Below are 115025 nucleotides of genomic sequence, written 5' to 3' on the forward strand. Positions count from 1 at the left end.
GAGTGATAGTCATCTTTATTGATTAAAATGGAAATAGTTTTTGATTTAGAAAAATAAATGCTTATGCTCTGATCCTGTAGCTCAGGAAATAGACAACTTGTGGATCCGCTGCATTCGATCCTTTGAATACAGGAGAGCGCCAGCATGACAGATTCAGTGATCAGCCATACCCTGACTTTCAGCCAGCCCTTTAGCCAGGCGGAGCAGCAGCTGCTGACTCCCGAGGCGATTGCATTCCTGGAGGCGCTGGTTACACGGTTCGCCCCGCAGCGCGAGGCGTTGCTGTCGGCTCGTCAACAGCGCCAGCAGCTTTATGACCAGGGCCAGTTGCCAGACTTCGATATGGAAACGGCTTCCATAAGAGCAAGCGAGTGGCAGATCCGGCCGATTCCGGCTGATTTAAGGGATCGCCGCGTCGAAATTACCGGGCCGCCCGATCGCAAAATGGTGATCAACGCGCTGAACGCGAACGTGAAGGTGTTTATGGCGGACTTTGAAGATTCACTGTCGCCGGAATGGTCGAAGCTGATTGAGGGCCAGTTAACGCTGCGGGAAGCGGTACAGGGCACGCTGAGTTACACCAGCGACACCGGCAAAATTTATCAGCTGCGTGCCGATCCCGCGGTGCTGATGTGCCGGGTGCGCGGGCTTCACCTGGCAGAAAAGCATGTCAGCTGGCAGGGCAACGCGATTCCCGGCGGCCTGTTTGATTTTGCGCTCTATTTCTTCCACAACGTCCGGCCGTTACTGGCCAAAGGCAGCGGGCCATACTTCTACCTGCCGAAAACCGAAAGCTGGCAGGAGATCGCCTGGTGGCGGCAGATCTTCAGTTTCAGCGAGGATCATTTCGATCTGCCGCGTGGCACCATCAAAGCCACGGTTTTGATTGAAACCTTACCCGCCGTATTTCAGATGGATGAGATCCTGTGGAATCTGCGCGATCACATTGTCGGTCTCAACTGTGGCCGCTGGGATTATATCTTCAGCTATATCAAAACGCTGAAGCAGCATGCGGATCGGGTACTGCCGGATCGCCAGGCTGTCACCATGTCTCAGCCGTTCCTGGATGCCTACTCCCGGCTGCTGATCAAAACCTGTCATCGCCGGGGAGCATTCGCGATGGGTGGGATGTCAGCACTCATCCCCGCTAAGGATCCGACGCGCAACGCCTGGGTGCTGCAACGGGTAACAGAAGACAAGCAGCGTGAAGCAGGTAATGGACATGATGGTACCTGGATTGCGCATCCCGGCCTGGCGGATACCGCGATGGCGGTCTTTGATGCCGTATTAGGCGACCGGCCTAATCAGCTGGCGGTGACACGCGAGGAGGATGCGCCGATCACGGCGGAGCAGCTGCTGGCGCCGTGCCAGGGTGAACGTACTGAAGCGGGTATGCGCGCCAACATCCGTGTCGCGCTGCAATACCTTGAGGCCTGGATCAGCGGCAATGGCTGTGTCCCGATTGATGGCCTGATGGAGGATGCCGCCACCGCTGAGATTGCCCGCACCTCCATCTGGCAGTGGATCCATCATCAGCAGACGCTGAGCAGCGGCCAGCTGGTCACGGCGGAACTCTTTCTGCGCTGGCTCAACGAAGAGCTGCATCTGCTGCAAAACAGCCTGGGTGATGCCCGATTCAGCGCCGGTCGTTACGACGAAGCGGCGCGGCTGATGGCGCAGATCACCACCGAGCGCGAGCTGGTCTCATTTCTCACCCTGCCGGGCTATCGCCTGATCCCCTGACTCACGGAGACATTGCCATGACACGTACTCAACAAATCGAGCAACTGGAACAACTCTGGCAGACACCACGCTGGCAGGGCATTACTCGCCCCTATAGCGCAGCAGAGGTGGTGAACCTGCGTGGCTCAGTGGTGCCCGCCTGCACGCTGGCCCAGCGCGGCGCGGAGAAATTATGGCGGCTGCTTAACGGCGAGGCGAAGAAGGGTTATATCAACAGCCTCGGCGCGCTGAGCGGCGGACAGGCGTTGCAGCAGGCCAAAGCGGGCATCGAGGCGATCTATCTCTCTGGTTGGCAGGTAGCCGCTGACGCCAACGTTGCCGGCCAGATGTATCCCGATCAGTCGCTCTATCCGGTTAACTCGGTGCCGGAGGTGGTGACGCGCATTAATCAGACCTTCCAGCGTGCCGATCAGATCCAGTGGTCGGGCGGGATCGAAGCGGGTGACAGTCGCTACACCGATTTCTTCCTGCCGATTGTCGCCGATGCGGAAGCGGGTTTTGGCGGCGTGCTCAATGCGTTTGAGCTGATGAAAGCGATGATCGAAGCCGGTGCCGCGGCGGTGCACTTTGAAGATCAGCTGGCTGCGGTAAAAAAATGCGGTCATATGGGTGGCAAAGTGCTGGTGCCGACGCAGGAGGCGATTCAGAAACTGGTGGCGGCGCGGCTGGCGGCGGACGTGATGGGAGTCCCCACCGTACTGCTGGCGCGCACCGATGCCGATGCCGCTGACCTGATCACCTCAGACTGCGATGAGTACGATCGCCCCTTTATCCGGGATGAGCGGACCGCAGAAGGCTTCTTCCGCACCCATGCGGGCATTGAGCAGGCGATCAGCCGCGGGCTGGCCTATGCGCCTTATGCTGACATCCTGTGGTGTGAAACGTCGACGCCGGATCTGGCGATGGCGCAGCGCTTTGCCGATGCCATTCATGAACGCTTCCCTGGCAAGCTGCTGGCCTACAACTGTTCGCCGTCGTTCAACTGGAAAAAGAACCTCGACGACAGCACTATCGCGACCTTTCAGCAGGCGCTCAGCGACATGGGCTATCGCTTCCAGTTCATCACGCTGGCGGGCATTCACAGCATGTGGTTCAACATGTTCGATCTGGCCCACGCCTATGCGCAGGGGGAAGGGATGCGTCACTATGTGGAAAAGGTTCAGCAGCCTGAATTTGCCGCCCGCGATCGCGGTTACAGTTTTTCATCACACCAGCAGGAGGTCGGCACCGGTTATTTCGATCAGGTGACGAATATCATCCAGGGCGGTAAGTCGTCGGTGACGGCGCTGACCGGTTCAACCGAAGAGCATCAGTTCTGAGTCGTGACTGATTCCCCGCCCGCCCCCGCGCGGCGGGGATTTACCGGAGCCGATTATGCCGCCACGCGAATCCCTGATTGCCCAGACTATTTTGCAGGGCTCGGATGCCCAGTATGGCCGCTTTCTCGACATCACCGCCGGCGCACAGCAGCGTTTTGAACAGGCGGAGTGGCAGGCGGTACAGCACGCCATGAAGGCACGGATTCATCTTTATGATCACCATGTCACGCTGGTCGCCGATCAGCTGCGGGTGCTGAACGGTGCCGCGAGCTGGGATCAGGCGTTCTGGCTGCGGGTAAAGGGCCACTATGCAAGCCTGCTGCCCGGCTATCCACGCCCGGAAATTGCGGAGAGCTTTTTTAACTCGGTCTACTGCCGGTTACATGGCCATGCCGATCTGCAACCGGAACGGCTGTTTATCTTCAGTTCACAGCCAGCCTCGGCGCCACTTACCCCTTTGCGTCCGCTGTCGCGTCGGTATCACCCCCGGCACGGCTGGCTGGCGCTGGTCGAGCAGCTGCTGAGCGATCTGCCCTTGACCCTGCCGTGGCAGGATCGCGCCCGCGACGCGGGCTGGATTGTCCGTCACCTGCGGTCGCATTTTCCCCGGCTGGAGCAGGGCTGGCTCGACGTCAGCAGTGAACTCTTTTATCGCAATAAAACCGCCTGGCTGGTGGCGCGGCTGCATCTGCCGGAGGGTATCTCGCCCTGTTTACTGCCGATTCAGCGCAGCGAAAGCGGGGAACTGTGGATCGATACCTGTCTGACCGATGTCAATGACGCCAGCATTGTGTTTGGCTTCGCTCGCGCCTGCTTTATGGTGTTTGCGCCCGTTCCTGCGGCGCTGGTGGCGTGGCTGCAACCGATTCTGCCCGGCAAAACCCTGGCGGAACGCTATATGGCGATTGGCTGCCAGAAGCATGGAAAAACCGAAAGCTATCGCGAATATCTTCAGGCGCTGGCAGAGAGTGAGGCAACCTTTGAGATCGCACCCGGCGTGCGCGGCATGGTGATGCTGGTCTTTACGCTGCCGGGTTTCGATCGGGTGTTTAAGGTGATCAAAGATCGCTTCGCGCCGCAAAAAGAGGTGACAGAAGCGCAGGTTCGCGCCTGCTACCTACAGGTCAAAGAGCACGATCGCGTGGGGCGGATGGCGGACACCCAGGAGTTTGAACAATTCGCGCTGCCGCTGGCGCGCATCTCCCCGGCGCTGCTGGCGGAACTTCACGCCTGCGCGGCAGAGAAGTTGCGGATCGAGGGCGACCGGCTGATCATCCGGCATCTGTGGCTGGAGCGCCGTATGCAGCCGCTCAACCTCTATCTGGCGCAGGCCAGCGCCACTGAGCGCCGTCACGCGATTGAGGAGTATGGCAACGCCATCAGACAGCTGGCGGCGGCCAATATCTTTCCGGGTGACATGCTGTTTAAAAACTTCGGTATTACCCGTCATGGCCGGGTAATTTTTTACGATTACGATGAGATCCGCCCGATGCAGGAGCTGAACTTCCGTGAGGTGCCGGTTGCGCGTTATGAGGAGGATGAGCTGAGCGCCGAACCCTGGTACAGCGTCGGGCCGGATGATGTCTTCCCGGAAACCTTCCGCCATGCGTTATGCAGTGAAGCGGCGACCGGCGCGTTACTGCTGCAACTGCACCCGGAGATATTTGATCCGCGCTGGTGGCGCGCGCAGCAGCAGCGCATTGCCCAGGGGCATGTGGAAGAGGTGATCGCCTGGCGGCAGACGCAACGCTTCTGCGTCCGCTACGCGCCAGACGCCGTTAACGACCGCTGTACGCCAGCGTAACCTGACGCGCTTCCCGGATCACCAGCGCGCCTAATTCGGTAATGCGGTTGTCGGTCATGCGGGCGATCGGACCGGAGATGGAGAGCGCGGCAAAGGCTTCGCCATGTTCGTCATAGATGGGCGCGGCGACACAGCGCAAGCCGAGCGCATGCTCCTCATCATCGAAGGAAAAGCCCGCTTTGCGCACCTGAGCCAGATTCTCTTTCAGACTCTGCGGCGACATCAGGGTTTTCGGGGTGTAGTAATGCAATCCTTTCTGATGCAGCAGGGCGGTCACCTGCTCATCGCCCAGATGAGCCAGAAACGCTTTGCCCGCGCCAGAGGCGTGCATCGGCAGTTTGCCGCCGATGGGGGCGGACATCCGCATCAGCTGCGTACACTGCACCTGATCGATAATCACCGCCTGATGGTCGCTGAGATCCAGCACCGCCAGATTGACCGTCTCGCCCGACTGCTCCATCAGGCTGCGCAGCACCGGATGCACCAGCGCCAGCAGGTTGCGGCTTTGCAGGAAGCTGCTGCCGACCACAAAGGCGTGCGCCCCCATCGTCCAGAGCCCGAGATCGCCTACCTGACGAACAAAACCCTGCTGCTGCATGGTGGTGAGCAGACGGTGTGTGGTGGAGTTGGGTAAACCCGCCTGCTGCGCCAGTTCGGTCAGCGCCACGCTGCCGTGTGAATCCGCAATCAGCTCCAGCAGCGTCAGACCGCGGGTGAGAGATTGAACCTGACCCCCCGCGGGCGCGGCAGCAGGTGTACCACGGGGTTTCTTGCCGCGCTTAACCGGGACCGGCGTCGCCATCATCGTTTCTCCCTATTCATTGTGGAAATCATTTTCGTTTTTATTGGCCCATTTGCAAAGGCGGATTTTCTGGTCAGACCTCTCCATCGCTAAGCTGAAAATGTCTCAGCTCAGGGTGCTTTGTCGCTTAACAGGCTTGTGCCAGAATGGCTGACAGGGTTTTCCGCCGGCAGACTGACGTGAATGGGGCAACAGTGAGCAATAAAATCGACGTGTTACATCAGCAGCTCGCACAACGCATTATGGTGCTGGATGGCGGTATGGGCACCATGATCCAGAGTTATAAGCTGGATGAAGCGGATTTTCGCGGCAGCCGTTTTGCGGATTGGCCCTGCGATCTTAAGGGCAATAACGATCTGCTGGTGCTGAGCAAACCGGCGGTGATCCGCGAGATCCACCACGCTTATCTGGCTGCCGGCGCGGATATTCTCGAAACCAACACCTTTAATGCCACCGCTATCGCCATGGCGGATTACCAGATGGAAGGGCTATCGGCGGAGATCAACTATGAGGCGGCCCGACTGGCGCGCGCCTGCGCCGATGAGTGGACGGCAAAAACGCCGGATCGTCCCCGTTTCGTGGCGGGCGTGCTCGGCCCGACCAACCGCACCTGTTCAATCTCACCCGATGTTAACGATCCCGCTTACCGTAACATCACCTTTAATCAGCTGGTGGAGGCGTATCGCGAATCGACCCGCGCGCTGGTGGAGGGCGGGTCCGACATCATCATGATCGAAACGGTGTTCGATACGCTGAATGCCAAAGCCGCCATCTACGCGGTGCAGACCGAGATGGAAGCGCTGGGCGTGACGCTGCCGCTGATGATCTCCGGCACTATCACCGACGCCTCCGGTCGCACGCTCTCCGGCCAGACCACCGAAGCTTTTTACAACTCCCTGCGGCACGCCAGGCCGCTCTCTTTTGGGCTTAACTGCGCGCTGGGCCCGGATGAGCTGCGTCAGTATGTGGCGGAGCTGTCGCGCATCGCGGAAGGCTATGTGAGTGCCCACCCCAACGCCGGTCTGCCCAATGCCTTTGGTGAGTACGATCTGGATGCCGGTCTGATGGCGCAGCAGATTGGCGAATGGGCGACCGCGGGTTTCCTGAATATTGTTGGCGGCTGCTGTGGCACCACGCCGCAGCATATTGCCGCGATGGTCGCGGCGGTGGAAGGCGTTGCGCCCCGTAAGCCACCGGTGCTGCCGGTCGCCTGTCGGTTGTCCGGCCTGGAGCCGCTCAATATCAGCGCGGAGTCGCTGTTTGTTAACGTCGGTGAGCGTACCAACGTCACCGGCTCGGCAAAATTCAAGCGGCTGATTAAAGAAGAGAAATATAACGAAGCGCTGGAAGTGGCGTTGCAGCAGGTTGAGAGCGGCGCGCAGATTATCGATATTAACATGGATGAGGGGATGCTCGACGCCGAAGCGGCGATGGTGCGTTTCCTGAACCTGATCGCTGGCGAACCCGATATTGCCCGCGTGCCGATCATGATCGACTCCTCAAAGTGGGAGGTGATTGAAAAAGGGCTGCAATGCATTCAGGGCAAAGGGATCGTCAACTCGATTTCGATGAAAGAGGGGGAGGCCGCCTTTATCGACCATGCGCGCCAGGTGCGTCGCTACGGCGCGGCGATGGTGGTGATGGCGTTTGACGAGGTGGGTCAGGCGGATACCCGCGCCCGTAAAATTGAGATCTGCCGCCGCGCTTACCAGATCCTCACCGAACAGGTCGGTTTCCCGCCGGAAGATATTATTTTCGACCCCAATATTTTTGCGGTCGCCACCGGTATCGACGAACACAACAACTACGCGATGGATTTCATTGGTGCCTGCGAAGATATTAAGCGGGAACTGCCGCACGCGATGATCTCCGGTGGCGTCTCCAATGTGTCGTTTTCGTTTCGCGGCAACGACCCGGTGCGGGAAGCGATCCACGCGGTTTTCCTCTATTACGCTATCCGCAACGGCATGGATATGGGCATCGTCAACGCGGGCCAGCTGGCGATTTATGACGATCTGCCCGCTGAACTGCGCCACGCGGTAGAAGATGTCATTCTGAATCGCCGCGATGACGCGACTGAGCGGCTGCTGGATCTGGCGGAGAAATACCGTGGCGGCAAAAGCGACGGCGCGCAGGAGAAACAGTTAGCGGAGTGGCGCAGCTGGGAGGTGGCAAAGCGGCTGGAATATTCGCTGGTGAAGGGCATCACGGAGTTTATTGAGCAGGATACCGAAGAGGCGCGTCAGCAGGCACCACGGCCGATTGAGGTGATTGAAGGCCCGCTGATGTCCGGCATGAACGTGGTTGGCGATCTGTTCGGCGAAGGTAAGATGTTCCTGCCGCAGGTGGTGAAATCAGCGCGCGTGATGAAGCAGGCGGTGGCGTATCTGGAGCCGTTTATTGAAGCCAGCAAAGAGGCGGGGCGCAGTAACGGGAAAATCGTGCTGGCCACGGTGAAAGGCGACGTACACGATATCGGCAAGAATATCGTCGGTGTGGTGTTGCAGTGCAATAACTATGAAATTATCGACCTCGGCGTGATGGTGCCGGGCGAGAAGATCCTGAAAACGGCGCGTGAAGTGAATGCGGATATTATCGGCCTGTCGGGTCTGATTACGCCGTCGCTGGATGAGATGGTCAATATGGCGAAAGAGATGGAGCGTCAGGGCTTCACGCTACCGCTGCTGATTGGCGGCGCGACCACCTCGAAAGCGCACACCGCCGTGAAGATTGAGCAGAACTACAGCGGACCGACGGTTTACGTGCAGAACGCGTCCCGCACCGTGGGCGTGGTGTCGTCGCTGCTCTCCGCCACCCTGAAAGAGGATTTTGTGGCGCGCACCCGTAAAGAGTATGAAACCGTGCGCATCCAGCATGCGCGTAAAAAGCCGCGTACGCCGCCGGTCTCGTTGCAGGCGGCGCGCGATAACGCCACCCTGATCGACTGGGAAAGCTACACCCCGCCGGTGCCGCATCGTCCCGGCGTCAGTCAGGTGGAAGCCAGCATCGAAACGCTGCGCAATTACATCGACTGGACGCCGTTCTTTATGACCTGGTCACTGGCGGGCAAATATCCGCGCATCCTGGAAGATGAGGTGGTAGGTGAAGAGGCGCAGCGGCTGTTCGCCGATGCCAATGCGATGCTGGACCGGCTGAGCCAGCAGGCGCTGCTGAAACCGCGCGGCGTGGTCGGGATTTTCCCGGCCAACCGGGTCGGTGATGACATTCATATCTATCGCGATGAGCGCCGCACGGAACTCTTGTGTGTGAGTCATCACTTACGTCAGCAGACGGAGAAAACCGACTTCGCCAACTACTGCCTGGCCGATTTCGTGGCCCCGAAATCAACCGGAAAACCCGATTATCTGGGGGCTTTCGCGGTGACCGGTGGCCTGGAGGAGGATGCGCTGGCGGAGGCGTATGACCGTCAGCATGATGACTACAACAAGATCATGGTGAAAGCGCTGGCGGACCGTCTGGCGGAAGCCTTCGCTGAATATCTGCATGAGCGGGTGCGTAAAGTGATCTGGGGCTTCGCGCCTAACGAGAACCTCAGCAATGAGGAGCTGATTCGGGAGAATTATCAGGGGATCCGGCCAGCGCCCGGTTATCCGGCCTGCCCGGAGCATACTGAGAAAGCCACCATCTGGACCCTGCTGGATGTGGAAAAGCAGACCGGCATGAAACTCACCGAATCTTTTGCCATGTGGCCGGGCGCGTCAGTCTCGGGCTGGTACTTCAGCCATCCTGACAGTCGTTACTTCGCCGTGGCGCAGATCCAGCGTGACCAGGTGGAAGATTATGCGGCACGCAAAGGGATGTCGGTCAGTGAAGTGGAGCGCTGGCTGGCCCCGAATCTTGGTTACGATGCGGACTAAATAAAAAGGCGGCCCGAAGGCCGCCTGACTGCTTAGTTAAAGCGTGCGTCGCGATCGGACGTCAGATCATACAGCTGGTACTTACGACCCAGCATCTGACCGCCATCCCGCGTCAGCGGCACCCAGTTCACCTGCGCGCGACCGCGCGTTGGTGTCACGGTGAAGAGATCCATCGGGACAGAGATATAGAAGCCTTTGGTGAAGTCGCCTTCGCCATACTCCTGAGACGACACGTTGGTTTTGGTGGCGTAAACACCCACCATTACGCCGCTGTCGAAGCGCTTCGACACATCCACCGTTACGCCTTTATCTTTCGCCAGGTACTGACCGACGCTGGCTTTCACCAGCACATCCTGCATAAACCAGGGTCGCCAGTAGCCGGTCAGATTACCGGTTGCGGCTTTATAGCGGTTAAACTGCATCATGTTGTCCCAGTCACGCTGCCGGACGTAGTTGGCATCCACACCCACCGCCCAGTTGGCGTCAACCGGACGATAGAGCAGCTCGCCGCCCGCGCCGCCATACATCGTCTCCAGATAGCCGCCATAAACCTGCCCATAGAAGCCATTACCGAGATGGCCCATATAGTTCGCCTGCAAATCGTTGACGTAGACATTGTTCTCAACGTAGTCGCGGATATGGGTGCGCACGCGCGGCAGCGAGGAGTCAGCCGGTGCGCCGTTGTAGTTGAACTTGTCGTAGTTATTGGCGAGGTTGCCAAACAAACTGCCGCCCACCAGCAGATGATCGGTCAGCCAGTAGTCGACATTGCCCATCACCCCGACCTGGTACATATAGAAACTTTCCGGGCCACCCACTGACTGGTTCAGCACCGGTGACAGGCTGTAGTTCAGGCGATCTTTACGGATAAACATGCCCTGCTCAGTATTCCCCGGATCGACGGGTTCTTTGCGGGTCTGTTGCAGCGGCTGTTCATGGCCGAGCGGGTAGCCTGTCAGGTCGTTACGCAGGCTGGCCACCTGGGTCTCAGTGGTGACCTGCGGCATGTTAAAGCGTGTCTCGGTGACATTGATGGTGTCGATGTCCGCCGGCAGGTGATTCATGATGATGCGGTTAGCGCGATCGACTCCTTCCTGGGTGTCACGATATTTGGTCTGCTCGCCGGTGACATAGAGCGTCCGGCCTTTGGTCTGAATACGCGGGCCGTCGAGACCGGCATTGTACTTCAGATCGGTAAGCTGGTTGCCCACCACGGTCGGCTCCAGCAACTTAGGCTGCGGCTGTGGATTATAGGCGGGCTTCTCGCTATCAATGTGTGACTGGCGCAGATCGTTAAAGTTGGTGCGCAGGGTAACGCCAAACATAAAGGTGTTGCCGCGTTCGTAGCTGGCATTAATATCTGCCCAGTCGGTCACACGATAGATCGCTCCGACGTTGAGCTTGCTGCGCTGCTCAAGGCGGCCCGCGAAATCGTTCTGATAGTCGTTGCCCTCATACTCCATTTTAAGGCGCAGCGGCTGCCACGGCGTCTGATACTCCACGCCGCCAAACAGCGCGGTCGGACCGTGGAACATCTGTGAACCGTTGATTGACCCCGCTTCGCCCACCCGCGGACGCTGGCAATAGCTGTCGCTGTAAGAGCAGAAGGGGTTTTTCAGCGTGCCGCTGTTGCCGAGATAGCCCCAGCCGAGCCCCAGCGTAAAGTCAAACGGCCCCCAGGCTTTGGTCGCCACCAGATATTCACTGTCGAACAGGCCGGTGCCGCCGAGATCGCGGGTGCCCAGCGCCACTTCCGGCAGCCAGAAGCCCTCCTGCCACAGACGCAGTTTCAGGTCGAAGGCTTTATCTTTGTAGCTCTGGGTTCCGCTGAACTCCGAGACTGCACTGTACTGGCGGGTGCGGACGTCGGTATAACGCACGGTGGTCTCCAGCCAGGGGAAAAGCTGAAGCGACGCGGAATAGTAGCGGTACTGATCGTTGTCACGCGCGTTGAGGCTGAACTCGCCCTCTCTGGCCATGCGCGCCGTTGGCACCTGCATCAGGCCCACGCCACCAAAATCGGATTGTGAAGGTCCCACCGGCGCGGGAAAGGTTTCAGCCTGCGCCTGACAGGCTGCCGCCACAGAAACAGCCAACAGGCTGAAGAGATAACGTTTTTTCATCAGTCTGGTACCCGGTGAGTCAGAACGGAGAGGATGCGATCATTCAGGTCTTCATCGTTGCCTGGCAGGCTCCATGACGAAAAACCGAGCCAGATAATGCTGCCAGGCTCCACTTCCGCGTGGCGATGATTCCAGTAGGCGATCGGGACCTGCCGGGTGGTGCCGGTGGGAGAAATCACCGTGACGAAGTTGCGTTCCGCGCCAGAGAGTGAAGGGTGATCCGCCAGATAGTCACGCACCGATTGACCCGGCTGCCAGCTCACCTTGCCGGCGCCGCTCAGCGCGCCAAGCAGCAGCACTGAGTCAGACGGCGCTTGCAGATAGAGGTCATAGCTGCCCTCCAGGCGGCGGTTATCAGCCGGATGCAGCCGGATCCAGTCCGGGTCGAGCGGAGTAAACTGGCGGCCGGTAACCTTCATCGCGCTCAGCTGCTGGATCACCGCGTCAATGGTGGCGGCCAGCTCACCGCTGCTGTCACCACGCCAGGCGCGCAGCGCACCCAGCGTCTGCTGGTACTGCTGCTGTGCCACCGCGCTGGCACCACGCTCGGCAATAAAAGAACGACGCCAGTCGGTGTGCGCCTGCAAAACGGGCAGCGTCACCAGTTGCGACAGATCCGCCACCTGACTCAGTTCCGCCTGGCCGCTGTTATGCGGTGCATGGACGATAACCTGCGCAGCCGCCTGCGCCCCTGCGGTGCTGAACAGGCTCAGCCCGGCCAGCAAAAAAGTGATTTTTTTCATGATTTCGCCGGCTTCAGAATAGTGGTTTCAACAGGGAAGGCATCCGCCGCCAGCATCTGATGGGCCTGCACCACATCGCCGCTGCTGTTATCGATCCAGAAGGTGTTTTCCCACTCGCGATGACCGCTATCGAGACTCACCTGCTCATGCCAGACGCGGCAGGGGATGCGGTTGCCCGCCACGGTCAGCACTTCATCGGTGCCGCGCTGGAAGGTGGAGCGCAGGGTCGCGCCGCGCACCTGATCCTGTTCGGTCCACTGCACGATACGGGTCCAGCTGGCACCATCGCGCAGATGCAGGCTGTCAGCCAGCGGGTCCTGTGTCAGGTTGCTGACGCTCAGCAGGTTGTCCGGTAAACCCAGGGTTTTAACCAGGCGGCCATGCTGAGTCACCAGCATCGCCTGATCCTGAGTCACCCATTTCTGCTGACCGTTTTCGTTGTAGCCCAGCACCACAAAGATGCGCGGGCCACTATTAATCCGGGCGTAGAGACTGGCGTAGGGGAGAGCCCTGACCTGTTGATCGGTGACGGTCACGTCGTCAGGACCGTTAACGGCGAGCAGCAGCGTCTGTTCAAGGCCTTTTTGCGTTTGTGTACAGGCCTGTAGCAGCAGGCAAGCGAGCAGCAGAGGAAGTTGGCGCACTGTGTGTCCCTGAATAAGTCAAACCAAAGTAAAAATAACCACACAGGCGTGTGGTTATGTTTAAAGGTGCTCTGCCCGCTGGATCTGGCGACAGAGAGAGGCTACGTGGCTCAGCGGCCCCACTCACCGTAGTGAGGGGGGCCGCCTCTGCCCGTTGGCCGCCGCTCCGCAATCAGACCCGTTACGGGCAGCCATCAACGAGTGGTGCTCGTCGTGGTTGTGGTTGTTGTTCCGGTATTTGCACCGTCACCACCGCCAGAAGCGGCAATGCCGAGCCCTACCAACGCGCCCAGCGCGCCGATACCGACAGCGGTCGACGTGCCGGCTGAGATTGCTCCCGCCTGCGCGCCTGCTGCGGTACCCGCTTCTTCCGGCGCAGCAAATGCACTGGAAGAGAAGGCCGCGAAGATCAGGGCTGCACCGGCAATCCTGGTTTTTTTCATAACAACGTTTCCTGCATTGAGTGAATGAAGGATCTCTGACCGGCGATAATGGCAGTGCAGAAGCGCGCTGCCAGCACGACGGACAGGCCCATTGCGGGCGCGTTCATTATAGGGCAACAAAATACCAGAGTTCAGCCGCGGAAAAACCAGGGGTTCTGACGGGCTGATGGCGTGATTTAATCATTCGGATTGGCGGTAACTACTTTTTATATGGGAATATTTCGCGCTGATACCAGATATTTCGCTGCTGGCAGGCCAGATGCAAAGCGTAAAGCTCTTATTTATTTATATCTGGTACGGAATAAGAATATTCAGAATTTACTCAGGATTGATAAATTTAAATAGAGTTATGAATCAATCACTAACCATGAGAGTTATCCCCTTTCAGGGCCATTTTATACTGGATGAATCGGGGCCGGAGGACGTGATGTTCAGAATTATCTTAGCTTATTTTAAGAATTATCCCGTCTGAGGCAGATGGCGGCAGGGAATAAAGGGCCGTTTCAGGGGGAAAAAGCGACAAAAAAGGGCGGCAAAATAGCCGCCCGATATTTTAATGCCGATTAACGCCAGGATTTATAGCGGTTAATTAAGGCATTGGTGGAACTGTCATGCGAGGTAATTTCCTCTTCGTTTTCCAGTTCCGGCAGAATACGGTTTGCCAGCTGCTTGCCTAATTCCACGCCCCACTGATCGAAGGTGAAAATATTCAGGATGGCGCCCTGAGTGAAGATTTTGTGCTCATAGAGGGCAATCAGCGCGCCCAGGCTGTAAGGCGTAATCTCACGCAGCAGAATGGAGTTGGTCGGACGGTTACCTTCAAACACCTTGAACGGCACGATATGCGCCACCGATTCTGCTGATTTACCGGCGTCGGTAAACTCTTTCTCTACCACGTCGCGTGACTTACCAAACGCCAGCGCTTCGGTCTGTGCAAAGAAGTTTGAGAGCAGTTTCGGGTGGTGATCCGCCAGCGCGTTATGGGTAATCGCCGGGGCGATAAAGTCACACGGAACCAGCTTGGTGCCCTGATGGATCAGCTGATAAAAGGCATGCTGACCGTTGGTGCCAGGCTCACCCCAGATGATGGGACCGGTCTGGTAATCCACCGGATGGCCGTCACGATCAACATACTTACCGTTGGACTCCATATTGCCCTGCTGGAAATAGGCGGCGAAACGGTGCATGTACTGGTCATACGGCAGAATCGCTTCGGTTTCGGCACCAAAGAAGTTGTTGTACCAGATGCCAATCAGCGCCAGCAGCACCGGCAGGTTCTGTTCAGCCGGCGTGGAGGCGAAATGCTGATCCATCGCATGGGCGCCGCTCAGCAGCTGCTCGAAGTTATCGAAACCGATGGAGAGGATGATCGACAGGCCAATCGCTGACCAGAGTGAGTAACGACCGCCGACCCAGTCCCAGAATTCAAACATGTTGTTGGTGTCGATACCGAATTCGCCCACCGCTTTCGCGTTGGTGGAGAGCGCCGCAAAGTGCTTCGCCACATGCTGCTGATCGCCTGCGGTTTTCAGGAACCAGTCGCGCGCGCTGTGGGCGTTGGTCATGGTCTCCTGGGTGGTGAAGGTCTTGGAGGCCACCAGGAACAGGGTGGTTTCCGGGCTGAGATCTTTCAGCGTTTCGGCGATGTGGGTGCCGTCAACGTTGGAGACAAAATGCATGTTCAGATGGTTTTTGTACGGGCGCAGCGCTTCCGTCACCATGAACGGGCCGAGGTCGGAACCACCGATACCGATATTCACCACGTCGGTGATCGCTTTACCGGTATAGCCTTTCCACTCACCGCTGATAATGCGCTCGGAAAAGCCTTTCATCTTATCCAGCACCGCGTTGACGTCTGGCATCACATCTTTGCCATCCACCAGAATCGGCGTGTTGCTGCGATTACGCAGCGCGACGTGCAGCACCGCACGATCTTCGGTGCGGTTAATCTTCTCACCCGAGAACATAGACTTAATGGCACCGCTGAGATCGGTCTCTTTGGCCAGCGCCTGTAACTTATCGAGGGTTTCCTGGGTGATGCGGTTTTTGGAGAAATCCACCAGCATCTGATCATCAAAGGTGGCAGAGAATTTGGCAAAACGATCGGCATCCTGAGCGAACAGATCGGCAATCTCCACTGATTTCATCTGCTCAAAATGCTGTTGCAGCGCTTTCCAGGCTGCGGTTTGTGTCGGATTGATATTTTTCATGGCAACACTCTTGTTGATATTAAGAACCGTCATTCCATCGGGGGCACAGGGTACCCGTTTAGCATTTCAGTATGACCACAGTTGCTACTGAAAGGAAAAATTTTGTCAGCGCGCTCAACCACTGGCGGCCGGCGCGATGATCTCTGCGGGTCAGCAATGGCTGGCGCGAAGCCTTAACCGCGCGGCTGAGACGCAGGCAGCACAGTGTGACCGGAAAGGGCGCACGAAACCTTGTGCCGAATCAGGGATGGCGGCACAGGCTGAACCCATTAAGCACTTTAGCCGCTGCCAGGTGGATCAATTTGTTTTCTGATGCGCCGGTGTGGCCTCGCTGAGATTGACAGCAGGGCCAGAAACCGCTAAATGTATGCGCCTACTTGCGCACCTGTGCGCAAGCCAGAAGAGGCGCGTCGCCCAGGCAGTGTGTTGGAGGAACCGTATCCGGTGAAAACACATGATGGGGAGCGACGCCGAGGTGGGTCAGCACGCGGTGTGTTGCCTGTCGGCTACAGGGGCTGAATCCCCTGGGTTGTCACCAGAAACGTCCGCAGTCGACGTTTCGCAAGGTGGGGCGCTTCTGGGTGACTCGTCTACCCGATCTTGTCTGCCCGTTTCTGCTCTTTCCTTGTGCCTGGCTGAAAGAATGTTTCTCGACCCCTTTCTTACCGGCGAGAACAAGATAACCTGACACGAGGTTCTACATGTCTAAAACTCTGATAGTGGCAAAATTCGGCGGCACCAGCGTAGCCGATTTTGAAGCGATGAACCGCAGCGCCGATGTGGTGTTGCAGGATGCCAGCACGCGCCTGGTGGTGCTTTCCGCCTCGGCGGGCATTACCAATCTGCTGGTTGCGCTGGCGGAAGGTCAGCAGCCGACGCAGCGCGCCGCACTGCTGGATGATATTCGCCGTATCCAGTATGCCATTGTCGATCGCCTGCAACATCCTGAGGTCATCCGCGAAGAGATCGACCGGATGCTCGACAACATCAGCATGCTCTCTGAAGCCGCCTCGCTGGCCACCTCCAACGCGCTGACCGATGAACTGGTCAGTCACGGCGAACTGATGTCGTCGCTGCTGTTCGTTGAAATTCTGCGTGAACGTCAGGTGCCGGCGGAATGGTTTGATGTGCGCAAGGTGATGCGCACCGATGACCGCTTTGGCCGGGCGACACCTGACGTGCAGGTGCTGGCGGAGCAGGCGGCGGCGCAGTTACAGCCGCGGGTTGAACAGGCGCTGGTGATTACCCAGGGCTTTATCGGCAGCGAGAGTGAAGGCCGCACCACAACCTTAGGTCGCGGTGGCAGTGATTACACCGCGGCGCTGCTGGGCGAAGCGCTCAACGCGGCGCGGGTCGATATCTGGACCGATGTGCCAGGCATCTACACCACCGATCCGCGCGTGGTGCCTGCGGCGAAGCGTATTGATGAGATCACCTTTGAAGAAGCCGCTGAAATGGCGACCTTCGGCGCGAAAGTGCTGCATCCGGCGACGCTGCTGCCCGCGGTGCGCCGCGGTATTCCGGTGTTCGTCGGCTCCAGTAAAGATCCGGCGGCAGGCGGCACCCGCGTCTGCAACGAAACCCGTAACCCGCCGTTGTTCCGTGCGCTCGCCTTACGCCGCAAGCAGACGCTGTTAACACTGCACAGCCTCAACATGCTGCATACCTTTGGTTTCCTCGCTGAGCTGTTCAATATTCTGGCGCGTCACAGCGTCTCGGTGGATCTGATCACCACTTCCGAGGTGAGCGTGGCGCTGACTCTCGACACCACCGGCTCCACCTCAACCGGTGCCAGCCTGCTGACCCAGGCGCTGCTGACCGAACTCTCCTCGCTGTGCCGGGTGGAAGTTGAGGAGGATCTGGCGCTGGTGGCGATTATCGGCAACCAGCTGTCGAAAGCCTGCGGCGTCGGGAAAGAGGTGTTCGGCGTGCTCGACCCCTTTAACCTGCGCATGATCTGCTACGGTGCCAGCAGCTACAACCTCTGCTTCCTGGTGCCAGGCAACGACGCGGAGAGCGTGGTACAGACCCTGCATCGCAACCTGTTTGAGTAAGCGCTGATGAGGGTCAGGCCGCCTCTGCGCGGCCTGACCCTGGCTAAAAGCGCATCATTTCTCCGCCTCGCCCGCCAGGTTAATTCTGCTGTAACCCACTGTAAAACAAAGCATCAGCCTGATGCATTGCCAAATGACCACCCCTTTGTTTGCGCATTTCGTGCACTTCCGTTGCGCTCCCCTTGCGCAGATTTATAATCCCGCCGCTGAATCAATTCACCCTAATACAGGAAATATCATGAAAAGGTTAGTCGCAGAGGCGCTGGGCACTTTTGTGCTGGTCGCTGGCGGTTGCGGTAGCGCCGTGCTTTCCGCCGCATTCCCCGGACTGGGCATTGGCTTTATGGGCGTCGCCCTGGCTTTCGGACTGAGCGTCCTGGTGATGGCATATGCGGTCGGTCATATCTCAGGCGGCCACTTTAACCCGGCGGTCACCCTGGGATTGGTGGCAGGCGGACGTTTCTCCGCCTCGCAGGCCATTCCTTACATCATCGCGCAACTGGTGGGTGGCATTGCCGCCGGTGCGGTGCTTTATCTGATCGCCAGCGGTAAAGGCGACTTCAACGCCGCCGCCAGCGGTTTCGCGGCGAATGGCTACGGCGCACACTCGCCGGGCGGCTTCAGCCTCCAGGCCGGAATGATCACCGAAGTGGTGATGAGCGCCATCTTCCTGATTGTCATCATGGGCGCAACCAGCGAACGCGCGCCAAAAGGCTTTGCGCCAATCGCGATTGGTCTGGCCTTAACCCTGATCCACCTGATCAGCATTCCGGTCACTAACACCTCGGTTAACCCGGCGCGCAGTACCGCCGCGGCGCTGTTCCAGGGCGACTGGGCGATTTCTCAGCTGTGGATGTTCTGGTTAATGCCGATCATCGGCGCGGTGATTGGTGGTGTGATCTACCGCGGATTAGAGGAAAAAGCAGCGTAATTTCGTCAATAAAGGGTGGATCGGCAGCAGTCGATCCGCTTTTCCCGCCTGGTGCCATCTTCCCCGTACGTCGTGATAACGAAATGTTATGATCCCGCCTTCGCCTGCGCAGTCGTTCCTGCGTGGCGTATTGTCAGGGCAAATCTGCATTAAACATCACATTCTTATAAGGAAGTCTGGCCATGCTCGCCACCCTCACTCGCCTGTTCCCGCTCTGGGCCGTGCTGTTATCTGTCGCCGCTTACTATTCTCCCGCTACGTTTCTCGGCATCGGGCCGTGGGTAAGTTACCTGCTGATGCTGATTATGTTTGGCATGGGCGTGACCCTGAATATCGGTGATTTTAAGCGGGTACTGACCCGGCCAGCGCCGGTAATTGCCGGAACCTTTCTGCACTATCTGGTGATGCCGTTAGCCGCCTGGGGGCTGGCAAAACTGTTCCATATGCCGCCCGATCTGGCGGCAGGTATGATCCTGGTGGGCAGCGTCGCCAGCGGCACCGCCAGTAACGTGATGATCTATCTGGCGAAAGGGGATGTGGCGCTGTCGGTGACCATCTCTTCAGTCTCCGCGCTGGTGGGGGTGTTCGCCACGCCGCTGTTAACCCGTCTCTACGTCGACACCCATATCCAGGTGGATGTGGTGGGCATGCTGCTGAGCATTGTAAAGATCGTAGTGATCCCGATTACCCTCGGCCTGATTATTCATCACAGCATGAACAGCGTGGTGCGCCGGGTCGAACCCTGGCTGCCCGCGTTTTCGATGGTCTGCATTCTGCTGATCATCAGCGCGGTGGTGGCGGGCAGTCAGAGCTTTATCGGATCGGTCGGCCTGATGGTGATCGCGGCGGTGATGCTGCATAACGCGATTGGCCTGCTCGGTGGCTACTGGGGCGGTAAGCTGTTTGGTTTCGATGAGTCCACCTGCCGCACCCTGGCGCTGGAGGTCGGGATGCAAAACTCCGGTCTGGCGGCGACGCTGGGCAAGCTCTACTTCTCGCCGCTGGCGGCCCTGCCTGGCGCGCTGTTCTCAGTGTGGCACAACCTCTCCGGCTCGCTGCTGGCCGGTTACTGGTCGGGTAAACCGATTAACAAAAAATAATAGCGCGGGCGCGCCCGCGCTCGCCTGCCGCACCGGAGAATCATCCTCCGGTGCGGCACGGCGTTACTCATAATCACGCTCATCATCAGGCTGTTCCAGCACGGTATAGGCCACGCCGCAGAACAGCGAATTCAGACGCTTCATGTCACCCAGCAGACCCAGATGCAGTGAACTAGTCTCAATGCTCTGCACGTTCTGCTGGTGCAGGCGGTCTACATGGGCGTGGGAGTAGCGGCGAATCATCAGGCGGAAGCGATGTTTAGCGCGGCGCAGACGTTTGGCGCTGGTGACATCGTGTGACAGAAACACCGACAGGCTCATGCGAAGGTTGGCGATCAACAGCTCCTGCAAGGTTTCCAGCTCCTTTAAGCCCTCGGCGGAGAAGGCGCGGCCCGCCGCCAGCGACTTAGCGGCGATCTCGCCACTCATCCGCTCGATAATGTCACCGGCCTGTTCCAGATTAAGCGACATCTCAATGATCTCCCCCCAGCGGCGAGAATCCTCTTCGGGCAGATCCTCTTTAGGCATCCGCGCCAGATAGAGTTTGATGGCGGTATAGAGCACATCCACATCATCATCCAGCCGCCGCACCGTGCGCTCCTCGCGCGGTTCGCCGCGCACCACTTTATTAAACGCCTCCAGCATCTGCTCCACCACGTCGCCCATACGCAGCGCTTCACGGGCGGCGTTGACCAGCGCCAGCGCCGGGGTGTCCAGCGCGCTGCGATCGAGATGTTTCGGCTTCAGGTGCAGTGCGTTATCAACGTCGTCGGCGATCAGACGGCGGCAGAGACGCGCCATCGGGTCGGCAAAGGGCACCATCGCCACGCAGCGCACCAGGTTGTAAAACACGTGAAAGAAAATCACCAGCTCTTCATCGTTAACCGGCAGCTTATCCAACCCCAGTGCCACCCAATCGACAAACGGCAGGATCAGCACGCAGCCGATCACCTTGAACAGCAGGCTGCCGAGGGCGACACGTTTGCCCGCCGCATTGGAGCCGCTGGCGTTGATCATCGCCAGCAGGCCGCTACCGAGATTGGCACCAATCACCAGGCAGAGCGCCACCTTAAACGAAATCACTCCGGTGGCGGTGAGCGTGGCGGTGATGAGCACCGCCGCCAGGCTAGAGTAGCTGATAATGGCGAACACCGCGCCGATCAGCGCATCAAGCATCACGTCACCGGTCAGGCTGGAGAAGAGCACCTGTACCCCCGCCGCCTGGGTAATCGGGCGGGCGGCTTCAACAATCAGTTGCAGCGCCAGCAGGATCAGCCCCAGGCCGATACTGGCGCGGCCTAACTGTCCGGCGCGCGTCTGTTTGCGGCTAAGAAAGAACACCACGCCAAAGAAGATAAACAGCGGTGAGAGCCAGGAGAGATCAAAGGTCAGGATACGCGCCATAATCGCGGTGCCGACATCCGCGCCGAGAATCACCACCAGGGCGGGCGTCAGGCTGACCAGATTCTGCGCCACGAATGAAGTCACCAGCAGGGTGGTGGCGTTGCTGCTCTGCACCAGCGTCGTGACGCCGATACCCGCCAGAAAGGCCATCGGTTTTTTTTCAATGCTGCGGCTCAGCACGCGGCGCAGATCGGCACCGTAGACCCGCATGATGCCGGTACGCACGATATGGGTCCCCCAGACCAGCAGGGCCACGGCGGAGAGTAGATTAAGCAGGGTTAACACGGAATGGCGCTCCTCGACCATCAGGCTTTAAGCAGCACAGAGTGCCAGCCTGATGGAGAGAGCAATCTGCGAAGGGGGGATTGCCGGACAATGCGCGATTTTTTCCTGTGTTTTAAGCAACCTGGCGCAACGTCGACATCTCCAATTGTAGACCAATCTGCCTGCCAGCGGGATGTAAAGCTGCCGCCGAACGGTTAAGCACATCCACAGAGAGTTCGACGCCCTGCGCCCGGACGCGATAGCGGATCACGTTACCCAGCAGGCTGTGGCTGAGGATCTCCGCCGGAATCCCCTGGCCCGGTTCAGTGAACTGCATCGACTCAGGCCGGATCGCCACCTGGCTGTGAAAAGGCTGGCCGGTTAACTGTGTCGCCTGTTCCGCGCTCAGCAGGTTGTAGTTGCCGATAAAGCCCGCCGCGAAGAGATCGACCGGCTGGGTATAGAGCGCTTCCGCGTCGCCGTTCTGCACAATTTTGCCCCGGTTCATCAGCACGATGCGATCTGACAGGGTCAGCGCCTCCTCCTGGTCGTGGGTGACAAACAGGGTGGTAAGATTCAGCTCGCGTTGAATATGGCGGATCTGATCGCGCAGATGGCGACGAATGCGCGCGTCCAGCGCCGACAGCGGCTCATCCAGCAGCAGCAGGCGCGGACGTGTCACCAGCGATCGCGCCAGCGCCACGCGCTGACACTGGCCGCCTGAAAGCTGATGCGGATAACGGCGTGCATAGTCATTCAGTTCCACCAGCTCCAGCGCCTCCTGCACCCGCTGACGGATCTGCGCCTCTGGCAGCTTCTGCATCTTCAGGCCAAACGCGACGTTCTTCTCCACCGTCATGTTGGGAAACAGCGCATAGCTCTGAAACACCATGCCGATGGCGCGCTTCTGCGGGGCCAGCGGCACAATATCTCTGCCTTCGATTCTGATCTCACCGCTGTCGACATCGGTTAACCCGGCCAGACAGCGCAGTAGCGTTGATTTGCCGCAGCCGCTGGGGCCGAGCAGGGTGACAAATTCCCCCTGTTCGGCGCTGAAGTCGATCTGCTCAAAAATCGGGGTGGGTCCATAGCGCTTATTCAGCTGTCTGACCTCAAGGTAACTCATACTTAACCTCGTTCGGGATTCAGGGCGTTGGCCAGCCAGGTGACCAGCAGCACCACAAAGAAATAGGAGATCACCAGCGCGCTGGTGAAGTGGCCGCTGCCGTTGCGCATGTTGAAGAGATAAACCTGAAGCGTCTCATAGCGGTTGCCGACCAGCAGGTTAGCGAAGACAAACTCACCGATCAGAAAAGAGAACGAGAGCAGCACCGCAATCAGCATCCCTTTGCGCAGGTTGGGCAGTACCACCCATAGCGCCGCCTGCCAGGTGCTGGCACCCAGCAGCTGCGCGGCATCGATCAGCTCTTTCAGGTTGATCGACTGCATATTGTTAGCCAGCGCGCGATAGATAAACGGCAGCGCGATGGTAAAGTAACAGCCAATCAGGATCCACGGTGTGCCGGTCAGCATCAGCGGTGAGGACGAGTAAAGTTGCAGTAATCCCACCGAGGAGACCACCGGCGGCACGGCGAACGGCATCAGGATCAGGATGTTCATCACCGCATCGAGCCGGGGATAGTAGTAAGCGATTACAAACATGGCGGGCAGCACCAGCAGCAGCGAGAACAGCAGCGCGCCGAAGCAAATCAGCAGCGAATGGCCCAGCGCCGTCAGGAAACGGCCATCGCTCCAGAGCTGGATGAACCACTTCAGGCTATAGCCCTGCGGCAGAATGGTATTGCTCCAGTCGGATGACAGCGCATAGAGCAGGGTCGCCACCAGCGGCAGCGCCAGCAGGCTGAACAGTAACCCGACCATCACCCGGTGATAGAGACGCTCGGCGCGTGACATGTTGGCTCCTTTCATGGCTGTTTCGCATTGAGATAGCTGCGGCGCACCAGATACTGCTGTACCAGGGTGATCAGCGCCATAATCGCCACCAGCAGCATCGCCAGCGCGCTGCCGGTGTTGGGGTCGAGCGAAATATCGCCGGAGACCAGCGCGGCGATGCGCACCGGCACCACGTTAAAATTGCCGGTGGTCAGGGCATAAATGGTGGCGTAGGCACCCAGCGCGTTCGCCAGCAGGATCACAAAGGTGCCGAGCAGCGCCGGAAAGAGGATCGGCAGAGCAACATGCCAGCCGTAGCGCCAGCGGCTGGCACCGAGCAGCGCCGCCGACTCCTGCCACTCTTTTTTCAGCCCGTCGAATGCCGGATAGAGCAGCAGTACCCCCAGCGGGATCTGGAACCAGGTGTAGACCATCACCATGCCGTTACGCGAGAAGAGCCGGAAGCTCTCTATCACCCCATAATGGCGCAGCAGCAGCGTCAGACAGCCGTTCAGCCCCAGCAGGATGACAAAGGCAAAGGCCAGCGGCACCCCGGCAAAGTTGCTGGTCATATTGGTGAATGAGATCAGAAAGCGTTGCAGTCGCCCGCCGCCGAGCTGATGCAGCGAATAGCCGGTGATCAGCGCAATCAGTAAGCCGTAAACGCTTGACCAGAAAGAGATGTCCAGCGAAAAGCGAAACGCCTGCTGATAAAAGGGCGAGCTGAGAATATCCAGATAGTTATCCCAGCCCCACTGGCTGTTCAGTTCGCTCCAGAAGCTGTTGATGGCGATCCACAGCAGCGGTGCCAGCTGAAAGGCGACCCAGAACAGGGTAAAAGGCAGCAACAGCAGCAGCGCCAGCGCTTTTCCCTTCATCTCTGCGACTCCGCCAGCAGTCCGCGACAGACCGGTTTGTCGTGTGCCACCTCCAGCAGCTCGCATAAAGTACCGCACAGGTCGGTCTGCTGCGGCGCCAGGTCGGGTTGCAGCGAGAAGGCGCGGCCAAAAACAAACAGCGGCACCGTGGTCTCCTCCGGCAGGACTCCGCCATGTGAGCGATCGTCATTCATGCCGTGATCGGCGGTCACCACCACCTGATAGCCCTCCGCCAGCCACAGCGGCATCCACTGCGACAGCAGGCCGTCGGCGATGCGCGCCCGGTTACGATACTGCGGCGAAGAGAGTCCCGATTTATGACCGGCGTCGTCGATATTCATCGGGTGGATCAGCAGGAAATCGGGATCGTAACGCAGCCGCAGACTCTCTGCGTCTTCAAACAGATGGGAGTCGGGATAGCTGTCGTCAGAGTAAAAATGGCCATACTGAATCGGCAGCGCCGGCGCGTCAGTGTGACGATCGCGCGCCGGAAGGAACGGGGTCCGGTTATAGAGTTCACTGACCCAGTGGTAGGCGGCTGCGGCGGTCTTCAGTCCGCCCGCGCGCGCATAGTGAAAAACGCTGCGCTCGCGGCTTAAGCGGCTGACGCCATTGTGAATAATCCCGCTTCTGACCGGCGTGACGCCGGTCAGAATGCACTCATAGAGCGGACGCGACAGCGAGGGCAGTTCACAGGTCAGCCGGTAATAGTAGCCGTTGCCCTGTGAACATTCGGCATGCAGATACCCCATTGCATGTTGCGCCACCTGATTGCTCAGCCCATCCAGCACCACCAGAATCGTTTTCATTCCGTTCCCCTGCCGCGTACTACTGCTGCATATTGATAATGACGTTTTCCTGCCACAGGCGCGGCAGCATTTTCGACGACTTATCCCAGGCGGCCTGATCCTTCACCGGACGGGCATTTTTGTATTCAGACTGCGGCAACAGGCGGGCCTGAACGTCGGCGGGCAGAGTCAGATGCTCGGCACGAATCGGACGGGCGTAACCCTTCGCCAGATTGATCTGGCCCTGGTCTGAGAAGATATATTCGCGCGTCAGTTTTGCGGCGTTAGGGTGTTTCGCATATTTGTTGATGATGGTGGTGTAGCCGGAGGTGACGGAGCCGTCAGACGGGATCACCACTTCGTAGCGATTGCGGTCAATCTGGTCACGATAGTTCAGGGCGTTAAAGTCCCACACCACCGCCATCTGCACTTCGCCTTTTTCGATATTGGCAATCACCGGATCGGTGACGCCAAGACGCCCCTGTTTTGCCAGGTCGGCAAAGAAGGCCAGCGCCGGTTTCAGGTTCTTCTCATCACCGCCTAACGCGTAGTTTGCCGCCAGGACACCGTTAGCAGCCTGAGCTGCCACGCCGACATCGCCGATAGTAACCACATACTTACCTTTTTTCAGATCGGCCCAGCTGTGGGGGATCTCTTTGACCTGCTGCTTGTCGATCAGAAAGGCGATAGTGCCGGTATAGGCCAGTGCCCAGTGACCCTCTTTATCTTTGGCCCAGGCGGGGATCTGATCCCAGTGGGTCGGTTTGTAGGGCTGAGTTACCCCTTTCGCCACCGCGATCGGTCCAAAAGCGGCACCCACATCGCCAATATCCGCGCTGGCGTTCTCTTTCTCCGCATCAAATTTCGCCAGCTCCTGCGCCGATGACATATCGGTGTCGCTGTGCTTAAGACCATATTTGCTGCTGATGTCGTTCCAGGTGTCTTTCCAGTTGGCCCAGCTGTCCGGCATCCCGACGCTGTTAACCTGGCCTTCACTGCGCGCCGCTTTTTCCAGTGCGGCGAGGTCATTATCGGCGGCCTGCGCAACGGGCAGGGTAAGCACTACAGCACTGGCTACTACAGAGGCGATAAACGCTTTCATCTCAGTTGCTCCGGGTGTAAGTTGATGGGCCTGGCTGGTCTAGTCCAGCAAGAACCGAGCCAATGTAGCCCCTGACTATGAACGATTTATGACAGAGCGGCGCTGTACAGGGGATGGGCGATGAAAGATGCGGCCCGTTCGCCCGTCACAGACGCATTTACCTGAACAGTGATAGTGCGGAACCGCACCAAAATGAGGCTACTGTGGTGGAGTCGATAGCACTCAAAACGGCGGAGGCGATCGCCAGCGCTTTACTGAGCCGTATTCAGGCGGGTGAGTTCAGCGGCGGGCGACTGCCGGCGGAACGCGCGTTAAGCGAAGCGTTCAGCACCACCCGGATAACCCTGCGTGAAGCGCTGGGCAAGCTGGAAGCACAGGGGGTGATCTACCGTGAACTGCGTCGCGGCTGGTTTATCGCGCCGCCGCGACTGATCTACAACCCACTGCACCATAGCCACTTTCATGCGATGGCCAGCGAGCAGGGGCGGCAGGCGACGACCGAGGTGCTGGCGGCAGAACAGGTGGCGGCGCAGGAGAGGGTGGCGACGGCGCTGCGGCTGGCACCCGGTTCGGCGGTTTACTGTATCCGCCGCCTGCGGCGCATCGACGGGCGCGCGGTGCTTTATGTGGAGCACTATCTCAACCCACGTTTTTTCCCTGGCCTGCTTGATGAAGACCTGACCCGTTCCCTGACCGATCTCTATGATCAGCGCTACGGGATTCGCTACGGCGGCGCGCGCTTTACTATTCTGCCTGGCCCGTTGCCGGAGGTCGCCGCTCCGCCGCTGAATGTGGCAACCGGCAGTCCGGGTTTGCTGATCACCCGCATCAACCGCAATCAGCAGAAAGAGGTGATTGACTGCGACTGCGAATACTGGCGCTACGATGCGCTCTGTGTCGATGTGGAAGCCTGAGTGGATATTGTGATTTGCGTCACACTCGCGCATGATAGCGCGCGCGAATAACTGCTTTTAAGGCGCGACATGAGTGACAAAAATCCCTGGGCCCGCAACCTTGCCACGCTACTGCAATGGGTGCTCAATCTGGGCCTGCTGAGTCTGGCGATTATCCTGATCGTCTTTCTGGGCAAAGAAACCATCCATCTGGCCAACGTGCTGTTTAATACCGGCGAGCAGGCTTCCTCCTATCTGCTGATTGAGGGAATTGTCATCTATTTCCTCTATTTCGAATTTATCGCCCTGATTGTGAAGTACTTTCAGTCCGGCTATCACTTCCCGCTGCGCTATTTTGTCTATATCGGTATCACCGCGATTATCCGTCTGATTATCGTCGACCATAAAAACCCCTTCGATACGCTCTGCTATTCTGCCGCGATTCTGATGCTGGTGATCACGCTCTGGCTGGCAAACAGCAACCGCCTGAAACGTGAGTAATCTCCCTGCCGTCTGCTATGACGGCAGGTGTTCCCATCGCGTCTCTGCGCTAAACTACCCACCTGAAAATGATTGGGAGTAGTGCTATGTCGCAAGACGCGCTCAGCTTATTACGTGCGCTTAACTGGCTGTCTCCGTCGCAGGCGACGCTGGCGCCGCCGTTGCTCGACTGGCTGATGGAAGAGGATTCGATGACGCGCCGTTTTGAACAGCACTGTCAGCGGGTCACGGTTCAGCCGCTGCGGGAAGGCTTTATTGAGGCCAGTGAGTTGGGTGAGGAAAGCGCGTTGTTGCCAGACGATGAACGCTTCTGGCTGCGCGAAATTCTGCTCTACGGTGACGGAGAGCCGTGGCTGGCGGGCCGCACTCTGGTGCCGGAAAGCACCCTCAACGGGCCAGAGGCGATGCTGCAACAGCTGGGCACGCGCCCGCTGGGGCGTTATCTCTTCTCCTCTTCGACGCTGACCCGCGACTTTATTGAGCCGGGGCAGGTTGAGGCGCTGTGGGGACGCCGCTCGCGTCTGCGTCTCTCCGGCAAGCCGCTGCTGCTGACTGAACTTTTTTTACCGGCGTCGCCGCTCTATCGCGATTTAGCCTGAGGATGTGTGGTGCAGAGTTTAACTATGAATAAATGGCGCGCTTACGCTCGCCTGATGCGTATCGATAAGCCGATTGGCACGCTGCTGCTGATGTGGCCGACGCTCTGGGCCTTATGGCTGGCTAAAATGGCGATCCCGCCATTGCCGGTGCTGGCGGTGTTTGTCGCCGGGGTGTTTGTGATGCGCGCGGCCGGCTGTGTGATTAACGACTACGCCGATCGCAAAGTGGATGGACATGTGGAACGCACGAAGCATCGTCCGCTGGCCAGCGGCGCGGTCAGTGCCGGAGAGGCGAAGCTGCTGTTCGTGATCCTGGCGCTGGTGGCTTTTGTGCTGGTGCTGACCATGAACCTGATGACGATCATGCTCTCGGTGGTGGGACTGGCGCTCGCCTGGGTTTATCCCTTTATGAAGCGCTACACCCATCTGCCGCAGGTGGTGCTGGGGGCGGCGTTTGGCTGGGCGATCCCGATGGCCTGGTCCGCAGTTAGTGAGTCCTTACCTCTGGTCTGCTGGCTGGTATTCTTTGCGAACATCTGCTGGACAGTGGCCTACGACACCCAGTATGCGATGGTGGATCGTGACGATGACCTGAAGATTGGCGTGAAGTCGACGGCGATTCTGTTTGGCCGTTTCGACAAGCTGATTATCGGCCTGCTGCAACTGGCGACCCTGCTGCTGATGGCGCTGGTAGGGATGATGCTGCATCTGAATGGCGCGTTCTACTGGACGCTGTTGCTGGCCGCCGCGCTGTTTGTTTATCAGCAGAAGCTGATCGCGCAGCGCGAACGTCAGCCCTGCTTCCAGGCGTTCCTGAACAACAATTATGTCGGGATGGTGCTGTTTCTCGGCGTACTGATGAACACGCCGCCGTTCAGCCAGATTTTCTGATAGCGCGTTTCAGGCATAAAAAAGGCGACCGCATGAGGTCGCCTTTTTACTGTGTACTATTGTCAGTCGTGTGCCACAGCCGTTTCAATCGTCATGCGGACATCGCTGGTCACCAGGTCAGCCAGGATGTGCCAGGTCGCCAGGGTCTGCGACACGTCAGCATCACCTTTATCGCTGATATAACCCTCATCGCGCAGCGTCAGGACCAGTGAGGTAAAGACCGCTTTGTCGAAGAACTCCGGGGCGTTGATACCGTGCAGCACCGACAGGCGCTGTGCCAGCGTACGGCTCTCTTTCTCCAGCGTGCCGCGGTTGATCGTCGGCTTGGCGCTGAGAATCGAGAAGGTGATGGCATAACGCTGGAGCGTTTCCCGCACCCCGGCCGCCAGCAGTTGCAGCGTACGGTAGCGGGCGGCGGTAAAGCGCAGTTCACCCGCTTCGCGCGTAATCAGGCCCTGACGCGCCAGCTCCTGACAGAGTTCTGCCAGCAGTTGCGGCAATTCGTCACTCTGCCAGCGCAGGAACAGCTCGCTCTTCAGCATCGGGTAGATCAGGCTCACCTGGCGCAGCAGCTCAGCTTCGCTCAGCGCCTGATGCTGCTGAACAATGGCGGCAATCAGCGACGGCATCACCAGCATGTGATGAATATTGTTGCGGTAGTAAGTCATCAGCACTGCCTGCTCACGCGGCAGAATGATGATGTCGCCGATGCTGTCCTTTTCGCTCTCAAACTTATTCATGCCCAGCGCGTGATCGAGCAGCGCTTCTGCGGAGAGATCGGGAACGGTGGCATTCGGCGAATAAGGCACGTTGCGCAGCAGCTGGGTATAGCACTCCAGCTGCTCGATCAACTGCTCGCGGGTAAGTGAGCGCTGACGTGAGGCGAGCAGGGCGGTCACACAGAGGTTCATGGCGTTGGCCGCGCCCGCTTCATTGATACGCACCATCAGCCTGGCGGCAATATCGTTGACGGTCGGCGTTAACCAGCCCGGACGCTGCGGTTCGATCGGGTCCACGGCGTCACGCCACTCCGGCACGCGCTTGTTGAGATAGTTGACCAGCGGCAGCGGTTCGCCAAAGTTCACGTAACCCTGACCGAGATTGCGCAGCTTGCGTAAGCCACGCACCATCTGCATAAAGCCCTCTTTCTCTTTGGCCGCGCCGCGCAGCTCTTTGGCGTAAGTGCCCACTTCCATCACATGCTCATAGCCGATGTAGATCGGCACCAGGGTGATAGGACGGTTGCCACCGCGCAGCATCGCCTGGAGCGTCATCGCTAAAGTGCCGGTTTTAGGATCGAGCAGGCGACCGGTGCGTGAACGGCCCCCTTCGACAAAGTACTCGACCGAATAACCGCGGGTGAACAGCTCGCCAAGATATTCGCGGAACACCGTGGCGTAGAGCTTGTTGCCTTTAAAGGTGCGGCGAATAAAGAAGGCGCCCAGCCGACGGAAAATCGGGCCGGCTGGCCAGAAGTTGAGGTTGATGCCCGCCGCAATGTGGGGTGGCACCAGGCCCTGATGGTAGAGCACATAGGAGAGCAGCAGATAATCCATATGGCTGCGATGGCAGGGCACATAGACAATCTCATGACCATCCTGCGCCAGCTGGCGCACCTTCTCGCCGCCGTTAACGTTGATGCCCTGATAGAGACGACTCCAGAGCCAGCCCATTACGCGGTCGGTGACGCGAATCGCTTCATAGGAGAAATTGGCGGCGATCTCTTCCATCATATCCACCGCGTTCTGCTGCGCTTTCTCATGGGAGATTTTTTTGCTGCGGGCCTCATCTTCCACCGCCTTTTCAATCGCTTTGGATTGCAGCAGGCGATTAAAGAGATCCTGACGCGCCGGTAAGCGCGGACCCACCGCCGCCAGCCGCTGGCGGGCAAAGTGAATACGCGCCACACGCGCCAGTTTCTGGGCGATCGACTGATCGGTGCCATGTTCGGTCGCCATCCGGCGCAGTGACACCGTTGGCGAGAAGCGGACAAAGCTGTCGCGTCCGTGCCAGATCACCGCAAAGAACTTCTGTACGCCGTTCAGCACGCGCAGGTGAGGCGTTGGCTCGCCCTGAACCTCACGGCCTGGCGCGCGGCCAAACATCACCGTGACCGGCAGCATCTGAATATCCAGCTCGGGATTATTGCGGTGCAGGTCGAGGTAATCGTGAAAGATCTTCACCGACTCCACGCTGGGCACAAAATAGGGGAAGACACGCGGGCCATCGTGGATAAAAACGTGGCGCGGCAGCAGTGAGCCATCAATCTCCAGTGGAGAGAGCGGGTCGGGCAGATGGTGCCGCAGACACTGCGCGCGTAAAGTCAGTAAGTCAGCCTTCGAATCATAAGGCAGAACGTACATAATAGGTCGGGTCGGATCCAGACCATGTTCAGAAACGGGATCGGCCGGAATGGCCTTACTTTTTACCAAAAACGACAGTGGTAAATTAAGCAGTTTGTAATAGAGTTTACGCCAACCTGACATAGACAACATGAAGCCTCTTGTTAGCAAAGCGCCGCAAGCATACCAGAAAGCGCAGCGAAGATCTGTGGTGGTGCCAATTGCACGCAGCCCAGACATTGACGTCAATCCGAAGAAAGGGTTCCCACATCATGGCAAATAATGCCACCGGTCTTATAAGAATCGTGAAAGCCGCAGGTTACTCATGGCAGGGGCTGCGTGCCGCCTGGCAACATGAAGCGGCGTTTCGCCAGGAGGCGCTGGCCGCGCTGGTCGCCATTGTCGTGGCCTGCTGGCTGGATGTGGATGTGGTCTCCCGCATTCTGATGATAGGGGCGGTGGTGCTGGTGGTCATTGTTGAAATCCTCAATAGCGCCATTGAAGCCGTGGTTGACCGCATCGGCCAGGAGCATCATCCGCTGGCGGGCCGGGCAAAAGATATGGGCTCGGCGGCGGTGCTGATCAGCATCATACTGGCACTGTTTGTCTGGATCGCGCTGCTCTGGACACATTTGCGATAAGCCTTCCAAAACCGCGCTGGGAGCGCGTTTTACCTGACAATCGGTTTCCATTTCGCCAATACCTGTATATACTCACAGCGACTGTATAAACAACCAGGGGGCGGGATGAAAGCATTAACCAGCAGGCAGCAGCAGGTCTATGACCTGATTCGCGACCATATTTCTTCGACGGGCATGCCGCCTACACGTGCGGAAATCGCCGCGCAGCTGGGCTTCCGCTCGCCGAACGCGGCAGAAGAGCACCTTAAAGCGCTGGCGCGTAAAGGGGTGATTGAGATTGTTTCTGGCGCTTCACGCGGCATCCGTCTGCTTATGGAAGAAGAGCCCTCTGAAGGCTTACCGCTGATTGGCCGGGTGGCTGCCGGTGAACCGATCATGGCGCAGGAGCATATCGAGACCCACTACAAGGTGGATCCGGGTCTGTTCAAGCCCTCAGCCGACTTCCTGCTGCGCGTCAGTGGAATGTCGATGAAAGATATTGGCATTATGGATGGCGACCTGCTCGCGGTGCATAAAACCCAGGATGTGCGCAACGGTCAGGTTGTGGTTGCCCGCATCGACGATGAAGTAACAGTGAAACGCTGGAAAAAGCAGGGTGCTATCGTGCATCTGCTGCCGGAAAACAGTGACTTCGACCCGATTGTGGTCGACACGCGCGCGCAGTCGCTGACGGTAGAAGGTCTGGCGGTGGGTGTGGTGCGCAACGGCGAGTGGCTCTGATTCTGATGCCCGCGTGCATTCGCCTGCTCTGATGCTATTCTGTCTGCCCTAATTTTGTCGCTGCCTCTTCGCAGCGACACTGAGCACGGAACGGCGAATGCGCTTTATTACGGCAACCGATAAAAACCTCTGGCGGCTCGCGCTGCCGATGATCCTTTCAAATATCACCGTTCCCCTGCTGGGTGTGGTCGATACCGCCGTTATTGGTCATCTCGACAGCCCGGTCTATCTTGGCGGGGTTGCAGTCGGGACCACTGTCACCAGTTTTCTCTTCATGCTGCTGCTGTTCCTGCGGATGAGCACCACTGGCCTCACGGCACAGGCGTTTGGCGCTGGAAATAAGCCCGCGCTGGCCCGTGCCCTGACGCAGCCGCTGCTGATTGCGCTGCTGGCTGGGCTGCTGTTTATCGCGCTGCGCTATCCCATTATTCAGCTGGCCACCCATCTGGTGGGCGGCGATCCTGAGGTGCTGAAACAGGCGGCGCTGTTTATTCAGATCCGCTGGCTGAGTGCGCCGGCTACGCTGGCTAACCTGGTGATCCTCGGCTGGCTGCTGGGCGTGCAATACGCCCGCGCGCCGGTCATCCTGCTGGTGGTGGGTAACCTGGTCAACATCCTTCTCGACCTCTGGCTGGTGATGGGTCTGCACTGGGGTGTGGCGGGCGCGGCTACCGCCACGGCGCTGGCGGAGTACATCACGCTGGGCGTCGGTGCGGTGATGGTCTGGCGGGTGTTAAAACTGCGCGGCATCACCATGGCAATGCTGAAGCAGAGCTGGCGCGGCGACGTTCAGCGCCTGCTGCGGCTGAACCGCGATATTATGCTGCGTTCTTTGCTGCTCCAGCTCTGTTTCGCCTCGCTGACCGTGCTGGGCGCGCGCCTCGGGCCGGACGTGGTGGCGGTTAACGCGGTGCTGCTGATGTTTATCACCTTTACCGCCTATGCGCTGGATGGCTTTGCCTATGCGGTGGAAGCCTTTGCGGGAGAAGCGCATGGCGCAAAAGATGGCAGCCAGCTGCGGCTCGTCTGGCGCTCTGCCTGCCGTCAGGCGGTGGTGGTGGCGCTCTTTTTCTCGCTGGTGTATGCGTTTTTTGGCCCGCAGATTGTCACGCTGCTGACCTCGCTTGAGACGTTGCAGCAAACTGCGGACCGCTACCTGTTCTGGCAGGTGGTGATGCCGCTGATCGGCGTCTGGTGTTATCTGCTGGATGGGATGTTTATCGGCGCGACCCGCGGGCGCGAGATGCGAAACAGCATGGTGCTGGCCGCGGCTGGCTACTTTCTGACGCTGCTGAGTCTGCCGCTGCTGGGCAACCACGGGTTATGGCTGGCGGTTACGGTGTTCCTCGCGCTGCGTGGCCTCTCCCTGTGGCTGATCTGGCGCAGGCACTGGGTTCAGAACAGCTGGTTTGACGCCTGAGCGGGCGGGCGCTGAGCGCAGCGGCTACGGATTATTCTGTATTATTCCGTCATCCTCGTTTTCATGACTACAATTAACTCTATACGGCGCAGTTAACCAGCGCTTTATAGCGTTATTTTGCTGTGTCGCGAAATAAACATTAAACCCGAGGATGGGAGGTCTGCTATGAATAAAGACGAAGCCAGCGGCAACTGGAAACAGTTCAAAGGCAAAATGAAAGAGAAGTGGGGCAAGCTGACCGATGATGATATGCAGGTCATCGAAGGGAAACGCGATCAGCTGGTCGGTAAAATCCAGGAGCGTTACGGCTATGCGAAGGAAGATGCAGAGCGTGAGGTAACGGACTGGGAAGGTCAGAACAAAGACCACCGCTGGTAAACCTCAGCAGAGGATTCCTGCCCGCCGGCATTACCCGGCCGGCAAAGCACAGGGATGTGTGCTACCCTTTTTTTCCGCGCTTTTTCCCTTCGCTCTGATGATCGTGCTGGCAGCTTTCATGCTGAGTACAGGCTTCCACTTCCGCACAGTTGACACACAGGCCATGCGCCTCAATCACGCTATGCCGTAAGGCAAACTGCGCTTCTCCCGCCAGCGTCGCAATAATGTTTTCTACGCCCTGCGCCTGTTTCTCGGTAACCGCTGCACAGCGGTCACATACCAGCATCACCGAGGTATGCGCCGGGGCCTCGAAATGGTGACACATCACGTAGCTGTTGTTCGACTCCACCCGATGAATGAAACCCTGCTCCAGCAGAAACTCCAGCGCCCGATAGACGGTCGGCGGTTTCGCCTGCGGTTCACTGACCCGCAGCTGATCCAGCAGATCATAAGCGCTGATAGAGCCTGGCTGCTCGGCCATCAGGCGTAACACCTCAGCACGCTGCGAAGTCAGACGCACACCGCGTTGCAGGCACAGCTTTTCCGCCTGGGTCATAATTTGCTGTGAGGTCATGTTTGACATGAAAATTCTCCGCTGGATAAGTGATGTTATTTTATCACACAAAGGTTGCCGCTGCTGAGGTTGGTTTTTGTCTGATAAAACAGCACTATTTGCCTGAAAAAACAGCGATCAGGGCGTTTGCCTGCTCTTTTATACGGAATCTGACGACAAATCAGATCCATCGGCTGATGGCTTTAAGAGGAATTAACCGCCATTTTGCTTTGCATCTCACGGAGTTAAGCAGTAATGTTCAGAAAGACTTAAGCGAGGTCTGGTCTTATTCTTATTTCCTTCGCCTGGTCTGAACAATTACAACGTTTTTTTGATTGGAAAACATCCAATCCTTTGAATTAAGACACTGTTTCCTTTGAGTTCACAGCAATAAAGCGTTAGCTGACGTTCACAATATGGCTAACAAACTATTCAGTCGTTGAATGTTTCAACGGCTTATCTCAGTGAATTTCTCAGGTGATGGCAGGCAAATGGTGAAAAAATTCGCTCAACGTTCAGCGCTGATCTATCCCGCTGTATCGACCGCGCTTTTCCTCTCTTCTTCCGCCATGGCGGCAGGGACCTGGTATGATGCACGCAATGACGCCATGGGCGGCACCGGCGTCGCATCTTCTCTCTATGGCTCCGCGGTGCTGGCTAACCCGGCACTGATGACGCGGGCTAAACCTGACGACAGCGTCAGTATTATTTTTCCTTCAGCCGGTGTTCAGGTCACCGACAAAGATCATCTGATCGATAAAGTGGATGACATCACGGATACCGTGGATCGCTATCGCAACGTGCTTGGCAACCTGACGTTTGCCGATTATCTGCGTGGCTATCCCGAAGTACGTGCCGCTTCAGGCGATGTGGCCAATCAGCTCAGCGACTTACGCGGAAATAAAGCGGACGGCAGCGCCGGTGCGGCAGTGGCTGTCACCATCCCTAACGAAACGCTGCCATTCGCCTTTATCACCAAAGCCTACGGCACGGCGCATGTGCGTGCCAATGTGGTGCAGAGCGATATTGACTATCTGCGCGGCGTCGCTAACGGCACCGTGCTTCCCCGTCCAGGCGATCAAAATAACCTGCGCTCCAGTGCGAATGGCCTGGCTGCACTGAACACCGATTATGGTGTGGCGGTGGCGCATGAGTTCACCATCGCTGGTCAGCCGGTGTCGGTGGGTGTGACCCCGAAAGTGCAGAAAACCTGGCTCTATAACTACACCGCCAGCATTTACAACTACGACAAGAGCGACATCAACAATAGCCAGTATCGCAGCACCCATACCGGCTTTAACGTTGATGCCGGTCTGGCGACCACCTTTGCGGAAAACTGGACGCTGGGTGTCACCGGGCAGAACCTGATCTCCCGCGATCTGCAAACGAAAAAGGTTAACGGCTTCCGCGACACCTACCAGATCCGTCCACTGGTCACCACCGGTCTCGCCTGGGATAAAGGTCCGTTTACCGTCACCGGCGATGTCGATCTGACGGAAACCAGACGCTTCAAAACCCAGGAGAGCAGCCAGTACGCGGCGGTCGGTGCCGAATACCGTGTGCTTGACTGGTTGCAGCTGCGCGCGGGGTATCGGGCTGACATGCGTTCGAATGATGAAAATGTCGCGACCGCCGGTTTCGGCCTGTCACCGTTTAACAAGGCGGTGCATCTGGATCTGGCCGGTTCGGTCGGGGCAAACAACACCTGGGGCGCGATGGTGCAGCTGGGCTTTAATTTCTAATTTCTCCACCGGCTGTTCAGGGGCGGGCGATGCACTATCGCCCGCCCTTGTGTTATCCTTGCACAGAATTCCATCACTCTTACTTACCGGATTACCTGCGCTTCATGGCTAACTTCTCTTCGCAACGTTTCTCCATCGCCCCTATGCTCGACTGGACCGATCGTCACTGTCGTTATTTCCACCGTCAGCTGACCGGCGACACCCTGCTCTATACCGAAATGGTAACCACCGGCGCGATTATTCATGGCAAAGGGGATTACCTGGCGTACAGCGAGGCAGAGCATCCGGTGGCGTTGCAGCTCGGCGGCAGCGATCCGGCTGCGCTGGCGCAGTGCGCAAAGCTGGCTGAGCAGCGCGGCTACGATGAAATTAACCTGAATGTCGGCTGCCCCTCTGACCGGGTGCAGAATGGCCGCTTCGGGGCCTGCCTGATGGCTGAAGCGGATCTGGTCGCGGATGCGATCAAAGCGATGCGCGATGTGGTGTCGATTCCGGTGACGGTAAAAACCCGCATTGGCATTGATGAGCTGGACAGTTATCAGTTCCTGACCGATTTTATCGGCACGGTCGCCGGGCGCGGTGAATGCGAGACCTTTATTATCCATGCCCGCAAAGCCTGGCTCTCGGGTCTTAGCCCGAAAGAGAACCGCGAGATTCCCCCGCTGGATTATCCCCGGGTCTATCAGCTGAAACGTGACTTCCCGCATCTGACGCTCGCGCTCAATGGCGGTGTCAAAACGCTGGAAGAGGCAAAGACCCATCTGCAACATCTTGACGGCGTGATGATGGGGCGTGAGGCCTATCAGAACCCTGGCATTCTGGCGCAGGTCGATCAGCAGCTGTTTGGTCGCCAGCATCCGGTTGCCGATCCGGTCGCGGTGGTGCGCGCCATGTATCCCTATATCGAAGCGGAGCTGGCGAAGGGCACCTATCTGGGACACGTTACGCGCCATATGCTGGGGCTGTTCCAGGGGATCCCGGGCGCGCGTCAGTGGCGACGCCACCTGAGTGAAAATGCCCATAAGCCCGGGGCCGATGTCCGGGTGCTGGAAGCGGCGCTGGCGCTGGTGGCCGATAAAATCCCCCAGGAAGCCTGAACCCCTCACAACCAGCCTTAAGGGCTGGTTTTTTTTACGCCACTTCCTGGTGTTTTTCACCAGTGCTTAGCTGCGGTCTGTCAGAAAATTCCTTTAAAATCATCTATATAAAAGCTGGCGCGCATTTTGTAATGATCGTGGCAGTCGATGTTAATCAGGAGCGCTGAAGTGGAAATTTTATTCGTATTAGGCTTTTTTATGATGCTGTTGCTGACCGGCGTCTCGCTGCTGGGCGTGCTGGCAGCTCTGGTGGTGGCGACCCTGGTGATGTTTGTCGGGGGACTCTTTGCACTTGTTATCAAAGTGTTGCCGTGGCTGGTGCTGGCGGTGATCGCCGTCTGGCTCTATCGCGCTTTTTTTGGCGATCGTGAGGATCGGAATGCGCGCGAATGGCGCAAGCTCAAGCGCAGGATCAACAGCTTAGAGAAGAAAGGCTGGCGATAATTGCGGAGAAGATCACAGTGTGTGTGATTGTTCACCCTTCAGCCGCAATTAAACATATTTTTTACTTATCTTTTCTGGCAGGATGTCCCACGTCAAATCGATGTGCCATCGACTCGACACGAATTCATCGCCGCTGTCCCTACACCAGCGCGAACAAAAAATAAAAAAAGAAAAGGGCTTCCCGCGGGAAGCCCTTTTTGTTGCCTTTGAATCAGGGGATAAGCAGGCACGAACCCTGGGTGGCGCGGCTCTCCAGTTGCTGGTGCGCCTGGCGGGCCTCTTTCAGCGCAAACTTCTGCTGTTCCGGCACATCAACCTTGATCGCACCGCTGGCCAGCAGTGAAAAGAGTTCGGCGCTGGCGCTTTCCAGCTCCTGAAGGTTGGTGATGTAGCCAAACAGCGAAGGGCGGGTGACAAACAGCGAGCCTTTCTTATTCAGAATGCCCAGATCGATGCCGGTAACCGGGCCGGAGGCGTTGCCAAAGCTGACCATCAGGCCGTGACGGCGCAGCGAGTCGAGCGACGCTTCCCAGGTGTCTTTGCCCACGGAGTCATAGACCACGGCCACTTTTTTGCCGTCGGTGAGTTCGCTGACGCGCTGCGCAATGTCCTCTTCACGGTAGTTGATCGTCGCCCAGGCACCGGCACTCTTCGCCAGCGCCGCTTTTTCCGCTGAGCCGACGGTGCCAATCAGATGCGCACCCAGCGCTTTCGCCCACTGGCAGGCGATCAGGCCGACGCCGCCTGCGGCAGCGTGAAACAGGAAAGTCTCACCGGCGCTGACTTTATAGGTCTGGCGCAGCAGATACTGGGTGGTCAGCCCTTTCAGATAGCTGGCCGCCGCCTGCTCAAAGCCGATCGCGTCCGGCAGCGGCATCAGGCGATCTTCCGCCACATTATGCGCTTCGCTGTAAGCGCCGATCGACGCCAGACAATAGACCACCCGATCGCCCGGCTTAAAGCGCGTCACCTCACGGCCAACCCGCGCCACCACGCCCGCCGCTTCTGTCCCCAGCCCGGAGGGAAAGGCGCTGACCGGATAGAGCCCGCTGCGCACATAGGTGTCGATGTAGTTAATGCCGATGGCGCGATGCTCGACCTGCACCTCGTGGGCGGCAGGATCAGCCAGTTCAAAATCCCGCCACTCTAACACCTCTGGTCCGCCATGCGCGCTGAACTGAATACGCTTTGTCATTCTGACTCCTGTGATTGTTTCATCATGGGGGTGAGGCGCGCACCCCAACTAAGGTATACTTGCGCGTCCCCACAGAAGATCGGTAATGCATTCACTATGGCAGGAAATAAACCCACCAACAAATCGAACGAAACGCAGGATCGTCAGCTGGCCGGCGTAAAAATGCCGCCGCATTCGCTGGAAGCGGAGCAGTCGGTGCTCGGTGGGTTGATGCTGGATAACGAGCGCTGGGATAACGTCTCTGAGCGTGTCGTCGCGAATGATTTTTTCAACCGCTCGCACCGGCTGATTTTTTCAGAGATGCAGCGGCTGCTGGAAAACAGCCAGCCCATTGACCTGATTACCCTGTCGGAATCGCTGGAAACCCGCGGTGAGCTGGAGATGGCGGGCGGCTTCGCTTATCTGGCTGAGCTGGCGAAAAATACTCCCAGCGCGGCCAACATCGGCGCGTATGCGGATATTGTGCGTGAGCGCGCGGTGGTGCGCGAGATGATCTCCGTCGCTAACCAGATTGCCGATGCCGGTTATGATCCGCAGGGCCGCAACAGCGAGGAGCTGCTCGATTTCGCGGAGTCGAACGTCTTCAAAATCGCGGAAGAGCGCGCCAATAAAGATGCCGGCCCGAAAAACATTGAGCAGATCCTCGAAGCGACCGTCTCGCGCATTGAATCGCTCTACCAGACGCCACACGACGGCGTTACCGGCGTCGATACCGGCTATCAGGATCTGAATAAAAAGACTGCCGGCCTGCAACGCTCTGACCTGATTATTGTCGCGGCCCGTCCGTCGATGGGTAAAACCACCTTTGCGATGAATCTGTGCGAAAACGCCGCCATGTTGCAGGATAAGCCGGTGCTGATTTTCAGTCTGGAGATGCCCAGCGAACAGATCATGATGCGTATGCTGGCGTCGCTCTCCCGCGTCGATCAGACCCGCATTCGTACCGGCCAGCTGGATGATGAGGACTGGGCGCGCATCTCCGGCACCATGGGCATCCTGCTGGAAAAGAAGAACATGTACATCGATGACTCTTCTGGCCTGACACCGACCGAGGTGCGTTCGCGCGCCCGGCGTATCTACCGTGAAAACGGTGGCTTAAGCATGATTATGATCGACTACCTGCAACTGATGCGCGTGCCGTCGCTATCGGACAACCGTACGCTGGAGATCGCCGAGATATCCCGTTCGCTGAAAGCGCTGGCGAAAGAGCTGAATGTGCCGGTAGTGGCGCTGTCGCAGCTCAACCGCTCGCTGGAGCAGCGCGCCGATAAACGCCCGGTCAACTCGGATCTGCGTGAGTCGGGCTCGATCGAGCAGGATGCGGATTTGATCATGTTTATCTATCGCGATGAGGTCTACCACGAAAACAGCGATCTCAAAGGGATCGCCGAGATCATCCTGGGTAAACAGCGTAACGGACCGATCGGCACGGTGCGCCTGACCTTTAACGGCCAGTGGTCGCGCTTCGACAACTACGCCGGTCCGCAATACGACGACGAATAATCCCCTGTAAACCTCGTCATGCACGATCTGTGCATGACGGCTCGCATCATCAGAAAATAGTGTTGGACAACCTCTCCGCTTATCGGGTTATCTGTAACAAAGCGACGCCTGACCCCGATGTGGAAACGGAATGACTCACGTAGACGATTACGACCTTAAAATCCTCACCTTATTACAATCTAATGGCCGTCTGACCAACCAGGAACTCAGCGATCTGGTGGGTCTCTCCGCCTCACAATGTTCCCGCCGCCGCATTAACCTGGAGCAGGCCAGACTGATCCTCGGCTACCACGCCCGCCTTTCGCCCGATGCGATTGGGCTGGGGATGGTCGGCCTGATTGAGGTGCGCCTGATTAATCACACCGCCGAATATGTCGCCAGCTTTCACCGGATGGTCGAGCAGGAAGAGGCGATTGTCGATGCCTATAAAACCACTGGCGACGCGGACTATCTGCTGAAAGTGGCGGTGGCCGATCTCAACTCGCTTAGCGCGTTAATCAGTCAGTTAGTCGCGGGTCACCAGAGCGTCGCCCATGTGAAAACCTCGGTGGTGCTGGGAAGACTGAAAGAGAACGGGCTGATGATGAGCTCCGAACCTGCGGCGCGCTAAAAAGGTGCGCGCTGTGCAATTCTGGTGCACACTGGCGGCAGTTAATGCAAAGAGTACGCATCAGAACAGGGTTTAATGCATAGGTTGACGGTTCTGACCCGACTGAAAGCAGAAAAACCTGAGATAAATCATCTTGCAGATCAACGGGATGATCGCGGGCAGCCGGTTGAGGCTGTGACGATGGTGCGTTTCTTGCAGAAGAACCGCACCATTTTCACTGAGAAAAGCCCCATGGATAACATCGCAGAACCTACCCGCGTCCCGCATTCGCGCATTGAAGATGCGCTGGCGATGGTGCTCGGCACCCTGATGGTCTCGTTCGGCGTCATCATGCTGAAGCAGGCGGGGGCGCTGACCGGCAGCACCGCCGGTATCGCCTTTCTGATCAGCTACCTCTCGCCGCTCTCGTTTGGCAGCGCCTTTTTCCTGATCAATATTCCCTTTTACTGGCTGGCGGTAAAACGCATGGGCTGGGAATTTACCCTGAAAACCTTCTGCGCCGTCGGGCTGGTGTCACTGTTTACCCAGCTCCACCCGCTGTTTGTTCACTTTTCTGACCTTAACCCCTTCTATGCGACATTGTTCGGTAACGTCATCATGGGGATCGGGTTTATAGTGTTGTTTCGCCATAAGGCGAGCCTGGGCGGCATCAATATTCTGGCGCTGTGGCTACAGGATCGTTCTGGCATCCGCGCGGGAAAACTGCAAATGGCGGTTGATACCTGCGTGGTGCTGGCCTCTCTGTTTGTGGTCAGCGCGCCAATCCTGCTCGCCTCCATCGCAGGCGCCGTGATCCTCAATCTGATTATTGCAATGAACCACCGTCCGGGACGCTATCGGGTTTAATCCGCTTCACCCCTCTGGACCAATCATGGAGACCTACACCGTGTTTCAAAACGTTGATGCCTATGCTGGCGATCCGATTCTGTCGTTGATGGAAGCCTTTAAACAGGACCCGCGCGAGCACAAAGTTAACCTCAGTATCGGGCTCTATTACGACGAGCAGGGCATCATCCCGCAGCTCAAGGCCGTGGCAGCTGCCGAAGAGCAGATCTATGCTGAGCCGCATCAGGCGTCGCTCTATCTGCCAATGGAAGGGCTGAACAGCTACCGTAGCGCGATTGCGCCGCTGCTGTTTGGTGCCGATCATCCGGTGTTAAAAGCGGGCCGTATCGCCTCGATTCAGACGCTGGGCGGTTCTGGCGCGCTGAAAGTGGGCGCGGATTTCCTGAAGCGCTACTTCCCGCAGTCGGCGGTCTGGGTCAGCGATCCCACTTGGGAAAACCACGTCGCGATTTTCAATGGCGCCGGTTTTGAGGTGAACAGCTATCCCTGGTATGACGCTGAGACCCACGGCGTGCGGTTTGATGCCTTTATCAGCACCCTGAAAACCCTGCCCGCGCAGAGCATCGTCCTGCTGCATCCCTGCTGTCATAACCCGACCGGTGCAGATCTGACCGATGCGCAGTGGGATCAGACCGTTGAGGTGCTGAAAGCGCAGCAGCTGATCCCATTCCTGGACATCGCCTATCAGGGCTTTGGTGCCGGTATGGAGCAGGATGCTTACGCGCTGCGTGCGGTCGCCGCCGCGGGCCTGCCCGCGCTGGTCAGCAACTCCTTCTCGAAAATCTTCTCGCTGTATGGCGAGCGCGTCGGCGGTCTGTCGGTTATCTGTGACAGCGCGGAAGAGTCGGCGCGGGTACTGGGTCAGCTGAAAGCGACCGTTCGCCGCAACTACTCCAGCCCGCCGAATTTCGGTGCGCAGGTGGTGGCGCGTGTCCTCAACGATGAGGCGCTGAAAGCGAGCTGGCTGGCGGAAGTGGAGGCGATGCGTCTGCGTATTCTGGCGATGCGCCAGTCGCTGGTGGAGGTGCTGAACACCGCTCTGCCGGGCAAAAACTTCGACTATCTGCTGAAGCAGCGTGGCATGTTCAGCTACACCGGCCTGAGCGCGCAGCAGGTCGATCGCCTGCGCAACGAGTTCGGCATCTATCTGGTGGGCAGTGGCCGCATGTGTGTCGCCGGTCTGAACAGCAAAAATGTGCATCAGGTGGCGGAAGCCTTTGCGGCGGTGATGTAACCGCGCCGCCTGCTGTGAAAAAACCGCCAGCCCTGTCTGGCGGTTTTTTTATGGGTCAGGGTTTACCTTTCAGCGACATGCTGCACACTTAAACGGGATAACCGTTTCAGGGAACAGACTATGTGGCATCAACAAACGATTACGCTGAAGGCGAAATCACGCGGGTTTCATCTGGTCACCGATGAGATTGTCGGGGGGATCAGCGGGCTGCGCGAGGTGAAAACCGGCCTGCTGCATCTGCTGTTGCAGCACACCTCGGCGTCGCTAACCTTAAATGAGAATTGCGACCCGACGGTGCGCAGCGATATGGAGCAGCATTTCATGCGCAACGTGCCGGAAAACGCCGCCTATCAGCATGACTATGAGGGGCGCGATGATATGCCCGCCCACATCAAATCTTCCATCTTAGGGGTTTCGCTGTTGTTGCCGGTTCAGCGCGGCAGCCTGGTGCTGGGCACCTGGCAGGGTATCTGGCTGGGCGAACATCGTATTGATGGCGGCGCAAGGCGGATTGTCGCCACGTTACAGGGGGAAACCGGATGAATAACTCAGACTTACTGACCTACTGCATGAACAAGCCTGGCGCGGAGCAGAGCGTCCACAGTGACTGGAAGGCGACGCAGATTAAAAGCCACGGCGTGCTGTTTGCGATGGTGCATGAGGTAAAAGGGCGGCCAGCGGTCTCGCTGAAATCGACGCCCGCGCTGGCGGAGTTACTGCGTGAGGAGCATAGCGACATCATTCCCAGCGAGCATCTCAACCGCTCACACTGGAGCACGCTGTTTCTCGACGGTTCGCTGAAGGATTCGCAGATTTACTATCTGATCGACGCCTCCTATGAACAGGCTGCCAGCGTCAGATAGGCGGCAATAAAAAACCCTTTTCCGTGCGGAAGAGGGTTAACAGCGTACCATTACGCGGCTGAAGATTCGCGTAAGGTGTTGATGTCGATAACAAAGCGGTATTTCACATCGCTTTTCAGCATCCGCTCGTAGGCTTCGTTGATCTGATCCATCGCAATCAGTTCAATGTCTGAGGTGATGCCATGCTCGCCACAGAAGTCGAGCATCTCCTGAGTTTCGGCGATGCCACCAATCAGGGAACCGGCGATGCTGCGGCGTTTGAAGATCAGGTTAAACACCTGCGGTGCCGGGTGATCGTGCTCCGGTGCGCCGACCAGCGTCATATTGCCATCCAGCTTCAGCAGGGTGATGAACGGGTTGAGGTCGTGCTGCGCCGCCACGGTGTTGAGAATAAAGTCGAAGCTGTTAGCGTGCTGCGCCATCTGCTCAGGATCTTTGGAGATCACCACTTCATCGGCACCCAGGCGTTTGCCATCTTCAATTTTTGACGGCGAGGTGGTGAACAGCACCACATGCGCACCCATCGCATGGGCAATTTTCACGCCCATATGGCCAAGACCGCCGAGGCCGACGATACCCACTTTCTTGCCCGGACCGACATTCCAGTGACGCAGCGGAGAGTAGGTGGTGATACCGGCACACAGCAGCGGCGCGACGCCCGCCAGTTCCAGATTCTCAGGAATGCGCAGCACAAAGCTCTCATCGACGACCATGGATGTTGAGTAGCCGCCGTAGGTGATGGCGCCGGTTTCGCGATCTTCACCGTTATAGGTGCCGACAAAACCGTTTTCGCAATACTGCTCCAGACCCTGCTGACAGCTCGGACAGCTGCGGCAGGAGTCAACCATGCAGCCTACGCCGACCAGATCGCCAACTTTATATTTCTGAGTCTGTGGGCCAACAGCGGTGACGCGGCCGACAATTTCATGTCCCGGCACCACAGGAAAAATGGTGTTCTTCCACTCATTACGGGCCTGATGCAGGTCTGAGTGGCAAACGCCACAGAACAGCACTTCAAGCTGAACGTCATGGGCGCGCAGCTCACGCGGCTTAAAATCGAACGGTGCCAGTTTGGATTTTGCATCCTGAGCAGCATACGCATGCGTAATATTCATGGTGTCTCCAGTTTCGATGTGTCGTGAGTGTTTTTCGATGATGTGCGGCAGCCAGGGCTGCGGCAAAAACAGGGCGACGCGACGTGCGTGCCAAAGAGGAACCGCTTAAGGATAGTCAGCGCAGGGAAAAGCGTATATGCCTATACATGTCTGAATCTTGCCTGATTCTGCATTTCTCTGGCTGAACTGACAGTGGGCAAAAAAAAGGCCCGCACGCGGCGGGCCTGGAGGAATTACTTCGCTAACAGCGGTTTCAGGAAGCGCGCGGTATGTGATTTCTCACACTCCGCCACGGTTTCTGGCGTCCCGGCGATCAGAATCTCACCGCCGCCGCTGCCGCCTTCCGGGCCGAGATCGACAATCCAGTCGGCGGTTTTGACCACGTCGAGATTGTGCTCAATCACCACAATGGTGTTGCCCTGGTCGCGCAGCTGATGCAGCACTTCCAGCAGTTGCTGAATATCGGCAAAGTGCAGACCGGTGGTTGGCTCATCCAGAATATAGAGCGTCTGACCGGTGCCACGCTTCGACAGCTCACGCGCCAGCTTGACGCGCTGCGCTTCACCGCCGGAGAGGGTGGTGGCGGACTGACCGAGGCGGATGTAGGAGAGACCGACATCGATCAGCGTCTGTAGCTTCCGCGCCAGCGCCGGCACCGCATCAAAGAACTCACGCGCCTCTTCGATGGTCATCTCCAGCACTTCGTGAATGCTCTTGCCCTTGTACTTCACTTCCAGCGTTTCGCGGTTATAGCGTTTGCCTTTGCACTGATCGCACGGCACATAGATGTCCGGTAAAAAGTGCATTTCGACCTTCAGCACGCCATCGCCCTGACAGGCTTCACAGCGTCCGCCGCGCACGTTAAAGCTGAAGCGGCCAGGGTTGTAACCGCGTGAACGCGCTTCCGGCACGCCCGCAAACAGCTCACGCACCGGGGTGAAGATGCCGGTGTAGGTGGCCGGGTTAGAGCGCGGGGTACGACCGATCGGGCTCTGGTCGATGTCGATCACCTTGTCGAAGTGCTCCAGACCCGCTACTTCGCGATAAGGTGCCGGTTCGGCGATGGTGGCACCGTTCAGCGCCCGCTGCGCAATCGGGAACAGCGTGTCGTTGATCAGGGTCGATTTACCTGAACCGGACACGCCGGTGATGCAGGTGAAGAGTCCGACCGGCAGCGTCAGCGTCACATCCTTGAGGTTGTTACCACGCGCGCCGGTAATCTTCAGCACTTTAGAGGGATCGCCTTTGACACGCGCCTGCGGCACGGCAATTTCACGTTTGCCACTCAGGAACTGGCCGGTGAGTGACGCTTCCTGCGCCATAATCTCATCAACGGTGCCTTCCGCCACCACCTGACCGCCATGCACCCCGGCACCCGGACCGATGTCGATAACATGGTCTGCGGCGCGGATTGCATCTTCATCGTGCTCAACCACAATCACGGTATTACCGAGATCGCGCAGGTGGATCAGGGTGCCGAGCAGACGCTCGTTATCGCGCTGATGCAGGCCGATAGAGGGCTCATCCAGCACATACATCACACCGACCAGACCGGCACCGATCTGGCTGGCCAGACGAATACGCTGCGCTTCACCGCCGGAGAGGGTTTCCGCCGAGCGTGACATCGACAGGTAGTTCAGGCCGACGTTCACCAGGAAGCTCAGGCGATCGCCAATCTCTTTCAGCACTTTCTCAGCGATCTGCGCCCGCTGACCGCTGAGTTTCAGATTTTCAAAGAAGGACATCGCATGGCCGATGCTCATCTCAGAGATGGTTGGCAGCGTGGTGTTCTCCACGTAGACGTGGCGGGCTTCGCGACGCAGACGGGTGCCTTCACAGCTGGCACAGGCGCGGTTGCTGATAAACTTCGCCAGCTCCTCACGCACCGCCGAAGATTCGGTCTCTTTGTAGCGGCGCTCCATGTTATTGAGCACCCCTTCAAACGGATGGCGGCGTACCGAGGTGTCACCGCGATCGTTGATGTACTTAAATTCGATGCTCTCTTTGCCTGACCCATACAGGATCACTTTCTGCACGTTGTCTGGCAGGCTGCCGAATGACGCCTCGATGTCAAAATCGAGGTGTTCCGCCAGCGAACGCAGCATCTGGAAATAGTAGAAATTGCGGCGATCCCAGCCACGGATCGCGCCACCCGCCAGCGAAAGCTCCGGGTTCTGCACCACGCGCTCAGGATCGAAATATTGCTGCACGCCGAGGCCGTCACAGGTGGGACAGGCGCCCGCCGGGTTGTTAAACGAGAACAGGCGCGGCTCCAGCTCGCTCATGCTGTAACCACAGATTGGGCAGGCGAAGTTCGCGGAGAAGAGCAGCTCTTCCGCCTCGCTGTCATCCATATCCGCCACGATAGCGGTGCCGCCCGACAGCTCCAGCGTGGTTTCAAACGACTCCGCCAGACGTGTCGCCAGGTCGTCACGTACTTTGAAGCGGTCAATCACCACTTCAATGGTGTGCTTCTTCTGGAGTTCGAGTTTCGGCGGGTCCGACAGGTCACACACTTCGCCGTCGATACGCGCGCGGATATAGCCCTGGGTCGCCAGGTTCTCCAGGGTTTTGGTGTGTTCACCTTTGCGATCTTTCACCACCGGCGCCAGCAGCATCAGACGGCGGCCTTCCGGCTGGGAGAGCACCTGATCGACCATCTGGCTGACGGTCTGCGCCGCCAGCGGTACGTTATGATCCGGGCAGCGCGGCTCGCCTACGCGGGCAAACAGCAGGCGCAGGTAGTCATGGATCTCGGTGATGGTTCCCACCGTCGAGCGCGGGTTATGCGAGGTCGATTTCTGCTCAATGGAGATCGCGGGCGACAACCCTTCGATATGATCGACGTCCGGTTTCTCCATTAAAGAGAGAAACTGGCGCGCATAGGCAGAGAGCGACTCCACATAGCGGCGCTGACCTTCCGCGTACAGCGTATCAAACGCCAGTGAGGATTTACCGGAGCCCGAAAGGCCGGTTACCACAATGAGTTTGTCGCGTGGGATGGTCAGGTTGATGTTTTTCAAATTATGGGTGCGGGCACCACGAACTTCGATCTTATCCATTCACCTTTCCCGGATTAGCAGCACTCACCGTATCCTGCGACACGGCCAGAAGAAACGCATCAGTATGGCACAAAAAATAGACTGAATAAATATCCAGTACTCTCTGGCTGCCCAGCACTGAGGATTAAATCTGGAACCCCGCTCTAAAGTGGGAAACAGTCAGCAGGACGTGTTAGAATTGATCGATTAGACTGTACGAATTAACTCATCGGGAGACAGCAACATGGCCAGTCGTGGCGTTAACAAAGTGATTCTTGTCGGGAATCTGGGTCAGGATCCGGAAGTACGTTACATGCCCAATGGTGGCGCTGTTGCCAACATTACGCTGGCGACTTCTGAGAGCTGGCGCGACAAGCAGACCGGTGAAAACAAAGAGATCACCGAGTGGCACCGTGTGGTGCTGTTTGGCAAACTGGCTGAAGTGGCAGGCGAATACCTGAAAAAAGGGTCGCAGGTCTACATCGAAGGCCAGCTGCGCACCCGTAAATGGCAGGATCAGGGCGGCCAGGAACGTTACACCACGGAAGTGGTGGTCAACGTGGGCGGCACCATGCAGATGCTGGGTGGCCGTCAGCAGGGCGGTAACGCCGGTGCTCCAGCAGGTGGCGGCGCGCAGGGCGGTGGCAACAACAATGGCTGGGGTCAGCCGCAGCAGCCGCAGGGCAACAACAACCAGTTCAGTGGCGGCGCGCAGTCTCGTCCGCAGCAGCAGCCACAGAGCGCACCGGCCAGCAACAACAACGAACCACCAATGGATTTTGACGACGATATTCCGTTCTGATCCGGTGGCCGTAAGGTGTCCGATAAAAAGCCCGCTGTGCGGGCTTTTTTTATGGGCGGCGTTTTGCGGCGCGTGTGCGGGCGATTACTGCCATTCAGCCAGAATAGCCTGCGTGCTCATCACGCGCGGTTCGTTGCCGGGGATCAGCAGCGAGGCCCACACCTCATTATGCTGGCCAATCAGCTGTTCGGCGCTGGCCCAGCGGCGGTCCGCGGTGGTGTGGGCGTCGGCGGCGACGGTGATGCGATAGCCTGCACTGGCACCCACTTTGAGGGTGGTATCCACGCAGTAGTCGGTGGCGCAGCCGCACACGACAAACTCCGTAATCTCCAGCCGCTCCAGCAGCGCGGCCAGCCCGGTCTGCCAGAAACTGTCGCAGGCGGTTTTACTGATAAAATGTGCCCCGGCAGGCTGAATCAGCTCCGGCAGCAGATCAAAGGAGGCATGACCAGGGCTCATGGTATTTTCACGGTGCTGAATGAACAGCGTGCTATCGGCGCAGGCGGTCAGACGATTAATCTGCGCCACCCGTCCTGCTCTGTCGAAACGTGGGGTGCTGAACACCCCGTTTTGCATATCGATAACCATAACCGCGCGTTGTGCCATACGCCCTCCTGATGCATAGTGAAAAAAGCAGTGTTGCCTCAGCGCAGAGGAAGCGCAATCGCTTTTGGTTGCGGCCCGCGGTCAGGCGTGCTGAACCGCCCGGATCAGATAAGGAGAGCGAAGTGGAAGGCGTACCGGCTATTTTCCCCTGCGAGAAAGATCGCGCCCGGTTTCAGCAACTCTCCGGGCTGCCCGGCGTCGAGCTCTATCAGGCCCACATCTCCCGCTACGCTTTTGAACCCCATACCCATGAAGCCTTTGGCATCGGCACCATTGAAGCCGGGGCCCAGCGCTTTCGCTATCGCGGCACCGAATATACCGCACCGGCAAACTCACTGGTGATGATGAACCCGGATGAGCTGCACACCGGCGAGTCCGCCTGCGCCGACGGCTGGCGCTACCAGATGATCTACATACAGCCGCAGCTGATGGATGAGCTGACCGGCGATCGCGGCTGGTGGTTTAACGAGGCGCTGCTGACCGATCCCCGGCTGGCGCAGCCGCTCTCCCGTACTCTGGCCGCCCTGTGGCAGGCGGAGTCGGAGCTGGCGCGTCAGGGGCTGCTGTCTGAACTGCTGTTACAGATCCGGCCGCTGGCGCGGATGTCGTCGCCGGCCGCCCCGCAGGCGCGCCACCGTTTTGATCAGGTGCGCGACTTTCTGCGGGCGAACCTGGCGGAACCGGTACGGCTGGAGCAGTTAGCCGCGCTGGTGTCACTCTCGCCGTGGCATTTCTTGCGCGCCTTCCGCCAGCACTACCACGTGACGCCACATCAGATGCTGATGGCTTTCCGGCTCTACGAGGCCAAACAGCGACTGGCGCGCGGTGAAGCCGCCGCCAGCGTCGCGGCGGCGGTGGGATTAACCGATCAGGCGCATCTGACCCGCGCGTTCGCCAACCGCTACGGCATCACGCCGGGACGCTATCAGAAGCAGGTTTTCCAGCCCTGAAATACCGCAATCTGCTACAAGCATTCCCCGCCAGCGTTCGCCACACTGCGGCAAAACCGTATACAGGAATCGATTATGTTTGCTGGCGTCATGTTTGCTGTCACCGCCGGAGTGCTGTGGGGACTGATCTTTGTCGGGCCGTTGCTGGTGCCCGATTATCCGGGCACGCTGCAATCGGCAGGGCGCTATGTGGCGTTTGGTCTGATTGCGCTGCCGCTCGCCTGGCATGAGCGGCACCGGCTGCAACAGCTGGCGCGGGCTGACTGGCGTGAGGCGATAAAACTCTCGCTGGTGGGAAATCTGCTCTATTACGCTTTTCTCGCCAATGCCATTCAGCGCACCGGCGCACCGGTCTCCACCATGATTATCGGCACGTTGCCGGTGGTGATCGCCGTTACCGCCAATCTCTGTTATGGCCATCTTGAAGGTCGCCTTCCCTGGCGACGGCTGCTGCCGGCGCTGCTGCTCATGACAGCCGGGCTGCTATGCGTGAACGCGGCGGAATTACAGCATCAGGGCGCGAGGCTCGATCTGAGCCGCTACCTCACCGGTATCGTGCTGGCACTGCTGGCGGTGGTCTGCTGGACCTGGTATCCGCTGCGCAATGCCCGCTGGCTGCGCACCCATCCCGGTCTGCGGCCAGGCACCTGGGCGACAGCCCAGGGGATAGTGACGCTGCCAATGGCGCTGATCATGTACGCGCTGGTCAGCGCGCAGATCGCCTGGCAACAGCCCGATTTTTCGCTGCCGTTTGGCCCGCGTCCGGCGGTATTTATCTCGCTGATGCTGGCGATTGGTCTGCTCTGCTCCTGGCTGGGTGCCCTGTGCTGGAACGCGGCCAGCCAGCGGCTGCCCACCGTATTAATGGGACCGCTGATTGTTTTCGAGATCCTGTTTGGCCTGTTGTGGACTTTTGTCTGGCATCAAAACTGGCCGCCGGCGCTCACCGTTGCTGGCATAATTTGTCTGATGGCTGGGGTGCTGTGGGCGATGCGAATCAAGCCGCAGCCGCTGGTAGTGGCGATAAGCGACTAAAGCGCCAGGATCGACAAAACCTCACGCCCGCGCGGAGCACCCGCCGCGCGGCTTTTTAAGATTAAACCGCATTCCGATTTGCCTGCGATCAGACAGATTTCTGCCGCGAAATCGATTTCATGCAGCGCACCTTGCGTTGCGGTCCGTCACCTCTCCCCTGATTTCCCGCTTCAGCACGGGTAAACCGCCCACTTTTATGGTCGCTCTTTGCGCCTGAGCCACGGATTACTGGTCAGATTTCGCTCATTACCCAGGCTCAATTCAGCGATATTATGGAGATTATGCTTTTATCCGCCGCTTTTCATTGCGGTATGGCCCTGAGAAAAGCGGACGAAAAACCACTATTAACTTCACTCATTGATAAATGAGTAAGAAAAAGCCGCCGCTGCGTTTTTAATTAAATATTAATCTCTGGCATCAATGATGCGCAATGAAGAGGGTAGGCAGGGGGGTAATTTACATTAGTGATAAGGAGCAATAAACTATTTTTCCCGGATTAATCCTGGAGCGAATTTTACCGTTAACCTATAGCAGGGAATTAAAAGCGGAGCCGCAAAGAGAGAGGTTAGATCCATCATTAACTTAAAGCGCGTATCGTTATTTCTGAAGAGATGTTTAAATCAGCTTAATGAAAGTCAGCCGATTTCGTTCCGATGATTAGCAGGGCTTACCTGAAAAACAGGAGGTCCCAACCCCGCCGGAACGGGATTGGGAAAGGGGAAAGTGGCGTAGAATGCGAGACTTTTGCTGTTGTGAATCAATTTTACCGCAAAAAAAGAAGCTTAGCCGTGAAGCCATTCATTAGTTATAAATGGAGCGGAAAAGGGTGCCGCAATTGTCCTGTTAAATGATCTTCATCTCTTCTGGTAAGAACAAATCTCAGCGTTAAGTCTAAAAAGCGCGGTAGCATTGGGCTTAGCGATTCTCGGTACCAGAGGGATAATGGTAAACGCTGCGGCTGATGTCGAGCAGACGGCAGCTTCGGCGGGTACCGATGTCAAAAGTGCTTTGCAGAAAATCGACCGCCTGACGCTTTTCATTAGTGGTAAAGAAGTGCTTCAGAACGCTTTGCAGCATCTCTTTATCCGCGTTCAGGGTTTGCAGTTCACGGGTGAGGCTCTGTAATTTCTCCTCCATCTCTTTGATTTTTCTGCCTTCTTCCGAAGACAGCCCAGAAAACTTCTTTTTCCAGCTATAGAACGTTGCTTCAGAGATACCCAGTTCTTCACAAATCTCTCTGACTTTAACGCCCGATTCAGAAGCTTTAATGGCATTTGTGATTTGATCTTCGCTGTATCGTGACTTTCTCATAAATGCTCTTACCTTTCTTATCGATTAATGGATGAGAATGACTTTAATAATTCCTGGCACTGTTAGTTTCTATTAATGCAGTATTAAAGTGTGCGAATTGAATTGCGAAGCCTAAATTAAGATATTTAGAATAAATATCATCATGGGATAAATCTTATTTTATTCTTATCGGGTGGGCGTACCTTCCTGGAGGCGGGTTTTTGTTATAAATTCATCGCATCCTGAATACGAAAAAATTCTACGTACACTGGATATTTAGCATAACTGACTTGATTAATATGGCGGTTATGACTCTTGCGGGTTGGTTTATTTTCAGCCTGAAATCGTTTCCATTTGAAGTGATTCGCACCAGATATAATAAGAATAATCCTGAATTCACTCTTCGGATCACGCTTTACATCTCAATTTTCGGACCAGTTTGGTCTGAAGTCTTACATTTTCGCCAGGCCCACTGCGCGCTTATTAATTCGTTACAGGGATGTTGTACCGAAGCGGTTGTAGTTGAGTAATACTAAGGACGAGTCGATGAAATTGAGCGTAATGTCTAATGCCGCCTGGATGATGTCTGAGAAGATCATCTCCGTTTTTGGCGTCATTTTTGTGACGTCTTACGTGGCTAAATCCTTTGGCCCGACAGTGTTTGGCCAGATGGCGTTTTCTACCTCACTTTTTGCCATGGTGCAGACCGTGGCTATCTTTGGCACCGAAACCATTCTGTTTAAGCGCGTCAGTAAAAATGCGTCGAAAGGCTTACGCCTGATGACCATCGCCCGCACGCTGCGGATGGTGTTATTACTGGTCACTTCGATACCAGTATTAATCTGGGTCTGGTACAACATGCAGGAAAATTTCCTGGCATTTGCACTGGCCTCATTTGTTGCCTCGGTGTTTGTCACCCAGGACACCTTCAGCGTTTATAACAACGCGCGCCTGGCGTCGCGGCTCAACACCATCGCCAACGCCGTGGGTATGCTGCTGAGTTTCGCCATTAGCTTCACCATCGCCTGGCTGCGGCTTAATCCGCTCTGGCTGACGCTGTCGATTGTGGCGGTGACGTTGGTGCCTTATCTGATCAAGCGTCACAACTTCTATCAGGAGCATCAGGATCAGATGCCGCCACGCGAAAAGCGTACCGCCTATCTGCGCTACCTGATGTATGCCGGTCTGCCGCTGGCGATCTCCAGCATCTTTATCTCGGTGCAGGTGAAAGCCGCGCAGATGTTCCTGGCCGGCACCGCTCCGGCGCGCGATCTCGGCCTGTTCGCCGCCGCCAATACCATTTCTGCCTCCTGGATTTTTATTCCGGTGGCGCTGATCACCTCCTGCTTCACTGAGATTTTCAGGGAGCGCGGTGAGGTCGCCATTAAGCTGGCTGCGCGGCTGAATGGCTATGTGATGGGTGTTTCACTGCTGATGCTGCTTGTTATCTCCCTCTATGGCGAGCGGATCATCATCGCGTTGTATGGACCGGAATACACACAGTCAGGAAGTCTCATTACGTTGCTGTCGATAGCGACCAGCTTTTCGGCAATGGGGACGGTAGCGTATCGCTACATGGTCAAAGAGGGAGGATTTAACTACCTGCTGAGGAAAATCATCTGCCTGATGGTGATCAGTCTGCCGCTCTCGTGGTGGCTGATCCAGAGCCACGGCATCATGGGGGCCGCGTGGAGCGTTTTCCTTTCAGAACTTTTGTCCCTGACCGTAATGAATTACTTCTTTAAAAACGGCGTCATTCAAAAGATTCAGGTTTCCTCACTCAACTACAAAACCTACAAATGAGGTCAGATATGCTCAAGTTGAAAGAAGAACTCAGAAGAAGTGTGCAGTACTTTATTAAGAAGATGCCCTGGGCTTATCAGGACCGCATCTACTACTTCCATAAGTTCAGAAAGCTGCCCAATCTGCGTCAGCCGAAAGTGTTCAACGAAAAGGTGCTGTACCGTAAGTTTATCTTTGGCGATTACCAGAACTACGGTCGCCTCTCTGATAAATACTCGGTGCGCGAATTCATTGCTGAGAAAATCGGTAATGAATACCTGATCCCGCTGGTACACGAAACCACGGACCCGACCACGCTGAACAGCTTACCCTGCTGGAAAGGAACGGTGATCAAGCCGAACCACGCCTCCAACATGGTGGAGATTCTGCTGGAGGAGCCAGACGCCCTGCGTAAGCAGCAGATTATTCACGACTGCTACCGCTGGCTGAAGACCGACTTCGCCAACGAAGCGCGTGAGATTCACTATCGCTACATCAAGCCACGCATTCTGGTGGAGAAGTACATCGGGGATGGCAAAAGCGCGCCGATCGATTACAAGTTTCATATGTTCAACAAGCGTGATGGCCGGTTTGAATATGTGTTGCAGGTGATCTACAACCGCTGTCAGCCGCTGCTGTCGATGAATTTCTACGTGAATAACCTCAATGAGGCTTATCACAAAATTCGTGACACCGGGCTGGATGTCTCACCGATACTGCCGTCACTGGAGCAGGCGCTCGAACTGAGTAAAAAGCTGGCCAGTGATTTCGACTATGTGCGTGTGGACTGGTATATCCATGACGAACAGATTTACTTCGGCGAGCTGACCTTCACCCCAGGTGCAGGGCTGGTAACCGGCTTAGATCGCGGTTTAAATCAGATGATGGGAGATATGTGGATTCAGGACCGCCGCGGAACGCAGAGCCCGGGCGTGACAGTGCAGGATGTGAATATCCCTGCCATGTTGAAGAAAATTTAAGCACACACAGCAATATAAAAAACCCCGCTTCGCGGGGTTTTTTATGCGCAAAATCAGGGCATCGGCCAGTCAGCGGGCGCCTGGCTCATCGCGTCAATAAAGGCGTGCCTGGAGATAGCCAGGAAGTTATGCAGGTCAGCCATGCTCAGGGTAATCCCCATCAGGCCGGTGACAAACCAGCAGGTCATGCCTAAACCGATTCCACCACACATAAAGGCCATCACGTGACGGCTCTCCTGGCGAAGTTTCGTTTTCAGGGTGCTGGCGAAAAACATCATCACTGCGCTCAGCAACTCCCAACGCATAACAAACAGACTGGCGGTTAACGTAGCCATCGGCCGGACCTCAATATCAGTAAGTATTCCTGACAAGCTGCGGACATCACCGGCGGCGCAAAAGTGTGTCAGGGAGTCCTTTTCCGCCGTCAACCCAGGTTCAAAGTGTGACTTGGGTCACATTATATCAGCGGTTTCTTAAATATTGAACAAAATTTGACTCTGGTATGGCAGATCGGGGCGGGGGAAGAGCTGAGCAGAAAGAAAAGCGGAGCATTCAGCCCGCTGCGCCCGCGAAGGGGCGCAGCTGACGTTTAACGGACCGGACAGCACTCGCCAGTGGTGCGCTGGGTGAAGCTGGCCATGCCGTCGCTGCGGCCATAGTTCAGCAGGCGAGGGCGCTGAATCGCCTGACGGCGCATGGCGTGACGGTAGGCGGTAGGCGTCTGGGAAAACTGACGACGGAACACGCGGGAGAAGGTCTGCTGCGAGTCATAGCCATACTGCATCGCAATATCAAACACCGGACGCTGCGTCTGGCAGAGCGCCTCCGCGGCCAGCGTCAGACGGCGCTCACGAATATATCCACCCAGCGTCTGTTTCGTCACGGTACGGAACATACGTTGCAGATGCCATTTCGAGTAGCCCGATTTGGCGGCCACCTCATCTATCGACAGGCTTTTATCGAGGTTCTCGTCAATCCAGTGCGTCAGGGAATGAATGATCTCTTCTTGCATCATGGCCTCATCCTTCTGGTGCTTAATCAGTGATAAAGGGAGTTTAGTCGTTTTGATGGAGAGCGAGTATAATTCCTCAAGTTAACTTGAGGTAAAGAGCCTGATGAAAAAAGAACGCAACTATCCCAAACCGGTGTTAACGCCGGGTGAAGTGGCGCGCCGCAGCGGTGTGGCGGTCTCGGCGCTGCACTTCTATGAAACCAAAGGGCTGATTTTCAGCAGCCGCAACAGCGGCAATCAGCGGCGTTACAGCCGTGACGTGCTGCGGCGCGTCGCCATTATCAAGATTGCCCAGCGTATTGGCATCCCGCTGGCAACGGTCAGCGAGAGCCTGGACCATATCCCGCCCAATAAGCGGATGTCGACGCTGGAGTGGGACGCGCTGACGCAGCACTGGCGCGAGGAGCTGGACAAGCGCATTGAAACCCTGACCCGCCTGCGCAATGACCTGGATGGCTGTATTGGCTGCGGCTGTTTGTCGATGCGCGACTGCCCGCTGCGCAATCCCGGCGACCGGCTGGGTCAGCAGGGTTCCGGCGCGGTGCTGCTCGACCCGGAACAGGACGATAAACATCCTGACGCGGAGTGACGTCTATACTGGAGGGAGGTTAAAACACAGGGAATCATGATGATCACCGTTCACCATCTTGAACAATCGCGCTCGCAGCGGGTGCTGTGGCTGCTGGAAGAGCTGGAAGTGCCGTACCAGATTAAGCGCTATCAGCGCGAACCGACCATGCTGGCACCGGAGGCGCTTAAAAAGGTCCATCCGCTGGGCAAATCCCCGGTGATCACCGACGGAAACCGGGTGGTGGCGGAGTCGGGTGCCATCCTCGAATACCTGGCAGAGAAATATGACCATGAATCGCGGCTGACCGTCACCGATGAAGAGGCGCGTTTGCAGTGTCGTTACTGGCTGCACTACGCCGAAGGGTCGCTGATGCCGCTGCTGGTGATGAAGCTGATCTTTGGTCAGATGGGCAAAGCGCCGGTGCCGTGGCTGCTGCGTCCGGTGGGGGCGGCATTTGGTAAAGGGGTGCAGAAAGCCTTTATCGATAAACAGCTGAAGCCCCATATGCAGATGATCGAACAGCATCTGGCGGCGAATCCGTGGTTTGCCGGTCAGCGCCTCACCATCGCCGATGTTCAGATGAGCTTCCCCCTGCTGGCGCTGGCGCGACGAGCCGGTTTAGCCCAGATGCCCGCCACGGAGCAGTGGCTGCAAACCGTGCAGCAGCGCGCCGCCTGGCAGCGGGCCATCGCCCAGGGCGGTGAAATTTCTCTGCCGGGTTAACGCTCTCTTCGTCCGGCGCACCCGGTTTTATCCCGGCTGCGCCGCTGTCCACTGCCGCAAAAATATCTGTGATTTCAGGACGCCAGCCCGGTTCCGCCGCCTCTGCCGTGGCCCGCGCCTGATCTTTATGCTGAATAATCTCCCTCTGACAGTTGAAAATGTGCCGGTAAAGGCCGGATAATCGTTTGCCTTTTTATCTGGCGGTCGATTGACGGCCAACTATCTGCGGCAAGGTAAACGTTTGCCTGGCGGCTTAGCCCGGCCAGTCCGTCACGTTTACCCGCTAATTCCAGGGAGCGCGAGGGCCGCAGCGCATTTCACACAACAAAAATTTTTGAGGCTCAACTATGTCAACTGAATCACGCCCGGCCAGTGGAAAACTGGACGCCTGGTTCTCCATATCCCTGCGTGGCAGCAGCGTGCGTCAGGAAATTCTGGCCGGACTCACCACCTTTCTGGCGATGGTCTACTCGGTGATCGTGGTGCCGGGGATGCTCGGCAAAGCGGGCTTTTCCCCCTCCGCGGTATTTGTCGCCACCTGTCTGGTCGCCAGCTTTGGCTCAATCATTATGGGGCTGTGGGCCAACCTGCCGATGGCGATTGGCTGCGCCATCTCGCTGACCGCCTTTACCGCGTTCAGCCTGGTGCTGGGTCAGCACATCAGCGTGCCAGTGGCGCTGGGGGCGGTGTTCCTGATGGGCCTGCTGTTTACCCTGATCTCGGTAACCGGCATACGCGCCTGGATCCTGCGTAACCTGCCGATGGGCGTGGCGCACGGCACCGGCGTCGGGATTGGCCTGTTTCTGCTGCTGATCGCGGCGGATGGCGTCGGCCTGGTGATAAAAAACCCGGCACCGGGTCTGCCGGTGGCGCTGGGTCACTTCACCACCTTCCCGGTGATGATGACGCTGCTGGGGCTGGCGGCGATTTTTGGCCTGGAGAAGCGGCGGGTGCCGGGCGGCATTCTGCTGACGATTATCGCGATTTCGCTGCTCGGGCTGATCTTCGATCCGGCGGTGACTTATCAGGGGCTGTTCGCGCTGCCGAGCCTGCGGGATGCTGGCGGTCAGTCGCTGCTGTTCAGCCTGGATATTGTGGGGGCGATGCAGCCGGTGGTGCTGCCAAGCGTGCTGGCGCTGGTGATGACGGCGGTGTTTGACGCCACCGGCACCATTCGCGCCGTGGCGGGTCAGGCGAACCTGCTGGATAAGCAGGGCCAGATTATCAACGGTGGCCGGGCGCTGACCACCGACTCCCTCAGCAGCCTGTTTGCCGGTCTGGTTGGCGCGTCGCCGGCGGCGGTCTATATCGAATCGGCGGCGGGAACCGCGGCGGGCGGTAAAACCGGTCTGACCGCGATTGTGGTCGGCCTGCTGTTTCTGCTGATCCTGTTTATGTCGCCGCTGGCTTATCTGGTGCCCGCCTACGCCACCGCACCAGCCCTGATGTATGTGGGGCTGCTGATGCTCAGCAACGTGGCGAAAATCGACTTTAATGATTTTGTCGATGCGATGTCGGGCCTGTTAACCGCGGTGATTATCGTGCTGACCTGTAACATTGTGACCGGCATTATGATCGGCTTCGCCAGCCTGGTGGTGGGGCGACTGTTTGCCGGTGAATGGCGTAAGCTCAATGTCGGCACCGTGGTGATTGCCGCTGCGCTGGTGGCGTTTTACGCCGGTGGCTGGGCGATCTGACTGTCTGACCGGGCGTGCCGCGGCGCGTCCGGTATTTTCCACTTTTTTCCCCGCGTCGCACGCGAAGCTGACCATCTTCCTGCCGGTTTGTTTTACACTTTAGCGCTCAGACAATGAGTGAAAGAAACGACGCCTAAGGAAAGCATGGAAATCTTTTTTACTATTCTCATCATGACGCTGGTCGTGTCGCTGTCAGGCGTCGCGGCTCGTATTCTGCCTTTTCAGATCCCCTTGCCGCTGGTCCAGATCGCCGCGGGTGCGATGATGGCCTGGCCAACTTTCGGTCTGCATGTTGATTTTGACCCGGAACTCTTTCTGGTGCTGTTTATTCCGCCGCTGCTGTTCGCCGATGGCTGGAAAACCCCCATCAGTGAGTTTCTGCATCATGGCCGGGAAATTATTGGCTTAGCGCTGGTGCTGGTGCTGATTACCGTGGTCGGCATCGGTTATCTGATCTACTGGATGGTGCCGGGCATTCCGCTGATCCCCGCCTTTGCGCTGGCGGCGGTGCTGTCGCCGACCGATGCGGTGGCGCTCTCCGGCATTGTGGGTGAAGGGCGCATTCCCAAGAAAATCATGTCGATTGTGCAGGGCGAAGCCCTGATGAACGACGCATCGGGCCTGGTGTCGCTGAAATTCGCCGTGGCCGTCGCGATGGGCACCATGGTGTTTACCTGGGGTGGCGCCACGGTTGAGTTCCTGAAAGTGGCGATTGGCGGCCTGATTGCCGGTGTGGCGGTCTGCTGGCTCTACGGTAAATCGCTGCGTCTGCTGAGCCGCTGGAGTGGTGACGATCCGGCCACCCAGACAGTGCTGTTGCTGCTGCTGCCGTTCGCCTCCTATCTGATTGCCGAACACCTGGGGGTGTCGGGCATCCTGGCGGCGGTGGCCGCGGGGATGACCATTACCCGCTCCGGGATTATCCGTCAGGCTCCGCTGGCGATGCGCCTGCGTGCCAACAGCGTCTGGCAGATGCTGGAGTTTGTGTTTAACGGCATGGTGTTCCTGATGCTGGGGCTGCAATTGCCCGACATCCTGCAAACCTCAGTCGATCAGGCGACGGCCGATCCTAATGTCGAGCTGTGGATGCTGTTCGCCGACATCGGGCTGGTCTATGCCGCACTGATGATCGTGCGTTTCGGCTGGCTGTGGATTATGCAGCGCTTCAGCAAACGTCTGCTGAAGAAGAAGCCGCTGGAGTTCTCAAACTACTCGCTGCGCGAACTGCTGATCGCCTCTTTTGCTGGCGTGCGCGGGGCAATTACGCTGGCCGGTGTGCTGTCGATTCCGCTGTTCCTGAGTAATGGCAATCCTTTCCCGGCACGCTATGAGCTGGTGTTTATCGCCACCGGGGTGATCCTCTTCTCGCTGCTGGTCGGGGTGGTGATCCTGCCGGTTCTGCTGCGCGGTATTGATACCATTGATAAAGGTGCGCACCGTCGCGAGTTGCAGAGCGCCCGGGCCGTGATGGCCGGTGCGGCCATCGAGAGCCTGCATAAGATGGAGGAGCGGCTGGAGAATGAAGCGGAAGAGAACATCGACCCAGAGCTGCTGAAAGAGGTAAGCCTGCGGGTGATTGGCAACTTACGTCGGCGCGCCGAGGGGAAAAACGACCTTGAACATGCGCTGTTTGCCGAGAATCTGGAGCGCCGCTTCCGCCTGACCGGCCTGCGCGCCGAACGGGCCGAGGTCTATCACCTGCGCGCCACCCAGCAAATCTCCAATGAGACGATGCAGAAGTTACTGCACGATCTCGATCTGCTGGAAGCGCTGCTGATCGAAAAAGAGGAGTAACGCTTCACCGGCGCGCGGCACTAAGCGTGCGGCGCGCCGGTTTTTATACCGACAGACGCGGTGGCTGATCCGGCCAGTGCTCGCGACAGCAGTTTATCCACGCCTGGGCACTGCGCGACAGATAGCTTCCTTCCCGCCAGATCAAACCCAGACTCCACTTCAGTTCCGACTCCAGCGGCAGCCAGAGCAGTGACTGTTTATCCAGCCGCTGACAGATTGGCTCCGGCAGAATCGCCACGCCCATCTCCGCCTGTACCATCGCCGCCAGAAAATCCCACTGACCGCTGCGCACCGCCACCGCTGGCGTCAGGTTAAGCCGCTGGAACGCCTGCATCAGCTGTCGATTCAGCGAGAACTCCTCATTGAAGATCAGCAGCGGATGCTGGGCCAGTTCTGCCAGTCCAATCTGCTGGCGGCTCAGCCATTCGGGGCGACGCGGCAGCAGCACGCAGAGCGGATGATGCATCAGCGGCAGGGTGTTCAGCGGCAGATCGGCGTCCACTGGCAGGGCGGTCAGGGCGATGTCCAGACTGCCCGCCAGCACCGCCTGCTGCACGGTCAGCCCGCCAAATTCAGAGATTTTCAGCTTCACGCCGGGATAGCGGCGGCGAAACGCCGAAATCGATCCCGCTATCTGCATCCCCACCATCGGCGGAATGCCGAGCCGCAGCTCACCGGTTTTCAGCTGATTGATGTCGCCGATCTCCGCCTCCAGCTGATGAAACTCCTGCAAAATGGCCAGACCGCGCTGATAGACCGCCTGGCCGCTGTCGGTGAGATGCAGGCGGCGACCGTCGCGCAGGATCAGGGTGCAGCCCAGCTCCTCCTCCAGCTGCCGCAGCATTTTGCTGATGGTTGGCTGGGTGACAAACAGCTTCTGCGCCGCACGGGTAAAGCTCTGCTGGCGGACCACTTCAGTAAAGTAACGCAGGGCGCGGACATCCATAACTATTCCTTTCAGGCATGATTTGAATAATTTTAATTCATTTTTTTCACCTTATGCCGACGATTTATACTGTTGCGGTGAATTTAATCGGGGGAGAAAAGGTGATGGCGTTAGCGCTTACTTCGCGCAGTAACCGCGCGATGCAGTGGCTCAGCCTGCCGCTACAGCTGGGGTTCTATATCAGCCTGTTTATCGGCTGCGACCGGCTGGTGAGGTGGCTGCACCTGCCGCTGCCCGCCAATATTGTCGGGATGCTGCTGTTGCTGCTGTTAATCGTGACGCGGGTTGTGCCGCTGAACTGGGTGAAGGCCGGGTCGCGCTGGCTGCTGGCCGAAATGCTGCTGTTCTTTATTCCGGCGGTGGTGGCGGTGGTGAACTATGGCGATCTGCTGCGGGTCGATGGCTGGCGCATCTGTTTGGTAATTGGTGTCAGTACGTTGCTGGTGCTGGCTTCGACCGCCTGGGTGGTGGATCGGCTCTATCAATATGAAGTGGCGCGCGCGGCGCGTAAGCAGGCTCCCGATGCGTGATTTTGTGCTCAGCCTGCTGTGCGTGGCGGTCACGCTGCTGGTTTATGCCCTGAATAAACGACTCTATCGCCGCTGGCGCACGCTGCTGTTGATGCCACTGGTGATGACGCCGCTGGTGCTGGTGGCGCTGCTGCTGCTGACCCATATCAGCTGGCAGGATTACATTGCGGAAAATCACTGGCTGCTGTGGCTGCTGGGCCCGGCGACGCTGGCCTTTGCGGTGCCGGTCTATGAGAACGTGGCGATTATTAAACGCCACTGGCTCTCCCTGAGCGCGGGCGTGCTGACCGCCACGCTGGTCGCCGTTTGCAGCTCGGTCTGGCTGGCGCGGCTGTTAACGCTGCCGGAGTCGATCCAGCGCAGCCTGGCGGTCCGCTCGATTACCACGCCATTTGCGCTGGCGGCGGCGGGGCCGATTGGCGGTCAGCCCGATCTGGTCGCGCTGTTTGTGGTGATCACCGGGGTGTTTGGCATGGCGGTGGGCGACGTACTGTTTTTGCGTATCGCGATTAAGCAGGGCGTGGCGAAAGGTGCCGGTCTGGGTGCCGCCTCGCACGGGGCGGGCACGGCGCGCGCTTATCAGCTTGGTGAGCAGGAGGGCGTGGTCGCCAGTCTGGTGATGATGCTCTCCGGCGTGGTGACAGTGGTGCTGGCTCCACTGATTGGACAACTGATGTGGACAATCTAGTCTACACTGCGTTGCGCAGGGACAGCTGCAATTCTGAACGCGACACGTATTTTTACGTAAAGTTTCCCGGATTTTGTTGTCTCCCCGTTTCAGGCTGTTAACCTTGCGGCCGAATTAATTGTCCTTTCATGGAGTGGAATCATGTTTAAGCAACTTGTTACCGGGAGCGCCCTCGGGCTGGTTTTACTGAGCGGTGCTGCGCAGGCGATCGAAGGCAGCGTTGATGTCAGCGAACACAACACCAACCTGAATCTGGGTCTGGGCACCACATCACCCGGTCTGTTTCTGAAAGGTAACTGGCTGCGTAGCGACCATGACGGCAGCACATACGGTGCCGGTCTGGGTTACAACGTCGATTTCGGACCGCTGCGTCTGGCGCCGACCGCAAAAGCGATCTTCACCCATCCCGAAGATGGAAAAGATGGATTTGCCGTGGCGCTGGGTGGTGCAGCAAACTACAGCTTCAACAGCATGTGGGGTCTGTATGGCGAATATTACTACGCGCCAGAAGCGTTTACCGATCGCCTCGACAGCTATCAGGAAGTCGCTGGTGGCCTGAGCTTCACGCCGGTTTCCCTGCTTAACCTGCGCGTGGGTTATCAGTACATCGAACTGAACAACAAAGATGGACGCAAAGATAACGTGCTGGTCGATGGCCCGTACGTGGGTGCATCGCTGCGTTTCTGATTCTGTTGCGCGAAAGAAAGGGCGACTACTCCGGTAGTCGCCCTTTTTTATCGCCTGCCCGTTATGAACGAAAAACGATGATCAGTGCGCCTTGCCCTGTTGAATACCGGTGCCGGTCTGCGAGCGGATAAACTGGGCGCGGAAGCGGGAACGCTCCTCGGCACCCTGCGGCGAATGGTCGGTCACTGAGAAGAGCCAGATGCCGATAAAGGCCACCGCCATGGAGAACAGCGCCGGATACTCATACGGGAAAATCGGTGAGGCATTGCCCAGCACCTGGACCCATACCGTCGGGCCGAGGATCATCAGCACCACGGCGGTGAGCAGACCCAGCCAGCCGCCGACCATCGCGCCGCGCGTGGTCAGTTTTGACCAGTACATCGACAGCAGGATGATCGGGAAGTTACAGCTGGCGGCAATCGAGAAGGCCAGCCCGACCATAAAGGCGATGTTCTGCTTCTCAAACAGAATGCCCAGCGCAATCGCCACCACACCCAGCGCCAGCACGGTGATTTTAGAGACCCGCAGCTCCTCTCGTTCGCTCGCCTGACCTTTACGGTAGACGCTGGCGTAGAGGTCGTGTGACACCGCCGACGCACCCGCCAGGGTTAAGCCCGCCACGACCGCCAGGATGGTGGCAAAGGCGACCGCGGAGATAAAGCCGAGGAAGGTGCTGCCGCCGACCGCGTTGGCCAGATGCACCGCCGCCATATTGGTGCCGCCAATCAGCGCGCCGCTGGCATCTTTAAAGGCCGGATTCGCCCCCACCAGCAGAATCGCACCGAAGCCGATAATAAAGGTGAGGAAGTAGAAGTAACCCATAAAACCGGTGGCCCAGAAGACGCTTTTGCGCGCCTCTTTGGCGTCGGCCACGGTGAAGAAGCGCATCAGGATATGCGGCAGTCCGGCGGTACCAAACATCAGCCCCAGACCCAGCGACAGCGCGGAGATTGGATCTTTAACCAGCCCGCCAGGCTGCATAATCGCGATGCCTTTAGGGTGGACCGCCATCGCCTCGGTGAACAGCGTATTAAAGCTGAAACCGGCCGCCTTCATCACCATCACCGCCATAAAGGTGGCACCAAACAGCAGCAGCACCGCTTTGATGATCTGCACCCAGGTGGTGGCCAGCATGCCGCCAAACAGCACATACATCACCATCAGGATGCCGACCAGAACCACCGCCACATGGTAGTTCAGGCCAAACAGCAGCTGAATCAGCTTGCCAGCCCCCACCATCTGGGCGATCAGATAGAGCGCCACCACCACCAGCGAACCGCAGGCTGACAGGGTGCGGATCGGCATCTGTTTCAGGCGGTATGAGGCGACATCGGCAAAGGTGTAACGCCCCAGGTTACGCAGCCGCTCCGCAATCAGAAACAGAATCATCGGCCAGCCGACCAGGAAGCCGAGCGAGTAGATCAGCCCGTCATAGCCGGAGGTGTAAACCAGCGCCGAAATGCCCAGGAAGGAGGCGGCGGACATAAAGTCACCCGCCATCGCCAGGCCATTCTGGAAGCCGGTGATATTGCCGCCCGCGGTGTAGTAGTCACTGCGGGAGCGGGTACGTTTGGAGGCCCAGTAAGTAATTCCCAGCGTGGCACCGACGAAAATCACAAACATGATAATCGCCTGGTAGTTGGTCGGCTGGCGCTGCACCGCGCCGGTAATCGCATCGGCCGCCAGCGCGGAAAACGGCAGCATCAGGGCCAGCAGCCATAAGGTGAGACGTGTCATGATTTCACCTCGCTCAGAATTGCTTTAGTCAGACGGTCAAACTCACCGTTGGCGCGCCAGACATAGACGCCGGTCAGCACAAATGAGATCACAATCAGCCCGACGCCAATCGGGATGCCGCGCGTCACGTTGGTACCGGCATAGAGCGGGGCGCCCAGCCAGCCAGGGGCGAAAGCGATCAGCAGAATAAAGCCGACGTAGAGCACCAGCATGATCAGCGACAGCAGCGTCGCGAACGCCTGGCGTTTATGCACTAACTCATGAAAACGGGGATTTTGTTCAATCTGTTGATTGATCGCATCCTGATTCGAAAGGGCGTCATTCATCACATTTTCTCCAGAGGTGTTGCAGGCGTGAACCTCACGTCAGAACGCGGATTCAGCTGGTTATAGTATTTGTGACTACCGGAACAGACTGCGTAGGGCGGGTGTGGCGGGAAGCGATCTTCCCGCCGGACTGCTGATGCTTAAGGCATTTTGATCGACTGCTTCTCCTCAAGCAGTTTTTCCACCACGCCAGGATCGGCGAGGGTGGAGGTATCTCCCAGGTTGCTGGTATCGCCGGTGGCGATTTTGCGCAGAATACGCCGCATGATTTTTCCTGAGCGGGTTTTCGGCAGCGAGTCGGTCCAGTGCAGCACGTCAGGCGTGGCGATCGGGCCGATCTCTTTACGCACCCATTGCCGCACTTCGGTATACAGCTCCGGCGACGGTTCTTCACCATGATTCAGGGTGATATAGGCGTAAATCGCCTGACCTTTAATACTGTGGGGAATGCCGACCACCGCCGCTTCGGCAATTTTAGGGTGCGACACCAGCGCCGATTCAATTTCGGCGGTACCGAGCCGGTGGCCGGAGACGTTGAGCACATCATCGACCCGTCCGGTGATCCAGTAGTAGCCATCCTCATCGCGGCGCGCGCCATCACCACTGAAATAGACGTTTTTAAAGGTGGAGAAGTAGGTCTGTTCGAAACGGTCATGATCGCCATACAGCGTGCGCGCCTGACCGGGCCAGGATTCGGTGATCACCAGATTGCCCTCGCAGGCACCTTCCTGCGGCACACCTTCGTTATCCACCAGCGCCGGCTGCACGCCAAAGAATGGCAGGGTGGCCGAGCCCGCTTTCAGCGCGGTGGCACCGGGCAGCGGCGTGATCATAAAGCCGCCGGTTTCGGTCTGCCACCAGGTATCCACGATCGGGCAGCGGCTGTTGCCGATTTTCTGGTAGTACCACTCCCAGGCTTCCGGGTTGATCGGCTCGCCGACCGAACCCATGATGCGCAGGCTGCTGCGGTCGGTGCCGGCAATCGCCTTATCCCCTTCGGCCATCAGGGCGCGGATCGCGGTAGGCGCAGTGTAGAGCAGCGTCACTTTATGTTTATCCACCACTTCCGCCATGCGGCTCGGGGTTGGCCAGTTCGGCACCCCTTCAAACATCAGCGTGGTGGCCCCACAGGCCAGCGGACCATAGACCAGATAGCTGTGACCGGTTACCCAGCCGACGTCGGCGGTACACCAGTAGATGTCATCCTGATGATAATCAAAGACAAACTTAAAGGTGGTGGCGGCATAGACCAGATAGCCGCCGGTGGTGTGCAGTACCCCTTTGGGTTTGCCGGTAGAGCCGGAGGTATAGAGGATAAACAGCGGATCTTCCGCGCCGACCTCCACCGCGGAGTGGCTGGTGCTGGCGTTCAGCATCAGCTCGTGCCACCACCGATCGCGGCCTTCAACCCAGCCCACCTCTTTACCGGTGCGCTGGAACACCACCACATCTTTCACGCTGGTGACGGCAGGATTCTTCAGCGCGTCATCGACATTTTTCTTCAATGGGATGCTGCGACCGGCGCGGACACCCTCATCGGCGGTGATCACCAGAGACGCACTGGAGTCCACGATGCGACCGGCGACCGCTTCCGGTGAGAAGCCACCAAAAATCACGGAATGAATGGCACCAATACGGGCGCAGGCCAGCATCGCCACCGCCGCTTCCGGCACCATCGGCATATAGATCGCCACCACGTCGCCTTTCTTCACGCCCAGCAGCTCCAGCACGTTGGCGAAGCGACACACTTCAGCGTGCAGCTGGCGGAAAGTCAGCGTTTTGCTCTCACTGGCGTCGTCGCCTTCCCAGATAATCGCCGGGTGATCGCCGCGCGTCTGCAAATGCCGATCAAGACAGTTTGCCGCCAGGTTAAGCGTGCCATCTTCGTACCAGCGAATGGCAATATTGCCCGGCGCAAAAGAGCAGTTTTTCACTTTACTGTAGGGCTTAATCCAGTCGAGGATTTTGCCCTGTTCGCCCCAGAAACTCTCCGGGTCGGTAACAGAGTGCTGATACATCGCCTGATACTGCTCTGCGGTGATCAACGCATTGGCTGCAATATTCTCTGGAACGGGATGGTTATGTGTTTGGCTCATGGCGGATCTCCTTGAAGATGTTAATGATATGTCAATCAATGGTTGATTAAAGCCTAGCCTGAGGCTTTGTTTCTTTTTTGCGCCATAGATCACGCGACAGAGCGCGTAAAGAGAAGCCTTAAGCCTTCCTGATATTTGCGGTTAAGCCGTTGGCAGTGCTGGGGAATTAAAAGGCATTCCATTCTGGCAATGGCCTGTTTAAAAAGCGAGCAAACGCGCCGGGTGGGTTTTTAAGCAGTTCTGCATAGCTATGCGTAAATTCATCAAAGGAATACTTTTCATAACAGCAGGTTAGGGATTTTCCCTGTCAGCAGCACTTTATGCTACAGAGGTGGCGAACTTTTAATCGAATCCGCCAGGGGTTGCATTTACCACAGTGAAAATGGTACTTATCTCGCCCCTGTTCCACAGGTATCAACTCAGACCGCGTCTGAAAATGGGTATGGGAATCATCAGATTCTCGTGCGAGGCGCTGTTTCAAGACACCCTCTAATTTACCGGGCTTTTTGCTCACTTCCCTGTGTGTATTGTCTTCTGCACCTTCGCAGTAGAGAAAAACGGGTTTTGACTGAGGAAATGACACGTTATGAAAGGTTTTAAAATCAGCCTGGCCTGGCAGATTCTGATAGCGCTGGTGCTTGGCGTCGTTGTGGGCGCTGTGTTGCATAATCAGCCAGACAATCGTGAATGGTTAGTCACCAATATTCTGAGTCCGGCGGGTGATATTTTTATCCATCTGATCAAGATGATTGTGGTTCCGATTGTGATCTCATCCCTGATTGTCGGTATTGCCGGCGTCGGTGATGCGAAAAAACTGGGACGCATCGGCGTCAAAACGATTCTCTACTTTGAAGTGATCACCACCCTTGCCATTGTGGTCGGGATTACCCTGGCTAACGTATTTCAACCCGGCACCGGCATTGATATGTCAACGCTGGCAACGGTGGACATCTCTAAATATGAAGCGACCACCGCCGCGGTGCAGGGCGGTCCACACAGCCTGGTTGCCACCATCCTGTCGCTGATCCCACAGAACATCTTCGCCTCAATGGCGAAGGGTGACATGCTGCCGATTATCTTTTTCTCGGTGCTGTTTGGTTTAGGCCTGTCGTCACTGCCGTCAGAGCAGCGCGACCCGCTGGTGAACCTGTTCCGCGGCGTCTCTGAAACCATGTTTAAAGTGACGCACATGATCATGCGCTATGCGCCGGTCGGGGTGTTTGCTCTGATTGCGGTGACCATCGCCAACTTCGGTTTTGCCTCGCTGTGGCCGCTGGCTAAGCTGGTGCTGCTGGTCTACGTGGCGATTCTGTTCTTCGCCTTTGTGGTGCTGGGCGGAGTGGCGCGCTTCTGTAAGCTGCGCATCACCACCCTGATGCGCATTCTGAAAGATGAGCTGATCCTCTCTTACTCCACCTCCAGCTCGGAAACGGTGTTACCGCGCATTATGGAGAAGATGGAAGCCTACGGCGCGCCGAAAGCGATCACCAGCTTCGTAGTGCCGACCGGTTACTCGTTTAACCTGGATGGCTCCACGCTCTATCAGAGTATCGCGGCGATCTTTATCGCGCAGCTCTATGGCATCGACCTGTCGCTGACCGACGAGATTATCCTGGTGCTGACGCTGATGGTGACCTCAAAAGGTATTGCTGGCGTGCCTGGCGTCTCCTTTGTGGTGCTGCTGGCGACGCTCGGCAGCGTCGGGATCCCGCTGGAAGGTCTGGCGTTTATCGCCGGGGTTGACCGCATCATGGATATGGCGCGTACCGCGCTGAATGTGATCGGTAACGCGCTGGCGGTGCTGGTGATTGCCCGCTGGGAAAACCAGTTCGACGCTGAGCAGGCGAAACAGTATGAGTTGCAGCTGAAAATGCAGACCGCAAACTGATTACTGCTTTAACCGCTAAAAAGGCTCAACGAAAGTTGAGCCTTTTTTGTTTCCAGAGCAGCCAGAAAGATCCTTTGCCAGCCCACATAGGGTTTTCCCGCCACGCCAGCTGACCTGCACGATACCCACAGGATAAATTCCTTATTTTTTGACCCACCGCCCACATCCATCGCAAAAAGATCTCACCCAATGAATTAATCATTCGTTATGATAAATCATTATTTGAATAATTTATTCCTAAGCGGAGCCAGCTATGAAACTCGATCTCAGCCAGATGATCACCGAAGGCCGCAACCCGGCCAGCCAGAACATTGATGAACTCTCCACCGAAGCGATGCTGCGGGTCATTAATGATGAAGATAAAAAAGTGGCGCTGGCGGTAGAGGCAATAGTGCCGCAGATCGCCACCGCCGTTGACGCCATCTGCGCCGCGTTTCAGGCGGGCGGACGACTGATCTACTGTGGTGCAGGCACCTCCGGGCGGCTCGGCATTCTGGACGCCAGCGAGTGTCCACCCACCTTTGGCACCCCGCGTGACCTGGTGGTGGGGCTGATTGCCGGAGGACATAAGGCGATCTTACAGGCGGTAGAAAACGCCGAGGATAACCGGGAACAGGGCGCACAGGATCTCAAAAATATCCACTTCAGCCATCACGACATACTGGTCGGCATCGCCGCCAGCGGTCGCACCCCCTACGTGCTGGGCGCGCTCGCCTACGCCAGCGAACTCGGCGCGACCACGGTTGCGCTCACCTGCAATCCAGGCAGCCCGATGTCACAGGTGGCCGCCATTGCCCTGACGCCGGTTGTCGGGCCGGAAGTGGTCACCGGCTCCTCGCGCATGAAAGCGGGCACGGCGCAGAAACTGGTGCTCAACATGCTGACCACCGGCGCGATGATCCGCAGCGGCAAGGTCTACGGCAATCTGATGGTCGATGTGGAAGCGACTAACCAGAAACTGGTGCAGCGGCAGATCAACATCGTGATGCAGGCCACCGACTGTGATGAGACTACCGCCAGCACCGCGCTGACCGCCTGTGGTGGCCACTGCAAAACCGCCATCCTGATGGTGCTGGCCGGGCTGGAGGCGGATGAGGCGAAGGCGCTGCTCAGCCAGCATCGGGGCTTTATCCGTCAGGCGCTACAGGCCGCGGGAGCACGCTAATGGCTAAAATCACCGATGCACTGTTACGCGACATTCTACAGGCGGTCGGTGGCGCGCAAAACATCGCGGCCTGCGGCCACTGTATGACACGGCTCCGCCTGACGCTCAGCCAGACTGGCCAGGCTGACCTGGCGCGGCTGAAAAGCCTGCCGGGCGTGTTAGGGGTGATCGACAGCGAGGCGCAGTTACAGATTGTGCTGGGCCCAGGCAAGGCGCAAACCGCCGCCGAAGGGATGCAGCGTCTGCTGGCAGAGGAGGAAAGCGCGCAAAGCAAACCGGCGCAGCGTGACACGCCGCCACTGAGCCAGCTGGCGGCGCAGCAGAAACAGCAGTTAAAGGCGAAGCAGACCAGCGGCGTGCATCAGTTCCTGTCGCGCTTTGCCACCATCTTCACGCCGCTTATCCCAGGCTTTATCGGAGCGGGGTTGCTGCTGGGATTCGCCACGCTGCTTGAACAGAGTCTGCATCTTAATGCGCCAGGCGAGCACGCTCCGTGGTTGCTGCACAGCGTCGCCTACATGAAAGTGTTTGGCAAAGGGCTGTTCACCTTTCTCAGCATCCTGATCGGCTACAACGCGCAGAAAGCCTTTGGCGGCAGCGGCGTCAACGGCGCGATTATCGCCTCGCTGTTTGTGCTCGGTTATGTGCCTACAGCGACCACCGGCTACTACAGTGGCATGGAGAGCTTCTTTGGTCTGACGATCGATCCGCGCGGCAACATTATTGGGGTACTGATTGCGGCGATAATCGGGGCGTGGATCGAAAAACAGCTGCGTAAAATCATTCCCGACAACCTGGATATGATCCTCACGTCGCTGTTTACCCTGCTGATCACCGGTGCTATTACCTATCTGCTGATCATGCCGCTGGGAGGCGAACTGTTTAAAGGGATGTCGTGGCTGTTTATTCATCTCAATAACAATCCCTTTGGCTGTGCGCTGCTGGCCGGACTGTTCCTGATCGCGGTGATGTTCGGCATCCATCAGGGCTTTATCCCGGTCTATTTTGCCCTGATGGAAACGCAGGGCTTCAACTCGCTGTTCCCGATTCTGGCGATGGCGGGCGCGGGCCAGGTGGGCGCGTCGCTGGCGCTCTGGTGCAAAGCTGAAAAGGGGGCGCTGCTGCGGGCGCAGATCAAAGGCGCGATTGTGCCGGGTCTGCTGGGAGTGGGTGAGCCGCTGATCTATGGCGTTACGCTGCCGCGCCTCAAACCTTTTATCACCGCCTGTGGCGGCGGGGCGCTGGGCGGTTTCTTTATCGGGCTGGTGGCGTGGCTGGGGCTGCCGGTCGGCATGAACACCGTGTTCGGCCCCTCCGGTCTGGTGACATTACCGCTGATGACCTCCAGCCAGGGGATCTTCGCCGGTATGGCGGTCTATCTGGCCGGGCTGATAGTGGCCTGGACGGGCGGATTCCTGCTGACCTGGTGGTTCGGCACCCGCAATGTGGATCTCAGCTGAACGGCGGTTAAGCCATTATCCAGCCTGGCTAACGGATGGATAAAAGAGCCGAAATGTGAGAGCCGCTGCAAAGCGGCTTTTTTCACGTCTTAAATTTAGTGCAAACGTTAAAGAGTGTGCTATGGCATGCCGAAAACATAAAAAAAGGTAATCGTTATTTCTCTGCCCCTCTGTTTTCACGCCTCCTGTCGCGTGCGGAACGCCGGGTCTTTAAGGACTTTTGATGCGTAACAACCAGCCTGTTTCCCAGCGTGAATATGTGTTCGACGATCATGCGACTCTGATGTCGACCACCGATCTTAACAGCCACATCACCTACGCAAACGATGCCTTTATCGAAGCGAGTGGGTTTAGCGCCGAAGAGATCAATGGTCAGCCGCATAACATGGTGCGTCATCCCGATATGCCGCCAGAAGCGTTTGCCGACATGTGGGCGACGCTGAAACAGGGGGAACCCTGGACCGCGCTGGTGAAAAACCGGCGTAAAAATGGCGATCACTACTGGGTCCGCGCCAACGCTATCCCGGTAGTGCGCGATGGCAAAGTGCAGGGCTATATGTCGGTGCGCACCAAACCTGGCGCTGAGGAAGTGCGTCAGGCCGAAGCGCTCTATCAGGATTTTCGGGCGGGCCGAGCCAGAGGGCGGCGTTTTCATAAAGGTCTGCTGCTGGGCAGCGGCTGGCGGCGTCCCGCCTCGATTCTGAAAACCCTGCCGCTGCGCTGGCGCATCCGCAGCACCCTGCTGGCTTTGCTGCCGCTCTCGGTGGCCGGTCTCTGGGCGCTGGGCGTGACACCGGCTGCGCTGACAGGTTTTACCGCTGGCATGGCGGCGCTGCTGGCGCTGGCAAGTCTCTGGCTGGAGCAGCAGATTTCACGTCCGATTGAGCGGATGTGCAGGCAGGCGCTGAGCGTGGCGACCGGTGCCAGCCACCAGGTGGAGCAGATGGATCGCGTTGATGAGGTTGGCGTGACGCTGCGCGCTATCGGTCAGCTCGGCTTGATGTTTCGCTGGCTGGTGGATGATGTCAGCGGCCAGGCGATAAATGTTCTCAGCGCCAGCGACGCCATTGCCCGCAGCAACAATGAACTGAGTCGTCGCACCGAACAGGCGGCAGCTAACGTGCAGCAGACCGCCGCGACCATGAACGAAATGACCGCCACGGTGAAGAGCAATACCGAAACCGCGCAGGAGGTGAATACCCTGTCGGCCAATACCAGCAGCGCCGCAAGTAAAGGCGGTGAGGTGATGACCGAAATGATGGGCATGATGAGCGAAATTGCCGACAGCTCAACACGTATCGCCAACATTACCAGCGTGATTGACGGCATCGCCTTCCAGACCAACATTCTGGCGCTGAATGCCGCCGTGGAAGCGGCGCGGGCAGGCGAGCAGGGCAAAGGGTTTGCGGTGGTGGCGGGGGAAGTACGCAACCTGGCGCAACGCAGTGCCAAAGCCGCCAGCGAGATCAAAATGCTGGTAGAGACCAGCGCCAGCCGGGTGAAGTCGGGCAATGAGCATGCCAGCGCGGCGGGCCGGACGATGCAGGATATTGTTTCGCAGGTGCAGAACGTCACCGCCCTGATCGCCCAGATCAGCGCCGCCACCGCTGAGCAGGCGACCGCGCTCAGCGAAGTCAGCTCCGCGGTGGAAGATCTGGATGATATTACCCATCAGAACGCCGCCCGCGTGACGGAAAGCGCAGAGGCTTCCGGTCGCATGACCCACCAGGCGAACCGGCTGGTGGAAGCGATCAGCGTATTCCGTTAACCGACCCGCTTAACAGGTCAGGCGCGCCGCGTGCCTGACCTGTTTTTACCCGGAGCCAGGCGCTGGCGTATCCCCTCTGGTCAGCCGCACGCGGCATAGGAGCGGCAGATTAAAACATCAGGGCAGCGATATATGCTGCCTTTTTTAATTAAGCCGGGGTATTAACCTTTTGGGTAATAACTATACGAAACGTGCCTTTCATCATCAGTTTTACTGAACGAGTTAAGCAAAACTCTCCGCTTTTTACTGATCAACATTCGGCCTATTATTTATCTCAACAAGGAAACACGCCTTACCTGATAAAAATTAACCGAGGAATTGACCATGAAATCTATCAAAACTTTTGCTGCTGTTATCGCCCTTTCTGTTCTGCCATTCGCCAGCTTCGCGCAATCTGTGACTGCGATCGACTCTACGCTGGATGGTGCTGAAGCGAAAATTGCTGCGCAGGCGCAGGAAGCTGGTACTTCATATAAAATCACTGAAGCCTACACCAACAACGGCGTTCACATGACAGCTGAACTGCTGAAATAAGCCAAAGATTACCCTCTTGTGCTGACAGGACGCCCCCGGGCGTCCTGGCGGCGTTTCTGCGATAAAAATCCTGTCCCTTTTCCACCGAAATAATTATTATTCTCAAAAACAATTCTGCGTCTGCCTCTGGGTCAGACCTTTCTGGTTGCAATGTCGGGCTTTCTTTTCACTGCGTTTACAGTGGGTTAACTAAGGATAAGTTATGAAAGCGATGACCAACAGGCACGGGACTCTGCGTCCCCTGTTACTGGCGATGACGCTGTTCTCCGCCTCTGGCGGGCTGGCAGTGCAGGCTGAAGATGTGAATCAGCCGCTGGGTAAGGGAGTCTATGAACTGGCTGTCAGCCCGCAGGATAAGGCGCTGTTTGTGGCGACAGCACAGAACAGCAGCAGCGATGGCGGCACGGTTTTCCGTCTCGATCCCACGACGCTGGCGGTGCAGCAGTCGATTGCCACTGCGCTGAAGTCGTTTGGCGCGGCGATCAATCCGCAAACCGGCGTGCTCTATATCGGTAATACCCTGAACGGTTCGGTGACGGCTATCGATGCCCGCAGCGGTAAAGTGCTGAATACGCTGGTGCTGGACGGACGCCAGCGAAGCGAGAATGTAAGGCCGTTGCAGCCGCGCCAGCTGGCGGTTGATGTTAAAACTAATCGGGTTTATATCACCGGGCTGGGTCCACAGAGCGTGGTCTGGGTGGTGGATGGCGGGAGCCTGACGCTGCTCAGTACCATACCGAACACCGGTAAAATGGGAACCGGTCTGGCAGTGGATTCGGCAGCGCAAAAGGTTTACGTCACTAACAGCGACGGCGAACTGATTACCATTAATGCGCGCACTAACGCCATTGAGAAGAAGCAGAAGATCGATGGCGATAACGCGCATTTCTTCCTGAACATCGCGCTGGATCCGCGCGGGCAGCGCGCCTTCCTCAGCGACTCGAAGCAGGCGCAGCTGCTGGTGGTCGATCTGCGTAACCAGCAGGTGATCCAGCGGATTGCGGTGCCGGAATCGCTGGCGGTGCTGTTCAATGGCGATCGCGATGAGCTCTATGTTACTCATCGCAAAGCGGGGGCGGTGAGCATCATCGACGCCAGCAGCTATAAGGTGAAGCGGGTGGTGAAAACGCCGGGTCTGCCTAACAGTCTGGCCCTCTCAGCCGACGGCAAAGCGCTGTTTGTCAGCGTCAAGCAACCGGGCTCCCGTAAAGCGCCACCAAAAGAGCCCGACAGCGTGATGCGGATTGCATTGTAAGGCGTGGCGGCTTTAACCAGGCGCAGGGTCGTCCTGTCACGCTGGCTGTTGTGATCCCGGAAGCCACTCATGCGAGTGGCTTTTTGGCATAAAAAGCCCGCATTTACGTATTGTTAAGCGGAAACGCCTGGTTGCCGATTTATCCTCAAGGTGATGTAGTCAGGTAGACGGGAACGGAATATATCGCTCCTCCTGCTCTATAGAACGCAGGGCTATGAAAATTGTCTATTTTTCCTTTTACGGATAAAAAAATTGCGTCCTTACTGACCTTAATAAATGCGTCTTTATCTGCGGTAATCATGAAAGGTTCATTACCGCTCAATCCTGCCATAAAGGTTTTGTCATCTTTAGATGCATCATATAAATAGAAACGATACGAGAAGTCTGTCGTCGCACCTGCATTTGCTTCTGTGATGTAAAGGTTAACCAGGCTGTTTACTTTCAATTTCCTGATTAATACTTGCTCAGGAGATAACGAATGAAAGACGCTGTAAGCGCCAAAAGCGAAAACAGCCAGCAGAATTAACAGCAGGTATCGCTTTTTAAAAACCCGCGCGTTTTGCATAATCAATGCCCGCTCTAATCCAGTACTGGTCATCAGGATCATCACCGTAAGGCGCGGAACCATACCAATCATCCCAGGCGGGGTGAGTCGTTCCTGCCCTGTTTTGTGCCCATCCTGCGGCTCTGAGTAACACCACATCGGAAATTCCGGCGGCATGTCCAGCAGCACCGTAATTGAAGTTTCCAAAGTTTGCGAACTGGCGTCCGCGCTGTTTGTAATCCCAGGGGCCATGGCTTCTTACCTGCTGAAAGAACCACGCATAGGTAAGCGCTGACGGCCCCCGATGAAATCGGGCCATCATCATATTATTAACGATGCTGACCCCCGGAGGCGCAAAAGAGGAAGGATCATATTGCGGATGGGGCGATACCGCTGAAGTTGGGTATCTCACGCCTGAACTCTCTCGTTCCAGCTATCCGTAAATATGATGTTTCCATCGCAGTGTTTCCAGGTGATTTTTTCATAGCGGAACTCAACGCACTCAAGGTGATTATGTTTTTCTTTCGTCGGATCTTTGGTGTCGTGCATCACCGGAGAAATACCGACAATCGTCACGCCTTCAAGCAGCATGTTGAAGTATTCCATTTCCAATCCAGCGTCATTGATGCGATACCATTTAAACTCTGCTGACTCGAGCGTTTGTCCGGTAGCAACAGCTTTGTAGAGGTAGGGACTAGAGCTATCAAACTCTTTTTGAATAATGAGAGAAGAATGTCTGCGTGTTCCAGTAATTTTGCCCGTCATTCCATCTGTGGGAATGCTTAGATGATGAGAGAAACCGTTAATCTCAATGCTGCCCTCACGATCCTGAATATCAACCGAACCTTTAATGTGTGCTCCACCATCATCCTTAAGCCATAGATAAGCGGGAATAGCCATTTTTACATCATCCTTATGTAGTTATTAAATCCCTACGAAAAGTGTATGTAATAATCAGTGCTCAGTAAATAGACAATTTAAAAAAACAGAAGTGCTGAAACAATGCCGCTTTCATGGCTGATTTGTTCGAAACCGACGGCAATTATTCGATAAGTTTACAGCTGGCTGGGTTGTCAGATTAAGGTATCCGAGGGAACGGCGGGCTCCGATAACAGGATCCTGGACTATAAGAATAAAGAGCCAGCCAGCATTAACCGGCTGACTCCGAATGTTAATCGCTAAAGGGTGATTTTGAGGTCAGAAAAGGTGATAAATACTACCGTGCAGCTTGTAAACTGACTGAAAATGCAATTTCCTGCAATATCGCATCGCACTAGTTTTATCCCAATAGCGCTCACAACAGAGCATGACTCTCTGGTCATCTCCGGCAGTAAAAAAGCGGGGCGCAACCGGCCTCCCCGCGACCGCCAACCGCTACACCTCTTCCGACGCTTCGCGCATCATCTCATCGTGCGGCACATCATCCAGAATCTGTTCAAAGCTGCGCAGACGTTTATAGATCGACATCAGTTCAATCAGCGTCGACCAGGAGGTAATCAGATACTGAAACGAGCCGCGCACCTGGTCAAACACGTTGGTGATCTGGTTCAGCAGGCCCAGCGTGATGGTGCCCGCCACAATCGACGGGAAGAGCAGAAACAGGCCAAACACATTATCGACCTGCAAATAGAGGATGCGGGTGATATTGAAATAGAGATAGTGAAAGTAGAGGCGGAAATAGTTGAACCGTACCCGGCTGAACAGCTCCTGCACCGTCTGCGGGCCAGCGCGATCGCCATTGTCTTCACCATAGACCAGCTCCTTACGGTAGGCCGCTTCAACCCGCTGATTACGGAACTCCAGCCCCGGCAGCTTAATCCCCACCAGCGCCAGCAGCCCGGTGCCGAACACTGACCACAGCACTGCGGCAATCACCAGCGCGTAAGGGATATTGCCAAGGAACGGAATATCTTTCACATGGCGGGAGAGCGCCACCAGCACCGGCAAAAAGGCCACCAGCGTCATAATCGCCTGAATAAAACTGACGCCCCAGTTCTCCAGCGTGGTCGCGAAGCGCATGGTGTCTTCCTGCACACGCTGCGCGGCACCTTCCACATGACGCAAACGCTGCCAGTTGTGCATATAGTAGTTATTCATGGCGGTGCGCCAGCGGAAAACCCAGTGGCTGATAAAGAATGAGTTGAGGACACCTATCACGACCGCGATCAGCGCGATGCCGAGAAAGGCGCGGATCTCCAGGTAAAATTCGGCAATCTGCACCGATCCCGCTTTAGTCAGCGCTTTCTGGATCAGGTCGTAAAACGGACCATACCAGGCATTAATGGCGACCCCGACCTGCACGCCAAACCAGGTGACAAAGATGATCAGCGCGGAACCCCAGACCGACCAGCGTTGCCACGGGTGCGCATCTATCAGCCGCCAGGCCACAGCAAAAATGGCTACCATTATCCAGTAATAGAGATAGAACCAGAGCTGACTCGGGGCGATAAAACGCATCGACGTGGTCGGTAAGGGCTGTTTCATCGCGGCATCAAGGCCGGGCCAGATACCGGGCAGATGCGCGGCAAAACCGAACCAGGCAAAAATCGCTAATAAACTCCAGACAGCCGCAGAGCTGAAAAACAGCGCTGGCCGCGGAAAAAAAGACTTAAACATAGGCGCTCCACTGTTGTGTGTTGCCTGTTATAACGCTTTGCCCGCCTGCTGTCTGTAGTCTGTTGTTTCTGCTCATGACAGGAGAAGCCGTGATGTTAATGAAATTGTGCGATTTTGTTTCGTGGAACTAAATATTTGTAGATGGCAGTGTTACAATGCAGCGGTTTGTTACCGGTAACAAACAGGCTGTTCGCCGGTATCTGCTGATAAAAACCATTACAACGCAACCACCAATTTTTTTCATACCGCTCATCATGGCGGGAATGAGGCAATGTCATGTCAGAACAAAAAAAGGGTCATTCACGCAGGGATTTTTTGCTGAAGACAATCACCCTGGCGCCCGCAGTGGCGGTAGGTTCCTCGGCGATGGGCGCACTCTCCCTTCCGCTGGCCGCGCAGGCGGCTGAAACCCCGGCGGCACCGCAGCAGGCGCGCGATTACCAGCCAGCCTGGTTTACCGCAGAAGAGTTTGCTTTTATCACCGCCGCCGTGGCGCGGCTGATCCCCAGCGATGAACGCGGGCCTGGCGCACTGGAAGCTGGCGTACCTGAGTTTATCGATCGCCAGATGAACACCCCTTATGCCACCGGTTCAAACTGGTATATGCAGGGGCCGTTCAATCCTGACCTGCCAAAAGAGCTGGGCTATCAGCTGCCGCTGGTGCCGCAGCAGATCTACCGTCTTGGCCTGGCCGACGCCGACCACTACAGCAAACAGCAGTACGGCAAGGTGTTCGCGCAGCTCAGCGGCGAACAGCAGGACGCTCTGTTACAGGCGATGGAGAGCGGCAGCGCGGAGTTCAGCCAGCTGCCGGCAAAAGTCTTCTTCAGCTTCCTGTTGCAGAACACCCGTGAAGGTTTCTTCAGCGATCCGATCCACGGCGGAAATCAGGGCATGGTCGGCTGGAAGCTGATCAACTTCCCTGGCGCACGCGCCGACTTTATGGACTGGGTAGAGCGCGGCGAACGGTATCCGTTCCCGTCAGTGTCAATTCGCGGGGAGAGAAGCTGAGCATGGCAAACGAAATGAAAAAAGTGGATGCGGTGATTGTCGGCTTCGGCTGGGCAGGCGCGATCATGGCGAAAGAGCTGACCGAAGCGGGCCTTAACGTACTGGCGCTGGAGCGCGGGCCGCATCGCGACACCTATCCCGATGGATCTTATCCGCAGTCGATTGATGAACTGACCTATAACGTCCGCAAAAAGCTGTTCCAGGATCTCTCGAAAAGCACCGTGACCATTCGTCATGACGCCTCGCAGACCGCGGTGCCTTATCGTCAGCTGGCGGCGTTTTTGCCCGGTACCGGCACCGGCGGCGCGGGCCTGCACTGGTCGGGCGTCCATTTCCGTGTCGATCCGATTGAGCTGCGGATGCGCAGCCACTACGAGGAGCGCTACGGCAAAAACTTTATCCCGGAAGGCATGACCATTCAGGATTTTGGCGTCAGCTACGATGAGCTGGAGCCGTTCTTCGACAAGGCGGAAAAAGTCTTTGGCACCTCCGGCAGCGCCTGGAGTATCAAAGGCAAAGTGGTGGGCAAAGAGAAGGGCGGTAACCCCTTCGCGCCCGACCGCTCAGATAACTTTCCGCTGCCCGCGCAGAAGCGCACCTACTCGGCGCAGCTGTTTGCGCAGGCGGCGGAATCGGTGGGCTATCACCCTTACGATCTGCCCTCCGCCAATACCTCCGGCCCCTACACCAACACCTATGGCGCGCAGATGGGACCGTGCAACTTCTGCGGCTATTGCAGTGGTTACGCCTGCTACATGTATTCCAAGGCCTCGCCAAACGTCAATATCCTGCCAGCACTGCGCCAGGAGCCGAAGTTTGAGCTGCGCAATAACTCTTATGTGCTGCGGGTTAACCTCAGCGATGACAAAACGCGCGCCACCGGCGTGACCTATGTGGATGGTCAGGGTCGTGAACAGGTTCAGCCCGCCGATCTGGTGATCCTCTCCGCCTTCCAGTTCCATAATGTTCACCTGATGCTGCTGTCGGGCATCGGTAAGCCTTATAACCCGATTACCAATGAAGGCACGGTGGGCCGCAACTTCGCCTACCAGAACCTCTCCACCCTGAAAGCGCTGTTTGATAAAAACACCACCACCAATCCGTTTATCGGTGCGGGTGGCGCAGGGGTGGCGGTGGATGATTTCAACGCCGATAACTTCGATCATGGTCCGCACGGCTTTGTCGGCGGTTCGCCGTTCTGGGTTAACCAGGCGGGCACTAAACCGATCTCCGGCCTGCCGGTGCCAGCGGGTACGCCCAACTGGGGCAGCAAATGGAAAGCGGCGGTGGCGGACACCTACACCCACCACCTGTCGATGGATGCGCATGGCGCGCACCAGTCCTATCGCGCTAACTATCTCGATCTCGATCCCAACTACAAAGATGCCTATGGGCAGCCGCTGCTGCGCATGACCTTTGACTGGCAGGAGAACGACATCAAAATGGCGCAGTTTATGGTGGGTAAGATGCGCAACATTGCCGAAGCGATGAACCCGAAGATGATCATCGGCGGCGCGAAAAAGCCGGGCACCCATTTCGATTCAACCGTCTATCAGACCACCCACATCAGCGGCGGGGCGATCATGGGCGACGATCCGAAAACCAGCGCGGTAAACCGTTATCTGCAAAGCTGGGACGTGCCGAATGTCTTTGTGCCTGGCGCATCCGCCTTCCCGCAGGGGCTGGGCTATAACCCGACCGGCATGGTGGCGGCGCTGACCTACTGGTCAGCCAAAGCGATTCGTGAACACTACCTGAAAAACCCCGGTCCACTGGTGCAGGCATAAGGAACATGGCGATGAAAAATGGCATTCTGGCTCTGATTCTGAGCACCCTGTCGTTCGCCGCGCTGGCGGAGGGCAGTCAGGACGATCTGGTCAAACGGGGTGAATATCTGGCGCGCGCCGGTGACTGTGTCGCCTGCCACACCAGCAAAGAGGGGGCGGCCTTTGCGGGCGGCCTGCCGATGGCGACGCCGATCGGCACCATCTACTCCACCAACATCACGCCCGATGCGGCGACCGGTATTGGTGAATACAGCTACGACGACTTCCAGAAAGCGGTGCGTCACGGCGTGGCGAAAAATGGCGATACGCTCTATCCGGCGATGCCTTATCCCTCCTATGCGGTGGTCAGCGATGAAGACATGAAGGCGCTTTACGCTTACTTCATGCATGGCGTCGCGCCGGTGAAGCAGGCGAACCGCGACAGCGACATTCCCTGGCCGCTGTCAATGCGCTGGCCGCTGGCGATCTGGCGCGGAATTTTCGCGCCCGACGTGAAAGCGTTCCAGCCCGCCGCCCAGGAAGATCCGGTGCTGGCGCGCGGGCGCTATCTGGTTGAGGGGCTGGGCCACTGCGGCGCCTGTCACACGCCACGCAGCTTCACCATGCAGGAGAAGGCGCTGACCAACGACGGGGGCAGCGACTATCTGGCGGGCAGCAGCGCGCCGATTGATGGCTGGACCGCCAGCAACCTGCGCGGTGACAACCGTGATGGACTGGGACGCTGGAGTGAAGAGGATCTGCGTCAGTTCCTGCGTTACGGTCGCAACGATCAGACCGCCGCGTTCGGTGGCATGACCGACGTGGTGGAGCATAGCCTGCAACATCTGAGTGAGGCGGATATTACCGCCATTGCACGCTATCTGAAGTCGCTGGGCGCGAAAGATCCGCACCAGGCGGCGTTCAGCGTGGACGATGCGACGGCTAAAGCGCTGTGGCGCGGCGACGACAGCCAGAGCGGGGCGGCGACCTATGTCGACAGCTGTGCGGCCTGTCATAAAACCGATGGCAGTGGCTACAAACGCTTCTATCCGGCGCTGCGCGGCAATCCGGTGGTGCTGGCGGACGACCCGACCTCGCTGATCCATATCGTGCTGGCGGGCGGGCAACTGCCTGGCGTGAACGGTGCGCCGTCGACCATCACCATGCCAGCGTTTGGCTGGCGGCTGAGCGATCAGCAGGTGGCGGACGTGGTGAACTTCGTGCGTAACAGCTGGGGCAACAAGGCGTCTGCGCCGGTCAGCGCGAAGCAGGTCGCTGAGTTGCGTAAGGATGAGAAAGATCGGCTGGGCAGTGCCGATATTCGGGTGCTGGAAGGCAAGTAATCCGCGCTAAAACAGGCCGTCATCCTGCGGGTGACGGCCTTTGCTGTTAAATATTCTCCAGATCGATGCCGCGGGTTTTCGGCCCGTAAATCCCCACCGACAGCATCACCATCACCATGCTCAGCACGATAAAGGTAATCACCCCCGGCGTTCCGGCATATTGCAGAATCACGCCAATCAGAATACTGCTGAAGACCGTCGAGAGGCGGCTGAAGGAGTAACAGAAGCCAACCGCCCGCGCCCGGATGTGGGTCGGGAATATTTCGGTCTGATAGGCGTGGAAGCTGTAGGTCAGCCAGGCGTTGGACCAGGTGATCAGAAAGCCGCAGAGGATCAGCAGCAGCGGCTGGGTCTGAAAGGCGAACAGCGTGCCGAACACCACCGTCATCAGCGACGCCAGGACGATCTGCCATTTATTCTCCAGCTTATCGGCGTAGCGGCTGCAAATCAGCGAACCGAGCGGATAGGCCAGGGTGATGAAGAAGGCGTAGAGCAGACTGTGAGTTACCGTGGCGCCGTTGCCAGAGAGCAGCGCAGGCAGCCAGTTGCCAAAGCCAAAAAAGCCGATCGCCTGGAAAAAGTTCATCACCACCAGCATCAGGGTGCGCTTACGATAAGCCGGTGACCAGATCTCCCGGAAACGTCCCCGCTCAGGCAGCTGCGCCGCCGCGTCATCGGACGGGAAAGCCGCGCCGGGCGCCGCGCCACAGCGCTGCTCCATCAGGGAGAGCACCTGGTGCGCCTCCTGATGGCGACCCTGCTGCGCCAGCCAGCGTGCCGATTCCGGCAGGTTCTTGCGCACCAGCCAGATCACCAGCGAACAGAGCGCCCCGGCGATCACCACCCAGCGCCAGCCTTCAAGGCTGAATAGCGTTTGCGGAATCAGCCACCACGACATCAGCGCGACGGCGGGCACCGAAAGAAACTGCACAAAAAAGGAGAAGGCAAAGGCGCGGCTGCGCAGCCGGCTCGGCACCCACTCCGACAGATAGGTGTCGATAGTCACCAGCTCAACCCCCAGCCCGATACCGACCAGAAAGCGGAACAGGATGATCATCTCCGCGCTCTGCTGGAACGCCATCAGCAGCGAAAACAGCCCGTACCACAGCAGGGCGCACATAAAAGTGAGGCGACGACCAAAGCGGTCAGCATAGGGAGCCAGCAGGCTGGCACCGAAAAACAGGCCAAGAAAGGTGGCCGAGGCGAAAGCGGCCTGATCGGAGAAGCCCAGTACGCCCGCCGCGCCGGTGTGAAACACCCCCGCTGCCAGCAGGCCCGCGCTGATGTAGCCGGTTTCAAACAGATCGTAAAGCTCGAAAAAGCCGCCCAGCGCCAGCAGCGTAATAAAACGCCACAGTCCGGCGGAGGCGGGCAGCGCATCAATGCGCCCGGCTAAGCTGTTGCGGGCTGCCGATGAAGCGTGCATCGGCGGCATCCCGCGAGAGGATGTAGTCATGTCAGGGTGAACCTCAGGCAGTGTGAACGGGACTCGCCGCCGGTCAGAGGCTTATTAAAATAGTTAACCGTTAGCAAGCGAAGAAATAGCAGAATAATCAATTCATCTCCGCTTGCCGAGCAGCTTGTTGGTGAGTATTTAGCAATGCACGTTGCACTTTTTGCCGTCCGTGGCGGCTGCCTTACGGCAGCTGCGGCCAGACGCCGGGACCAATCGGCAGTCCCAGCCAGTACCAGACCACCAGCAGCGCAATCCAGCTGATAAAAAAGACCAGCGGGTAGGGGAAGATCAGCACGTAATAGGTGCCGAGCTGCGCATCTTTCTGGTAGCGCTGCAAAAAGGCGAGGAACAGCGGCAGAAACGGCGACATCGGTGCCAGCGGCAGCACCGCGGAGTCGGCGATGCGGAAAATCATCTGGGCAAAGGCGGGATGGAAGCCAAGCAGCATAAACATCGGCACGAACACCGGGGCGAGAATCGACCAGATCGCCGAGCCGCTGGCGATAAACATGCAGAGAAACGCCGACAGGAACATCAGACCGAGAAAGGCGGGCGCACCGCTGACGCCAGCGCTCTCCAGCACGTCCGTCAGGCCAATCGCCATAAACTTGCCCATGTTGCTCCAGTTAAAGAACGCCACAAACTGCGACAGCGGAAACACCATCACGATAAAGCCCGCCATTCCCTTCATCGGATCGACCAGCAGCTGCGGAATATCGTCGGGGCGACGGATCTGCTTCGTGACCACGCCATAGGCAATGGCGACCACAAAGAAGAACAGAATAATGATTGGCACAATGCCCTGAATAAAGGGCGAGGGAATAATCGTCCCGCTGACAGGGTGGCGCAGCGGCGCATGTTCCGGCACCACCAGCAGCGCCATCACGGCGATAAACAGCAGGGCCGCGATGCCCGCGGCGCGCAGGCCACGGTTCTCCAGCGGGGTCAGCGCCGCCAGTTTTTCGCCATTGCCCTGCCACTGCGGCAGGCGCGGCTCGATAAACTTATCCGTCAGCAGCGCGCCGACCACGGTCAGCACGATCACTGAGGTCGCCATAAAAAACCAGTTATCGATGACGCTGACGTGCACCGTGCTGCTGACCGCCTTCGCCGCTTCGGTACTGATACCGGAGAGCAGCACGTCGGTGGTGACGATCAGCAGATTGGCGGTAAACCCGGACGCCACACCGGCAATCGCCGCCAGCAGACCGGCCACCGGATGACGACCCACCGCCAGGAAGATCAGCGCGCCCAGTGGCGGCATCACCACCAGCGCCGCATCCGAGGAGATGTGGCTGAAAAAGGCGATAAACAGCACCATATAGCTGGCGTAGCGACGGCTGACGCGCGACGCCATCTTTACCATCAGCGACTGCAACAGGCCCACTTTCTCCGCCAGCCCGGCACCAATCACCAGCGCCAGAATCGACCCCAGCGGGGTAAAGCTGCTGAAGTTCTTGATAATGTTCGGCAGGATCCACTGAATACCAGCGACGCTCAGCAGGTTATTGACCCGCACTATCTCGCCGTTAGCCGGATTTTTTACCGCCAGATCCAGCGCGCTGATTATGGCGGTCGCCACCATCAGCACCACAATCAGATAGACAAACAGTAAAAACGGATTGGGCACTTTATTGCCCACGCGCTCGATCCAGCTGAAAAGCCGGCCAGGGCTGCGGTTCTGTGAGGTTGCTTCCATCATGTCGGGTCTCGTTTTATGTCCCCCAATCAGCGGCGCTGGCTGACGCCGGTCGCGGTTGCGTGCGAGCGGCGGTGAGTTCAGATGCGGCACCGCTGAATCGGGGGAGTGTGTTTGCAATATTTTTTATAGCGGTCCGCGCCAGTGACGCGGCCGTTGGCTCATTCGGCCAGTTTTGTTGGGGTGATCCCCGCCGGGATCGGGCAGTGATAGGGTTGCGTAGCGCGTACCCGGTTAAACTCGGCCTGACAGGCGGCCAGCGCCTGCGCATCCTGCATCAGGGTTAACACCGTGGCCGCCATCACTTTGCCCGCCAGCAACATCCCCTTGTGCCCGATGCTGGTGCGTCCCTGCGCCACCAGTTGCCAGGTGTGCAGCGGCGTGCCAAAGGTGAAGCAGGGCGCAAAGCACTGTGCGGTCGGCGTGACCCAACTGACATCGCCGACATCGGTTGAGCCATAAAGCAGCTCGCGCGTCACCGCATAGGGCGCAACCTGATCCATAAACAGCCGGTCGCCCAGCTGTTCGACCCAGGCGTGACCCGCTTCGCCGCCGGTGCGGGCGGCGTTAAGCCTGGCGTTGCGCAGATCCTCTTCGCTCAGGGTAGCGCGTATCTCCGCCGCGAACGCCCGCTCCTCGTCGCTGTAGTCCGGCAGACCAAAGTGATGCAAATAGCGCTCCATCACCGCTTCCAGCGCGCGATTCGGCACATAGTCGGAGCAGGCTTTATCAAAGCGTACCGTCAGGGTGGTGTCGGTCATCAGGGCCGCGCCGCGGGCAATATTGATCACCCGCTGGTAGATCTCCTGCGCCTGCGGCAGTTCCGGGGCGCGGATCAGGTAGAGCACTTCCGCATCCGCCTGCACCACATTCGGCGAGACGCCGCCGCTGTTGGTCACGGCATAGTGCAGACGCGCCTCCTGCACGATATGCTCGCGCAGAAAGTTGGCCCCGGTGTTCATCAGGGTGACGGCATCCAGCGCGCTGCGGCCGAGATGGGGGGAGTTGGCCGCGTGCGCCGCCACCCCTTTAAAGCTGAACGCCGCCTGGATATTGGCGAGGGTGCGCAGATTGAACATGCCGCTGAAGCCTTCAGGATGCCAGGTGACGGCGGCATCGACATCATCGAACAACCCTTCACGCACCATAAAGGTTTTGCCGGATCCCCCCTCTTCGCCGGGGCAGCCATAAAAGCGTACCGTGCCGCCCGTCGGGTGCTGGCTCATCCAGGCTTTTACCGCGCAGGCCGCCGCGACGCCCGCGGTGCCGAGCAGGTTGTGTCCGCAGCCGTGCCCGTTGCCATTCGCCTCCAGCGGCTGTGGTCGGGCGCAGCCCGCCTGCTGGCTCAGTCCGGCCAGCGCGTCAAATTCGCCGAGGATAGCAATTACCGGTTTGCCGTGACCAAAGCTGGCGATAAAGGCGGTGTCGAGACCGCCGACGCCGCGCTCCACCGTAAAACCTTCTTCGGCCAGCGCGTCAGCCAGCAGCGCCGAGGAGCGGGTCTCGGCAAAACGGGTTTCCGGGGTGTCCCAGATAGCGTCGCTGAGGCCGCTGAACCGCAGGTGATGGCGATCGATATACTCCGCAATAAAATCTTCGCTCATCGGGCACCGCCATATTGCGCCTGATTCAGCGCCAGCGTCGCCAGCAGGGTGATGGCGTCCGGCATCACCTGCTCATCAAAGTCGAACTTCGCATTGTGATGACCCGCCGCCAGCTCACAGCCAAAAATGACATAAGACGCCTGGCCACCGCGCTCTTTTACCCGCTCCATCATGTAAGTGGCATCTTCGGAACCGGCCGCCTGAGCTTTGCGATCGACCACTGAACGGAAGATGCCGAGCGCGTCCGCCTGCTGATGAATGAAATCGACCCACGGCTGGGTCGGCGTACAGCTGCGCGCGGCGCCCATCAGCGAAACCTGATGCTCTACGCCATACATCGCCGCCGCCCCGGCCACCACGCGCAGCGCCTGCTGATAAATATCATCGTTGACCTGATTGGTGGCACCGCGGGTTTCGACTTTCAGCAGCGCGCAGTCGGGCACCACGTTGCGGCCGGTTCCGGCCTGCATCACGCCGACGTTGACGCGCGCCACCCCGCCGCTGTGCTGGCACAGGCCATGCAGCCCCAGCGTCGCCTGCGCCGCGGCCAGCAGGGCGTTGCGACCCTCTTCCGGGCGGGCGCCCGCATGGGCTCCGACGCCGGTAAAATGAATATCGAGCTTGGTGGTGGCGAGAAAGCTGTCGCTGCCGCACACCACTTCGCCAGCCGGGACGCCGGTCCCGATATGGATGGCGGTAAAGCGATCCACATCATCGACTACGCCAGCCGCCACCATCGATTTCGCGCCGCGCACTCCCTCTTCAGCGGGCTGGAAGATCAGTTTTATCGTGCCGCTCAGCTGATCTTTCATCGCCATCAGCACCGAAGCCAGACCAAGGCCAATGGTGGTATGGCCGTCATGACCACAGGCATGCATCATGCCGGGATTGCAGGAGGCAAAGCCTTCGCGCTGCGGCAGATGATCCGCCGCCTGGCTCTCATTAAGATCCAAGGCGTCCATGTCCACCCGGTATCCCATCACCGGGCCAGGCCGCCCGGTTTCAAGCGTCGCCACGATGCCGCAAAACCCGCCGGAGAAGTGGCTGATCCACTGGGGCAGCGCACCCTGTTGCAGCGCCCGCGCCTCCTGCTGCCGGAGCACCTCCTCGTCGGGCAGCCCCATGCGGGCGTCAGCGTCGATCACCTCCCGGCCCAGTTGCAGCTGATAACCGAGCTGGTGCAGCGCCTCGGCCACCAGGGTGGCGGTGCGGAACTCTACCCAGCCCGATTCGGCGTAGTGATGGAAGTCGCGACGCCACTGTTGCAGCTGGGGCAGCCGGGCGCGGATGTGGTCGGAAAGGGTATTCATCGGCTCTGTCCTTACTGTTGGTTTTTTATGCATCGTTCTGAATCTACACAATGGTATTGAGCGGCATAAGATGCGAATATCTTGTGACTGATAAACAACGGTTATCACCGAATTTATGTCTGCTAACCTCAAACTTCATCAACTGCGCGCCTTTGTCGACGTGGCGCGGCAGGGCAGTATCCGGGCGGCGAGCCGTCTTTCCGGTCTTTCGCAACCCGCCTTAACTAAAGCGATTCAGGAGCTGGAGCGTGAGCTGGGGGCGCGGCTGTTTATCCGCCGTCAGCAGGGCGTAGTGTTAACTGACATCGGTGATAACTTTTTTCGTCATGCCAGCCTGGTGCTGGCGGAACTGCGGGTCGCGCAGGAAGATATTCAGCAGCGGCTGGGGCTGGGAGGTGGTCAGGTCAACATCGGGGTGGGCGGCAGCGTGGCGCGCACCATCATGCCGCAGGTGATAAACCAGTTTCATCGTGAATATCCGCTGGTGAAAGTGCGTATTGTCGAAGGCCAGCTGGTGTCGATGGTGCATGAACTGCGTCAGGGGGCGCTCGATTTCACCATCAACACCTACGATCAGAGCCATCTCGATCAGGAGCTGATGTATGAGCAACTGATGCAGCGCGAGTACAAAGTGGTGGTGCGTAAGGGCCATCCGCTGGAAAAGGCGCGTTCGCTGGCCGAGCTACAGCAGGCTGACTGGACCATGCCGACGCCCAAAGGCAGCTACTACCGCCTGCTGCACGATCTGTTTGGCGAGCGCGGCATGGCACCGAAAATCGTGGTCACCTGTGAAACCTTTATGGCCTGCACCAGCCTGGTGGCGCAGAGTGACTTCATCAGTATTCTGTCGGTGGATGTGATTGACGATCCGATTCTCGGCCGATCGCTGGTGGCGCTGTCGCTCGACGACCCGCTGCCCAAAGCGACCTTTTATCTGATACAGCGCAAAGAGACCGCGCTGACGCCGATGAGCAGCTATATGGCGCAGCTGTTCCGCCGTTATTGTCAGTAAAATCAGTGATTAAAGCCGATCGTCTACACTATTAAGGTACTGTAGAAATCCAACCGACAAATAGAGGTGAAGATGCAAGTCAGTCCTTATCTGTTTCTCTATGGCCGTTGCGAAGAGGCTATCGACTTTTACCTTCAGGCGACCGGGGGCGAGCTGCTCGCTAAAATGAAGTTCGGTGATATGCCTGATCAGGGCGAACAGGTGGGCGATCAATCTGCTGCGCCTCAGCCGCCAGAGAAGATCATGCATGCTCAGTTGCGTATCGGTGAGGGTGAACTGATGCTAAGCGATGGCAACACCGAGCAGCCACCGGCATCGGAACATGCGGGTTACGCGGTCAGCCTTTCAACCACCGATGTAGCAGAAGGTAAAGCGTGGTTCGAAAAGCTGTCGGCAGGCGGCAAAGTCACCACCCCGTGGCAGGAGACATTCTGGTCGAGCGGGTTTGCCATGTTTATTGATAAGTTCAATATTCCGTGGCGCATCAATGTAGAGAAGTCGCAGGATTAACTGAGCCAGACGGCGTCGGCAACCGCGACGCCGTTTCAATGGCCACGACCGGTTTTATCGCGCGGCGGCACGCTTCAGGCCGCCGCACCTCATCAGAAGTTGTAACCCGCCACCAGGTAGTAACCCCAGCCGGTAGATTTCACTTCAAACGGTCCCTTGCCGAAGTTCAGCTCCTGACCATCCGCCCACTGTCCGCCGTTGTGGAAGTAACGCGCCACCGCCGAGATGTGCCAGTGATCGTAACCCAGAGACAGAATGTGGCTGGAAGCGATGGAGTTGCTGGTGCGTGACGAACCGCCTTTCTCGTTGAGGTCAGAACCCCAGTCGAAGTTGGTAAAGCCGACATAGCCGAGATTACCGCCCCACAGCGTGGTGATCGGCACGAAGTATTTCACCTTGAAGCGATAACCATCCCAGCTGTTCTCATTCGCCGCACCGTAGTTTTCCCACTGATATTTGGCGTAGACGTTCAGCGACAGGCCGACATCGCTATGAGTATCAATATCGGTGCCCAGACCCATATACCAGGTGTTCTGGCGGTTATCGCTGTTGCGGCCCATGTCGTAGATGTAGTTGTTAGCGAAATACCACTCTTTGAACGGACCAAAGGCCAGGCTGGTGCCGGTCAGTTTGTCGATAGAGAAGCGCGGCTCAATCTCCATAAACATCGGTGAACCGTGGTCAAAAACGCCGTTGGCGTTGCTGTTACCCACGCCGAAGAAGTTAGGCACGTCGAGATAGCCGTAGAAATCGAACCACTCTTTCTTGGCAAACGCTTCATATTCCAGATAAACGTCGTTGTTAAACTGCGGTCCGAAACGGGTGTGGTAGCTGCCTACCACGTTCACGCTCTGATGCCACCAGTCGGAGAGATACTGCGGATCGCTTTCCGCGGCCTGCGCAGCACCACTCAATGAACATGCCAGCACGGCACCTGCTATCAACGTTTTATATTTCATTATTATCAGCCACATGCTTTTGACCGCCGCACACCAGACGCAGTCAGAGAGAAATCGGTCCCTTGATGGGAATGAGGGTTTCACAGCAAATAACAACCCGTTCTTCAGCCCGCGTAGCGTGCCTGTAACAGATCGATAGAAAATAGATTTTGCTCACGTTTGTCAAAAAGTGTTGCATTACAATTCAGCTAAAATGTGATGCGCTTCACAATAACGACGTGGATCGAACGGAACCAGGCAACCGTTTACGTTGTCTGGTTCGTGATCAAACAGGTGAGATCAGGGAAAGGTGACGCGAACCTGTAAACCACAGATGGCACCCTGTGGCGTCAGGCAGTTGGAGAGGGCGACCTGAATCTGATGTTTCTGCGCCACACTGCGCACAATCGACAGGCCCAGGCCGCTGCCCTGCGCTTTTACGTCGGGCGAGCGGGTAAAGCGATCAAAGGCGCGTTCGATAAAGGATTCCGGCATGCCTGGCCCGTTATCGACAATATCGACCACCGTCTGGCCAGATACCCGATGCAGCAGCACATCGACCAGGCTGCCTTCCGGGGTATGCAACATGGCGTTACCAATCAGGTTGTCAAACAGGCTGCGCAGCTCGGAGCGGCTGGCCTGAAGCCGGTACTGGGTGGAGCCATTGAAGCCAATATCGATGCCGCGTTTATCCGCCACCACCATCAGTTGCTCAATGCTCTCCTTCAGTAGATCTTCCAGATCGATATGTTCAACGCTGGCGACCACGCTTTGATCCTCCTGCCGCGAGACATTCAGCAACTGGGTCACCAGATGCCGGGTGCGGGTGACGCCCGCTTCCAGCTGGCTGAACTGGCGGCTCGCCTCGCCCGGCTGGATATGCTGACGCAGGTTTTCCAGCTGTAACGTCACCGCCGTCACCGGCGTACGCAGCTCATGGGCGGCATCCTCCAGAAACTGACGCTGAGAGGACCAGGCCTCGCGCAGCTTACTCAGCAACGAGTTGTAGGCCGCCACCAGCGGCAGGATCTCATCCGGCAAACCCTCGGGTGAGACATTGTGCGGATGATGGGTCTCCTGCGCCGCAATCTGCCGCGAGGCGATCCGCAGATCGCGGGTGATCTTACGCACCACCAGCCAGATCACCAGCAGCGACAGCGGCATCATCAGGATCAATGGAATGATCGCCGACAGCGCCCGCTTGACCATCAGCGCCTTCATGTAGCTGAGGTTATGCATCACCTGAATGGTTTTAATCTCGCTACCGGGCAGGCCGGGCCGGGTGTAGATGCGCCATTCACAGTCGTCACACTGGCCCACATAGACATCGCGATAGCCGCGTTGCGTTTGCAGCGGGGCCTGAAGCTCCGGCCAGGAGCTGGCGCGCAGTTTCCCCTGGTTATCCCATAGCTGAACCACAAAGGCGCTCTTCGCCTTATCGGGGGCGATGAGCATCGGCATCAGCGCCGGCATCTGTTTGTTGGTGGACCAGGCATCGGCGATTTTCGCCAGCTGGTCATCCTTCATGGTGCCGACCATATCGCCGTAGCAGCTGAAGAAATACCAGGTGACGCCGCCAATCATCAGCAGGTGAATGATCAGCAGCGTGGAGAGGAGTTTGTTGCGTAGCGAGCGCATAAAGGTAAAGGGCTTCATATCGCGGGCACCCGCCAGCCCAGCCCGCGCACGTTACGGATGACGTCGTTATCCAGCTTGCGACGCATTCCGTGGATCAGCACATCAACCGCGTTGCTGCTGACTTCATCGCCCCAGCCATAAATGCGGTTTTCCAGCTGTTCGCGCGACAGAATCGCGCCCGGCCGCTCCAGCAGGGCGTAGAGCAGGGCATATTCACGCGCCGTGAGCTGTTCGCGCTGGCCTTTGTAGAGCACCTCGCGCGTCATCATATCCAGCTGAACGTCGCCGCTGCCAAGCAGTGAATCCGCCGCGCCGTGGCGACGCCGGGTGATCGCGCGCATCCGGGCCATCACCTCCTGCAAATCGAAAGGCTTAAGCAGGTAGTCGTCTGCGCCGCTGTCGAGCCCCTGGATCCGCTGCGCCACCGTGTCGCGCGCGGTCAGGATCAACACCGGCGTGGAATCGCCGCGCCCGCGCGCCCGGCGCAGCACCTGTAAGCCATCATCACGTGGCAAGCCCAGATCGAGCAGCACACAGCTGTAGCTGCCCTCGCTCCAGGCGTTATGGGCATAGACGCCATCGCGTACCCAATCCACTGACCAGCCCGCGCCTTCCAGTGCCTGTTGCAGGTTCGCGCCGATCATTTCATCATCTTCAACCAGTAACACCCGCATGGCTGATCTCCTTCAGAAAGATAGGGGAGAGTGTAACCGTCAATTGTTAGAGCAGAATTATCCGCCGTGATAGTTCGCGCCACTGGTTATGCTGGTTGAGGTGCCAGCGATTGCAAGCCTGAAACGGGTGACGTATATTTGAACAACAGGCGAATGCCAGATAATTTATCGGTGATAGTATGTCAGCCCAGCAAGCAAAAAACAGACACCAGCGCGAATATCAGGAGCGCGTTGAAGCGGTCCGAAGTGGTCAGGTGCCGGGTCGCGTGCTTGAAAAACGCCCTGAAGGTGTTGTGCCGGCAAAAGGTGGACGCAGCCTCGCATTTTTCTGACGTCATTCCCGACTGAAATCGGCTAAGTGATAAAATAAGCTCATCCTACAGGTGGGCTTTTTTTATGACATCGCGCGCCATTCCTCCAGAAGAACAGACCATCCGGTTAAATCGGTATCTGATTGATAACGCCAGGTTGCTTCCCTCTCCGGTTATCACCGTGGGCGGTCAGGCGGTTATGTACTGGTACCTCACCTGGTTACACCTCTATCCTGATCAGCCGGACATGACAGCCATTGCGTCAATGGATGTTGATTATGTTGCCCGGAAAGAAGGGGTTGAGGTGATCGCGAAAATATTTAACGTGGCGGGAAACGTTCAGGACGTTTTTACTCCACCTTCCATTGCGGTACTCAGCCTGATTGATAAAGATACCGGGAAGGTCAAGGAGGATGCTCAGGGTCAGTTCCTCAACGAGCGGCTGAATGAAGCAAATATTGTAGACATCATCGATCGCCCTGCTGGCTTTGAGGCTGGAGATTTTGCCGGCGATAAACTTGTACTCAATACAGAGCCCTTTCTGGTGATGCCTGATCGCCATGGCGCAGCCATGAGCCACGAATTCGTCCGGGTTCTCAACCCTATTGCCTGTATCCGCTCCCGTCTGACAAATGCCACGACCCCGATGGGTAAGGACCGGCAGACCGAAGCGGAACGAATTCGTGTCCTGGCATTACCCGCTTTCAACTTTTTGCTGGAGAAGTTACAGACATTACCTTTCCGGCAGGGCAGAAAGTATCTTGATTACTTTGTTTCGTTTATCTGGAACAGGGCATTCAGACGTTTCCAGGCTGAACACCGCATTCCGCTGTACCGTATTGTTGAGCAGCTGGTGGCTGAGCTGGAACAGGAATCAGGCGACAACGTGCCACCCGCGCTATATCGGGAGGAGTTACCGCGACATGTTGAATTTCTGGCGCGTGAGTATCAGCGATACCTCAGACTTGTTGACTCCGGCCAGACATAATCGGCCAGCATCACCGCAGCAGAAAATAAATCTGGCTTACGGAGCAATTCTTTTGCCTTCAGTTCCCCTTGCAGCAAAGATTTTAGTACCTGAACGGCTCCTGCCGCCTGCTCTCGCTGCGCTTTTTCCGATTGCTAATTCTGCGCTAATTTTCTGCTAATTAAGGGATAAATTTTAGCGGGTAGAGTGGTTCCACTGCACATCAGTTTCAACAGGAGGAACCCATGAATCAGCGCGAGTTTATTCGGAGTTTGCTGGAGTGGATAGAGAACAACTTAGGACACGATCTGCATCTGGATGAGGTGGCGCGTCGATCCGGCTATTCCCGCTGGCATCTGCAACGCCTGTTTCGTCAGCACACCGGCTTTTCTCTGGCAGAGTATATCCGTCAGCGCCGCCTGACCGAGTCTGCGCTCACGCTGCTGAGCAGCGATGACGCGATATTGCAGGTGGCGATGAACTACGGCTTCGATACCCAGCAGGCTTATACCCGCACCTTTAAAAACTATTTCATGATGACCCCAGGCCAGCTGCGTCGTCAGCGCCGCGTGGAGCCGGATCGGCTGCTGTTTCCGCTGGCGATGGCCAGCTGAAGCCTGCCATACCCTTCCCGTCACAGAGCAGAGACGGGAAGGGCGATATGCACTGTGCGCCGCTGTTCTGCGGCTCGCCCACGCGCGCTTTTTTTCCCGCCTGTCGATCTGCTCCGACCCGGACGTGCTAGTTTGTTGCCAGCATTTCTTTACCGCTGGAGTCGGCAAGCATGGAAAACGGCGCGAATTTAACCGCCATGTTGGTATTTGCCCGGGTCGTCGAGTTGCAAAGTTTCAGTGAGGCCGCGCGCGCCCTGGGCTGGTCTAAATCGCATGTCAGTCGGGAGATCGCCCGGCTGGAGCTGCGGCTCGGTATCCGGCTGTTGCAGCGCACCACGCGGCGGCTGGCGCTGACCGAGCTGGGCCAGGCTTACTATCCCTACTGCGTGCGGATGCTGGCAGAGGCGCAGCGTGCCGAGGCGTTTGTGCAGCAACTGCATCAGCAGCCCAGCGGTCATCTGCGGCTCCAGGCACCGGTGACCTTCGGCTGCCAGTGTGTGGTTCCGGTGCTGAATCGCTTTCTGCGTCGCCATCTGCATATCAACGTCGATCTCGATCTTACCGATCGCCATCATGACGCGCTGGAGGATCAGGTCGATCTGGCGATCGTCATTCGATCCCGCGCGCCCCGGCAGGGCAATTTCCGGGTGTTAAGCGAGATTGAATGGGGTCTCTACGCCGCGCCCGCCTATCTGGCGCAACGCCCCGCTATCAGCCACCCGGAGATGCTGCCGCGCCACGATCTGCTGCTGTTTCATGGTCCGGCACACACCGCCGCGCTGCCGTTCCGCCGGGATAAACAGCGGCTGGCCCTCGATGTGCGCAGTCGCTTTCGCGCCAACAACAGCATGGCGCTGCTCAATGCGGCGCTGGCGGGCAGCGGCATCGCCTATCTGCCCTCCTACATGGCGCAGGAGGCGCTGGCGCGTGGTGAGATTCAGCAACTGTTACCGGAGTGGCAGATGGATCGCCTGCAAAGTTATCTGCTGCTGCACGACAGCGCGGAACCGGTCAGAGCGGTGACGCTGTTGTGCGATGCGCTGATCGCCGCGCTGGCTGCCCGCTGATTGTTGCTCAGTGACGACAATCAGCGCTACAGAGTAACTATCGTGGCGTGACTGTTGTTATCCAGCGACTCTGGTTAGCCTGTATCCCTGATCACTCACCGGATATTGCCATGCAACAGTCCCCCGAAACTGCCGCGTTTCCGCACTGGAAACGTAACTTAGCCGTCTGTGTCGTCGGCTCCTTCAGCACCATTGTGGCGATGACGCTGCTGCTGCCTTTTCTGCCGCTCTATGTGCAGCAGCTTGGGGTAGAGCAGCCCGCCGCGATCGCCCGCTGGTCCGGTCTCGCCTACGGTGCGACCTTCTTCAGCGCCGCGCTGACCGCGCCGCTGTGGGGCAAACTGGCCGATCGCTATGGGCGTAAGCTGATGCTGATCCGCGCCAGTCTCGGTATGGCGATTGCCATGTCGCTGATCGGCATGGCGACCGCGCCCTGGCAGCTGGTGGCGCTGCGCCTGCTGGCGGGGCTGCTGGGCGGCTATGCCTCAGGGTCGACCATCCTGGTGGCGTCGCAAACCCCCAAAGCGCAGACCGGCTGGGCGCTGGGTCTGTTGTCCTCTGGCATTATGGCGGGCAACGTGGTCGGGCCGCTGCTGGGGGGCGTGTTACCGCCGCTGATCGGCATCCGCCAGACCTTCTGGTTAACCGGCGCGGTGATTTTTCTCGCCTTTCTCGCCACCACTTTTTTACTCAGGGAGCAGCCGCGCGCCAGCGTAGCGGCGCAGTCCCGGCAGCAGACGCAGGTGGCGGAACCGCCGGTTAATCAGCGGCTGGTGCGGCTGATGTGGCTCTCCGGGATGTTGCTGATCTTTGCCACCATGTCGATTGAGCCGATTATCACGCTCTACGTCGGTGAGTTTGTGCAGGGCGAGCATCAGATCACCCTGATGGCCGGGCTGGTGATGTCCGCCGCGGCGCTGGGAACGGTGATCTCTGCGCCGCGCCTCGGGCGTCTGGCCGATCGCGTCGGCCACTGGCGCGTGCTGACCGGCGGTTTATTGCTGAGTGGGTTGCTGCTGATCCCGCAGGCGTTTATCAGCGCGGCGTGGCAGCTGGTGCTGCTGCGTTTTCTGATGGGGATGGCGCTGGGCGGCTTGCTGCCGTGCATTACGGCGATGATTCGCCATCACGTACCAGCCTCTCAGGTCGGCCGGATGCTGGGCTATTCGACCTCGGCGCAATATATCGGTCAGGTGAGCGGTCCGCTGTTTGGCGGGCTGGTGGGTGGGGCGCTGGGGATGCGGCCGGTGTTTCTGGCGACCTGCGCCGTGATGCTGTTCTGTGCCTGGCTTAACTGGCGCGGTATGCGGAAGTAGCGCGATCAAAAAAGGCGGACCGGAGTCCGCCTTAGCGTGCTTACTGCTGAATCACTTATTTCTGGTCTGGCAGCGCGTAGGCGATAACGTAATCGCCCAGTTTGGTGCCGAACGAGCCGTGACCACCCGCCGCGATGACAACATACTGTTTGCCATCTACTTCATAGGTCATCGGTGTCGCCTGGCCGCCAGCCGGCAGACGTGCCTGCCATAACAGCTCGCCAGTATCGGTGCTGAAGGCGCGCAGGTAGTTATCTGCGGTCGCACCAATAAAGAACACCTTACCGGCGGTGGTGATGGGACCACCCAGCATTGGCATACCCATTTTGAACGGCAGCGGAACCGGTGCGCTATCACGAACCGTACCGATACGCTGTTTCCACACCACGTCGTTGGTCTTCAGATCCACCGCGGAGATATAACCCCAGGCAGGCTGTTTACATGGCAGACCAAACGGCGACAGGAACGGATTCAGCTCGACGCCATAGGGCACGCCATACTGTGGCTGAATACCGGTTTCGGTGCCGGAACCGCCTTCAGCGCCTTTCGGCGGCTCAATCGGATTGCCCGGACCGCGTGGGACCAGTTTGGAGACAAACGGCAGCGCCATCGGGTTCGCAATCGCGATCTGACGATGGGGATCGACAGCGATGCCGCCCCATTCGAACATACCGAGGTTGCCAGGGAACACCAGCGTGCCCTGCTCAGATGGCGGGGTAAACGGACCTTCGTAGCGCAGACGCTTGAAGATCACGCGGCACACCAGCTGGTCGAACATCGTCGCGCCCCACATATCCTTGTCCGTGAGGTTCTGTTTCGGACGGAAGGTCAGCTCAGAGTAGGGCTGAGTGGCGGCAACGTGATCGCCTTTGGCCGCGCCCTGCGGCACTGGCGTTTCTGGCGCAGGCACCACAGGCTTGCCGGTACGACGATCCAGCACAAAGATGTTACCGGTTTTCGCCGGGGCATAGACCACCGGCACGGTGTTGCCATCTTTATCGGTGATGTCAGCCAGCGTCGGCTGCGACGGCAGGTCCATATCCCACAGGTCGTGATGCACCGTCTGATAAGACCAGACCAGCTTGCCGGTGGTGGCGTTGAGGGCCAGCACGCTGCTGGCGTAACGCTCCTGCTCTGGCGTGCGGTTGCCGCCCCAGATGTCCGGTGTGGTCACGCCCATCGGCAGGTAAACGGTATCCAGTTTCGGATCGTAAACCGCCGGTGCCCATGAATTCGGAGAGTTCATGGTGAAGGTGTGTTCATCCGCCGGAATGGCGTTAGGATCTTTCGCGCCTGGGTCAAACACCCACAGCAGCTTACCGGTATTGACATCAAAGCCACGAATCACGCCTGACGGCTCGCGGGTTGAGAAGTTATCGGTAACCGCACCCGCCATCACGATGGTGGTGTTGGTGATCACCGGCGGTGAGGTCGGCTCATACATACCCGCGGTGGTGACAGGCTGTTTGTGTTGCAGATCCAGCTCGCCGTTGACGCCAAATGACGGGCAGCGTTCGCCGGTTTCCGCGTCCAGCGCAAACAGACGACCATCGTTGACCGGCAGATAGATGCGACGTGAGCAGAGCGCAGGCTGGCTGTTAGCGGCATCGGCCGCGGCCGGGACTTCATGGTAAGAGACACCACGACAGGTGACGTGCTGGAAGGTTGGATTGACCTTCATGCCCGGATCAAATTTCCACTTCTGCTTGCCGGTGGCCGCATCCAGTGCAAACAGGATCTGGTGTGGCGAACAGAGGTAAAGAGTGTCGCGGATTTTAATCGGGGTCACTTCGTCGGTGATTTCACCCGGATCGTTCGGGGTTTTCATGTCGCCGGTCTGGAACTGCCAGGCGACCTGTAACTCTTTCACGTTCTGATGGTTAATCTGCTTCAGCGGCGAGAAACGGGTGCCCTGCTGATCGCGCGCGTAGGCGGGCCAGTCAGCGTCCGGGATGTTGCTCAGCGGCTGTGCCTGCGGCGCGTTATCCGCAGTTTCTGGCAGTGAACCGTTGACGACCTGTGGGTCGTTAAAGACCGCATAGGTCAGCACGGCAGCACTGGCAATCAGCGCCACAGCCATAGTACCCAGCGCCGCTTTGCTGCCAGCGTTCAGGCTACGATAGACAAACGGCAGGATCAGCCAGACACCAAAGATCACCAGCACATCGGTGCGCGGTGCCAGAGCCCAGAAGTCAGTACCCACTTCCCACACACCCCAGATCAGGGTGCCGATCAGCAGCAGTGCATAGAGAACCAGCGCGCTGCTGTTGCGGCGGGCAAGCAGATAAGCGGTGATAAGCATAACCACACCGCCGAAAACGTAATACCAGGAACCACCAATGGCGGCTAACCAGCCACCGCCAATCAGCATAAACGCGCCCGTCAGCACTGCGAACAGTACCGTCAGGAAACGAATTACGCCAAAAGATGAGGAGTTTTTCCCCATAATATCGACCTCGTTTCGTTGCCATAAAACACACGAAAACAACCAGATAGGCTGTTTTCAGTTATCAAGTACAAATGATTAGGGTGTTCTTCAGTATCTCTTCCGGTAAGACAGACGATCCCTTTGTGTTAAATGTTATAGCAAAATTAGATCAAGGTTTGATTTTTTTGGCTCAAAGCGCTTAACAAATGAAATAATACGACATTTTATAAGGGATTAAAGGACGTTAAGCGCACCACCGTGTGCCCTTAACGCCGGAAGGCAGGATTTGTGAATCAACCGCTAATAAGATCGCCGTCCGAGCGTTGCTGTTGCCAGCCGGTGATATTTATCTCAGCGAACTGTTCCGCTGTTAAAGGTGGCGTATGCGTGCGCACGATCACCTCGGCCCCTTTTTCACGGAAGCTGGCCATAAAAAAGGGAAAGGTAAATTTCTTATGATTGTCATTAAAGAACGCTTCGCTTAAAACAATTCCCGAAAATGGAAACGATTCCAGTAATCGCCAGTCTGCGCCGGGCGGCGCGAAATCATAAAGCCAGAAATTAAATTTCTCTGTTAATTCAAGCAGTGAGGCGTAACGGGCGGCTAAACTGGAATAACTGATACCAACCCGGACGCGCGCACCCTGCAAATGGGAATAAGCGTCAGGCATCGCTATCATTCCCTGTAATCGAATATCTTCGAACGGGACAATCATTAATGCTGCTTCAGTGGCAATTTGATTGTGCAATGAAATAATGTTGTGACTATTAAGTATATTGCTGCTGTCCTGAATTTGCTGAAGATAGGGCACGCTATAGCAAATGCCCGCGACATTACGCTCAACGTGATGGATAGGTTCAGTAACATAAGGGTTATATAAACTGTTTTTCATTATCTCTATGAAAGGCAATAAAAGAGTCTGTTGACAATTAATGATATAAAAAGTCGCACTTTTCTAAATGCGTGCGTGAATATAGATCATCTGCTTAATCCAAATCACCCTTTTGTTGCACCAGACAGCAAATAAAGTAAACAGTCGATGCGGGATAATTCCTTTGGTGTCTGATGATGCGCTGGAATATATTCAAGAGACGGAATCAATAGGCGGGTAATAGTCAGCAAAGGTTCTGGCGGATTGCGGCTGGCGGATAAGGTCAATATTGCCCGGCGAGGCAAGGGGCATTGCGTCAGCCAGTGCGTTGTTAGATATACAGTTATAATCGATCACTCCAATAATATCGCGCTATGACGCGACGATTTTCACCTGACTCAGGATAAGACATGGGATTTATGGCATCGGCAGCGGAAGAGTCGCTGTGGCGACATCGGGCATTTGTCGCTTTCTGGCTGGCGCGCACCTGCTCATCATTTGGTTTTCAGATGTTTTCAGTGGCGATCAGCTGGCAGATTTACGCGCTGACCAACAGTGCGCTGGCGCTGGGGATGATCGGTCTGATGCAGTTTCTGCCGTCGGTGCTGCTGGCACTGCCCGCGGGTCATCTGGCCGATCAGTATGATCGGCGGCGTATCGTTTTGCTGGGGCAGCTGGTGGAGTTCGCCGCGCTGCTGGCACTGGTGGTGCTTACCCTGTTTCATAGCGCTGACAAGACCGCGCTGTGGGGACTGGTGTTTATGATTGCGGTGGCGAAAGCGCTGGAGTGGCCGGCGATGTCCTCGATGCTGCCGTCGCTGGTGCCGCCCGCGATTCTGGCGCGTGCGATGGCGATGAACTCGGTGGGTGGTCAGGCGGCGGTGATTGTCGGACCGACGATTGGCGGGCTGCTTTATGTCGCAGGCCCGGAGGTGGTCTATGGCGTTTCGGGTCTGTTCTATCTGGTCTCGCTGACGCTGGTGAGTCTGCTGCGTTATGAGCGTCCGATCCAGAGTCGTCTGCCGATGAATATGAAGAATCTGTTCGCCGGTATTCATTTTATCCGTGAGCGAAAAGATGTGCTGGGGGTGATTTCGCTCGATCTGTTTGCGGTGCTGCTGGGCGGGGCGACGGCGCTGTTGCCGATTTTCGCCAAAGATATTCTGCATACCGGGCCGTGGGGATTGGGAATGTTGCGCGGTGCGCCGTCGGTGGGGGCGCTGCTGGTTGGCATCTGGCTGAGTCGCCATAAGCTGGAAAAGCATGTCGGGATGATTATGTTTGGTTCGGTGGCGGGCTTTGGCGTGGCGACGCTGCTGTTCGCGTTCTCTACTCAGCTCTGGCTGTCGCTGGTGGCGCTCTGTGCGCTGGGTGGTTTTGATATGGTGAGTATGGTGATTCGCGGTTCGCTGGTGCAGCTCGATACCCCGGACGCCATGCGCGGGCGGGTGAATGCAGTGAACGCCATCTTTATTAATACTTCAAACCAGCTGGGGGAGTTTGAGTCGGGGCTGCTGGCCGCCTGGCTGGGCGCGGCACCGGCGGTGGCGATTGGCGGCATCGGGACGCTGGTGGTAGTGGCGCTGTGGATGAAGCTGTTTCCGCATCTGCGGCGGCGTCAAAGGCTGGAGAATGAGGTGGACCCGGTTTAAGGCACTCTGCTTCTGGCGTAAAGAGCTAAAAAAACGGCATCCCTGCCAGTTCAGCGCGGGCGCAGGTTCCCCTCGCTTCAGGTGTATAGCGTCAACCGGCCAGCAGGCCGGTGACAGTCGGATGCCAGTCATGGTGCCAGTGCGTGCCTGAAAGACGGCGGGGGAGGCCGGCTCGCAGGCGGGGGCCATCAGGCCCCGGTTTTTCCCAGGTTGGCGTCAAATGTTAGCCAGCTTTCACGCATCTCCACTACGCGGCGGGTTTTGCGCGCCTCATCGATTTTTATCGCGGTGAGGCCCGCTTCCAGCGCGTCCACCACCGAAACTTTCAGCGGTGTTCCCTGTTTAATATGTTTAACGATCTCTTCCGCCATTAGCGCATCCGCGCCGTAGTGGCCATCATAGGCGTTGCCGCTGTAGGCAGTCTCCACCTCTTTCTCACCGCTGCGCGCATTGTGGACGCGGAAGTAGTTTCGCACGAAGTCGCCCTCGGCCATGCCGTCGGTGCCCATCACACAGAAACGGCGGAACTCATCCGGCACGTTCAGGTTGGCGTGAAACGCGAGCGTCGCGCCGCCTTCATACTCAATCAGCGCTGTCTGGTAGTCGACAATATCGGCGTCGCTGTCAAACACCGCATCGGTGCTCGACCAGCCGCTGGGTTTGACGTGGTAAAGCTCTGACTCAGCGGTGATGGCACCCTGCGGCGCATGGGCAGGGGTAAAAGATTTGCGGCCACCAAAGCTGGCGACCCGCATCGGACGCTGTTGCAACAGGCCCTGATAGAGATCGATGTCGTGACAGCACTTTTCCAGAATATAGGGACCGGCATACTTCTCCAGACGCCGCCAGTCGCGCTGGAAGAATGCGCCGTGGTAGGGCTTGATATGTTCTGTCGCCTCAATCGAGGTGATCTCTCCCAGCTGACCGGCATCGCGCGCCGCCAGCAGGTCGTGATAGAGCGGTGAGTAGCGCAGCACCAGCCCGACCAGAATGCGCTCTTCGCCATACTGCCGCACCAGCTTCGCCATCTCCATGGTCTGCTCTTCATTGATCACCACCGGTTTTTCGGTAAACACGGTGTAGCCCGCCGCCAGCGCCTGGCCGACATGCTCCAGGTGCAGAAAGTTGGGTGAGCCGACCAGCACCACATCCATTCCGCCATGCGCTAACAGCGCCTCAATCGAGGTAAAGGCCTCACCGGGTGGGATGCCGAAGCTGTGCAGATTGGGCAGGCCGGCGGGGGCCGGATCGTAATATCCCACTACCGAGAAGGCGTCGTCGGCTTTGCTGAACTCTTTGATCACGTGAGAGAGACGAAAGCCGAGACCGATAATGCCTACTTTCATGTTAAACCCCTGATCCTGAAATCGGATAAGCCTGGCCCGCCTGTGGGCGGGCGCGGCTGTTGATAATCTGACCATCAACTTATTACGGCAGAAAAACTAATGTCAATATCGGGCTGCGCGTTTTGCGGCGTACTATTTTGTTATCCATATGTAAAATAACAAAAAATGGCCGATATATTTTTGCCATATTTATTTGTTATTGCGATTTAAGTTTTTTTACCCTATCGTTCGCTGATTATGGCTACAACCCTTAATCAAGGGAGGAAGCGCGTGCAATCACACTATCTCCTGGGCATCGATGGCGGCGGCACACAGTGTCGTGCGCGTCTGACGGACCTCCAGGGCAGGGTACTGGCGGAAGCTCTCGGCGGACCTGCCAACGTCTGGTCGCAGTATGATGCGGCACTGAGCTGCGTCGAACAGCTGGTAAGCCAGGTCTTCTTACAGGCGGGCTTAGCGCCGCAGGCGCTGGCGCAGACCTCGCTGGTCGCCGGACTGGCGGGCGCGAATGTCGCCTCGGTGCAGGCGCGGCTCGCCAGCTGGCAGCCCGCCTGCGCGGCCTTAACGGTGGTCAGCGATGTGGAGATCGCCTGCGCGGGCGCGCACGGCGGGCAGCCTGGCGCCGTCTTTATTATTGGCACCGGCAGTCAGGGTGCCGCCTGGGACGGTGAGCGTTTTACCCTGCTCGGCGGCTGGGGCTTTACCCTCTCCGATCAAGGATCGGGCGCGGAGCTGGGCCAGCGCGCGCTGCGTCTGGCGCTGCTGGCTCACGAAGCGATCGTCGGGCAAAGCGATCTGACCCGCCAGCTGATGGCGCGGTTCGATCACAGCCCGGAAACCATGCTGCTCTGGACGCGCACCGCCACGCCCGCTGACTGGGCCCGCGTGGTGCCACAGATTTTTGCCGCGGCTGAGGCAGGCGATCGCCACGGCCGGGATCTGCTGCAACAGACCGCAGCCGATATTGGCCTGATGGTGCGTCGGCTGATCGCCCTGAGCAACGGCAGCGTGGCGCTGATGGGCGGGCTGGCGACGCCGATTCAGCGCTGGCTGGACGACGATATTCAGGCCCGGCTGGTGACGCCGCAGGGTGACGCCTTAAGCGGGGCACTGACGCTGGCGCAGCAGGCGACGGCTGCCCGCTAACCGATCTGAAGCGGGCTGCGCCTGCTCCGCCCACGAATCCGAGGAATTTATGACCGCTCCCAACGTAACCGCGCGCATTCTGCGGTTGATTGTTGAAAACGCACCGATCAGCCAGTCCGACCTGAAAGTTCGCAGCGGACTCAGCATGTCAACCGTGTCACAGGCGACCAATCGTCTGCTGGCGCAGGAGATCGTGCAGGAGCTGGGGCTGCGTCGCGTGTCGATGGGGCGGCCCAAAACCCTGCTGGGGCTTAACCCCGATCGCGCCAGCGTGATTGGCATTCAGCTCAATGCTGAACGCAATCTGATCGTCATGACCGACCTCAGCGGCAATCTGCTGGGCGAACAGCAGATGCCGAAAGGCACGCTCACGCCACGTCAGCTCGGTGACGCGCTGGCGAAGTTCCTGCGCGGCGTGGAGGAGAAGCGGGTCGGGGCGATTGGCCTGGCGCTTTCGGGGCTGGTCGATGCCGAAAATGGCTACTGCATCCGCTCGAAGGTGCTCGACTGGGATAACGTTCCCATTGCCCGCCTGCTGGAAGAGCGCTTCTCGCTGCCGGTGTTTATTGAGAATGACGCCAACGCGATGGCGATGGCGGCGCTGGTGTTTGGTCAGCTCGGCAACGCCCAGTCGGCGGTGATCGCCACCTACGGCAAAGGGATCGGGGCGGGCATCATCCTCAACCGCCAGCTCTACCGCGGGCGTCATGGCAAAGCGGGCGAGATTGGCAACGGTCTGGTGGGCGACGGTTCGCTGCGTCTGCTGGAGGATGTCGCCTCATCGCGCGCGATCCTCAATCGGGTGGCGGAACAGGAACCGGCTGAGGGGCTGACCCTCCAGGCGCTGGATCAGCGTCCGACGCCTGAGGTGCTGGCGGCGCTGGAAGAGGCGGGGCGTGAGCTGGGGATTTCGCTGGCAAACCTGTCGGTGGCCTACGATCCTGACGTGGTCTATCTGGCGATGGAGCCGCACATGGCGTCGCGCATTCTGCTCGATCACATTACCCAGAGCTTCCAGGCCTACCGGCTGAAACTCACGCCACACATGACGCCGTTGCAGTTCCTGACCGAATCGAACCGGATGTGGGCGCTGGGGGCGGCGGGGTTTGCCGTCAACCGGCTGCTGGATCTGCTGGCGGCGCAGGCCGATGAAGAGCCGGTGACCTGACGCCTCCGTAACTGAAACGGGCGCTGGCGCGCCCCGTTAATCTCCGCCTTTGGCTAACGCAGCCGTAAGCCCTGCGCATCAAACAGCAGGCAGTGCGCGGCCGCAATCCCCAGTTCAACCTGCGCACCCAGATCGCGCGCTGTTGCTTCGCGCTCTTCCACCACCAGCATCTGCTCGCGCCCGATGTCCAGATAGAGATAGTTAGTGTGACCCAGCATCTCGCCATAGGCCAGCTCGCCGTGAAAGCGCCATGCGTCCGGCGTCTGCGCCGCAGGCTGGAAGTGCTCAGGACGAATGCCCAGCGTCACCGTCTGCCCCTCGTGGCATTCGGCGGCGATCTTCAGCACCAGCCCCTCCATCTTCAGTTCCGGCAGCCGCAGCTGCACTTCTCCTTCACCGATGGCGCTGATTTCCGCCCGCAGGAAGTTCATTTTTGGCGAGCCGATAAAACCGGCGACAAACAGATTATCCGGGTCGTGGTAGAGCGTCAGCGGCGCGCCGACCTGCTCAATGCGGCCCTGACGCAGCACCACAATGCGGTCCGCCAGCGTCATCGCCTCCAGCTGATCGTGGGTGACATAAATCATGGTATTGCCGAGCGAGGCATGCAGCCGGGCAATCTCAATCCGCATTTGCAGACGCAGCTCCGCATCCAGGTTGGAGAGCGGCTCATCGAACAGGAAAATGCGCGGATGGCGGATAATCGCCCGGCCAATCGCCACGCGCTGCCGCTGGCCGCCAGAGAGCGCACGCGGCAGGCGGTCAAGCAGTTCGGTGAGATGCAGGCGCGCTGCCGTCTGCTCAATCGCCTGGGCGATCTCCGCTTTGGACTTTTTCATCACCTCCAGCGGATAGGCCAGGTTGCCGCGCACCGTCATATTGGGGTAGAGCGCATAGGACTGAAACACCATCGCGATGCCGCGCTCGGTAGCGGGCTGTTTTGTCATGTCCCGCTCCTCAATCAGCAGCTGGCCGCTGCTGATCTCCTCCAGCCCGGCGATCATCCGCAGCAGCGTCGATTTACCGCAGCCGGATGGCCCGACAAACACCACAAATTCACCGCTGTTGATCGTCAGATCGATGCCATGAATGACATGAACCTGTTCATAAGACTTCTTCACATTCTGCAAGCGCAGGCTGGTCATCGGCTACCTCACTCAGAGTAACTGGCCCATGTAGATGGCATTACTGCGCAGGATCGGGCTGAACCCCATGCGCTGATAGAAGGCGCAGACCTGCTCGTTTTGCAGGCTGACGCCAAGATGAACACCGCTGACGCCCGCCGCCCGCAGCGCCGCCAGCTCATGCTCAATCATCCGTCGCCCCCAGCCACCTTTCTGCGCGGTGGGCAGCAGGTTGATGTGCAGGTGGGCGGGCCACTGCGTCACCAGCGCGTCCGCCGCCTGGTCGGGATGACGAATCGCGTCGAGCACTTTGCTGTCGAGCGGGGCGCTGGCGCTGCGATCACGATATTTCTCCTGCAACAGCGGCCACCAGTGCGCGGCTAACTGCGCTTCAAAGGCGCGGGTATCCGGTGCGGCCACCACATAGCCCTGTACTTCCCCCTCCTTCTCCAGCACGAAAGCGAAATCGGGCGCGAAGCGGGCATAGGGCACGGCAAAACGCTGGCCAGGATAGTCGGGATCGGAGTAGAGCGACCGGGCATCGCCGCCGGCATCGGCGGTCTCCAGGCAGATGCGGTAGAGCGCCGGATAGTCCGCCGGGGTTGCCGGACGAATGAAGGCTTGATGGGTCATGGTGATCTCTCATGAGTGAGTGAACAGGTCAGTGTCTGAACAACGCCGCCGATAAAAGTCACGTTAATGAAAGCGGACTTAGTTTTCAAGATAGAATAATTACCTTATCGCACTAACACAGGCGGTTCGGCAATGTTTACCGCCAGCAGGCTGCGCAACTGTGATCGCCGACACGCCCGCATCACGCCGGTTGCAGCCGCAACGGGGGCCGCTGAAATGAGAAAAGTGTGAGCGTGATAGGATTTTCATATGTTTTATCAGGACGTTAATTTGCGATTATGGCGCTGGCGGTTCCTGCTGGATGGCGCGCCTCTGCTGGTGAGGCGTCACGGCTGATGACGTAAAAGCCAGCGCGGCGTGCTGCTTTACGCGCCATTGCGCTGTTTATTTGCGCGCGCTCACAGCGTTGCAATTCCTGGTCTCCGCTGTTTGACTTTATTTTTTTATTAAAGTAAGTATGAGTAAGTGCATTGGTGTGCGGCTTCAGCTTGCAGGATGGCAGGCGGTGAGATGAAAGGATGCCGATCCTGGTCTGAAGAAGGTGAGCATAATGTCTGTTTCCTCCGTTCGTTCGTTCCGAATTCGTCATGTGGGTCGGCTGCTGGCGGCGGGCTTGCTGGCAGGCAGCGTCTCGCATGCCGCCCACGCCGCCGTTACCCTGAATGAGTGGGATATTTACAACTATCCGCAGCAGACTGCCGCGGTGGATGAGGGGATTAAAGAGTTTTCGCAGCAGAATCCCGGCATCGTGATTAACCGCTCGGTTCACTCCTTTGAAGATACCCGTATTCCCCTTAAGCTGGCGCTGACCGCCGGTGATGGTCCGCAGATCGCCCAGGTGAACCAGGGCGGCGGCGATATGGGCTCGCTGGTCAAAGATAAGCTGCTGCTGCCGCTCGACAGCTACGCCGCCAGCAACGGCTGGACCACCCGCTTCCCCGACTCGATCCTCAAACGTAACCGCTGGTCAGACAGCGGCGAGTTCGGCAGCGGCAAACTTTACGGTATCGCCAGCCTCGGCGAGATGGTCGGCCTCTATTACAACAAAGCGCTGCTGGATAAAGCGGGCATCGCGGTGCCGAAAACCCTGGCTGAGCTGGAGAGCGCCATGGCGAAGCTGAAGCAGCAGGGCACCGCGCCGATGATGCTCGGCCTGCTGGATGGCAACATGGGTCAGCAGCTGCTCAGCACCCTGTGGCAGGCGCAGATCGAGAGCCACGACCGCAAGGCGCTGGACAACCTGATTTACGATGTCGGCGGCAGCTTTAAAGACAGTAAGCTGGTGAGTGCCGCCACCATGATGAAGAGCTGGACCGACAAAGGTTATTTCTTCCCTGGCTTCCAGGGCATTGGTCACGACGACGCGGCGACCCTGTTCCAGAATGGCCAGGCGGCGTTTCTGGTCAGCGGCACCTGGTATCTCGGCCAGTTTAAAGACAACAAAGATATTCACTTCGCCGCCATGCCCGCCGGTGAAGGGGTGAAACAGCCGCTGATGGTCGGCGGGACCGACCTGGCGTTCTCCATCACCAGTACCGCGAAGAGCAAGGATGAGCAGGATGGCGCGGCGAAGTTCATCAACTATATGGTGTCGGATGCGATGGCTGACCGCTGGCTGAAGGTGGGCTTCCTGCCGGCCAGCACCAATAAAGCGGCTAAAATGCCGGCGGACAATCCGCTGCTGGCGGAGGCGTACCAGGTCTGGCTGACGCTCAACGACTATGACGGCTTAGGCCACTACGTTGACTGGGCGACCCCGACCATGAACGCCGAGCTGAACCAGAACGTCCAGCTGCTGCTGGCGGGCCGTCAGACGCCCGATCAGATGGTCATCAACTTTGATAACAACTATCAGCGTTACCTGAAAACCCTGAAACACTAAGCCGGTGGCCCGGCGCATCGCCGGGCCTGAGCGTCGTTCTGAGCCACGAGTAGGGTTATGTTGAATTTAAGCGGTTGGCGTAATTTCCTCTATGTTCTGCCCGCGGTGCTGGTCTATGCGGTCTTTCTGCTGTTGCCGCTGCTGGCCTCGCTGGGCATCAGCTTTACCGAATGGGACGGCACCTCGCTGCCGCTGTTCAGCGGCGTCAGCAACTATCTGCGGATGTTCAGCGATCCGGTGTTCTGGATTGCGCTCGGCAATAACGCCATCCTGATGCTGTTCTACACCCTGCTGCCGATTGGCGTCGGTCTGCTGCTGTGCAGCTTTCTCTATGAGACCCGCAACAACAGCGAACGCAGCGTGCTGCGCATTCTCTTTTTCCTGCCCTATATCATGCCGATGGCGGTGCTGGGCGTGGTCTGGCGCTGGCTCTATAACCCGGCCTTTGGTCCGATTGATCAGCTGCTGCGCGCTATCGGGTTGCCGCAGCTGGCGCTGTCATGGCTAGGCGACTTTACCTGGGCGCTGCCCGCCGTCGGGCTGGTCGCCACCTGGTACTTCTTTGGCTTCTGTCTGGTGCTGTTTATGGCGGGCCTGCAACGCATGGACCCCTCACTGCTGGAGGCGGCCGATCTGGATGGCTCGTCGCGCCGACAGAAGTTTATGCGCATCACGCTGCCCGGCCTGCGGCCTGAGCTGCGAATTGCGCTGCTGCTGACGGTGATCGCCAGCCTGAAAGCCTTTGACCTGGTCTATGTGATGACCCAGGGCGGGCCAGGCACCTCCACCATGGTCACCAATATCTTTATGTATAAGCAGGGCTTTGATCTGCACTACTTCGGCTACGCCTCGTCGGTGGCGGTGTTCAGCATGATCATTGTTTTAGGGATTAACTACCTGATCCATCTGGCCTTAAAGGAGCGTTACTGATGCGAAGCACTCCGGTGATTTCACGCGCGCTGATCTGGATCGTGGCGCTGATGACCATTCTGCCGTTTCTGATGGCGCTGATGACCTCGTTTAAAACCCAGATGGAGCTGTTTCAGGGGGTCTTTACGCTGCCCGCCTCGCTGAATTTCAAAAACTACCTGACCGCCTGGCAGCAGGGGCACTTCAACGTCTACTTTCTCAACTCGGTGCTGGTGGTGATCCCGGTGGTGCTGTTCAGCGTGCTGCTGGGCATTCTGGCTGGCTTTGGTTTCGCCTGGCTGAAAATCCCCGGTAAGAAAGTGATTGGGGCGATGCTGGCGCTGGGCATGGTGCTGCCGAGTGAAGCCTTTATTATTCCGCTCTATCACGAGCTGCGCTGGATGGGACTGACCAACACCTATCTGGCGCTGATCCTGCCGCAGATCGCCCTGTCGCTGCCCTTTACCACGCTGATGATCGCCAGCGCTTTTCAGCAGGTGCCGAAAGAGCTGGTGGAGGCGGCGGTGATGGATGGGGCGTCGCGGGTCAAAATTCTGTGGGGCATTCTGGTGCCCGCTATCTGGCCGACCCTGTCGACGCTGGGGCTGCTGCTGTTTATCTGGACCTGGAACGAGTTCCTGATCCCGCTGATTCTGGTCAACAAAGATGAGCTGCGCACCCTGCCGATCGGCATGATGTTCTTTCAGAACAAAAACACCATCGACATTCCGGTACTGATGGCGGGCGCGATGATTGTGATTATGCCGCTGATCCTGGTGTTCCTGATTTTCCAGCGCAAGTTTATCAGCGGCGTCACCGAAGGGGCCGTGAAGTAATCTGTGACATCCTGCACGAAACGGCGCATTGGCGATCAGACAAAGGTTTGCCGCGCCGTGGCGTGCTGCAATTCCTCCTCCTCAATCCTGCGGGAGACGCATGATGCACCTTTCCCTTGCCGATTTTCACCCGGCCGCCGATGGTGAAACCCTGGACACCCTGGTGCTGCAACGCGCCATCGATCAGATTGCCGCCGCTGGCGGGGGTCGCCTGACGCTGCCCGCCGGACGATACCGCAGCGGCTGCCTCAATCTGCCCTCTGATTTTGAACTGCATCTTGAAGCGGGGGCGGTGCTGATCGCCAGCCAGCGGCTGAAAGATTACCAGCGGGTGCAGGCGCTCAGCTGCGCAGAGAAGTCCCACAACGTGCTGCTCTATGCGCTGGGCCAGCGCAATCTCACCCTCAGCGGTCAGGGCTGCATTGACGGTGACGGCGAAGCCTGGTTTGCCGCTGAGCGTGATGAGCAGGGCTATCGCCTGCCGCGCGTCGACCGGCCGCGTATTATCGTGTTCGAGGATTGCGAGCAGGTGAGGCTGACCGGCTTTACCCTTGTGCAGGCACCGATGTGGACCGTGCATCTGGTGAGCTGCCGTCATGTGCATATCGACCACCTCACCATTGATAACGCCATGACCATGCCGAATACCGATGCGCTGGATATTGACAGCTGCGAAGCGGTGTTTGTCAGCAACAGCTACCTCAGTGCCGCCGATGACGCCATCTGCATCAAAACCACCCATAAACCGGCCGCGCTGCGGCGTCCGGCGCGGCAGATTATGATCGCCAACTGTCTGCTGCGCAGCTACAGCTGTGCCTTTAAGATCGGCACCGAAACCTGGGATGATGTGGAAGATGTCACGATGACCGGCTGTACCATTTTTGACTCCAACCGTGGGGTTGGCATCCTGTCACGCGACGGCGGCGCGATGCGGCGTCTGCTGTTCAGCAATCTGACCTTTGCCTGTCATCACGCGCCGCCCTGTCACTGGGGCAAAGCCGATCCGCTGCATATTTCGGTGCGCCGCCGCGATCCCGCGATAACACCGGGCATCGTGGAGCAGGTGCAGTTCAGTAACGTCACCGGCGTGGCGGAAGGGGCGATTAACCTGCATGCGGCAGAGCCGGGCTGGATACGCGATGTGGTTATCAGCCAGGTGCAGATGCAACAGACGGTGGCGCAGGTGCCACAGGGGCAGTATGACGTGCGGCCACCCTGTAACCCGGACGCGCCGACCGGCATGGGGCTGGATAACGCCTACCGGCTCGATCCTGAAACCGGCGAGGCGTATGGGGTGGAGCGCTATCCCGGCGGACTGCCGGGCCTGTTCGCGCGCGGGGTAGAGAATCTGCAACTGCATAACCTGGCGATCCGCCGTCCAGTGCCGTTACCGCCAGGCTGGCATGCTGACTGCGTGGTGCAGTTGCCGACCTGAGTTACAGCGCGGCGGCGATGGCGGCACCGAGCTGTTCAGTGCTGGCGCTGCCGCCGAGATCGCGCGTCAGATGCTCGCCCGCGGCCAGCGTGCGCTCAATCGCCGCCAGCACCGCCTCCCCGGCG

General features: G+C 57.9%; 101 protein-coding genes and 1 riboswitch (1 of these 102 running past the window's edge). Of the genes, 59 read left to right on the forward strand and 42 right to left on the reverse strand.

Annotation, left to right across the window (positions count from 1 at the left end; genetic code table 11):
• The first annotated feature begins 144 nt into the window (after nucleotides 1-144).
• Genes aceB through aceK form a run of 3 tightly spaced genes read left to right on the forward strand, consistent with a single transcriptional unit; the run spans nucleotide 145 to nucleotide 4866 of the window.
• Nucleotides 145-1743 (forward strand): malate synthase A, encoded by a 1599-nt coding sequence (gene aceB, locus ACCW71_RS15825; protein ID WP_436373026.1) that lies wholly within the window; start codon nucleotides 145-147, stop codon nucleotides 1741-1743.
• A 17-nt stretch (nucleotides 1744-1760) separates the two neighbouring features.
• The gene (gene aceA, locus ACCW71_RS15830; RefSeq protein ID WP_436373029.1) at nucleotides 1761-3062 is read left to right on the forward strand and encodes an isocitrate lyase; all 1302 of its coding nucleotides are present in this window, start codon (nucleotides 1761-1763) and stop codon (nucleotides 3060-3062) included.
• A 55-nt stretch (nucleotides 3063-3117) separates the two neighbouring features.
• Nucleotides 3118-4866, forward strand: a complete 1749-nt coding sequence (gene aceK / locus ACCW71_RS15835) for a bifunctional isocitrate dehydrogenase kinase/phosphatase (protein ID WP_436373031.1) — start codon at nucleotides 3118-3120, stop codon at nucleotides 4864-4866.
• On the opposite strand, the gene iclR is transcribed toward aceK, so the two are convergent.
• Complete coding sequence (iclR, locus tag ACCW71_RS15840; RefSeq protein WP_436373195.1) at nucleotides 4841-5668, reverse strand: glyoxylate bypass operon transcriptional repressor IclR; 828 nt, start codon at nucleotides 5666-5668, stop codon at nucleotides 4841-4843. The genes aceK and iclR overlap by 26 nt on opposite strands.
• A gap of 194 nt (nucleotides 5669-5862) precedes the next feature.
• Between iclR and metH the strand changes: the two genes are divergently transcribed.
• Nucleotides 5863-9546, forward strand: coding sequence for a methionine synthase (gene metH, locus ACCW71_RS15845; RefSeq protein WP_436373033.1), 3684 nt, complete (start codon nucleotides 5863-5865; stop codon nucleotides 9544-9546).
• Nucleotides 9547-9578: 32 nt separating this feature from the next.
• Here metH and ACCW71_RS15850 read toward each other — a convergent pair whose 3' ends face one another.
• The 5 genes from ACCW71_RS15850 to pgi all read right to left on the reverse strand — a co-directional run bounded on the left by ACCW71_RS15850 (nucleotide 9579) and on the right by pgi (nucleotide 15709).
• Nucleotides 9579-11669 (reverse strand): YjbH domain-containing protein, encoded by a 2091-nt coding sequence (locus ACCW71_RS15850; protein WP_436373035.1) that lies wholly within the window; start codon nucleotides 11667-11669, stop codon nucleotides 9579-9581.
• A complete protein-coding gene (locus tag ACCW71_RS15855; protein WP_436373037.1) occupies nucleotides 11669-12412 on the reverse strand; it encodes a capsule biosynthesis GfcC family protein in 744 nt (247 codons plus the stop codon). The genes ACCW71_RS15850 and ACCW71_RS15855 overlap by 1 nt, the downstream gene beginning before the upstream one ends.
• Nucleotides 12409-13056 carry a YjbF family lipoprotein gene (locus tag ACCW71_RS15860; protein ID WP_436373040.1) on the reverse strand — a complete coding sequence of 216 codons (648 nt, stop codon included), beginning with the start codon at nucleotides 13054-13056 and terminating at the stop codon, nucleotides 12409-12411. The genes ACCW71_RS15855 and ACCW71_RS15860 overlap by 4 nt, the downstream gene beginning before the upstream one ends.
• Nucleotides 13057-13250: 194 nt before the next feature.
• The gene (gene yjbE / locus ACCW71_RS15865; RefSeq protein WP_436373043.1) at nucleotides 13251-13499 is read right to left on the reverse strand and encodes an exopolysaccharide production protein YjbE; all 249 of its coding nucleotides are present in this window, start codon (nucleotides 13497-13499) and stop codon (nucleotides 13251-13253) included.
• 563 nt (nucleotides 13500-14062) lie between these two features.
• Nucleotides 14063-15709, reverse strand: coding sequence for a glucose-6-phosphate isomerase (gene pgi, locus ACCW71_RS15870; protein WP_436373046.1), 1647 nt, complete (start codon nucleotides 15707-15709; stop codon nucleotides 14063-14065).
• A gap of 392 nt (nucleotides 15710-16101) precedes the next feature.
• Nucleotides 16102-16294, forward strand: a riboswitch (Lysine riboswitch).
• A 116-nt stretch (nucleotides 16295-16410) separates the two neighbouring features.
• On the opposite strand from pgi, the gene lysC reads away from it, so the two are divergent.
• The 3 genes from lysC to panS all read left to right on the forward strand — a co-directional run bounded on the left by lysC (nucleotide 16411) and on the right by panS (nucleotide 19794).
• Nucleotides 16411-17763 carry a lysine-sensitive aspartokinase 3 gene (gene lysC, locus ACCW71_RS15875; protein ID WP_436373048.1) on the forward strand — a complete coding sequence of 451 codons (1353 nt, stop codon included), beginning with the start codon at nucleotides 16411-16413 and terminating at the stop codon, nucleotides 17761-17763.
• Nucleotides 17764-17998: 235 nt separating this feature from the next.
• The gene (gene aqpZ, locus ACCW71_RS15880) at nucleotides 17999-18694 is read left to right on the forward strand and encodes an aquaporin Z (protein ID WP_436373197.1); all 696 of its coding nucleotides are present in this window, start codon (nucleotides 17999-18001) and stop codon (nucleotides 18692-18694) included.
• Nucleotides 18695-18876: 182 nt separating this feature from the next.
• On the forward strand, nucleotides 18877-19794 hold the full coding sequence (panS, locus tag ACCW71_RS15885) for a ketopantoate/pantoate/pantothenate transporter PanS (protein ID WP_436373049.1): 918 nt from the start codon (nucleotides 18877-18879) through the stop codon (nucleotides 19792-19794).
• Nucleotides 19795-19857: 63 nt separating this feature from the next.
• On the opposite strand, the gene ACCW71_RS15890 is transcribed toward panS, so the two are convergent.
• From ACCW71_RS15890 to ACCW71_RS15915, 6 genes are all read right to left on the reverse strand, one after another.
• A complete protein-coding gene (locus ACCW71_RS15890) occupies nucleotides 19858-21483 on the reverse strand; it encodes a Na/Pi cotransporter family protein (RefSeq protein WP_436373051.1) in 1626 nt (541 codons plus the stop codon).
• A gap of 112 nt (nucleotides 21484-21595) precedes the next feature.
• The gene (locus ACCW71_RS15895; RefSeq protein WP_436373054.1) at nucleotides 21596-22588 is read right to left on the reverse strand and encodes an ABC transporter ATP-binding protein; all 993 of its coding nucleotides are present in this window, start codon (nucleotides 22586-22588) and stop codon (nucleotides 21596-21598) included.
• Between the two features lie 2 nt (nucleotides 22589-22590).
• Entirely contained in the window at nucleotides 22591-23376 is a 786-nt protein-coding gene (locus ACCW71_RS15900; protein WP_436373056.1) for an ABC transporter permease, read from the reverse strand.
• A gap of 11 nt (nucleotides 23377-23387) precedes the next feature.
• Nucleotides 23388-24233 carry an ABC transporter permease gene (locus tag ACCW71_RS15905; RefSeq protein ID WP_436373058.1) on the reverse strand — a complete coding sequence of 282 codons (846 nt, stop codon included), beginning with the start codon at nucleotides 24231-24233 and terminating at the stop codon, nucleotides 23388-23390.
• Nucleotides 24230-25042 carry an alkaline phosphatase family protein gene (locus ACCW71_RS15910; RefSeq protein WP_436373060.1) on the reverse strand — a complete coding sequence of 271 codons (813 nt, stop codon included), beginning with the start codon at nucleotides 25040-25042 and terminating at the stop codon, nucleotides 24230-24232. Before ACCW71_RS15910 ends, ACCW71_RS15905 begins: the two co-directional genes overlap by 4 nt.
• 19 nt (nucleotides 25043-25061) lie before the next feature.
• A complete protein-coding gene (locus ACCW71_RS15915; protein ID WP_436373061.1) occupies nucleotides 25062-26123 on the reverse strand; it encodes an ABC transporter substrate-binding protein in 1062 nt (353 codons plus the stop codon).
• Between the two features lie 206 nt (nucleotides 26124-26329).
• Between ACCW71_RS15915 and ACCW71_RS15920 the strand changes: the two genes are divergently transcribed.
• The 4 genes from ACCW71_RS15920 (at nucleotide 26330) to ubiA (ending at nucleotide 29007) form a co-directional block, all read left to right on the forward strand.
• On the forward strand, nucleotides 26330-27037 hold the full coding sequence (locus ACCW71_RS15920) for a UTRA domain-containing protein (protein ID WP_436373198.1): 708 nt from the start codon (nucleotides 26330-26332) through the stop codon (nucleotides 27035-27037).
• Between the two features lie 69 nt (nucleotides 27038-27106).
• Nucleotides 27107-27517, forward strand: coding sequence for a phosphate-starvation-inducible protein PsiE (gene psiE, locus ACCW71_RS15925; RefSeq protein ID WP_436373063.1), 411 nt, complete (start codon nucleotides 27107-27109; stop codon nucleotides 27515-27517).
• 86 nt (nucleotides 27518-27603) lie between these two features.
• Nucleotides 27604-28116, forward strand: a complete 513-nt coding sequence (gene ubiC / locus ACCW71_RS15930; RefSeq protein ID WP_436373065.1) for a chorismate lyase — start codon at nucleotides 27604-27606, stop codon at nucleotides 28114-28116.
• A 24-nt stretch (nucleotides 28117-28140) separates the two neighbouring features.
• Nucleotides 28141-29007: a 4-hydroxybenzoate octaprenyltransferase gene (gene ubiA, locus ACCW71_RS15935; protein ID WP_436373200.1), complete on the forward strand. Its 867-nt coding sequence runs from the start codon at nucleotides 28141-28143 to the stop codon at nucleotides 29005-29007.
• Nucleotides 29008-29069: 62 nt separating this feature from the next.
• Here ubiA and plsB read toward each other — a convergent pair whose 3' ends face one another.
• The gene (plsB, locus tag ACCW71_RS15940) at nucleotides 29070-31493 is read right to left on the reverse strand and encodes a glycerol-3-phosphate 1-O-acyltransferase PlsB (protein WP_436373202.1); all 2424 of its coding nucleotides are present in this window, start codon (nucleotides 31491-31493) and stop codon (nucleotides 29070-29072) included.
• A gap of 128 nt (nucleotides 31494-31621) precedes the next feature.
• Here plsB and ACCW71_RS15945 point away from each other — a divergent pair, with 128 nt between their 5' ends.
• From ACCW71_RS15945 to ACCW71_RS15960, 4 genes are all read left to right on the forward strand, one after another.
• Complete coding sequence (locus tag ACCW71_RS15945; protein WP_436373066.1) at nucleotides 31622-31990, forward strand: diacylglycerol kinase; 369 nt, start codon at nucleotides 31622-31624, stop codon at nucleotides 31988-31990.
• A 105-nt stretch (nucleotides 31991-32095) separates the two neighbouring features.
• Nucleotides 32096-32710 carry a transcriptional repressor LexA gene (gene lexA, locus ACCW71_RS15950; protein WP_436373069.1) on the forward strand — a complete coding sequence of 205 codons (615 nt, stop codon included), beginning with the start codon at nucleotides 32096-32098 and terminating at the stop codon, nucleotides 32708-32710.
• Nucleotides 32711-32807: 97 nt separating this feature from the next.
• Complete coding sequence (gene dinF / locus ACCW71_RS15955; RefSeq protein WP_436373071.1) at nucleotides 32808-34130, forward strand: MATE family efflux transporter DinF; 1323 nt, start codon at nucleotides 32808-32810, stop codon at nucleotides 34128-34130.
• Between the two features lie 165 nt (nucleotides 34131-34295).
• Nucleotides 34296-34508 carry a CsbD family protein gene (locus tag ACCW71_RS15960; protein WP_436373072.1) on the forward strand — a complete coding sequence of 71 codons (213 nt, stop codon included), beginning with the start codon at nucleotides 34296-34298 and terminating at the stop codon, nucleotides 34506-34508.
• Nucleotides 34509-34569: 61 nt separating this feature from the next.
• On the opposite strand, the gene zur is transcribed toward ACCW71_RS15960, so the two are convergent.
• Nucleotides 34570-35091 (reverse strand): zinc uptake transcriptional repressor Zur, encoded by a 522-nt coding sequence (gene zur, locus ACCW71_RS15965; protein WP_436373074.1) that lies wholly within the window; start codon nucleotides 35089-35091, stop codon nucleotides 34570-34572.
• Between the two features lie 23 nt (nucleotides 35092-35114).
• On the opposite strand from zur, the gene ACCW71_RS15970 reads away from it, so the two are divergent.
• The 4 genes from ACCW71_RS15970 (at nucleotide 35115) to pspG (ending at nucleotide 38344) form a co-directional block, all read left to right on the forward strand.
• Entirely contained in the window at nucleotides 35115-35375 is a 261-nt protein-coding gene (locus ACCW71_RS15970) for a hypothetical protein (protein WP_436373076.1), read from the forward strand.
• A 177-nt stretch (nucleotides 35376-35552) separates the two neighbouring features.
• Nucleotides 35553-36803, forward strand: a complete 1251-nt coding sequence (locus ACCW71_RS15975; RefSeq protein ID WP_436373077.1) for a conjugal transfer protein TraF — start codon at nucleotides 35553-35555, stop codon at nucleotides 36801-36803.
• A gap of 104 nt (nucleotides 36804-36907) precedes the next feature.
• Nucleotides 36908-37900 carry a tRNA dihydrouridine(20/20a) synthase DusA gene (gene dusA / locus ACCW71_RS15980; RefSeq protein ID WP_436373079.1) on the forward strand — a complete coding sequence of 331 codons (993 nt, stop codon included), beginning with the start codon at nucleotides 36908-36910 and terminating at the stop codon, nucleotides 37898-37900.
• A 168-nt stretch (nucleotides 37901-38068) separates the two neighbouring features.
• A complete protein-coding gene (gene pspG, locus ACCW71_RS15985; protein ID WP_436373081.1) occupies nucleotides 38069-38344 on the forward strand; it encodes an envelope stress response protein PspG in 276 nt (91 codons plus the stop codon).
• A gap of 211 nt (nucleotides 38345-38555) precedes the next feature.
• Here pspG and ACCW71_RS15990 read toward each other — a convergent pair whose 3' ends face one another.
• Nucleotides 38556-39539, reverse strand: a complete 984-nt coding sequence (locus ACCW71_RS15990) for a quinone oxidoreductase (RefSeq protein ID WP_436373082.1) — start codon at nucleotides 39537-39539, stop codon at nucleotides 38556-38558.
• Nucleotides 39540-39635: 96 nt separating this feature from the next.
• Between ACCW71_RS15990 and dnaB the strand changes: the two genes are divergently transcribed.
• The 6 genes from dnaB (at nucleotide 39636) to ACCW71_RS16020 (ending at nucleotide 44595) form a co-directional block, all read left to right on the forward strand.
• Entirely contained in the window at nucleotides 39636-41042 is a 1407-nt protein-coding gene (gene dnaB, locus ACCW71_RS15995) for a replicative DNA helicase (RefSeq protein WP_436373084.1), read from the forward strand.
• 130 nt (nucleotides 41043-41172) lie between these two features.
• Nucleotides 41173-41652, forward strand: a complete 480-nt coding sequence (locus ACCW71_RS16000) for an Lrp/AsnC family transcriptional regulator (protein WP_436373085.1) — start codon at nucleotides 41173-41175, stop codon at nucleotides 41650-41652.
• Between the two features lie 231 nt (nucleotides 41653-41883).
• Nucleotides 41884-42498, forward strand: a complete 615-nt coding sequence (locus ACCW71_RS16005; protein ID WP_436373087.1) for a YitT family protein — start codon at nucleotides 41884-41886, stop codon at nucleotides 42496-42498.
• A gap of 40 nt (nucleotides 42499-42538) precedes the next feature.
• Nucleotides 42539-43732 carry an aromatic amino acid transaminase gene (locus tag ACCW71_RS16010; RefSeq protein WP_436373204.1) on the forward strand — a complete coding sequence of 398 codons (1194 nt, stop codon included), beginning with the start codon at nucleotides 42539-42541 and terminating at the stop codon, nucleotides 43730-43732.
• A gap of 120 nt (nucleotides 43733-43852) precedes the next feature.
• Nucleotides 43853-44275 (forward strand): secondary thiamine-phosphate synthase enzyme YjbQ, encoded by a 423-nt coding sequence (locus ACCW71_RS16015; protein ID WP_436373088.1) that lies wholly within the window; start codon nucleotides 43853-43855, stop codon nucleotides 44273-44275.
• Complete coding sequence (locus ACCW71_RS16020; protein ID WP_436373090.1) at nucleotides 44272-44595, forward strand: MmcQ/YjbR family DNA-binding protein; 324 nt, start codon at nucleotides 44272-44274, stop codon at nucleotides 44593-44595. The genes ACCW71_RS16015 and ACCW71_RS16020 overlap by 4 nt, the downstream gene beginning before the upstream one ends.
• Before the next feature lie 50 nt (nucleotides 44596-44645).
• Here the strand turns inward: ACCW71_RS16020 and ACCW71_RS16025 are convergent, their stop codons facing one another.
• Both ACCW71_RS16025 and uvrA read right to left on the reverse strand, forming a co-directional pair.
• Nucleotides 44646-45710, reverse strand: coding sequence for an NAD(P)-dependent alcohol dehydrogenase (locus ACCW71_RS16025; protein ID WP_436373091.1), 1065 nt, complete (start codon nucleotides 45708-45710; stop codon nucleotides 44646-44648).
• Nucleotides 45711-45943: 233 nt separating this feature from the next.
• On the reverse strand, nucleotides 45944-48772 hold the full coding sequence (gene uvrA, locus ACCW71_RS16030) for an excinuclease ABC subunit UvrA (RefSeq protein ID WP_436373093.1): 2829 nt from the start codon (nucleotides 48770-48772) through the stop codon (nucleotides 45944-45946).
• 223 nt (nucleotides 48773-48995) lie between these two features.
• Here uvrA and ssb1 point away from each other — a divergent pair, with 223 nt between their 5' ends.
• Nucleotides 48996-49553, forward strand: a complete 558-nt coding sequence (ssb1, locus tag ACCW71_RS16035) for a single-stranded DNA-binding protein SSB1 (protein ID WP_033734905.1) — start codon at nucleotides 48996-48998, stop codon at nucleotides 49551-49553.
• An 84-nt stretch (nucleotides 49554-49637) separates the two neighbouring features.
• On the opposite strand, the gene ACCW71_RS16040 is transcribed toward ssb1, so the two are convergent.
• Complete coding sequence (locus ACCW71_RS16040; RefSeq protein ID WP_436373095.1) at nucleotides 49638-50159, reverse strand: isochorismatase family protein; 522 nt, start codon at nucleotides 50157-50159, stop codon at nucleotides 49638-49640.
• Between the two features lie 122 nt (nucleotides 50160-50281).
• On the opposite strand from ACCW71_RS16040, the gene ACCW71_RS16045 reads away from it, so the two are divergent.
• A complete protein-coding gene (locus ACCW71_RS16045; RefSeq protein ID WP_436373096.1) occupies nucleotides 50282-51109 on the forward strand; it encodes an AraC family ligand binding domain-containing protein in 828 nt (275 codons plus the stop codon).
• Between the two features lie 75 nt (nucleotides 51110-51184).
• Complete coding sequence (locus ACCW71_RS16050; RefSeq protein WP_436373098.1) at nucleotides 51185-52144, forward strand: DMT family transporter; 960 nt, start codon at nucleotides 51185-51187, stop codon at nucleotides 52142-52144.
• A 915-nt stretch (nucleotides 52145-53059) separates the two neighbouring features.
• On the opposite strand, the gene ACCW71_RS16055 is transcribed toward ACCW71_RS16050, so the two are convergent.
• On the reverse strand, nucleotides 53060-53455 hold the full coding sequence (locus ACCW71_RS16055) for a transposase (RefSeq protein WP_436373100.1): 396 nt from the start codon (nucleotides 53453-53455) through the stop codon (nucleotides 53060-53062).
• Between the two features lie 525 nt (nucleotides 53456-53980).
• Between ACCW71_RS16055 and ACCW71_RS16060 the strand changes: the two genes are divergently transcribed.
• Together ACCW71_RS16060 and ACCW71_RS16065 are read left to right on the forward strand one after the other, a co-directional pair.
• Nucleotides 53981-55237, forward strand: coding sequence for an oligosaccharide flippase family protein (locus ACCW71_RS16060; RefSeq protein WP_436373101.1), 1257 nt, complete (start codon nucleotides 53981-53983; stop codon nucleotides 55235-55237).
• 8 nt (nucleotides 55238-55245) lie between these two features.
• Nucleotides 55246-56196 (forward strand): ATP-grasp fold amidoligase family protein, encoded by a 951-nt coding sequence (locus tag ACCW71_RS16065; protein WP_436373103.1) that lies wholly within the window; start codon nucleotides 55246-55248, stop codon nucleotides 56194-56196.
• Nucleotides 56197-56249: 53 nt separating this feature from the next.
• Here ACCW71_RS16065 and ACCW71_RS16070 read toward each other — a convergent pair whose 3' ends face one another.
• Both ACCW71_RS16070 and soxS read right to left on the reverse strand, forming a co-directional pair.
• Nucleotides 56250-56531, reverse strand: a complete 282-nt coding sequence (locus ACCW71_RS16070) for a YjcB family protein (protein ID WP_436373104.1) — start codon at nucleotides 56529-56531, stop codon at nucleotides 56250-56252.
• 254 nt (nucleotides 56532-56785) lie between these two features.
• A complete protein-coding gene (gene soxS / locus ACCW71_RS16075) occupies nucleotides 56786-57211 on the reverse strand; it encodes a superoxide response transcriptional regulator SoxS (RefSeq protein ID WP_436373106.1) in 426 nt (141 codons plus the stop codon).
• Nucleotides 57212-57311: 100 nt separating this feature from the next.
• Here soxS and soxR point away from each other — a divergent pair, with 100 nt between their 5' ends.
• The 4 genes from soxR (at nucleotide 57312) to ACCW71_RS16095 (ending at nucleotide 61993) form a co-directional block, all read left to right on the forward strand.
• Complete coding sequence (soxR, locus tag ACCW71_RS16080; RefSeq protein ID WP_436373107.1) at nucleotides 57312-57797, forward strand: redox-sensitive transcriptional activator SoxR; 486 nt, start codon at nucleotides 57312-57314, stop codon at nucleotides 57795-57797.
• Between the two features lie 39 nt (nucleotides 57798-57836).
• Entirely contained in the window at nucleotides 57837-58502 is a 666-nt protein-coding gene (locus tag ACCW71_RS16085) for a glutathione S-transferase family protein (protein ID WP_436373205.1), read from the forward strand.
• A 347-nt stretch (nucleotides 58503-58849) separates the two neighbouring features.
• A complete protein-coding gene (locus tag ACCW71_RS16090) occupies nucleotides 58850-60199 on the forward strand; it encodes an NCS2 family permease (RefSeq protein WP_436373109.1) in 1350 nt (449 codons plus the stop codon).
• A gap of 144 nt (nucleotides 60200-60343) precedes the next feature.
• Complete coding sequence (locus ACCW71_RS16095) at nucleotides 60344-61993, forward strand: Na+/H+ antiporter (RefSeq protein WP_436373111.1); 1650 nt, start codon at nucleotides 60344-60346, stop codon at nucleotides 61991-61993.
• Nucleotides 61994-62036: 43 nt separating this feature from the next.
• Here the strand turns inward: ACCW71_RS16095 and ACCW71_RS16100 are convergent, their stop codons facing one another.
• A complete protein-coding gene (locus ACCW71_RS16100) occupies nucleotides 62037-62939 on the reverse strand; it encodes a LysR family transcriptional regulator (protein ID WP_436373113.1) in 903 nt (300 codons plus the stop codon).
• 104 nt (nucleotides 62940-63043) lie between these two features.
• On the opposite strand from ACCW71_RS16100, the gene ACCW71_RS16105 reads away from it, so the two are divergent.
• From ACCW71_RS16105 to ACCW71_RS16115, 3 genes are all read left to right on the forward strand, one after another.
• A complete protein-coding gene (locus tag ACCW71_RS16105) occupies nucleotides 63044-63469 on the forward strand; it encodes a CidA/LrgA family protein (RefSeq protein ID WP_436373115.1) in 426 nt (141 codons plus the stop codon).
• Entirely contained in the window at nucleotides 63462-64157 is a 696-nt protein-coding gene (locus ACCW71_RS16110; protein WP_436373116.1) for an LrgB family protein, read from the forward strand. Before ACCW71_RS16105 ends, ACCW71_RS16110 begins: the two co-directional genes overlap by 8 nt.
• 141 nt (nucleotides 64158-64298) lie before the next feature.
• Nucleotides 64299-64844 (forward strand): YfaZ family outer membrane protein, encoded by a 546-nt coding sequence (locus ACCW71_RS16115; protein WP_436373118.1) that lies wholly within the window; start codon nucleotides 64299-64301, stop codon nucleotides 64842-64844.
• 81 nt (nucleotides 64845-64925) lie between these two features.
• On the opposite strand, the gene actP is transcribed toward ACCW71_RS16115, so the two are convergent.
• From actP to acs, 3 genes are all read right to left on the reverse strand, one after another.
• Nucleotides 64926-66581: a cation/acetate symporter ActP gene (gene actP, locus ACCW71_RS16120; protein WP_436373120.1), complete on the reverse strand. Its 1656-nt coding sequence runs from the start codon at nucleotides 66579-66581 to the stop codon at nucleotides 64926-64928.
• Nucleotides 66578-66907: a DUF485 domain-containing protein gene (locus ACCW71_RS16125; RefSeq protein ID WP_436373122.1), complete on the reverse strand. Its 330-nt coding sequence runs from the start codon at nucleotides 66905-66907 to the stop codon at nucleotides 66578-66580. The genes actP and ACCW71_RS16125 overlap by 4 nt, the downstream gene beginning before the upstream one ends.
• 140 nt (nucleotides 66908-67047) lie before the next feature.
• Nucleotides 67048-69003, reverse strand: a complete 1956-nt coding sequence (gene acs / locus ACCW71_RS16130) for an acetate--CoA ligase (protein WP_436373123.1) — start codon at nucleotides 69001-69003, stop codon at nucleotides 67048-67050.
• A gap of 586 nt (nucleotides 69004-69589) precedes the next feature.
• Between acs and gltP the strand changes: the two genes are divergently transcribed.
• From gltP to ACCW71_RS16160, 6 genes are all read left to right on the forward strand, one after another.
• Nucleotides 69590-70891 carry a glutamate/aspartate:proton symporter GltP gene (gltP, locus tag ACCW71_RS16135; protein WP_436373124.1) on the forward strand — a complete coding sequence of 434 codons (1302 nt, stop codon included), beginning with the start codon at nucleotides 69590-69592 and terminating at the stop codon, nucleotides 70889-70891.
• A 253-nt stretch (nucleotides 70892-71144) separates the two neighbouring features.
• Nucleotides 71145-72056 (forward strand): N-acetylmuramic acid 6-phosphate etherase, encoded by a 912-nt coding sequence (gene murQ / locus ACCW71_RS16140; protein WP_436373125.1) that lies wholly within the window; start codon nucleotides 71145-71147, stop codon nucleotides 72054-72056.
• Complete coding sequence (gene murP, locus ACCW71_RS16145) at nucleotides 72056-73516, forward strand: PTS N-acetylmuramic acid transporter subunit IIBC (protein WP_436373127.1); 1461 nt, start codon at nucleotides 72056-72058, stop codon at nucleotides 73514-73516. The genes murQ and murP overlap by 1 nt, the downstream gene beginning before the upstream one ends.
• Before the next feature lie 223 nt (nucleotides 73517-73739).
• A complete protein-coding gene (locus tag ACCW71_RS16150) occupies nucleotides 73740-75284 on the forward strand; it encodes a methyl-accepting chemotaxis protein (protein ID WP_436373128.1) in 1545 nt (514 codons plus the stop codon).
• Nucleotides 75285-75608: 324 nt separating this feature from the next.
• Entirely contained in the window at nucleotides 75609-75818 is a 210-nt protein-coding gene (locus ACCW71_RS16155) for a DUF1471 domain-containing protein (RefSeq protein WP_086904998.1), read from the forward strand.
• A gap of 202 nt (nucleotides 75819-76020) precedes the next feature.
• The gene (locus ACCW71_RS16160; RefSeq protein WP_436373130.1) at nucleotides 76021-77073 is read left to right on the forward strand and encodes a YncE family protein; all 1053 of its coding nucleotides are present in this window, start codon (nucleotides 76021-76023) and stop codon (nucleotides 77071-77073) included.
• 145 nt (nucleotides 77074-77218) lie between these two features.
• Here ACCW71_RS16160 and ACCW71_RS16165 read toward each other — a convergent pair whose 3' ends face one another.
• The 4 genes from ACCW71_RS16165 to sbmA form a co-directional block, all read right to left on the reverse strand.
• A complete protein-coding gene (locus ACCW71_RS16165; protein WP_436373132.1) occupies nucleotides 77219-77671 on the reverse strand; it encodes a hypothetical protein in 453 nt (150 codons plus the stop codon).
• Nucleotides 77616-77942: a polymorphic toxin type 44 domain-containing protein gene (locus ACCW71_RS16170; RefSeq protein WP_436373207.1), complete on the reverse strand. Its 327-nt coding sequence runs from the start codon at nucleotides 77940-77942 to the stop codon at nucleotides 77616-77618. The genes ACCW71_RS16165 and ACCW71_RS16170 overlap by 56 nt, the downstream gene beginning before the upstream one ends.
• 83 nt (nucleotides 77943-78025) lie before the next feature.
• Nucleotides 78026-78517: an Hcp family type VI secretion system effector gene (locus ACCW71_RS16175; RefSeq protein WP_436373134.1), complete on the reverse strand. Its 492-nt coding sequence runs from the start codon at nucleotides 78515-78517 to the stop codon at nucleotides 78026-78028.
• A gap of 474 nt (nucleotides 78518-78991) precedes the next feature.
• Entirely contained in the window at nucleotides 78992-80233 is a 1242-nt protein-coding gene (sbmA, locus tag ACCW71_RS16180) for a peptide antibiotic transporter SbmA (protein WP_436373135.1), read from the reverse strand.
• A gap of 276 nt (nucleotides 80234-80509) precedes the next feature.
• Between sbmA and ACCW71_RS16185 the strand changes: the two genes are divergently transcribed.
• From ACCW71_RS16185 to ACCW71_RS16195, 3 genes are read left to right on the forward strand one after another with little or no spacing between them, the layout of a single operon-like run.
• Nucleotides 80510-81244, forward strand: coding sequence for a gluconate 2-dehydrogenase subunit 3 family protein (locus ACCW71_RS16185; protein ID WP_436373137.1), 735 nt, complete (start codon nucleotides 80510-80512; stop codon nucleotides 81242-81244).
• A 2-nt stretch (nucleotides 81245-81246) separates the two neighbouring features.
• Nucleotides 81247-83031: a GMC family oxidoreductase gene (locus ACCW71_RS16190; RefSeq protein WP_436373138.1), complete on the forward strand. Its 1785-nt coding sequence runs from the start codon at nucleotides 81247-81249 to the stop codon at nucleotides 83029-83031.
• Between the two features lie 11 nt (nucleotides 83032-83042).
• Complete coding sequence (locus ACCW71_RS16195) at nucleotides 83043-84353, forward strand: c-type cytochrome (protein WP_436373140.1); 1311 nt, start codon at nucleotides 83043-83045, stop codon at nucleotides 84351-84353.
• Between the two features lie 46 nt (nucleotides 84354-84399).
• Here ACCW71_RS16195 and ACCW71_RS16200 read toward each other — a convergent pair whose 3' ends face one another.
• The 4 genes from ACCW71_RS16200 to ACCW71_RS16215 all read right to left on the reverse strand — a co-directional run bounded on the left by ACCW71_RS16200 (nucleotide 84400) and on the right by ACCW71_RS16215 (nucleotide 90422).
• Complete coding sequence (locus ACCW71_RS16200; protein ID WP_436373142.1) at nucleotides 84400-85809, reverse strand: MFS transporter; 1410 nt, start codon at nucleotides 85807-85809, stop codon at nucleotides 84400-84402.
• A 181-nt stretch (nucleotides 85810-85990) separates the two neighbouring features.
• Entirely contained in the window at nucleotides 85991-87508 is a 1518-nt protein-coding gene (gene abgT, locus ACCW71_RS16205) for a p-aminobenzoyl-glutamate transporter (RefSeq protein WP_436373208.1), read from the reverse strand.
• A 161-nt stretch (nucleotides 87509-87669) separates the two neighbouring features.
• The gene (locus ACCW71_RS16210) at nucleotides 87670-89112 is read right to left on the reverse strand and encodes a M20 family metallopeptidase (protein WP_436373144.1); all 1443 of its coding nucleotides are present in this window, start codon (nucleotides 89110-89112) and stop codon (nucleotides 87670-87672) included.
• Nucleotides 89109-90422, reverse strand: coding sequence for a M20 family metallo-hydrolase (locus ACCW71_RS16215; protein WP_436373145.1), 1314 nt, complete (start codon nucleotides 90420-90422; stop codon nucleotides 89109-89111). Before ACCW71_RS16215 ends, ACCW71_RS16210 begins: the two co-directional genes overlap by 4 nt.
• A gap of 115 nt (nucleotides 90423-90537) precedes the next feature.
• Between ACCW71_RS16215 and ACCW71_RS16220 the strand changes: the two genes are divergently transcribed.
• Complete coding sequence (locus ACCW71_RS16220) at nucleotides 90538-91434, forward strand: LysR family transcriptional regulator (RefSeq protein WP_436373146.1); 897 nt, start codon at nucleotides 90538-90540, stop codon at nucleotides 91432-91434.
• Nucleotides 91435-91506: 72 nt separating this feature from the next.
• Nucleotides 91507-91944 (forward strand): VOC family metalloprotein YjdN, encoded by a 438-nt coding sequence (yjdN, locus tag ACCW71_RS16225; protein WP_436373147.1) that lies wholly within the window; start codon nucleotides 91507-91509, stop codon nucleotides 91942-91944.
• 92 nt (nucleotides 91945-92036) lie between these two features.
• Here yjdN and ACCW71_RS16230 read toward each other — a convergent pair whose 3' ends face one another.
• The 3 genes from ACCW71_RS16230 to ACCW71_RS16240 all read right to left on the reverse strand — a co-directional run bounded on the left by ACCW71_RS16230 (nucleotide 92037) and on the right by ACCW71_RS16240 (nucleotide 95194).
• Entirely contained in the window at nucleotides 92037-92903 is an 867-nt protein-coding gene (locus ACCW71_RS16230; RefSeq protein WP_436373148.1) for a nucleoside-specific channel-forming protein Tsx, read from the reverse strand.
• 279 nt (nucleotides 92904-93182) lie between these two features.
• On the reverse strand, nucleotides 93183-94538 hold the full coding sequence (locus ACCW71_RS16235) for a sensor histidine kinase (protein ID WP_436373149.1): 1356 nt from the start codon (nucleotides 94536-94538) through the stop codon (nucleotides 93183-93185).
• Nucleotides 94535-95194 (reverse strand): response regulator, encoded by a 660-nt coding sequence (locus ACCW71_RS16240; protein ID WP_436373150.1) that lies wholly within the window; start codon nucleotides 95192-95194, stop codon nucleotides 94535-94537. Before ACCW71_RS16240 ends, ACCW71_RS16235 begins: the two co-directional genes overlap by 4 nt.
• Nucleotides 95195-95590: 396 nt before the next feature.
• Between ACCW71_RS16240 and ACCW71_RS16245 the strand changes: the two genes are divergently transcribed.
• The 4 genes from ACCW71_RS16245 (at nucleotide 95591) to ACCW71_RS16260 (ending at nucleotide 99469) form a co-directional block, all read left to right on the forward strand.
• A complete protein-coding gene (locus tag ACCW71_RS16245; protein WP_436373151.1) occupies nucleotides 95591-96493 on the forward strand; it encodes a hypothetical protein in 903 nt (300 codons plus the stop codon).
• A 224-nt stretch (nucleotides 96494-96717) separates the two neighbouring features.
• A complete protein-coding gene (locus ACCW71_RS16250) occupies nucleotides 96718-97086 on the forward strand; it encodes a helix-turn-helix domain-containing protein (protein WP_436373153.1) in 369 nt (122 codons plus the stop codon).
• Nucleotides 97087-97256: 170 nt separating this feature from the next.
• A complete protein-coding gene (locus ACCW71_RS16255) occupies nucleotides 97257-98153 on the forward strand; it encodes a LysR family transcriptional regulator (protein ID WP_436373155.1) in 897 nt (298 codons plus the stop codon).
• Nucleotides 98154-98263: 110 nt separating this feature from the next.
• A complete protein-coding gene (locus tag ACCW71_RS16260; protein WP_436373156.1) occupies nucleotides 98264-99469 on the forward strand; it encodes an MFS transporter in 1206 nt (401 codons plus the stop codon).
• Nucleotides 99470-99524: 55 nt separating this feature from the next.
• On the opposite strand, the gene ACCW71_RS16265 is transcribed toward ACCW71_RS16260, so the two are convergent.
• Both ACCW71_RS16265 and ACCW71_RS16270 read right to left on the reverse strand, forming a co-directional pair.
• Nucleotides 99525-101915 carry a glucose/quinate/shikimate family membrane-bound PQQ-dependent dehydrogenase gene (locus tag ACCW71_RS16265; protein WP_436373158.1) on the reverse strand — a complete coding sequence of 797 codons (2391 nt, stop codon included), beginning with the start codon at nucleotides 101913-101915 and terminating at the stop codon, nucleotides 99525-99527.
• Between the two features lie 275 nt (nucleotides 101916-102190).
• Nucleotides 102191-102790, reverse strand: a complete 600-nt coding sequence (locus ACCW71_RS16270) for a hypothetical protein (protein ID WP_436373159.1) — start codon at nucleotides 102788-102790, stop codon at nucleotides 102191-102193.
• A 389-nt stretch (nucleotides 102791-103179) separates the two neighbouring features.
• On the opposite strand from ACCW71_RS16270, the gene ACCW71_RS16275 reads away from it, so the two are divergent.
• Nucleotides 103180-104421: an MFS transporter gene (locus ACCW71_RS16275; protein ID WP_436373161.1), complete on the forward strand. Its 1242-nt coding sequence runs from the start codon at nucleotides 103180-103182 to the stop codon at nucleotides 104419-104421.
• Nucleotides 104422-104609: 188 nt separating this feature from the next.
• On the opposite strand, the gene ACCW71_RS16280 is transcribed toward ACCW71_RS16275, so the two are convergent.
• A complete protein-coding gene (locus ACCW71_RS16280) occupies nucleotides 104610-105767 on the reverse strand; it encodes a Gfo/Idh/MocA family protein (RefSeq protein ID WP_436373162.1) in 1158 nt (385 codons plus the stop codon).
• A 270-nt stretch (nucleotides 105768-106037) separates the two neighbouring features.
• Here ACCW71_RS16280 and ACCW71_RS16285 point away from each other — a divergent pair, with 270 nt between their 5' ends.
• Complete coding sequence (locus tag ACCW71_RS16285) at nucleotides 106038-106913, forward strand: BadF/BadG/BcrA/BcrD ATPase family protein (RefSeq protein WP_436373164.1); 876 nt, start codon at nucleotides 106038-106040, stop codon at nucleotides 106911-106913.
• Nucleotides 106914-106962: 49 nt separating this feature from the next.
• The gene (locus tag ACCW71_RS16290) at nucleotides 106963-108081 is read left to right on the forward strand and encodes an ROK family transcriptional regulator (RefSeq protein WP_436373166.1); all 1119 of its coding nucleotides are present in this window, start codon (nucleotides 106963-106965) and stop codon (nucleotides 108079-108081) included.
• Nucleotides 108082-108134: 53 nt separating this feature from the next.
• On the opposite strand, the gene ACCW71_RS16295 is transcribed toward ACCW71_RS16290, so the two are convergent.
• Both ACCW71_RS16295 and ACCW71_RS16300 read right to left on the reverse strand, forming a co-directional pair.
• On the reverse strand, nucleotides 108135-109226 hold the full coding sequence (locus tag ACCW71_RS16295; RefSeq protein WP_436373167.1) for an ABC transporter ATP-binding protein: 1092 nt from the start codon (nucleotides 109224-109226) through the stop codon (nucleotides 108135-108137).
• Nucleotides 109227-109238: 12 nt separating this feature from the next.
• Nucleotides 109239-109838, reverse strand: a complete 600-nt coding sequence (locus ACCW71_RS16300; protein ID WP_436373169.1) for an N-acetyltransferase family protein — start codon at nucleotides 109836-109838, stop codon at nucleotides 109239-109241.
• A 550-nt stretch (nucleotides 109839-110388) separates the two neighbouring features.
• Here ACCW71_RS16300 and ACCW71_RS16305 point away from each other — a divergent pair.
• The 4 genes from ACCW71_RS16305 to ACCW71_RS16320 all read left to right on the forward strand — a co-directional run bounded on the left by ACCW71_RS16305 (nucleotide 110389) and on the right by ACCW71_RS16320 (nucleotide 114900).
• Nucleotides 110389-111720, forward strand: coding sequence for an extracellular solute-binding protein (locus ACCW71_RS16305; RefSeq protein WP_436373171.1), 1332 nt, complete (start codon nucleotides 110389-110391; stop codon nucleotides 111718-111720).
• Between the two features lie 57 nt (nucleotides 111721-111777).
• Complete coding sequence (locus ACCW71_RS16310) at nucleotides 111778-112650, forward strand: carbohydrate ABC transporter permease (protein WP_436373173.1); 873 nt, start codon at nucleotides 111778-111780, stop codon at nucleotides 112648-112650.
• Nucleotides 112650-113465 carry a carbohydrate ABC transporter permease gene (locus tag ACCW71_RS16315; RefSeq protein ID WP_436373175.1) on the forward strand — a complete coding sequence of 272 codons (816 nt, stop codon included), beginning with the start codon at nucleotides 112650-112652 and terminating at the stop codon, nucleotides 113463-113465. Before ACCW71_RS16310 ends, ACCW71_RS16315 begins: the two co-directional genes overlap by 1 nt.
• 103 nt (nucleotides 113466-113568) lie before the next feature.
• A complete protein-coding gene (locus ACCW71_RS16320) occupies nucleotides 113569-114900 on the forward strand; it encodes a glycoside hydrolase family 28 protein (RefSeq protein WP_436373209.1) in 1332 nt (443 codons plus the stop codon).
• 1 nt (nucleotide 114901) lies between these two features.
• On the opposite strand, the gene ACCW71_RS16325 is transcribed toward ACCW71_RS16320, so the two are convergent.
• On the reverse strand, nucleotides 114902-115025 hold the end of the coding sequence (locus tag ACCW71_RS16325; RefSeq protein WP_436373177.1) for a tartrate dehydrogenase. Its footprint extends 947 nt past the window's final position; 124 of the gene's 1071 nt are visible here — the last part of the coding sequence; its start codon lies beyond the right edge, outside the window — the gene reads right to left on this strand; it ends in the stop codon at nucleotides 114902-114904.

Origin of the sequence: Pantoea sp. C2G6 (genome assembly GCF_051336815.1) — a bacterium.
In the GTDB taxonomy this organism is placed as follows: Bacteria; Pseudomonadota; Gammaproteobacteria; order Enterobacterales; family Enterobacteriaceae; genus Pantoea.

Coding starts and splice junctions, on each gene's coding strand:
- aceB (WP_436373026.1), top strand. CDS start 145: ATGACAGATTCAGTGATCAGCCATACCCTGACTTTCAGCCAGCCCTTT.
- aceA (WP_436373029.1), top strand. CDS start 1,761: ATGACACGTACTCAACAAATCGAGCAACTGGAACAACTCTGGCAGACA.
- aceK (WP_436373031.1), top strand. CDS start 3,118: ATGCCGCCACGCGAATCCCTGATTGCCCAGACTATTTTGCAGGGCTCG.
- iclR (WP_436373195.1), bottom strand. CDS start 5,668: ATGGCGACGCCGGTCCCGGTTAAGCGCGGCAAGAAACCCCGTGGTACA.
- ACCW71_RS15850 (WP_436373035.1), bottom strand. CDS start 11,669: ATGAAAAAACGTTATCTCTTCAGCCTGTTGGCTGTTTCTGTGGCGGCA.
- ACCW71_RS15855 (WP_436373037.1), bottom strand. CDS start 12,412: ATGAAAAAAATCACTTTTTTGCTGGCCGGGCTGAGCCTGTTCAGCACC.
- yjbE (WP_436373043.1), bottom strand. CDS start 13,499: ATGAAAAAAACCAGGATTGCCGGTGCAGCCCTGATCTTCGCGGCCTTC.
- pgi (WP_436373046.1), bottom strand. CDS start 15,709: ATGAAAAATATCAATCCGACACAAACCGCAGCCTGGAAAGCGCTGCAA.
- lysC (WP_436373048.1), top strand. CDS start 16,411: ATGTCTAAAACTCTGATAGTGGCAAAATTCGGCGGCACCAGCGTAGCC.
- panS (WP_436373049.1), top strand. CDS start 18,877: ATGCTCGCCACCCTCACTCGCCTGTTCCCGCTCTGGGCCGTGCTGTTA.
- ACCW71_RS15895 (WP_436373054.1), bottom strand. CDS start 22,588: ATGAGTTACCTTGAGGTCAGACAGCTGAATAAGCGCTATGGACCCACC.
- ACCW71_RS15900 (WP_436373056.1), bottom strand. CDS start 23,376: ATGTCACGCGCCGAGCGTCTCTATCACCGGGTGATGGTCGGGTTACTG.
- ACCW71_RS15905 (WP_436373058.1), bottom strand. CDS start 24,233: ATGAAGGGAAAAGCGCTGGCGCTGCTGCTGTTGCTGCCTTTTACCCTG.
- ACCW71_RS15910 (WP_436373060.1), bottom strand. CDS start 25,042: ATGAAAACGATTCTGGTGGTGCTGGATGGGCTGAGCAATCAGGTGGCG.
- ACCW71_RS15915 (WP_436373061.1), bottom strand. CDS start 26,123: ATGAAAGCGTTTATCGCCTCTGTAGTAGCCAGTGCTGTAGTGCTTACC.
- psiE (WP_436373063.1), top strand. CDS start 27,107: ATGAGTGACAAAAATCCCTGGGCCCGCAACCTTGCCACGCTACTGCAA.
- ubiC (WP_436373065.1), top strand. CDS start 27,604: ATGTCGCAAGACGCGCTCAGCTTATTACGTGCGCTTAACTGGCTGTCT.
- ubiA (WP_436373200.1), top strand. CDS start 28,141: ATGAATAAATGGCGCGCTTACGCTCGCCTGATGCGTATCGATAAGCCG.
- plsB (WP_436373202.1), bottom strand. CDS start 31,493: ATGTCAGGTTGGCGTAAACTCTATTACAAACTGCTTAATTTACCACTG.
- ACCW71_RS15945 (WP_436373066.1), top strand. CDS start 31,622: ATGGCAAATAATGCCACCGGTCTTATAAGAATCGTGAAAGCCGCAGGT.
- lexA (WP_436373069.1), top strand. CDS start 32,096: ATGAAAGCATTAACCAGCAGGCAGCAGCAGGTCTATGACCTGATTCGC.
- dinF (WP_436373071.1), top strand. CDS start 32,808: ATGCGCTTTATTACGGCAACCGATAAAAACCTCTGGCGGCTCGCGCTG.
- ACCW71_RS15960 (WP_436373072.1), top strand. CDS start 34,296: ATGAATAAAGACGAAGCCAGCGGCAACTGGAAACAGTTCAAAGGCAAA.
- zur (WP_436373074.1), bottom strand. CDS start 35,091: ATGTCAAACATGACCTCACAGCAAATTATGACCCAGGCGGAAAAGCTG.
- ACCW71_RS15970 (WP_436373076.1), top strand. CDS start 35,115: ATGTTATTTTATCACACAAAGGTTGCCGCTGCTGAGGTTGGTTTTTGT.
- ACCW71_RS15975 (WP_436373077.1), top strand. CDS start 35,553: ATGGTGAAAAAATTCGCTCAACGTTCAGCGCTGATCTATCCCGCTGTA.
- dusA (WP_436373079.1), top strand. CDS start 36,908: ATGGCTAACTTCTCTTCGCAACGTTTCTCCATCGCCCCTATGCTCGAC.
- ACCW71_RS15990 (WP_436373082.1), bottom strand. CDS start 39,539: ATGACAAAGCGTATTCAGTTCAGCGCGCATGGCGGACCAGAGGTGTTA.
- dnaB (WP_436373084.1), top strand. CDS start 39,636: ATGGCAGGAAATAAACCCACCAACAAATCGAACGAAACGCAGGATCGT.
- ACCW71_RS16000 (WP_436373085.1), top strand. CDS start 41,173: ATGACTCACGTAGACGATTACGACCTTAAAATCCTCACCTTATTACAA.
- ACCW71_RS16005 (WP_436373087.1), top strand. CDS start 41,884: ATGGATAACATCGCAGAACCTACCCGCGTCCCGCATTCGCGCATTGAA.
- ACCW71_RS16015 (WP_436373088.1), top strand. CDS start 43,853: ATGTGGCATCAACAAACGATTACGCTGAAGGCGAAATCACGCGGGTTT.
- ACCW71_RS16020 (WP_436373090.1), top strand. CDS start 44,272: ATGAATAACTCAGACTTACTGACCTACTGCATGAACAAGCCTGGCGCG.
- ACCW71_RS16025 (WP_436373091.1), bottom strand. CDS start 45,710: ATGAATATTACGCATGCGTATGCTGCTCAGGATGCAAAATCCAAACTG.
- uvrA (WP_436373093.1), bottom strand. CDS start 48,772: ATGGATAAGATCGAAGTTCGTGGTGCCCGCACCCATAATTTGAAAAAC.
- ssb1 (WP_033734905.1), top strand. CDS start 48,996: ATGGCCAGTCGTGGCGTTAACAAAGTGATTCTTGTCGGGAATCTGGGT.
- ACCW71_RS16040 (WP_436373095.1), bottom strand. CDS start 50,159: ATGGCACAACGCGCGGTTATGGTTATCGATATGCAAAACGGGGTGTTC.
- ACCW71_RS16050 (WP_436373098.1), top strand. CDS start 51,185: ATGTTTGCTGGCGTCATGTTTGCTGTCACCGCCGGAGTGCTGTGGGGA.
- ACCW71_RS16055 (WP_436373100.1), bottom strand. CDS start 53,455: ATGAGAAAGTCACGATACAGCGAAGATCAAATCACAAATGCCATTAAA.
- ACCW71_RS16060 (WP_436373101.1), top strand. CDS start 53,981: ATGAAATTGAGCGTAATGTCTAATGCCGCCTGGATGATGTCTGAGAAG.
- ACCW71_RS16065 (WP_436373103.1), top strand. CDS start 55,246: ATGCTCAAGTTGAAAGAAGAACTCAGAAGAAGTGTGCAGTACTTTATT.
- ACCW71_RS16070 (WP_436373104.1), bottom strand. CDS start 56,531: ATGGCTACGTTAACCGCCAGTCTGTTTGTTATGCGTTGGGAGTTGCTG.
- soxS (WP_436373106.1), bottom strand. CDS start 57,211: ATGATGCAAGAAGAGATCATTCATTCCCTGACGCACTGGATTGACGAG.
- soxR (WP_436373107.1), top strand. CDS start 57,312: ATGAAAAAAGAACGCAACTATCCCAAACCGGTGTTAACGCCGGGTGAA.
- ACCW71_RS16085 (WP_436373205.1), top strand. CDS start 57,837: ATGATCACCGTTCACCATCTTGAACAATCGCGCTCGCAGCGGGTGCTG.
- ACCW71_RS16090 (WP_436373109.1), top strand. CDS start 58,850: ATGTCAACTGAATCACGCCCGGCCAGTGGAAAACTGGACGCCTGGTTC.
- ACCW71_RS16095 (WP_436373111.1), top strand. CDS start 60,344: ATGGAAATCTTTTTTACTATTCTCATCATGACGCTGGTCGTGTCGCTG.
- ACCW71_RS16100 (WP_436373113.1), bottom strand. CDS start 62,939: ATGGATGTCCGCGCCCTGCGTTACTTTACTGAAGTGGTCCGCCAGCAG.
- ACCW71_RS16105 (WP_436373115.1), top strand. CDS start 63,044: ATGGCGTTAGCGCTTACTTCGCGCAGTAACCGCGCGATGCAGTGGCTC.
- ACCW71_RS16110 (WP_436373116.1), top strand. CDS start 63,462: ATGCGTGATTTTGTGCTCAGCCTGCTGTGCGTGGCGGTCACGCTGCTG.
- ACCW71_RS16115 (WP_436373118.1), top strand. CDS start 64,299: ATGTTTAAGCAACTTGTTACCGGGAGCGCCCTCGGGCTGGTTTTACTG.
- actP (WP_436373120.1), bottom strand. CDS start 66,581: ATGACACGTCTCACCTTATGGCTGCTGGCCCTGATGCTGCCGTTTTCC.
- ACCW71_RS16125 (WP_436373122.1), bottom strand. CDS start 66,907: ATGAATGACGCCCTTTCGAATCAGGATGCGATCAATCAACAGATTGAA.
- acs (WP_436373123.1), bottom strand. CDS start 69,003: ATGAGCCAAACACATAACCATCCCGTTCCAGAGAATATTGCAGCCAAT.
- gltP (WP_436373124.1), top strand. CDS start 69,590: ATGAAAGGTTTTAAAATCAGCCTGGCCTGGCAGATTCTGATAGCGCTG.
- murQ (WP_436373125.1), top strand. CDS start 71,145: ATGAAACTCGATCTCAGCCAGATGATCACCGAAGGCCGCAACCCGGCC.
- murP (WP_436373127.1), top strand. CDS start 72,056: ATGGCTAAAATCACCGATGCACTGTTACGCGACATTCTACAGGCGGTC.
- ACCW71_RS16150 (WP_436373128.1), top strand. CDS start 73,740: ATGCGTAACAACCAGCCTGTTTCCCAGCGTGAATATGTGTTCGACGAT.
- ACCW71_RS16155 (WP_086904998.1), top strand. CDS start 75,609: ATGAAATCTATCAAAACTTTTGCTGCTGTTATCGCCCTTTCTGTTCTG.
- ACCW71_RS16160 (WP_436373130.1), top strand. CDS start 76,021: ATGAAAGCGATGACCAACAGGCACGGGACTCTGCGTCCCCTGTTACTG.
- ACCW71_RS16165 (WP_436373132.1), bottom strand. CDS start 77,671: ATGACCAGTACTGGATTAGAGCGGGCATTGATTATGCAAAACGCGCGG.
- ACCW71_RS16170 (WP_436373207.1), bottom strand. CDS start 77,942: ATGATGATGGCCCGATTTCATCGGGGGCCGTCAGCGCTTACCTATGCG.
- ACCW71_RS16175 (WP_436373134.1), bottom strand. CDS start 78,517: ATGGCTATTCCCGCTTATCTATGGCTTAAGGATGATGGTGGAGCACAC.
- sbmA (WP_436373135.1), bottom strand. CDS start 80,233: ATGTTTAAGTCTTTTTTTCCGCGGCCAGCGCTGTTTTTCAGCTCTGCG.
- ACCW71_RS16185 (WP_436373137.1), top strand. CDS start 80,510: ATGTCAGAACAAAAAAAGGGTCATTCACGCAGGGATTTTTTGCTGAAG.
- ACCW71_RS16190 (WP_436373138.1), top strand. CDS start 81,247: ATGGCAAACGAAATGAAAAAAGTGGATGCGGTGATTGTCGGCTTCGGC.
- ACCW71_RS16195 (WP_436373140.1), top strand. CDS start 83,043: ATGAAAAATGGCATTCTGGCTCTGATTCTGAGCACCCTGTCGTTCGCC.
- ACCW71_RS16200 (WP_436373142.1), bottom strand. CDS start 85,809: ATGACTACATCCTCTCGCGGGATGCCGCCGATGCACGCTTCATCGGCA.
- abgT (WP_436373208.1), bottom strand. CDS start 87,508: ATGGAAGCAACCTCACAGAACCGCAGCCCTGGCCGGCTTTTCAGCTGG.
- ACCW71_RS16210 (WP_436373144.1), bottom strand. CDS start 89,112: ATGAGCGAAGATTTTATTGCGGAGTATATCGATCGCCATCACCTGCGG.
- ACCW71_RS16215 (WP_436373145.1), bottom strand. CDS start 90,422: ATGAATACCCTTTCCGACCACATCCGCGCCCGGCTGCCCCAGCTGCAA.
- ACCW71_RS16220 (WP_436373146.1), top strand. CDS start 90,538: ATGTCTGCTAACCTCAAACTTCATCAACTGCGCGCCTTTGTCGACGTG.
- yjdN (WP_436373147.1), top strand. CDS start 91,507: ATGCAAGTCAGTCCTTATCTGTTTCTCTATGGCCGTTGCGAAGAGGCT.
- ACCW71_RS16230 (WP_436373148.1), bottom strand. CDS start 92,903: ATGAAATATAAAACGTTGATAGCAGGTGCCGTGCTGGCATGTTCATTG.
- ACCW71_RS16235 (WP_436373149.1), bottom strand. CDS start 94,538: ATGAAGCCCTTTACCTTTATGCGCTCGCTACGCAACAAACTCCTCTCC.
- ACCW71_RS16240 (WP_436373150.1), bottom strand. CDS start 95,194: ATGCGGGTGTTACTGGTTGAAGATGATGAAATGATCGGCGCGAACCTG.
- ACCW71_RS16245 (WP_436373151.1), top strand. CDS start 95,591: ATGACATCGCGCGCCATTCCTCCAGAAGAACAGACCATCCGGTTAAAT.
- ACCW71_RS16250 (WP_436373153.1), top strand. CDS start 96,718: ATGAATCAGCGCGAGTTTATTCGGAGTTTGCTGGAGTGGATAGAGAAC.
- ACCW71_RS16255 (WP_436373155.1), top strand. CDS start 97,257: ATGGAAAACGGCGCGAATTTAACCGCCATGTTGGTATTTGCCCGGGTC.
- ACCW71_RS16260 (WP_436373156.1), top strand. CDS start 98,264: ATGCAACAGTCCCCCGAAACTGCCGCGTTTCCGCACTGGAAACGTAAC.
- ACCW71_RS16265 (WP_436373158.1), bottom strand. CDS start 101,915: ATGGGGAAAAACTCCTCATCTTTTGGCGTAATTCGTTTCCTGACGGTA.
- ACCW71_RS16270 (WP_436373159.1), bottom strand. CDS start 102,790: ATGAAAAACAGTTTATATAACCCTTATGTTACTGAACCTATCCATCAC.
- ACCW71_RS16275 (WP_436373161.1), top strand. CDS start 103,180: ATGGGATTTATGGCATCGGCAGCGGAAGAGTCGCTGTGGCGACATCGG.
- ACCW71_RS16280 (WP_436373162.1), bottom strand. CDS start 105,767: ATGAAAGTAGGCATTATCGGTCTCGGCTTTCGTCTCTCTCACGTGATC.
- ACCW71_RS16290 (WP_436373166.1), top strand. CDS start 106,963: ATGACCGCTCCCAACGTAACCGCGCGCATTCTGCGGTTGATTGTTGAA.
- ACCW71_RS16295 (WP_436373167.1), bottom strand. CDS start 109,226: ATGACCAGCCTGCGCTTGCAGAATGTGAAGAAGTCTTATGAACAGGTT.
- ACCW71_RS16300 (WP_436373169.1), bottom strand. CDS start 109,838: ATGACCCATCAAGCCTTCATTCGTCCGGCAACCCCGGCGGACTATCCG.
- ACCW71_RS16305 (WP_436373171.1), top strand. CDS start 110,389: ATGTCTGTTTCCTCCGTTCGTTCGTTCCGAATTCGTCATGTGGGTCGG.
- ACCW71_RS16310 (WP_436373173.1), top strand. CDS start 111,778: ATGTTGAATTTAAGCGGTTGGCGTAATTTCCTCTATGTTCTGCCCGCG.
- ACCW71_RS16315 (WP_436373175.1), top strand. CDS start 112,650: ATGCGAAGCACTCCGGTGATTTCACGCGCGCTGATCTGGATCGTGGCG.
- ACCW71_RS16320 (WP_436373209.1), top strand. CDS start 113,569: ATGCACCTTTCCCTTGCCGATTTTCACCCGGCCGCCGATGGTGAAACC.